The sequence below is a fragment of the Luteimonas sp. TWI382 genome (assembly GCF_039674545.1).
Taxonomy (GTDB): Bacteria; Pseudomonadota; Gammaproteobacteria; order Xanthomonadales; family Xanthomonadaceae; genus Luteimonas.
The window spans coordinates 55129-167251 of the sequence record NZ_JBDJNS010000001.1; the positions used below are offsets into that span (position 1 = coordinate 55129).

Below are 112123 nucleotides of genomic sequence, written 5' to 3' on the forward strand. Positions count from 1 at the left end.
GCCGTGATCCGGGCCAGCCACTGGAGCCTGCCGAGTCTGGTGACCGCGATGGCGACGCGCTGGATTGCCGACGGCACGGTCGCGCAGCAGGAGATCGCCTTGCGCCACGATGCGCACCGACGCCAGGCGATCGCGGCCGATGCGCTCGCCGGCCTCGACGTGCGCGCGCATCCTGCATCGCCGTTCCTGTGGCTGCGCCTGCCCGAGGACCTGCGCATGGATGGCGCCACCGAGGCGCTGGCCGAGCGCGGCATCGCCGTCTCCAAGGCCGAGGCGTACGCGACCGGCCGTCATGCACCGCACGCGCTACGGCTGGCACTGGGGTCGGTGCCGGTGGACGCACTCGAGCCGGTGCTGCGGCGTTTGCGCGACACGCTCTTGCTCTGATCTCTCAACCGCTCGGCGCACCACCGACACAGGCCGAATCGGCTCAGGGAAAATGGAGCTTCCGGCTTGGCCGTTCGATCGTTTCGGCCTCACCGCGGTCCGTGCGCGATCTCGCAACCGGTCGTGGCGTCGTGTCAGACCAACGGCGGCAGCAGATTCATCAGCAGCACCATGCACAGCCCGACCAGCGACACGATCGACTGCACCACCGAAATGGTCTTCGTCGCCTCGCCCATGCTCATGCCGAAGGACTCCTTCACCAACCAGAAGCCCGCGTGGTTGGCATAGTTGAAGAACAGCGAGCCGCAGCCGATGGACAGCGCCAGCAGTGGCAGGTTGAGCGTAGGCTCGGCCGCGCCCAGCGGCGCCAGCAGCCCTGCCGCGCCGACCACGCCCACGGTGGCCGAGCCGGTGGAGACCGACAGCAGCATCGCGATCAGCCAGCCCAGCAGCAGCGGCGACAGGGCCAGCTGCTGACTCATGTGCACGATCGCATCGCCGACCCGTGCATCGGTCAGCACCTGCTGGAAGGCACCCCCGCCCGCGATGATCAGCAGCACGCCGGCCACCGGCTTGACGCTCTCGCCCAGCGCTGTGCGCACTGCCGCAGGCGCGCCCGGCCGCAGGACCACCATGGCCAGCCCCACGCCCAGCAGCATGGCGACGATCGGATGGCCGACGAAGGCCGCCACGTGCAGCACGGTCGAACCCTCGGGGAGCAGCACTTCCGCCACTGCGTGGCACAGCATGAGCAGCGCGGGTGCCAGCGCCACGACGATGCCAAGCCCCAGTCCCGGCGGTGCGTGCCGCGCCGGCGCCGTGTCGTCTGCGGCTGCGGCCTCGTGATCGAGCAGGGTGGCGTCGGGCCGCACCGACATGCGCGGCGCGATGAACATGCCGTAGACCGGTCCCGCCAGGACGATGGCCGGGATCGCGGCGATGAAGCCGTAGAGCATGGTCGCCCCCACGCTGGTGCCCAGGGTGGCGATTGCGGTCAGCGGTCCGGGATGCGGCGGCACCATGCCGTGCATCGCGGCCAGCGCCGCGATCACCGGCACCCCCACATACACATAGGCCGAACCGCGATTCCCGCCGTGCGACTCGAGCTTGCGGGCCACGCCGAAGATCAGCGGCAGCAGGATCACCAGCCCGACTTCGAAGAACATCGGGATTCCGATGATGAAGGCCACGCCTGCCATCGCCCAGGGCAGCACGCGCGGCGAGGCACGCCGCAGGATGGCATTGGCCAGCGTGTCCGTCACGCCCGCCTGCACGAGTACCTTGCCCAGCATGGCGCCCAGCGCCACCACCAGGCCGACGGCGCCGAGCGTCTTGCCGGCACCGTTGCTCACGGCATGCACCAGGGCGTCCAGTGGCATGCCGGTGGCCAGGCCCGCGCCGAACGACACCAGCAGGAGCGCCAGCAGGGGATGGAGCCGGGGCCGCGCCACGATCAGGAGCACCAGCACGACGACGCTGGCAAGGGCGATGAGGAGGACTTGGATATCGCTCGACGTCATGAGGGCGGCGGTGCGTGGAGGCCGGCGGCGAGGATAGTCCTCCTGCCGTTCGTCCCGTGTTTCGCCGCTGGCGGCAAGGTGCGGGGGGGCGTGTAGCCCGGCCCAGGGCTTCATGTCGGTGCATCCCGATCCGCTCTCCCGTCGATGCGGCGGCCGTTTCGGTCGCCGCCGTGTCGATGAACCGCGCCCGCCCTCGGCGACCGTCGTTCACCGCTGCTTCGCGCAGCTCAAAGAAGACTCGGCCGACCCCTACGCAGGAGCCTTTCGATGAAGACGACCCTGATCCGCGGCCTGGCGCTCGCCCTGTCCCTGACCGCCGGTGCTGCCCTGGCGCAGGACGCGATGACCAGCGCCCAGGTCCGCGCCGCGCTGACCGACGGCGGCTATACCGACGTGACCGATCTCGAGTTCAAGGACGGCCTGTGGAAGGCCGACGTCAAGGACGCCAACGGGCGCAAGATCGACGTCCGCCTGGATCCGGCCACCGGTCGCGTGTATCCCGACAATGCCGGCGCAACGACGCTGGGCGAGGCCGATATCCGCGCCAAGCTCACCGCCGCCGGCTTCACCAAGATCGAGGACGTGAAGTTCGACGACGGTCTGTGGGAAGCCGAGGCCGATACCCGCGAGGGCCAGCGTGTCGATCTCAGGCTCGATCCGCAGGACGGACGCGTCATCAGCCAGTCGCGCGACTGATCGCTGCGCAACGTTGCACGTGCGACCAACGCCCGGCGCATGCCGGGCGTTTTCCTAACCGCAAAGCTGGCGTCGTGCGCGAACGGCAACGACGGGCGCGCATCGCGCGGTCATGCGGATCAGTCGCCGTGGTCGGGACGCGGCACGTCGTTGGGCATCGCGTCGCGGACGCAGTTGGCGGCAGTGCGCGGTTGTTCGGGGGTCGCGACCAGGCAGTGCGCCGCGGCCTGGGCCCACCGAGAAACGGCATCGTGTCGGTCGGCCAGCGCGTCGGTCTCGACCAGCCACCGGGCGATGTCGAGCATGCGTTGGCGATCATCAAGCGAGGCGACCGCATCGAGCGCCGCCGCGCTGACCACGAAGCTGTGCGCGAAAGCGGCGGTTGCGCGCTCGGCGGTCTGCGCCGGGTCCAGCCGTCCGTCGTCGGCGACCAGCAGCCCCTGCAGGCGGATTGCCTCGCGCGCCTTGAGGTCGCCAGCCGAGCCGATGCTCGTGCGCAGCATGACCGTCGTGCTCAACGCTCCGATGAAGATGCCGCCCAGCAGCACGAACACCGCGCCGATCAACATCGGCGTACGCGATACGGGCTCGGCCCGGTGGGTCGGATCGGGATGGGTCACGCCTGGTCTCCGGTACCGGCCACGACGGCCGGCCGACTAGGCTAGCGCAGCCAGCCTGCGAGTTCCTCGCGGCTGAGGTGACCGTCGCGATTGCTGTCCACCGCGTCGAACTCGGCCGACAGCGTGGGGTGGGCGAGCGCCTCGGCGCGGCTGATGTAGCCGTCGCCATCGGCATCGAGCGCGGCGAAATCGACCCGGTAGGGGCTCGTCGTCGCCGGACGCGGCTCGTAGGAGCGGATGATCACCTGCTGGCCATCGGCGCGGTCGTAGGTCACCACGCCGGTCTGGCGTCCTGTCTGCGACGACAGCGCTGGCGGTTCGCCCACCGGCTCCAGTGCACTGGTGCTGACCTGCGCGGTCGCGACAGCAGGCAGGATCGCCACGCCGAGCACGGCGGCAAGCAGGCGGCAGGACATGACGGGCTCCTGGGAACGGGGGCGTCTACGATGCCGCGCCGATCCCCTGCAGAGCGTGAACAGGCGCCTGAGACCGCAGTCAGGCGGTGCGCTGGCGCAGCCGCAGCACGACGGTCTGGATCACCAGCAGCGTCGCGATGCCCAGCGCCACCCAAGCCGATGTCGTCGCCCCGGCCAGCGGCCAGTCCGTCTGCTTGATCCACACCGCGAACAGGCCCCACAGCGCGACCGCCGCATAGGCCGGGTTGCCGCGCATGCGGGCGTTGAGTGCGAGCAGCAGCGCCGCCGCAATCGCCCACAACGCCAGGCTCCAGCCGAGCATGCGCGAGGGCGACAGCCATTGGTAGGCCACGATCGTCTGCGCGACGTTGAGGAAGGCGGCCAGCGACAACCAACCCGCGTGCAGCGACAACGCCAACCAGGCGATGCGCCGGCCGCGCGCGGCATTGCCGTCCGACAGCTGGAGCGCGCACCAGGCCAGGCAAGCAAGTGCGCCGACGATCACCGCCGCGCAGGCGATGAATTGACCGGCCGAGAACAACGGCATCCAGATCGTGGTCAGCGCGAACCCCAGTGCGGCGACCGGGGCGATGCGTGCCAGCAGCGCATCGTGACGACGCGCCCCGGTCGCCTGCCAGGCGGCGTAGGCGATGTCGAGCACAAAGATCAGGCCCCAGATCGAGAACGCATAGCCCGCCGCGACCAGCAGCGTCGGGTAGCGTCCCGACACCGCGGCCTGGTCGGGCCCGAATGCACCGGTCTGCGACAGCCAGCCGACGATGGGCATGGCGAGCGAGCACAACAGGACGAGCAGGCGCATGGAGGCGATCCAGAGGTCAACCGCGCGCATGGTCGCACGGCCGCGTGACGGTGGCGCAGTGCGAGCGCAAGTCGGTGCGACCGTCCGGCGTGGGGCTCAGGCGGCCATGCCGCTGTGCCGCAGCAGCGCCGCGATATCGGGGTCGCGGCCGCGGAAGGCGCGGAAGTTGTCGGCCGCATCGCGGCTGCCGCCGCGCGCCAGGATCTCGTCGCGGAACCGCGCACCGGTCTGCGCCAGCTGATCCGGAGTTTCCTCGAACGCGGCGTAGGCGTCGGCGCTGAGGACTTCCGCCCATTTGTAGCTGTAGTAGCCCGCCGCATAGCCGCCGGCGAAGATGTGCGCGAACTGGTGCGGGAACCGGTGCCAGGTCGGCGTGCGCAGCACCGCGACCTCGTCGCGCACGCGCTCGAGCAAGGACAGCGCGTCGTCCTGGGCAGGGTCGAAGCCGGCGTGCAATTGCATGTCGAACAGGGCGAACTCGATCTGGCGCAGCGTCTGCAGGCCGCTGTGGAAGTTGCGCGCGGCCAGCATGCGGTCGAACAACTCGCGCGGCAGCGGCGCGCGGGTCTCCACGTGCGCGGTCATCGCTTCGACGCGCGGCCATTCCCAGCAGAAGTTCTCCATGAACTGGCTCGGCAGTTCCACCGCGTCCCACTCCACGCCGTTGATGCCGGCGATCGGCAACTCGCCGACTGCGGTCAGCAACTGGTGCAGGCCGTGGCCCATCTCATGGAACAGCGTGGTCACCTCGCCGTGGGTGAACGTCGCCGGGCGCCCATCGGCGCCGCGGCCGAAGTTGCATACCAGGTAGACCAGGGGCGTCTGCACGCGATCGCCGCTTGCGCGGCGGTTGCGGCCATCGTCCATCCACGCGCCGCCGCGCTTGCCTTCGCGCGCGTACAGGTCGAGATAGAACTGCCCGACCAGCGTGCCGTCGCCATCGACCAGCCGGTAGAAGCGCACGTCCGGGTGCCAGACCGGGGCGCTGTCGGGCGCGACGCGCAGGCCGTAGAGGGCGTGGATCAGGTCGAACAGGCCGGTAAGCACGCGGTCTTGCGTGAAGTACTGCTTGACCGTCTGCGCCGAGTAGTCGTAACGCGCCTGGCGCAGCCGTTCGGCGGCGAAGGCGACATCCCAGGGCTGCAATGCGTCCAGGCCCAGCGTGTCGCGCGCGAACGCCTCGAGCGCATCGCGGTCGCGCTGGGCATGCGGGCGGGCGCGCGCCGCGAGGTCGCGCAGGAAGGCGAGCACGTCGCCCGGCGAAACCGCCATCTTGGTCGCCAGCGACAGGCTGGCGTAATCGTCGAAGCCCAGCAACGCGGCTTGCTCGGCGCGCAGCGTCAGGATCCGGGCGATCAACGGGCCGTTGTCGCGCGCCGCCGGCCCGGCTTCGGACGCACGCAGGCCGTAGGCGCGGTACAGCGTCTCGCGCAGCGCGCGATCCTCGGCATAGGTCTGCACCGGCAGGTAGCAGGGCATCTGCAGCGTGAGCGTCCAGCCGGACTGGCCGGCTTTCTCGGCGGTCGCGCGCGCCGCGGCGACGACATCCTCAGGCAGGCCGGCGAGCCGCGCGACATCGTCGACATGCAGCGAGAATGCGTCGGTCGCGTCGAGCACGTGTTCGGAGAACTGCGCCGACAGCGCGGCGAGTTCCTGGCGGACCGCCGCCAGCCGCGCCTTGTCCTGGGCGTCGAGCGCGGCACCGCCGAGGCGGAAGTCCCGCAGCGCATGAGCGATCACCCGCCGGCGCAGCGGCTCGAGCCCGAGCGCATCGGCCTCGTCGGACAGGCGCCGGTACTGGGCATACAGCGCCTCGTCCTGGGCGAGGGCGTTGAAGAACGCGGTGACCTTCGGCAGCGCGGCGTTGTAGGCGGCGCGCAGCTCAGGCGTGTTGACGACGGCATTGAGATGCGAGACCTGGTTCCAGGCGCGCCCCAGCCGTTCGGTCGCCTCCTCGAGCGGGACGACGACCTGCTCCCAGCCCACCGGCTGGGTCCGCCCCGCGACCGCCAGCGCCGCCTCGGCCTCGGCGACGAGCGCATCGATGGCCGGCTGCACGTGTGCCGGTGCGATCGCGTCGAAATGGGGCAGGCCGGAGAAGTCGAGCAGCGGATTGGTCATCGTCGGGCACAGCGGTGTGGGGACGTTCGATTCTAGGGGCTCGCAGCGTTGGGCGATGTGGTCGACGGCTTCTTTGGGGGGGTCAGTGTGCATTTACGCGCGGCGAATTTGCACTCTGACCCCGGTTTTTGACCTCTGTTCGGGCGAGCGGGACGCGTGGCGTCCGGCCGACGATCCGCGGCGCACCGAAGTCGCGTTTTAACACTTTCCAAGGCAGGCGCGTTCTTGAGCGAACCAGCTGCCGGGTTGCCCGCAGCCTGTGCATGCACGCGGGCTATATCGAGACACGGGCACGCACGCGATGCGCTCCCCGTGATCGACCGACAGCGTTATCGTGGTGGACTCCTGCGCCGCGTGCTGCCGACCGCCCATGCATTCGATCGAAGTCGTCCTGGTGATGCTGCTGGCCGTCGTCGTGAGCGGTTACCTGACCCGCGTGCTGCAGCGCTGGCTGCCGCTGCCGCTGCCGGTGGTGCAGATCGCGCTGGGCGCGACGATCGCCGGCGTGTTCGGGCGGGGCGTCGCGCTCGACCCGCATCTGTTCTTCGTGCTCTTCCTGCCCCCGCTGCTGTTCCTCGATGGCTGGCGGATCCCCAAGAGCGGCCTGTTCCGCGACCGCGGCGTGATCCTGCAGCTGGCGCTGGGGCTGGTGGTGTTCACGGTGCTGGGCGCCGGCCTGCTGATCCACTGGATGATCCCAGCGATGCCGCTGGCGGTGGCGTTCGCGCTGGCCGCGATCCTGTCGCCGACCGATCCGGTCGCGGTGTCGTCGATCGCCGCGCGTGCGCCGATTCCCTCGCGCGTGATGCACATCCTGGAGGGCGAGTCGCTGCTCAACGACGCCTCGGGCCTGGTGTGCTTCCGCTTCGCGGTGGCGGCGGCGCTGACTGGCGGCTTCTCGCTGCTCTCCGCCTCGCTGACCTTCCTGTGGCTGGCGCTGGCCGGCGTCGCGGTCGGCGCGGCGTTGACCATCGCGATCAACCGCGGGCATGCGCTGGTCTCGCGCGTGTTCGGCGAGGAGGCGGGTACGCCGATCCTGATCAGCCTGCTCACCCCGTTCGGCGCCTACCTGCTGGCCGAGCAGATCGGCGCATCGGGCATCCTCGCTGCGGTCGCGGCCGGCATCACGATGAGCTATGTCGAGCTCAGCGGCCGCGCCCTGGCGACGACCCGGGTGCAGCGTGCCGCGGTCTGGGACACGGTGCAGTTCTCGCTCAACGGCATCATCTTCGTGCTGCTGGGCGAGCAGTTGCCGTGGATCGTCGACCGCGCGGTGAGCACGGTGCGCGAGGCCGGCCACGTCACCCCGTGGTGGCTGGTGGTCTACGTGCTGGCGATCTACGCCGGCCTGTTCGCGCTGCGTTTTGCCTGGGTGTGGGTGACGTTGCGCATCGCGCTGTCGCGCAACGGCGCGCGGCGGCAGTGGCCCGAATGGCGGTTGGTGGCGGCGATGTCGCTGGCCGGCGTGAGAGGCGCGATCACGCTGGCGGGCGTGCTGACGCTGCCGCTGGCGCTGTATGACGGCACGCCGTTCCCGGCGCGCGACCTGGCGATCTTCCTGGCAGCGGCGGTGATCCTGATCTCCCTGCTGCTCGGCAGCCTGGTGCTGCCGCGGCTGCTGCGCGGGCTCACCGCGCCGGTCGAGGGCGAAGGCGACCGCGAGATGGATCTGGCCCGACACGAGGGCGCGGTCGCTGCGGTGGCGGCCGTGGAGCGCGCGCAGCATGCGCTGCCTGGCGCCAAATCCGACCCCGACCTCTACGCCAGCGCCGCGGTCCGGGTCATGGCGCTGTACCAGGACCGGCTGCGCCGCGAGGCCGGCGGCGGTATCGATGCCGAGGAACTGCGCCGCGCCGACGACGCCGAGCGCGCGTTGCGCATCGCGGCCGTCGCGGCCGAGCGCGAATGCATCTACAGCCTCGCTCGTCATCGGCGGATCTCCGACGAGATCGCCCGCCGGCTGGTCCGCGACCTCGACCTGCTCGAGGCACGCTACCGCTGACGGTTCACGGTGCGGTCGCCCGCTCCAGATGCTCGAGCAGTGCGAACGCCGCGTCCCGCGACCCGCCACACATGTCCTGGGCCGGGCGCAGTGAGCTGCAGAACGCAGGCCGTTCGGGGCGGCCGAACAGCCGGCAGCGCAGCGACTCGTCGAGCTGCACGCACGCCACGCCGGCCGGCTTGCCGTCGGGCATGCCTGGGATCGGCGAGGTGATCGACGGCGCGATGCAGCACGCCGCGCAAGCCGGACGACACTCCATGGCGCGGCGTCAGCGGCGCCGGCGTACGACCGCCAGGGCCAGCAGGATCAGGCCGGTCGCCTCGATCATCGCCAGGCTGACGCTGACGACGCCGTAGAACAGGCCCGTCGCCGCGAACGGCAGCGCGGCGACGGTGATATAGGCCTGCACCAGTGGATAGGTGCCCGCCGCGAGCAACTGGGCAGCCAACATCACGCCGAACCCCCAGGCCGCCAGCCGCACCGCCGGTGGGTCTACGTTGCGTTGACGCAGGACCAGTGCGAGCGCGACACCGAGCGCGATCAGCAGCGGCACGCGCGCAGGCAACTGCAGGACCATCGACATCAACAGGGCATGGACATCCATCGTCGTGGCCTTCTAGTCCGCGCTGACCAGCGCGACGTTGCGCGCCTGCAGCGCCGCGAACACCGGATCGGTCTCCGGCCGCACACCGTGCCAGAGCAAAAAGCTCTCGGCCGCCTGCTCGACCAGCATGCCCAGTCCGTCGATCGCATCGCGCACGCCGTGGGCACGCGCCCAGGCCAGGAATGGCACCGAAGCTTCACCGTAATTGAGGTCGACCGCGGCGGTGCGCATGCCCACCAATGCGCGCGGCAAGGCCGGGAAGCTGCCGTCGCGTCCGGCGGAGGTGGCGTTGATGATCAGGTCGAACTCCCCCGACTCGCCGACGCGTTCGAGATAGCGCGGATGCACCCGCCCGGGCTCGCCGAGCGCATCGGCCAGGGCGTCGGCGCGCTCGGGCGTGCGGTTGACGATCGTCAGGCCGTCGACGCCAGCCTCCAGCAGCGCCCCGGCGACTCCGCGCGCCGCGCCGCCTGCGCCGATCAGCAACGTCCGGCGCCCGCGCAGGTCGAGGCCGTGGCGATCGGTCAGGTCGCGGACCAGGCCCGCGCCGTCGGTGTTGTCGCCATGCCAGGTCGCGCCGCGGCGCACCAGCGTATTGACCGCGCCCACGCGTTGCGCGCGTTCGGACTGCGTGTCGGCCAGCGCGAACGCCGCCTCTTTCAGCGGCAGCGTGACGTTGGCGCCGGCGCCTCCCGATGTCGCGAAGGCCGTCACCGCCTCGGCGAAGGCCGAAGGCGCGGCATCGATCGCGGTGTAGTCGATCGCGATGCCGGTCTGCTGCCCGAACGCGGCATGGATCCGCGGCGACAGCGAATGGGCGACAGGATGGCCGAACACGGCGTAGCGGGGGCTGGGCATCGGGCGACTCGGGCAGGCAGCGCGCCGGTCCGGCGCCCGACGAGTCTAGGGCATGCCATCGGCATTGACGGGGGTGCGCCGGGGAGAATCGGCCGCAGTGCAGGATGCGGCCACGGCCCGGACGCGGTATACACGGAAGCGGAAGCAGGGGGACGCAGCGAGCCAGGGGGGGCGCGGCGGCATCGAGAAGGTCGGGCGGGGACGGCAGCCATGCCGTGCGCGTCGGGCAGGTCACCGGTGAATCACCGTCATCTGAAAAGGGGAGTTTTCGCATGTCACGTATCCGCACACTCGGCGGGGCTTCGGTCCTGCTCGGCGTCGTCGCCGTCGCCGCCGCAAGTACCGTTATTCCCGGCGCCGAGCCCGCGGCCCGGCAGGCGCTGCAATCGGCCCGTCAGGGCGTGGGCGCGCTGCTGGGCACGGCCCCGGTCGCTTCTGCCGCCACGCCGCGCGGTGCATCGCCCGCGCCGGCCGCGCAAGGCCCGGGGCGCTACATCGTGGTCCTGGACGATCCGGCCCTGGCCGGCTACTCCGGCGGCGTCGCCGGGCTGGCGGCGCCGGCCAAGCGCCGCGAGGGCCAGCGCCTGGACGTGCGCAGTGCCCCGGCGCGCAGCTACGTCGGCTATCTGCAGCGGCGCCAGCGCGAAGTCGAAAGCGGCATCGCGCTGGACCTGGGCCGGTCGCTCAGGGTCGAGCGCCGGATGCAGCATGCGATCAACGGCATCGTCGTCGAGTTGGCGCCTGCCGAGGCGGCGAAGGTCGCCGCGCGCAGCGACGTGCGCTTCGTCGAGCCCTACCGCGAGTACGCGCTCGACACCGATACCGGGCCCGGCCTGATCGGCGCACCGGCCTTGTGGAACGGGGCGATCGGCGGCCTGGGCGCGCTGAAAGGCGAGGGCGTCGTGGTCGGCATCCTCGATTCGGGCATCAACTTCGGCTCGCCCTCGTTCTCGGCGGTCGACCCGGTCGACGGCTACGTCCACATCAATCCGCTCGGTAGCGGCACCTACCTGGGCACTTGCGCGCCCGGCGGCATCGATGCCGGCCGCTGCAACGACAAGCTGATCGGCGGCTACGACTTCGTGTGCGAGGCGCCGGGGCTGACCTGCGGCCGCGAGGGCATCCGCGAGGAACCCGGCTTCGGCGACACCAACAGCCACGGCAGCCACGTGGCCTCCACCGTCGCCGGCAACCGTCGCAACGTGGTTTTCAGCGGTAACTCGCGTGCGATCTCCGGCGTGGCGCCACGCGCGAACATCGTCGCCTTCGACATCTGCTACACGCGCCTGTCGGATGGCCGGGGCCTGTGTCCCAACGTCTCGGCGGTGGCCGCGGTCGAGCAGGCGCTCGCCGACGGCATCGTCGACGTCATCAACTACTCGATCGGCGGCGGCGGCCAGCCGTGGAGCGAGGCGGTCTCGCTGGCGTTTCTGTCGGCGAGCGAGGCCGGCATCTATGTCGCGGCCTCGGCCGGCAACAGCGGTCCGGCCGCCAACAGCATGGGCCACCTCGAACCCTGGGTCGCCTCGACGGGCGCGGCCCAGCATGGCCGCGGCGCATTCGCCTCCGCGTTGCAGGTCACGGGCCCGGCGCCGGTGCCCGAGCCGCTGTCGCTGATCCTGCTGACCGAAGGCACCGGCGGCACGCCGCACACCGCGAGCATTCCCGGCACGACACGTCTGCGGGTCAGCGCCGGCATCGACGGGGGCACCGACGGTTGCAGCGCCTACGCTGCGGGTACGTTCCAGAACGCGATCGCGGTCGTGCGCCGCGGCAGCTGCGCGTTCTCCGACAAGGCCGCCAACGCGGCCGCGGCCGGCGCGGTCGCGGTGCTGATCGCCAACAACGCCGAGGGCGGCCTGGTGCCGTCGGTGCCGGGCGCGACCGTGCCGGTGTTCTCGGTGACCCAGGCCGAGGGCAACGCGCTGCGCGATTTCGCCGCAACACGGCCCAACGCCACCGCCGGCATCGGCTACCCGCCGCTGGCCACGCCCAATGTGCCCGACGCGCTCGGCGATTTCAGCTCGCGCGGGCCGGCCGGCACCTTCAACCTGCTCAAGCCCGACGTGGTCGCGCCCGGCGTGTCGATCCTGGCCACGGTGGCCGGTGAGACCATCACCGGGTACGAGAACGCACTGGGCCTGATGAACGGCACGTCGATGGCCTCGCCGCACCACGCCGGCGCCGCCGCGCTGCTGCGCCAGGCGCGGCCGGACTGGTCGGTGCCCGAGATCAAATCGGCGCTGGCGCTGACCGCCAAGACCCTGGTCTACACCGAGGACGAAGTCACGCCCGGCACGCCGTTCGATCGCGGCAGCGGCCGCATCCGCGTCGACCGCGCGGCCGAGGCCGGTCTGTTGATGCACGAGACCGGTGCGCGCTATCTGGCGGCCAACCCGGCGCAGGGCGGCGATGTCGCCAATCTCAACCAGCCGGGCCTGGCCAACCGCAACTGCCAGACCCGCTGCAGCTTCGTGCGCACGTTCCGCAATCCGCATGCCCAGGCCTCGACCTGGCGGGTGCGCGTTGCCGGCGTCACGGCGACGGCCATGCCGGCGCAGCTGCGGGTGCCGGCCGGTGCCAGCGTCAGCCTGCGCATCACGGTCGACGCGCGCAGCCTGCCGGCCGACGGCAGCTGGCGCTTCGGTGAGGTCACGTTGGAGCCGGTCGGCGGCGCGCTCGGTCCGCAGCGCACCGCGCTGACGCTCCCGGTCGCGGTGGCCCGTCAGGCCAACTGAAGCACCGCCGCCTGCCACCTCCCCCGCAGCGCGGGGGAGGTGCACGCGCGCAGCGCGTCGGGTGCGGGCACGGAGCTCGCGCCGAAAAGCGCCTCATCCCAGCCTTCCACCCGTGAAGGGCGCAATGCCCCGTCAACGATGGAAGGTGCGAAGCGGCACAGTGTGCAGGTCACCTCCCCCGCAGCGCGGGGGAGCAACGGTGTTGGAGGTCAAGCCGCAACAGGCGTTTCGAGTCGGAATCTGGCGTTGTCTCGAAGCATGGCGTTGAGGATGGTCAGCAGCTTGCGCATGCAGGCCACCAGGGCGACTTTCGGCTTCTTCCCGGCCGCGCGTAATCGTTGATGGAAGGCGCGGATCGGCGGGTTGAAGCGGACGGCGCTGAGCGTGGCCATGTACAGGGCCTGGCGAGCAACCGCACGGCCGCCCCATACCGCCCGCCGGCCTCGTAACGTGCCGCTGTCCCGGGCCAAGGGCGCGACGCCGACCAGGGCGGCGATCTGCTTGCGGTCCAGCGTCCCCAACTCGGGGACGCAGGCCAGCAGCGTGAAGACCGTCACCTCACCCACGCCTTTCACCTCGGCCAACAGGTCGCGCTTGGCCTGCCAAGCCGGCGACTGCTCGACCGCATCGCGCAGGTGGCCGTCGATCGCGCGCAAATACTGCTGCAGCCACTCGATGTGCTTACGCAGATTGCGCCTGAGGTCCTTGCCGGTCGCCTGGGTCAGCCGGTTCTTCTCCATCACCAGCATTTCCATCAACTGGCGGCGCCGCGCTAGCAGCTCGCTGAATGCCTGCAGCGTTTCATCGGGCAACGGCCGTTGCGCCGGGCGCACCCGCTCGGCGAAAAGTGCCAAAAGCCGCGCATCGAGACGGTCGGTCTTGGCGAGCTTTCCACACGCCCGGCCAAAGTCACGGACTTGTCGCGGGTTGACCACCGCGACGGGCAGGCCTGCGGCGCACAGTTCTGCAACGAGGGCACGCTCCAGGCCGCCGGTCGCCTCAAGCACGATCAACTCGGGCGCCGCCTGGCGAAGGCCCTCGACTAGGATGGCGCGGCCGATGGCGTCGTTGTCGACATCAAAGCTGCGGTTTTGGCCACCGACGAACACATCGAGCCGATGCTTGCCGACATCCACGCCGGCGAACACTCCAGACATCGCTTCCTCCCTTGAACATTGCTTTCGATTTCCCCGCCTTCCCAGCCTTGCTGAAACGGGCTCGAGGCCCAGGCAACGGTTCGGGATATGAGCAGGACCCGATGCCGACCCAAGCTCCCCCACGATCTGATCGATCAAAGGTCGGACGGTCTGGCACGGGGCGATCCGAAAAATGCCAACTCCCGGACCGCAAAAGCAACTTACAAGGTCGGCGCGCGCAGCGCGTCGGGTGGGGGCACGGAGCTCGCGCCGAAAAGCGCCCCGATCCCAGCCTTCCACCCGTGAAGGGCGCGATTCCCCGTCCGCGGGGGAGACCGGCAACGGCCCCGCGGGGCTCAGCCCTCGCGCAGCCAGCGGGCCGCGTCGAGGGCGAAGTACGTCAGCACGCCGTCGGCGCCCGCGCGCTTGAAGCCCAGCAGCGATTCGAGCGCGCACTTGCGCTCGTCGAGCCAACCGTTGGCGGCGGCCGCCTTGAGCATCGCGTACTCGCCGCTGACCTGGTAGGCGAACACCGGCACCGCGAACTCCGTCTTGGCGCGGCGCACGATGTCCAGGTACGGCATCCCGGGCTTGACCATCACCATGTCCGCGCCCTCGTCGAGGTCCTGCGCGATCTCGCGCATCGCTTCGTCCGAGTTGCCCGGGTCCATCTGGTAGGTCGCCTTGTCGGCCTTGCCCAGCGCGCCGGCCGAGCCGACCGCATCACGGAACGGGCCGTAGAACGCGCTCGCGTACTTGGCGGCGTAGGCGAGGATGCGCACGTGCACGTGGGCGTCGGCCTCGAATGCGGCACGGATCGCGCCAATGCGTCCGTCCATCATGTCGCTGGGCGCGACGATGTCGGCGCCGGCATGCGCGTGCGACAGCGCCTGCCGCACCAGTGCCTCGACGGTCACGTCGTTGAGCACGTAGCCGGCCTCGTCGATGATGCCGTCCTGGCCATGCGTGGTGTAGGGGTCGAGCGCGACGTCGGTGATCACGCCCAGATCGGGGAAGCGTGCCTTGAGCGCACGCACCGCGCGCTGGCACAGGCCCGCGTCGTCCCAGGCGGCGGCCGCGTCGAGCGACTTGGCCTCCGGCGCGGTGACCGGGAACAGCGCCAGCGCGGGTACGCGCAGTTCGCTCGCGACCTCGGCCACGCGCAGCAGTTCGTCGATCGACAGACGCTCGACACCGGGCATCGACGGGACCGCCGCGCGCCCGGTGCTCTCGTGCACGAAGACCGGGTAGATCAGATCGTCGGCGGTGAGCGTGGATTCGCGCATCAACCGGCGCGAGAAATCGTCGCGGCGCATCCGCCGCATGCGGGTATCGAGTCTGATCATCCGGCGATTCTACGCCGCCACCGGCGCCGGGCCCTGCGACGCCGGGTCGCAGGGGCGCGGTGCGGTTGCACTGCGCACGGGCCGGTCAGCCCAGGTCGTGGACGCCGTCGATTTCCACCGCCAGCTCGCGCCGGCAGATCGCCGCATGCAGCAGCACCCGCGGCACGTCGTCGCCGAAGCGGGCATCGAGGGCGTCGGCCACGAGTGGCAGGTCCTCGGCATCGCGCACATAGACCTTCAGCCGCGAGCCGGCGCCGAAGGCACCGGGCAGGCCGGGGCGGCGCGCGCGCGCCGAGGCGATCAGCGCGTCGAAATTGGTGAAGGTCTCGTCGATCTGGGCCAGCAGTTCGCCCTCGTGCAGCGAGGCATGCCCGACGATGCTGGCCGTGCCCGAGAGCATCAACGGCATCGGACTGCCCTCCGGTGGCAGCATCGCTCGCGCGAAGCTGGGCGCTTGCGGCCCGTACTGACGCGGATAGCGATAGGCACTGACCTGACGCGGATTTTCCACCGGCGTGCCGGGCGCGCGCGCGGCCAGCCAGTAGATCTGGATCGTGCGCGCCGCGTCGCAGCGGCCGATCGCGGTCGCGGCCGGCAGGTGCGAGGTGTCGAAATCGTCCAGGCCGCGGGCGCGGCCGATGCAGAACTGGCGATAGCGCTCGGTGTCGCCGTCGCCCAGCGTGATCGCATCGAGGTAGTTCCAGATCCGCAGCAGGTGCGGATGGTCGCCGGCCTCGACGAACCGCGTCAGCTGCCGGTAGGCATGCTCGGCCGCCAGCAAGATACCGCTGTGATCGCCCTCGCCGGTGTGGCCGGCAGGCTCGTCGACCTCGATCGCGCCGAACAGCAGCGCGCCGTCGCTCGACCAGGCGATCTCGCCGTCGCGCCCGCTGCGCACCGGCGCATGCGCGTGCCAGACCTCGATCGGCGCGGCGCCGTGCGGCTGCAACGGCACGCGCAGCCAGCGCGGATCGTCGATCCTGGGGGCGTCGTCGCCGAACCCGAACGCGGCGAGCACGTCGGGCTGGGCGAGCAACTGCGCCGGGTCCTGCCCGTGCACGTACTCCACACGCAACCGCGGCAGCGGCTGCGGTGTCACCGGTGCGGGGCGGCTCACGGATTGCCGCCGTGCAGCGTGTCGCCGCGAAAGGCGACGCGGGCCTGGCGACGCCGCGTGCGCCAGCCGCGCAGCGCCTGCGGTGCGATCGCGATCGCATTGAGCGCGTAGATCATGCGAAACACGTACAGGCGCCAGCGTACTGCCGCATTGTCGAAAACGTCTCCTGCCAGCATCGAGATCACCGCCTGCTCCAGTTGCAGATCGTTGCGGGGCGCCGAGAACAGCCGCTGCATGACCGGCGTGTTGAAGCGATAGATGAACCACGTGAAGTGCCGCAGGCCGCGATCGAGCCGGGCCTGCATCGCGCGTTGCAGCCTGGCCTCGCGCGCCGGCGCGCGCAGCGACGCATCGACCAGCGCGGCCGCTTGCCGGGCGCTGTCCATGGCCAGGAACACGCCCGACGAGAAGATCGGATCGACGAACGCGTACGCATCGCCGATCAGGATCCAGCCCGGCCCGGCCATGCGCGTGGCGGCATACGAGTAGTTGCCGGTGGCGTGGACCGGGGCGATGCGCTGGGCGTCGTGCATGCGCGCACGCACTGTCGGATTGGCTTCCAGCGTGCGCATCAGCAGCGTCTCGTTGTCGATGCGGCCGCCGTCGGCGCTGCGCTGGCGCAGATATTGGGGAAAGCACACCGCGCCCACGCTCATCACATCGTCGGGCAGCGGGATGAGCCAGAACCAGCCATGCTCGAAGCGTGCGATCGTGATGTTGCCGGCATCGATGCCGGGCTGGCGGGCCACGCCGCGGAAATGGCTGAACAATGCCGCCGACTGGTGTACCGGATTCTTGCGCTTGATCCGGCGCTGCGCCGCCACGACGGTATCGCGGCCGCTGGCATCGATCAGGTAGCGCGGCCGCAGCTGCAGCGTGCGGCCGTCGGCGTTGATCGTATCGACCCGCTCGGGCCGGCCGTTCGCGCCGAACGCCACATGCACCACACGCGTGCGCTCGCGCATGTCGGCGCCGCAGGTGCGCGCGTGCTCGAACAACAACTGGTCGAACTGGTCGCGGCGCACGTGCACGGCCGTGTCGTGGCCGGGCGTGAGCGCACGGGTGAAGCGGAACACGTGGCTGCGGGCGTGGCCGGGCAGCGGAAAGTCCGCACCGGCCTTGTGCACGCCGATCGCGCGAACCTGGTCGATCACGCCCAACTCCTCGAGGATCGGCATGTTCATCGGCAACAGCGACTCGCCGATGTGGAACCGGGGATGGGTATCCTTCTCCAGCACGATCACCTGATGGCCGGCGCGCGCGAGCAGAGCGGCCGCGGTGCTGCCGGCTGGTCCGCCGCCGATGATCACCACGTCGGCCTGCAGAGCGGGAGCATCGGTGGCGACGGTCGGGGCGGGGGTCATCCGGGAAAACAGCGGTCGGTGAGAGCAGGCGCGCATGATAGCGGAAGGCCGGTGGCGCGCCGCGCCGCGGGGCGGCGGCATCGGGCGCTTGCGCGGCCCGGCCCGATGCCGGATCGTGGCGACCTGCCCACCCATGGAACATCGCATGTCCGCACAAACCGAGGCCGAGCACGCGCTCGCGCAATTGCTGGTCGAAAGCCTGAACCTGGAAGACGTGCAGCCCGGCGACATCGATCCCGAAGCGCCGCTGTTCAACGCCGGGCTGGGCCTGGACTCGATCGACGCGCTGGAGCTGGCGCTGGCGGTGAGCAAGCGCTACGGGTTCCAACTGCGCTCGGACAACGACGAGAACCGCCGGATCTTCGCCTCGCTGCGGGCGCTGTCGGCCCACGTCGAGCAGCACCGCACCACTTGATCGCCCTGCTGCAACTGCTGCTGGCCCTGGGCTACGCGGTCCTGGCCCATCTGGCCAGCCTGTGGCAGCACGACGGCTGCGCGCTCGCCGCGCTGGGCCTGCTGATCGCGATGCTGCTGGTCGAGCCGCTGCTGCACCGACGGCGGTGGGCGTTCGTGGCGCTGCCGCTGGCCGGCTGGGGCGCGTTCGCCCTGTACGAGGCCGGCCAGGCCGCGTTGCCGCTGCTGCTGGTGCCGGTGGTGTTCGTGCTGGCGATCGCCTGGATCTTCGCGCGGACGCTGCGTCCCGGCGTCGAGCCGCTGATCACCCGGATCGTGGCCGGGATCGAGGGAGGGCATGCGCAGGACATCGCACCGGACCTGCGGCGCTACACCCGCGGCCTGACCGCGGCCTGGGCGGCGGTGCTGGTGGCGATGGGCGCGGCCAACCTGGGACTGGCGCTCATCGCCAGCCCGGGCGGGCTGCTCGAACGCCTCGGGATCGCCTCGCCGTGGCCGATCACCCCCGAGCAGTGGTCCTGGTTCGCCAACCTGCTCAACTACGGGGTCATCGGCGGTTTCTTCGCGCTCGAGTTCATGATCCGCAAGCGGCGCTTCCCGGGCCGCTACCACAGCTTCGCCGATTTCCTGCGCAAGCTCGTGGGGCTCGGGCCGGTGTTCTGGCGCGACCTGCTGCGCTGAACCCGGTGGGCACGCGCAGTCCGGGCGCGATCCCCGTATCCTAGCGCCCCAATGGAATACCGACAGACCCGCGCCGAGACCGGAGCGGCGACCTTCACCGCCCTGCCGATGCTCGCGTTGAATGCGCTCCAGTTCCTGTTCACCCTGCTCTGGACGGCGGGTTGGATCAGCGTGGCCCTGTGCCTGCAGGCGGTCACCGGACGCAGCGGGTTGGCGCTCGACATGGCGCGCACGCGCTGGGCGCCGGGCCTGATCGGGCCGGCCGGCGGGCTGACGGTCGAAGGCGCCGATGCGGTCGACTGGTCGCGGCCGTACCTGGTGGTCGCCAACCACGAGTCGCTGCTCGACATCTGCGTGCTGTTCATGGCGGTGCCGGTGCCGCTGCGTTTCCTGCTCAAGGAGGAAATGCGCCGGGTGCCGTTCCTCAATCTCTACGCCCGCGCGACCGGCATGCTGTTCATCAGCCGCGACGACCGCCGTGCCGGCCCGCAGCTGCGCCGCCAAGTCGCGCAGGTGCTGGGGGCGGGCCACACGCTGTGCCTGTTTCCCGAGGGCACGCGCTCGCGCGACGGCCGGCTGGGCGAGTTCAAGTCCGGCTCGTTCCAGGCCGCGATCGACGCCGGCGTCGACGTGCTGCCGATCGCGCTGCACGGCACCGGCGCGGTGTTGCCGGTCCAGGGGTTCTTCCGTGTGCGCCGCGGGCCGATGCGCGCCGTGGTCGGGCAGCCGATCGCGGTCGCCGGCCGCACCGGCGCGGCCGGTCGCCAGGCGGTCGCGCACGACGCCCAGACCGCGGTCGCCGCGATGCTGGAGCGCTGAGGTGGCGACTGGCGCCATCGTCGTCGAGGCGGCGCATCCGTGCCTGCCCGGCCACTTCCCCGGCCGGCCGGTGGTGCCGGGCGTGGTGATCCTCGACCGCGTGGTCGCGGCGATCGAAGCGCTGCATGGCCCGCTGGGCGCGCTGCGCCTGCCGCAGGTGAAGTTCGTGCAGCCGTTGCTGCCCGAGCAGACCGCGGCGATCCGACTCGAGCCGATCGCAGGACAAGCGCCGCGCTGGCGGTTCCGGGTCGAGCGCGACGGGACCGTGCTGGCGTCGGGCGAGATCGCCGCGGCGAGCCCGGCGTCGGCATGAGCAGCGAGTGGAAGCGCCGCCGCGAGGGCGGCGGACGGTTCGCGCTGTCGCTGATCCGCAACATCGGCCGATGCTGCGGGCGCACGCCGGCCCGTGCGCTGCTGTATCCGATCACGCTGTACTTCCTGCTACGGCGGGGCGCGGAGCGGCGCGACTCGCGCAGGTATCTCTCACGCGTGTTCGGCCGCCCGGCAACGCTGGGCGAGGTCGCGCGCCACATCCATACCTTCGCTGCGACGATCCTCGACCGGATCTACCTGCTCAGCGAGTCCACGCGTCGGTTCGACGTGCGCACCGAGGGCTTGCCGACGCTGCACCGTCATCTCGAAGCCGGACGCGGGGTGCTGCTGTTCGGTTCGCACCTGGGCAGTTTCGAAGTGCTGCGGGTGCTCGCGCGCCAGCGCCCCGACACGCCGATCCGCGTCGTGCTCGACCGCGCGCACGGCCGTGCGGTGACCGAGCTGCTCGAGGCGCTCAATCCCGAGGTCGCCGCCACCGTGATCGACGCCGGCGCCGATGGCCCCTCGGTCGCGCTGGCGATCCAGGACGCGCTGACGCAAGGGGCAATGGTCGCGCTGCTGGTCGATCGCAGCCAGGAGGGCGGCGCCACGCTCGAGGTCCCGTTCCTCGGTGCGCCGGCGCCCTTCCCGGTCGCGCCCTGGCTGCTCGCCTCGGTGCTGAAGGTGCCGGTGATGCTGGCCTTCGGGCTGTACCGGGGCGGCAATCGCTACGACCTGGTGTTCGAGCCTTTCAGCGAAGGTGTCGATCTGCCACGGCGCGAACGCATGCGCGGCGTGGCCGCGCTCATCCGCCGTTACGCTGCGCGTCTGGAGCATCATGCCCGCAGCGCTCCCTACAACTGGTTCAATTTCTATGACTTCTGGAAACGCGATGCCCGCACGTCGGTGGCAGGTGCCTTGCCTGGCGCTGACGATGCTGTGTCTGGCTCCGGCATGGAGCGCGGCGCAGACCGCTGATGCCCCGCTGCGCGCCGGCCAGTCGCGCGATCGCGTGCCGGCACCGCCGGCCGCCGCGCCGCGCAGCGTCGATGCCGACTGGATCCTACAGCGACTGACGCAGTCCGGGCCGAGCGCGACGCCGTTCGTCGAATTGCGCACGTCCTCGATGCTCAAGCGGCCGCTCGCCTTGGTCGGCGAGTACCGCCGTCCCGACGCCGGCACTCTGGTGCGCGAGGTGCGCAGCCCGTATGCGGAGACCACGACGATCCGCGCCGGCGAGGCGACCATCGCGCGCGAAGGTCGCGCGCCGCGGACGTTCTCGCTCGCGCGTGTGCCCGAGCTGGCGGCGCTGCAGGACAGCTTCGGCGCGCTGCTTGCCGGCGACCGGGCCGCGCTCGAGGCGCTGTATGCGCTCGAGGCCGACGGCGTGCCCGCGGACTGGACCTTGCGCCTGACGCCGCGCGATCCGCGCGCCGCGAGCCGACTGACCGCGATCGTGCTGCGTGGCCGCGATGCCGAGCTGCGCTGCATCGAGACGCGGCCCAAGCAAGGCGACCCCCAACCGACGCTGCTGGGCGGGGCCGCGGCCGATGCCGCGGCGATCGATTCGCCTGAGGCCGCGCGTCGGCTGTGCCACGACGTGCCGCGTTGAGCAGGGGCCCGGGATTTCGCCAACGGCTGCTGCAGCGGCCGCGCCTGCGGTTGGGTCTGGCCGTCGCCTGGTTGCTGGCGCTGGGCGCGTTGAGCTGGGTGGCCGGGCAGGCGCTGGAGTTCAGCGGCGACCTGCGTCGCTTCCTGCCCGATGCACGCACGCCCGAGCAGCGGCTGCTGATCGACGAGCTCGGCGACGGGCCGGGCTCGCGGCTGCTGATGCTGGCGATCTCGGGCGAGGCGCCCGAGGCACTGGCCGCACGGTCGCGCGCGCTGCACGACGCGCTGGCTGGCGATGCGCGCTTCACGCTGGTGACCAACGGGGGCGAGGCGGGGCTTGAGGCCTTTCCCCAGCGCCTGCTGCCCTACCGCTACCTGCTGACCGACTCTTTCGACGCGGCGCCGCTGGATGCCGACACCCTGCGCGATGCGCTCGATGCGCGGCTGCAGGATCTCGGTTCACCGGCCGCCGGGCTCGTCGAGCCGCTGCTGCCCGCCGACCCCACGCTCGAGGTCCTGGCCCTGGCCGAGGCCTGGCAACCGGCCGGCGCCCCGCAGCGGCTGCACGAGGTCTGGTTCGACCGCGCCGGTACCCACGCGCTGTTGCTGGTGGAGACCCGCGCGGCCGGCTTCGATCCGACCGGCCAGCTCGATGCCGTCGGCACGATCCGCAAGACCTTCGCCGAGCAGGCGCGCGGCAGCGCGGCCACGCTCGAAGTCGTCGGTCCAGGCGCGTTTTCGGTCGACATCGGCAGCCGGACCCAGACCGAGGCGCAACGCATCGGCCTGGTCGACACGCTGGGCCTGATCGTGCTGCTGCTGATCGCCTATCGCAGCTGGAAGATGCCGCTGCTGGGCGTGCTGCCGCTGGCGAGCGCCGGCATCGCCGGGTTGACTGCGGTCGCGCTGCTGTTCCCCGGCGGCGTGCACGGCATCACGATCGCCTTCGGCTTCACCCTGATCGGCGTCGTGCAGGACTATCCGATCCACTTCTTCAGCCACCAACGCGCAGGCCTGTCGCCGTGGCGCAACGTGCGCGGCCTGTGGCCGGCGCTGTCGACCGGCGTGATCGCCACCTGCATCGCCTACGCGACGTTCCTGTTCTCCGGGGTCGATGGCCTGCGCCAATTGGCGGTGTTCACGATCGCGGCGCTGGTGGTGGCCGCGCTCGCCACACGCTACCTGCTGCCGGGGCTGGTCGACCCGTCGCCGCCCGACATCGCCGCCTCGGCGCGGTTGCAACGGCTCTGGCACTGGATCGAGACGCTGCCGCGGCCGAAGTGGTCGCTGGCCGTCCTCGCGCTGGCGTCCGGCCTGGCGATCGCATTCGCGCCGGGCGAGGTCTGGCAGAACGACCTGTCCAAGCTGACCCCGGTCGATGCGGCGTCGATGCAGCGCGATGCCGAACTGCGCGCCGAGCTGGGCGCGCCCGACGTGCGTTATGTCCTGGTCGCGCAGGCGCGCGAGCGCGACGCGGCGCTCGCGGCGACCGCGGCGCTGCGCCCCGACCTCGATGCGCTGGTCGCCAATGGGCGGCTCGACAGCTACGACATGGCCGCGCGCTATCTGCCCAGTGCCGAGGTCCAACGTGCCCGTCAGGCCGCGCTGCCCGACACCGCGGCGCTGCGCGCGATGCTCGCCGATGCGCTCGCTGGCTCGCCGTTCAACGACGACGCCTTCGAGCCCTTCGTCGGCGATGTCGCCCGCGCCAGGACCGCGCCGCCGCTGACCCGCGAGGATCTGGCCGGCTCGCCGCTCGCGACCGCGGTCTCGGGTCTGCTGCTCGAGCGCGACGGCCGCAGCACCGCGCTGGTCTCGCTCAGCGGGCTCGACGCCCCGTCCGATCTCGAGGCGCTGGTCGCGCAGGTGCGCAGTCCCGGCGTCGATCTGCGCCTGCTGGACATGAAGGCCGCGTCCGAATCGCTGGTGGTCGAGTACCGCGGCCGTGTCGTGGCCGCGATGGCGGTGGCGCTGGTGTTGCTGATCGCCACGGTGTGGATCGCGCTGCGCAGCCCGCGCCGCGTCTGGCGGGTGCTGTTGCCGACGCTGCTGACGCTGCTGGTCGTGATCGCGGTGCTGCGCCTGGCCGGCGTCGAACTGACGCTGTTCCACCTGGTCGCGCTGATCCTCGCCGCGGGCCTGGGCCTGGACTACGCGCTGTTCTTCGAGCATGCCGGCGACGACCGCGACGACCAGATCCGCACGCTGCACGCGATCGTGGTCTGCACCCTGATGACCCTGCTGGTGTTCAGTCTGCTGGGCCTGTCGTCGATCCCGGTGCTGCGCGCGATCGGTAGCACGGTCGCGCTCGGCGTGGTCTTCAATTTCGTGCTGTCGTTGCTGGTCGCACGCCACCGCGGCGCGATCGAGGCCGCACGCTCGGAACAGGCGCCGACCGTATGACCGGTATCGACCGCGACGCGATCATGTCGATGATCCCGCACCAGGGCGCGATGTGCCTGTGGGACAGGGTCGTGGCCTGGGACGCGGCCAGCGTGACGCTGCGCAGCGCCGGCCATCGCGACCCCGACCATCCGCTGCGCAGCGACGGCCGACTGCGCGCGCTGCACCTGTGCGAGTACGGCGCGCAGGCGATGGCGGTCCACGGCGGCCTGCGCGCGCGCCAGGCGGGTGGTCGTGTGCGGCCGGGCATGTTGGTCGCGCTGCGCGGCGTGCAGCTGCACGTCGCCCGCATCGACGACCTGGCCGGGGACCTGGAATGCGTGGCCGAGGTCCTGGTCGAGTCCGACGACAGCCAGCAGTACGCGTTCCGCATCGCGTGTGACGGCGTGCTGCTGGCCGAGGGCCGCGCGGCGGTGATGCTGGGCACGTGAGGGGCGCATGCGGACGTTGCGGAGGGCACTGCCGCCGCGACGTCCGCTTCAGCGCATCACGAAGGCGAGGCTAGAATCGCCCCATGAACACTTCCAGCAAGCGCGCACTCGTCACCGGCGGCAGCGGCGACCTCGGCGGGGCGATCTGCCGGCGTCTCGCGGCCGATGGTCATCACGTGATCGTCCATGCCAACGGCAACCGCGCGCGGGCGCAGGCGGTCGTCGACGCGATCGTCGCGGCCGGCGGTAGCGCCGAGGCCGTGGTCTTCGATGTCGTCGACGGTGAGGCCACACGCCACGCGCTCGAGACGCTGCTCGAGGCCGGCGCGATCCAGATCGTGGTCAACAACGCCGGCATCCACGACGACGCGCCGATGGCGGGCATGTCCGAAGCGCAGTGGAAGCGGGTGATCGACGTCTCGCTGCACGGCTTCTTCCACGTGACCCAGCCCCTGCTGCTGCCGATGGCGCGCAAGCGCTGGGGACGCATCGTCAGCGTGTCGTCGGTGGCGGCCGTACTCGGCAATCGCGGCCAGACCAACTACGCGGCGGCGAAGGCGGCGCTGCACGGTGCCTCCAAATCGCTGTCGCGCGAGATGGCCAGCCGCGGCATCGCCGTCAACGTGGTCGCGCCCGGCGTGATCGCCGGCAGCATGGCCCAAGACGCGTTTCCCGAGGAGATGGTCAAGCAGATCGTGCCGGCGGGACGCGCGGGCACGCCCGACGAGGTCGCCGCGCTGGTCGGCTTCCTGTGCTCGGACGCGGCCGGCTACATCAACGGCCAGGTGATCGGCATCAACGGCGCGATGGGCTGACCCGCGGCCGCGGGCAGCGCCATCCGGTGGACGGCGCCTGGCTCGGCCAGGGCGGCTGAGCCCGCGCATCCACGCCGGCTTCAGGTCGGGCGGGCGATGATCGACCGGCGCCCATCCGGGCATCACGAGTCGAGGCACCGCCATGCGCATCGTTCGCATCCTGTCGCTCCTGCTGGCCGTGGCGGCGATTGCCGGCTGCGCCAGCTCCCACGTCCTCACCGGCACGCCGCGCGCGCCGATCGATCCGGCCCAGGTCCGGATCTACCACGGGCCGCCGCCGGGGCATTACGAGGAGATCGCGATCCTCAACACCAGCAGCGGCGCGCTGACCTACGGTGAGCAGAACAAGACCGACTCGGTATTGCAGAAGCTGCGCAATGAAGCGGCCAAGCTCGGCGCCAACGGTGTGCTGTTCCAGGGCACCGCCGATGGCGAGCGCAGCGGCGGCGTCAGTGTCGGCGGCGGCCTGGGCCGCGGCGGTGGCCGCTCGTTCTCGGCTGCCGGCGTCGGTGTGGACATCAGTCCGCGGCAGAAGTACGCCAGCGGGATCGCGATCTGGGTGGCCGATCCGCCGCCGCCGGGACCGATGACACCGCCGCCCCCGGTGCGCTGACTGCAGCAAGCCGCCGGCCCTTCCAAAGGGCCCCGGTCATGGCCGTCCCGGACGCCGCGCCGGGACGCCCCCCCCCAGCCTCAGGCCGCGTCGGCGTACCAGTGGGGCGCCAGCGACGTCTCAGGCACCGCCGGGCCGGCCAGCAGCGCCGCCAGCCCGTGGTCGGCGATCTGCGGATGTACGGCGCGCGCGTGGGCAAGGATCTCGCCGGCCAACGCACGCATGCGCGCGACGTTGTCGCCGATGCGCGTGACGAATGCGTCGGTGTCGAGCGGGTCTGCCAGCGCGCGGTTCATGTCGCGGAACCAGGCGATGTCGAATTGGTCGAGCGAGCGGACCTGCGGCGCGGCGCCGCCGGCATTGCGTGCGCCCCATTCGCGCAGCAGCGGTTGCAGCGCCAGATTGAGCGCGCCCGCATCGGCGAACGCCGGCCGCAACCGGCCCAAGGTCGCCAGATCGGTCAGCCGGTCGGCGAAGAACAGCGGTGCCAGAACCGCCCAATAGTAGGTGTAGTCCCAGATGACCTTCAGCGGCATGACCTGCGCATCGCCGAACAGCGGGTACTGGTCCTGGTAGAGCGTCATGGTGTTCTCGTAGAACGAGAAGTACAGCTGCTGGTACAGCTCGGCATGCCGACTGACATCGATGCCGGCGTGCGACTTGCCGATCAGATCGCAGATGTAGGTATTGCTGATCGCGATGAAGTCGCTGCCGGGCGAATAGAACGGATCGAGGAACAGGCCGGCCTCTCCGGTCAACGCCCAGCGTCGCCCCGAGAACACCTGTTTGACGCTGTGCGAGAAGTGGCGCAGGAACAGGAAATCCTGCAGCGTGTGCTCGGCGCGATCCAGGCTGGCCGCGACCTGCGGCTGGTGGACCCGCAGCCAGTCCATCGCCTTGGCGTGGGTGTTCATCGTCTCGAGCGGATGCATCTTCGCGTCGCAGACGATGCCCAGCGAATGCGCCCCCGACGACAGTGGGATCAGCCAGAACCAGTAGCCCGGCCCGCACATGTGGTTGGTCGAACGCCAGCGGTCCGGCGGATCGCAGCGCTGCAGCCAGTGCGCGTCCTGCGACCAGGTGTTGGGATCGACGATGCCGTCCACCCGCCACCACACCGCATTGGCATCGTGGTCGTTGGGCTGCGCGAGGTCGAGCTTGCGTTTGAGCAGGCCAGCACGTCCGCTGGCGTCGACGAGCCAGCGGCAGCGCAGTTCGCGGATGTCGCCATCGCGCTCGACGCGGACGACGTGGTCGCCGTCGTCGTCGGCCAGGTCGATGCCGCGCACCACCGCGCCGTCGTCGAAGCGCACACCGCGTGCGCGTGCGCGCTCGCCCAAGTGGTTCTCGAAACGGCCGCGGTCGATCTGCCACGATGGGGTGGGCATCAACTGGCTCACGCCCATCTCGGTGCAGCGGTCGACCTGGTCGGCGCCCTCGGAGAAGAAGAAGCGGAAACCGAACTTGCGGATCTGCTCGGTGTCCAGGTGCTCGCGCAGTCCGAGCACGTCGGCGAAGTAGTGCGCACCGATCTCGACGGTCGACTCGCCGACCTTGTGCGCGGCCTCGCGCACTGGATGCGCACGGCGCTCGACCACCGCCACCGACAGCGTCGGTGTGCGATCGCGCAGTTGCAACGCCAGAGTCAGACCGGCGAGCCCGCCGCCGAGGATGAGCACGTCGGTGGTGACGGTCGCGGTATCGGACTTCGGGGGCGTGGCCATGGTGCGGACATCCTGTGTGCGTCGGGGGAGCCGTCGGCGCCGGCCTGGCGCCAGCCTACCGCAGGCCGCGTGGCGGCTCAGCCGGCCAGGGGGGAGTCGGGAGCGGGCGCGTGATCGGGTTCAGGCGAAGGCGCGCCGGGATCGAAGATCACCGGCGGACGACGACGCTTGCGCCGGTAGACGCCGACGAAGTCGCCATGCGCCAGCACCTGGCCGACGACGTGCGAGGTGATCTGGTAGAGGTCGTGGAACAGCCGGAAATGGCTCTTGCGGAACTGCTCGTCGGAATCGACGCTGTGGTAGCGGGTCTCGACCGGCACCGACACCACACCGCAGCCCAGCTCGCGGGCGGCCGAGATCAGGATCTGCGCCTCGAACACGAAGCCTTCGCCCGGCACGTCCTGCAAGGCCAGCACATTGGCCGGATACAGCCGCTGGCCGCTCTGGCTGTCGACCAGGCGATAGCCGCAGCCCCAGGCGATGCCCCAATCGCCGAAATCGTTGCCCAGCCGCCGGTACCAGGGCTGGGTGTCGCGCTTGCGCAGCCGCGCGCCGTTGACGATGCAATTGGGATGGCGTTTGGCGGCCTCGATCAGACGCGGGATGTCGCTGGCACGATGCTGGCCGTCGCCGTCCATCGTCACCACTGCCGCGAGCCCGCGGCGCCGGGCTTCGGCAAAGCCCGCGCGCAAGGCCGCGCCCTTGCCCATCCGGGAGGCGTGGCGCAGCAGCGTGACCGGCAGTGCGGCGACGATGTCGGGCGTGGCGTCGTCGGAGCCGTCGTCGACCACGATCACGTGGTCGCAATGCGCCAGCGCGCCGCTGACGACCTCGGCGATCCGCAGCGCTTCGTTGAGTGCGGGCACGACCACCGCGACATTGCCGCGGTGCAGGGAGGGCGCAGTCATTGCAGGATCTCCAGCGCCAGCTCGCGGTGCGGACCGGCGCGCAGGACCGCGCGGTCGCTTCCGGCGGCCAGTGCATCGAACAGGGGCAGCATCTGCGCCATCGCATTGTGCGGCGCACGCGCCGACAGCGGGCCGGGCGCGGCACTGGCATCGCCGTCGCGCAGCGTCGCCGACAGTCGCGGGCCATCGCCGGCGCGCGTGAGCACCAGCGCGCCGCCGAGCAGGCCTTCGCTGGGCGACATCGTCGACAGCAGGCCGGTGGCCGTACCGTCGTAGGCCACCAGCAGCACCGCCTCGCTGCCGGCCGCGAGCTGCAGCATGGCTTCCACCAGCCCCTGGGCGAACGTGGCGTCGTAGGCGCTGATCGCGGTCGCGGCCTCGGTGCACTCCGCGCCGATCGTCCAGTAGCCGGCCGCCGCGTTGTGCACCGAATTGTGGAACTTGGTCGGCGAGATCGCGGACGGGTCCTGTGCGAGGGTCTCGCACATGTAGTCGGTGATCGCCAATTCGCCGTGGGTGGAGGCGAACACCGATGGCAGTGTCGCCGGCTCGCGGCCGGCGGCCTGGCAGGCCGCGAGCGCCACCTCCAGAGCGACGGCGACCGAACCGGGCGCGCGTCGGCGTTCGTTGGGCGCGAGCAATTGCGGCGACGGACGCGCGGGCGCGGCGTCGGGCAGCGCGCCGGTGGCAGCGAAGGCCTGCGCGGCCGACCAGGCGGGCAGGCCATCGCTCCAGAAGCCGATCCCGGCGATCGTGGCGGTCAGCGCGCTCATGCGGCCGCCTTGCCGAACAGCAGCGCGCAGTTGTTGCCGCCGAAGCCGAACGAGTTGTTCATGGCGTAGTCGATCGTACGCTGGGCGTTGTCGAACCGGATCTGCGGCCCGCAGGCCGGGTCGCGCACCTGCGATTCGAGGATGCCCGGCAGCAGGCCGTGCTCGAGCGCGGTCAGTGCGAACACCGACTCGACGATGCCGGCCGCGCCGAGGGTGTGGCCGGTCCAGCCCTTGGTGGAGCTGGCGTGCAGCGTGGCGGGAAACAGCGCGTCGACCGCATGCGCCTCGACCGCGTCGTTGGCCGGGGTCGAGGTGCCGTGCAGGTTGAGATAGCCGACCTGGGCGGCGTCGATGCCGCCACGGGCCAGTGCGCCGCGCATCGCCAGGAGCGCGCCCAGGCCTTCGGGATGGGGTGTGGACATATGGTGCGCATCGCTCGATTCACCGTAGCCGCGCAGCTGCAGGCCATCGTCGCCGCGCGCCGGGCGCTCGAGCAACGCGAAACCACCGGCCTCGCCGATCGACAAGCCATCGCGCGCGATGTCGAAGGGCCGGCAGCGTTCGCGCGACACCAGCCCAAGCGCATTGAAGCCGAACAGCACGCTGCCGCACAGCGTATCCACGCCGCCCACCAGCGCCGCGTCGACAACACCCGCCTCGATCATCCGAGCCGCCTGCGCGAAGACCTTCGCGCTCGACGAGCATGCGGTCGCCACCGTGATGCAGGGGCCGCGCAGTCCGGTGGCGTGCTGCAGAAAATCGCCCAGCGAATGCGGGGTATGCACGATCGGCCGGGCCAGATCGTCCGGAAACCGGCGCGTGCCGTCGTCGCCGGTCACCGCGCGTGCGTAGGCCTCCTCGCTGGCGCCGATGCTGGCGGTCGAGGTGCCCGCCACCAGCGCAACCCGGTCGGCGCCATGGCGCGCCACCAGGGCCTCCAGCGCGTCGGGCAGGCCATCCTGCTGCAGCGCCAGCCAGGCCAGCCGGTTGTTGCGGCACTCCCAGCGCGCCAGCGCCGTCGGCAGCGGGGCGTCCTCCAGCCCGTCGACGCGACCGATCCAGGTCGGCAGCGGAGTCGCACCGAAATCATTGCGGCGCAGCCCCCCCCTGCGATCGCGCAGGGCCTCGCGCTGCGCCGTCGCGCCGCGGCCCAGTGCGGTCGTGGCGGTGTAGGCGCGGATGGCGACCGGGGGCATCGGCGGCAACGATTGCGATGGGGGCACGTGGGGGGCGTCTTGGGAAACGGCCGAGTATAGCCACCGGGCGTGAGGCTAGAATTCAGGGCGCACCCCAGTACCGCCGTCGCGCAAACCCGCGCCATGTCCCGTCCCCGCCTGCTGCACCAGCTGCGCCTGCTCGTCGACCGCGACGCGCTGCATGCGCTCGTGGTGGCGGTCAGCGCCTGCGTGCTGAGTCTGGGCCTGGTCTACGTGGGCTACGTCGTGCACGTGTGTCGGGTTGCGCGCAATGCGCCCTGCGCGCCGGTGCGCGGGGAGTGCGTGCTGCTGTTCGGCAAGCATGCGCCCGGAGGCCGGCTCGATGCGGATTTCCAGGCCCGGCTGGCCCGGGCCGCGACGTTGTGGGATGCGCGTGCGCCGCGCAGCCTGCTGTTGCTTGGCGGCGGGCCTCAGGGCGCCCCGACCGAGGCGGCGCTCGCACGCGAGGCGCTGCTGGCCCGCGGGATCGCTGCCGATGCGCCGCTGCTGCTGGAGGACCGCTCGCGCGACACCCTGCAGAACCTGCGCAATGCGCGTGCGCTGCTGGCGCAATCGGCCGGGACGCCCGTGGGCCAGGTCACCCTGCTCAGCAGCCGCTACCACCTTGCACGCTGCGCGCTGCTCGCCGGCCACCTGGGCCTGGACTGGGAGCTGTGCGCCGCCGAACCCACGCTGTCCTGGCGCCCGACGACCTGGTGGCGGATCGCGGGCGAGGCCGCCTACCTGTGTTGGACGGACGTCGGGATGCGCTGGGCCCGGCTGATCGGCCATCGCCGGATGCTCGCGCGGCTGGGGTAGGGCAGCGGCCGACGCTAGCGCGCAGTCCGCCCCCGCTGCGCGGGTACGAACCGGGTCTCCACCGCCTCGGCCAACTGGTCGGGCGGCAGCAGGCCCTGGTCGAGCAGGAAGTTGTTGAAGGCCAGGCGGTCGAAGCGGTCGCCCAGCGCCAACTCGGTGCGCATGCGCAGTTCGAGGATGCGGGTGTAACCGTAGAAGTAACTGGTTGCCTGGCCGGGCGCATTGACGGTGTAGCGGTCGAGCTCCTGGCGCGCCATCGCCGGCGACAGCATCACCTCGTCGGTGAGCACGCGGCCAGCGCGCTCGCGGTCGATCAGGCCCAGGTTGAGCATCGGATCGAGCATCGCGCGGGCAGCGCGCAACAGCCGGAACTGCAGCGCGATCAACTGGCCGTCGAGCGGCTCGTAGGGCACCAGCTCGGCCTCGGCGTACAGCGCCCAGCCTTCGACGTTGACCGAGTTGAACGCGAACATCGAGCGTGCCAGCGACACCCCGCGCTCGACCATCGCGGTGAACTGCAGCTCGTGGCCCGGCCGGCCCTCGTGCGCGGAGAGCGTCCAGCGCACCGCATCGAAATTGAAGTCGTCGTAGGCTGCGTCCTCGCCGTCGCCGCCGGGGTTGCCCAGCGGCAGCACGAACGTGCCCTGCTGACCGGTGTTGCCGACCAGCGGCGCTGGGCGGAAATGCGGGGCGGGCTGGGCCGCCGATTCCGCGGCCGACCCCAGCCGCATCTGCATCGCGCGCTGCGGCACGTCGACGATGCGCTCGCGCGCGATGATCGGATCGATCGCGTCGATCACCTCGCGGTAGCTGGCTTGCAGCCGGTCGTCGGCAATCGCATCGCGCTTGAGCGCGGCGATCACCTCGCGGTAGTCGGTGGCGGCGATGTCCTTGTCCTTGGCGACCAGCGGCGCGAGCTGCTGCATCTGCGCCCGGATCTCCATGAAGGCCAGTTGCGCGCGCTGCATCAGCAGCTGCGGGTCGATGTCGGTGCCGTACTGTTTGAGTCCGAAGGCGTAGAGCTCGGGCGGCAGCCGCGTGTCCTCGCGTGCCTTGGGCAGCACGACGGTGCGCGTCCACTGCGCGTAGTCGGCGATCTCCTTGGCGATCGCGTCCAGCGCCGCATCGGCGCCCTCGATCTTGTACTCGGCGAACAGCTCGCGGATGCCGGCGGCATAGGTGTCGGCGCTTTCGAGCGCGCGTTCGACTTCGCGGCGCGTGGGCTGCAGCCGCGTCGTGTCCGACAGGCGTTCTTCGTAGCGCGCGCGTGCCAGCTGCGTGATCGGCACGCCGCCGGGTACAAGGCCTGCATAGCGCTGCAGGCGTGCGAGCGCGTGGCCGCGCCGTTCGGGCGGCGTCTGCGTCGAGAGCAAGGCGTTGATGCCGTTGAACACCAGCTGCGGCGCATCGGTCCACGGCAGCAGGAACCGCTCCTCGAGCAGGCTGCCCTCGATGCTGTCGTCGATGCTGGTCAGCAGGATCTGCAGGTCCTGGCGCACATCCGGGTCGCGCTCGAGCTCGAGCTGGGTCTGCAGCTTCGCCCGCGCCCCGGCGATCGCCTCGCGGTAACGGCGGGCGTGGTCGGGCCCGAGATCGGCGATTTGGTCGTCGTAGCCGGGCACGCCAAAGAAACCGACCGACTCGGGCTGGAACGGTGCCTGGGCGTCGATCAGGATCTGTGCAAGCGTGTTGCTGCGCGCGACCCAGGCCGGCCCGGACGGCTGCGCCGCGGATGCCGTCGCGGCGGCAGGGTCGGCGTGGGCGCCGGCCGCGAACGGCGTGGCGAGGGTCAGGGCGATGGCGAGGACGAGCGGCTTCATGGACAAATCCGGCGGCGGCGATCGGGCCACCGTAGACCCCGTACCCCACCAGGGCAATGCCCGGAAGTCAGGGCGCGATCGCGGGCTCGCCCAAGCCGGTTGCCGGGTCGACCAGGGTCACCCGGCCATCGTCCGTCGCCTTGATGAAGAACAGCGAGCCGTAGCGCCATTGGCCGCGTTTGCGCTTGGCCTCGACATACAGCGTGCCCTCACCCTTGGGCCCGGTCAGCGTCACCATGAGGCTGGCCTCGCCGCTACCGCCGCCGAGGGTCGAGGTGTTGATATTGCCTGCCGGCATGAAGCTCTCGGTCATCGGTTCGCCGATCAGCGCGATGATCTCCCGGTCCGCACGCGCCCGCGCCAGCGCATCCTGGTAGACGTCCGAGTCGACCAGGGCGCTGCGCACCCCGAACAGCAGCGCCGTGATTGCGAGGGCGGCCAGCGCGATCGCGGTGACGATGGCCACGGGCAACGCCCACTTCCAGTGCCGTCGCCACCAGCCGGCTGAGGGCGGGCTGGCAGCAGGACCGGTGGGCAAAGGCGGCGGGACGGCGACCATTCGCGAGACTCCGGCTAAGGTCAGCGTGCGAGGCAGCGTTGCAGGAAGGCCTCGGTGGTGCGATAGCGATGCAATGCGTCGCGACCGCGCAGGCCGTGCTTGGCGCCGGGGTAGGTCATCAGCTCGAACGGGGTGCCGGCCGATTGCAGCTGGCTCATCAGCTGCGTGGCGTTGGTGAACAGCACGTTGTCGTCGGCCATGCCGTGGATCAGCAGCAAGGCGTTGGGCCGGATGTTGCCTGCGTGGGTGAACACGCTGGCCTCGCGATACCCGTCCACGTTGGCCTTGGGCAGCCCCATGTAACGCTCGGTGTAGTGCGTGTCGTAGAGCGCCCAGTCGGCGACCGGTGCGCCGGCGACGCCGCAGGCATACGCCTCCGGCGCCTTGCCCAGCAGCATCAGCGTCATGTAACCGCCGTTCGACCAGCCGTTGACCGCGATGCGGTCGCCGTCGACCCACGGCTGCGCCTTCAACCAGTCCACGCCGCGGACCTGGTCCTCGACCTCGACCGTGCCCTGGCGCCGATACAGTGCACCGCCGAACTCGCGGCCGCGCCGCGGTGTGCCGCGATTGTCGAGCGAGAACACCACGTAGCCACGCTGCGCCAGGTACTGGTGGAAGCTCGCGTCGGCGCGCCCGGGCCAGGTGTCGAGCACGGTCTGCGACGCCGGCCCGCCATAGACGTACACCACGACCGGATAACGCTTGGACGCATCGAAGTCGGCGGGCCGGATCAGCGAGTAATGCAACGGCGTGCGCCCGTCGGCGGCGGTCAGCGTGCCGAACTCGGTAGGCAGGTGCGCGGCCCGATAGGGCGCATAGGGGTGGTCGGCCGCGGCGAGGTCGTTGTCGACCAGCGTGGCGACCTGCGTGCCGTCGGCCCGGTGCAGCGCGATCTGCGGCGGGGTCGTGGTGTTCGACCAGCTGTCGACGTAGACCGACGCGTTGCGCGCGAAGCTGGCGGTGTGCATGCCAGGCGCCGTCGACAGCGCGGTATAGGCCTGCCGGCCGTCGAGCCCGACGCTGTAGAGCCGCGACTCGATCGGCTGGGCGACGGCCTTGCCGTCCTCCAGTGCCATGCCCGCGCGGAAGTACACCAGGCCAGCGGCCTCGTCGACGGCCAGCAGCGCATCGACCGGCCAGTCGCCGCGCGTGAGCTGCGTCGCCCGGCGGCCGTCCTCGCTCATCACGTACAGATGCTGGAAGCCGTCGCGCTCCGACGACCACACGAAGCGACCGTCGGTGAGGAACCGCAGGTCGTCGTGCAGCGGAACCCAGGTGCGGCTGCGCTCGACGAGCAGTGTGCGCTGGCGGCCGGTGGCGAGCGTGGCCTCGATCAGTTCCAGCGTCTGCTGGTCGCGCGACTGACGCTGGAACGTCAGTCGCTGCGCATCGCGCCACTGCACACGAGCGAGATAGATGTCCGGATCGGAGCCGAGGTCGAGGGCGGTCGCGGTTCCGCCCTGCGGCGCGACCACGTGCAGCGAGACGCGCACATTGTCGTCGCCGGCCGCCGGATAGCGCTGCTCGACGACATCGGTGCGATCGGGATAGACCTCGTAGCGCTTCTGCACCGGCACCGGCGACTCGTCGATGCGCGCATACGCGATCGCGCTGTCGTCGGGCGCCCACCAGTAGCCCGTGTGCCGGTCCATTTCCTCATCGGCCACAAATTCGGCCACACCATTACCGATCGTCGCGCTGCCGTCGGTCGTGAGCCGGCGCTCGGCGCCGCTGGCCAGATCCACGACCCACAGATCGCGCGACCGGACGAAACTCACGAAGCCGCCGCGCGGCGAGACCTTCGGGTCGGTCGCGAACCCGCCGCCATTCGTGAGCTTGCGGACCGCATCGCGCCCGGTCTTCGCCAGATCGTAGAGATACAGCTCGCCGCCGAGCGGAAACAGCAGTGTGCGCGCATCGGGCGCCCACTGATAATCGACGATGCCTGATTGTCCGGCGATGCGCTGACGCTCGCGTCGGGCCTTCTCCTCGTCGCTGAGCGTCTCCTCGCCCGGCAGCACGACCTTCGAATCGACCAGCATGCGGGTCTGCCCGCTGGCGATGTCGTACTCCCACAGGTCGAGCTGGTTGCGGTTCTCATCCTTGCCGCGCAGGAACGTCACCCGCGACCCATCCGGCGCGACCTGCGGCTTGAGCAACGTTGGCCCTGACAACGGCGCATCGCCGGTGATCGCCTCGAGCGTGAGACGACCGTCCGCAGGCGGTGTCGTGGCGAGCGTGTCGGTGGCGGTCGTGGCGAGCATCAGAGCGGCAGCGGCAAGGACGGAGCGCATGGCGAATCCAGTGAAGCGGGGAGGGGAGTGTAACGGCTGCTCGTGCGCTGCCTTGTGCGTGGCATCAGCCCGCTGGACAGGCCTCGCTCCGTGCGGCACTGCCCGACCAGCTCCACATTCGATGGATCTGCGGCTGGAAGGTGTGCAGGACATGGCCGCAGGAGGTGCCGGCATCGGGTGGCAGGCAGGCCGCATGCCGGCCGTCGTTGGCGACGTACCAGCGCGCCTGCGTCGGGGGCGTGGCGACGTAGGCCAGCGCAAGCAATTCGGCGGCGACCTTGGGCGCGGGGATTCGCCGCCAGCCGTCGCCGGCGAGCGCGTCGCAGCGGGCGGCATCGGCGAGGGGAGCGGAGACGGGAGCCGCGGTTGGTGTCGATGCGCACGCGGCGAGCAGGCAGGCCGCGGCGCATAGAGGGATCGCTCGCATCGGGCGCGTCCTTGGGGCCGGAGTGGAGTTTCGATCCTACGCAGGGTGTCGGGCGTGCGCACCCCGGATGCGTCGCCTCAGCGGCGGCCCTGCCCGAACAGCTGCTTCTTCTCTTCCTCGCTCAACGGCTTGCCGGCGTCCGGATTGACCGCCCGCGCTTTCGCGTAGGCGCGCTGCGTCGCCGGGCGGGCCTGGATTGCGGCGTGCCAGCGGCGGATCTCGGGATAGGGCGTCATATCGATCGGGGCCTTGTCGTAGACGCCGATCCACGGGTAGGCGGCCATGTCGGCGATCGAATAGGCATCGCCGGCGATGAACTCGCGACCTGCCAGCCGGGTGTCGAGCACCTGCAGCAGCCGGTTGGCTTCATTGGTGTAGCGCTCGATCGCGTAGGGAATCTTCTCGGGCGCGTAGACGTTGAAGTGGCCGTACTGGCCGGTCATCGGGCCCAAGCCTGCCATCTGCCAGAACAGCCATTCGATCGCTTCGATGCGCGTGCGCGGTTCGGCGGGAAGGAAGCGGCCGGTCTTCTCGGCCAGATACAGCAGGATCGCGCCCGATTCGAACACCGTCTGCGGCGCGCCGCCGTCGGCCGGCGCGTGATCGACGATCGCGGGCATCTTGTTGTTCGGCGAAAACGCGAGGAACTCGGGCTTGAACTGGTCGCCCTTGCCGATGTTGACCGGGTGGATCGTGTAATCGAGTCCGGCTTCCTCGAGAAACAGCGTGACCTTGTGGCCGTTGGGGGTGGGCCAGTAATGCAGGTCGATCATGGCGACGCTCCAAAAGACAGGTGCGTCGAGTCTAGGGGTGCTGCCGTCACGCGGCGTGGTGACGCGGCGCACGCTGCGTTGCGGTGATGTGGCCTGGGAGCGCGGGGGCGAGCACGCAACCCTGTCCGGCGGCGGGAGACTTGGGTGGGGCCAACGCTGGGGCAAGCCGGCGCTGATTCGGGCGGGCTCTGGTCCGCAGACCGATTTTCTTGGCGGACGGCCGTTGGCCCCCATCCCAACCTTCCCCCGCGAGCGGAGGAAGGGGCAATCCACGGCCCAGCCTTCCACCCCTGACGGGCGCAATGCCGGCAGGCGGGGGAAGGGGGCAAGCGACTGCGCGCGCTTACTGGGTCTTGCAGTCCAGGCGGTGTGCGGCGTCGGTGCCGACGCGGATATCGGCCACGCCCAGCGTCAGGCCAGCGGGTGCGCGCAGCGCGAACGGCGTGCTGACGCGGGTGGCGTCGAGGCCGGCGGCCGTGAGGCACTTGAGCGGCACGCCGATCGTCGTCCATTCACCGCGCGGCAGCGAGCCCAGCCATGGGCCGACCGGCAGCCGGGCCTCGCAGCCCTCGCCGCAGCCGGCGAACAGCGTGACGTCACCGGCGGCGGGCACAGCATCCACACGCACGGTGGCGAGCAGCAGCGAATCGCCGTTGGTCTCGCGGCTGAGGTCGAACGGCGAATGCGACAGCAGTTCGGCGGTCGCGTTGCCGGTCCAGGTCAGCAGGCGTGCGCCTTCCTGGGTTTGGTAGTCGACCGCGGCCAGTGTCAGCGTGCCGTCGGGCGTGGCGACGCGCGGGTGCAGCACGTCCGCGCCGCGACCGTCGGTTCCGGTCACCACCAGGCGCAGGCCGGGACCGGGGACGCCGCGGGCGAAGTAGCCCGCGTCCTTGCCGTCCTCAGCGCTGACGCCGGCATCTTCCGGCAGTGCGGCCAGGTTGCCGTCCTCGGCGTAGCTCAGGCCATGGCCGAAGGCGAACAACGGGTCGTAGCCCTCCATGCCGACGTTGTTCGCGTACTGGTCGCCGCGTCGCGGCCACGAGAAGCTCAGCTTGCCCTTGAAGTCGTGCTGCACATTGCCGTCGGCGCCGCGCAGCAGCACGTCGGCGATGCCCGCGCCCTCCGAACCCGGCAACCACGCCGCGACGAAAGCGTTGGAGGCGTTGATCTCCCGGTTCATCCACAGCGGGCGGCCGCTCAGGAACACCGAGACGACCGGGATGCCTTCGGCGCGCAGGCGCTTGATCAGTTCGAGGTCGGCGTCGTTGCCGGGCTTGTAGAGCAGGTTCGGCAGGTCGCCGAGGAACTCGGCATACGGATCTTCGCCGAACACCACGATCGCCACGTCCGGCTTCTGCCGATACGTACCATCGACGGCGAGCTGCGCGCTGCCACCGGCCGCGGTGACCTGTGCGCGGATGCCGTCCCAGATGGTGTCGCCGTTGGGGTAGTCGGCACGCTTGGTGCCGGTGCCCTGCCAGTTGAGTGTCCAGCCACCGGACTGCTTGCCCATGTCGTCGGCGCCGTCGCCGGCGACCAGCACGCGCTGCTTCGGCGCGATCGGCAGCACGCCGTCGTTCTTGAGCAGCACCAACGATTCGCGCACCGCGCGGCGTGCGACCTCGCGGTGTTCCGGCGCACCGAGCAGTTCGAACTTCCCACCCAGCGCACGCGCCGACGGCTTGGGTGCATCGAACAGGCCCATGCGGAACTTGACGCGCAGAATGCGACGCACCGCATCGTCGAGCCGCGCCATCGGCAGCTCGCCCGACTGCGCGTGCTTGACCGTGCTTTCGTACAGTCCCCGCCAGCTGTCGGGCGCCATCGCCATGTCGAGACCGGCGTTGAAGGTCGACGCGCAATCGGTGGTCGTGCAGCCGGGAAGCTGGCCGTGGCCGTTCCAGTCGCCGACGACGAAACCGCCGAAGTTCATGCGGTCCTTGAGGACGTCGGTCAGCAAGGTCTTGTGCCCGTGCATGCGCTGGCCGTGCACGCTGTTGAACGAGGCCATGACCGCCTGCGCCCCCGCCGCGATCGCCGGCGGATAGCCTGCGCCGTGGATATCGCGCAACTGCGCTTCGGTCACAGCGGTCTCGCCCTGGTCCTTGCCGCCGGCGGTGCCGCCGTCGCCGAGGTAGTGCTTGACCGAGACCATCACATGGTGATCGTCGAGGAAGTCCGGCGCGCCGGGCTTGCCCTGCATGCCCTCGACCACCGCCGGTGCGAACGCGGCGACGATGTCGGGCGACTCGGAGTAGCCCTCGTAGGTGCGGCCCCAGCGGTCGTCTTGCGGCACGGCGACGGTCGGCGCGAACGCCCATTCCATGCCGGTGGCGCGGGTCTCGATCGCGGTGACGCGGCCGATCTCGCGCATCAGCTCCGGGTTGCGCGTTGCGCCCAGGCCGATGTTGTGCGGGAACAGGGTGGCGCCGACGATGTTGCTCTGGCCGTGCACGGCATCGATGCCGAAGATCACCGGGATCGCCTTGCCACCGCCCGAGGTGTCCATCGAGGCTTCCCAGAAGGCATCCGCCAGCGCCAGCCATTCGGCGGGCGATGCATCGTAGCGGCCACCTGGATCGGAGTTGCCGCCGGCCAGGATCGAGCCAAGCCGATACTTGCGCAGGTCGTCGGGCGTGATGTCGGCGATGTCGCCCTGGACGATCTGGCCGACTTTTTCCTCGAGCGTCATCGTGGCCATCAGGTCGGTGATCTTCTGCTCCAGCGCCGCGTCCTCGGCGAGCGGCCAGCGCGTTTCGGGCCAGTTGGCTGGATCGATCGCACCGGCATCGGCAGTGTTCCCAGGCGTCGCGCTGGCTGCCGCCGCCGGTGCCGCTTGGTTGCCGCAGCCGGCCAGCGCGAGTGCGGCGGCGAGGGCCAGCAGGCGCTGGCCGGCCGGTCGAGTGGCGCCCCGGCGGGCCGCCGGTGTGGGCTGGATGGACATCGTCGGGTTCCCCTCCGCTACGTGGTCGTCAGCTTGGCTGACAGCGTTGTCATGTACGCCGCAGAATACCGCAAGCCGTCCGCGATGTTTGCTGCAGAGCGGCATAACCGCGACCGACCCCGCGCCGCCATCATGAAGTCGATGCCGGTCTGGCAGAATCTGTCGCGAAATCGCACCGACTCTGGATTCCACTACATGCGTGTCCGCATCGAGGACGTCGCCGCAGAGGCCGGCGTGTCCATGAAGACCGTCTCGCGGGTGCTCAACCGCGAGCCCAACGTCGCCGCGGCTACGCGCGCGCGGGTCGAGGCCGCGGTCGGCAAGCTGCGCTACACGCCGCATCCCTCGGCGCGCACGCTGGCCGGGCGCCGCTCATACCTGGTCGCGATGCTCTACGACAATCCGTCGAGCAACTACCTGATGGAGGTCGAGCTTGGCCTGCTCGACGCCTGCAAGGCGCACCACTACAACCTGATGCTCGCGCCGCTGGTCTACGACGCGCGCGACATCGTCGACACCGTCGAGGCGATGGTCGAGCAGTCGCGCCTGGATGGGGTGGTGCTGACGCCGCCGATCACCGACGACCCGGCGCTGCTGGCGCGGCTCGACGAGCTCGACGTGCCCTACGCGAGCATCTCGCCGATGGAAGCGCACCGACGGGTCGGCGTGACCGTGGACGAGGGCAGCGCGGTGCGCGAGATGATCGCGCACCTGGTTTCGCTGGGGCATCGCCGCATCGCGCACATCAAGGGGCACCCCGCACACGGTGCCACCGGCTGGCGCTTGGCCGGCTATCGGGCCGGACTGCGCGAGGCCGGTCTGGCCTTCGATCCTGCCCTGGTCGTGGATGGCGAGTTCTCGCACGAATCGGGATTCCGCGCTGCAACACGACTGCTGGCACTACCCGAGCCGCCGACCGCGATCTTCGCGGCCAACGACGACATGGCGGCCGGTGTGATCTGCGCGGTGTACGAGCTCGGGCTGCAGGTGCCGCGCGATGTCTCGGTCTGCGGCTTCGACGACACCCCGATCTCGCGCCATATCCATCCCGCGCTGACCACGGTGCGCCAGCCGACGCGCGAGATGGGCCAATTGGCCGGGCTGGAACTGCTCAAGGCGCTGCGCGATCGCGACGAGGCCGGCATGGTCGAGGTGCCGTATACGTTGCAGCTGCGCCGCTCTACCGGCCCGGCGCCGCGCTGATCGGCGCGCCGAAGGGGCGGCCGCGGTCGCTCCCGTCCATCCGGGACGGCATGGCTGGGACACAGCGTGCGCTGGGGCACGCACAATGGGCCGTCGAGCCGGTATCTTCGGCATTCGAGCCTGACCGGCGCCGGCGCATCCGCCGCGTCGCACGTGCCACTCCGGGGACATGGATATGAGCAGCCCAAGCATTGCCGGCGACGCGTCCGCGCGCGCTGCCGAGAACACCCGATTCATCGTCCTGATCAGTTGTGTCGCCACGATCGGCGGCTTCCTGTTCGGCTTCGACAGCGGCGTCATCAACGGAACGGTCGACGGCCTGCAGCAGGCCTTCGGTTCGAGCAAGGCCGCGCTGGGCTTCGAGGTCGCCTCGATGCTGCTGGGCTGCGCGATCGGCGCGTTCTTCGCCGGCCGGCTCGCCGATCGCTGGGGGCGACGCAGCGTGTTGATCATTTCCGCGGTGCTGTTCCTGTTGTCCGCGATCGGCTCGGGTGCGGCCACCAGCTCGTTGATGTTCATCGCCGCGCGCGTGCTCGGCGGCTTCGCGGTCGGCGCGGCCAGCGTGATGTCGCCGGCCTATATCGCCGAAGTGGCGCCGGCACGCTACCGGGGCCGGCTTGCGACAGTGCAGCAGATCGCGATCATTTCCGGCCTGTTTGCGGCCTTCCTGAGCAACTATCTGCTCGCCCGCAGCGCCGGCGCATCGACCGACGCGCTGTGGCTGGGCGCGCCGGCCTGGCGCTGGATGTTCTGGATGATGGCGTTCCCGTCGCTGCTGTTCCTGGCGCTGTTGATGCTGATTCCCGAGAGCCCGCGCTACCTGATGGTCAAGCGCCGCCACGGCGAGGCGCTCGCGGTGCTGTCGCGGCTGTACGGCCCGGTGCAGGCGCAGACGACGCTGGGCGAGATCGAACGCTCGCTGGCCGGCGATCAGCATCGCCCGCGGCTGTCGGACCTGGTCGACCGGGTGAGTGGCCGCATCCGGCCGATCGTCTGGGTCGGCATCGGTCTGGCGACGTTCCAGCAGCTGGTCGGCATCAACGTGGTGTTCTACTACGGCGCGGTGTTGTGGCAGGCGGTCGGCTTCTCGGAAAGCGATGCGCTGCTGATCAACGTGCTCTCCGGTGCGCTGAGCATCGGCGCCTGCTTGGTCACCCTGGTCTTGATCGACCGCATCGGCCGCAAGCCGCTGCTGTGGATCGGCTCGCTCGGCATGGCGGTCTCGCTGGCGGTGCTGACCTGGGTGTTTGCCAGCGGCGCGCTGGTCGATGGACACCTGCAGTTGCCGGACGGCATGGGCACGGTGGCGCTGATCGCGGCCAATGCCTACGTGGTGTTCTTCAACATGTCCTGGGGCCCGGTGATGTGGGTCATGCTCGGCGAGATGTTCCCCAACCAGATCCGCGGCTCGGGCCTGGCGGTCGCCGGCGCCGCGCAATGGACCTCGAACTTCGCGATCACCATGAGCTTCCCGGTCCTGCTGGCCGGCATCGGCCTGGCCTCGGCCTACGCGATCTACATGGTCGCCGCGTTCGTCTCGGTGGGCTTCGTGCTCAGGTACGTCCGCGAGACCAAGGGCCGCGCGCTGGAGCAGATGGAGGGCTGAGGCGGGGTCGAGGGGCGCGTCGCCCGAACGCCGTGCCGGGGGCGGGATGCCGGCGGGCGTTCAGGCCGGCGCGGCCGGGCAATAGCGCTGCAGATAGTCATGGTGCGCGGGCAGCGCATCGACCGTGCGCTGCACATCGGCGCGGACCGCCGAAAGGAAGCCGCGCAGCTCTTCATCGCCCATGAGGTCGGGGACGGGGTGGCGATGCCGGGGCACGATGCCCTGGCCCAACATCACCTGGATCCAGGAGTTCTCGGCGAACAGTTCGCCCGGCACGTGATACACGGTGCCGGTTTCTCGGAACAGGTCGATGCGATGCTGCAGCGTGTCGGGCAGCGGCATTTCCGCGACATATCGCCAGTACGCCGAGTCTCGCCGCTCGGTGGCGTGGTAGTGCAGGATCACGAAGTCGCGCACGTGCTGCAGTTCCTCGTCCATGCGCGCGTTGTATTCGGCGATGGCCGGCGCGGCGAGCACCTGCGGGAACGCCTGCAGCAAGCGGACGATGCCGCGCTGGATCAGATGGATCGTCGTCGACTCCAGCGGCTCGATGAAGCTGGCCGCCAGGCCGAGCGCGATGCAGTTGCCGCGCCAGCTCTGCAGGCGGCGACCGGGGCGGAAGCGCAGTTGCAATGGCTCGCGCAGCCGCTCGCCTTCGATGCTCGACAGCAGGCGCGCCCGGGCCGTGTCGTCGTCGACATGGCGGCTGGCGTAGACGATGCCGTTGCCCATGCGGTGCTGCAGCGCGATGCGCCATTGCCAGCCCCAGGGCTCGGCGATCGCACGCGTGTATGGGGCTGGCGGGCGGACCGCCGCGGTCTGGGTCGCGATCGCGCTGTCGTTGAGCAGCCAGTGCGACCAGTCCTCGAAGCCGACGCCGAGCGTCTGCCCGATCAGCAGCGCGCGAAAGCCGGTGCAATCGACGAACAGGTCGCCTTCGATCGTGCGGCCGTCGGTCAGCTGCAGCGCGCGGATCAGGCCCGAGTCCGGGTCGGCGACGACCTCGCCGATCCGGCCCTCGATACGCCTGCAGCCGTGCGTCTCGCTGATGCCGCGCAGGAAGCGGGCATACCGTCCGGCATCAAGATGGTAGGCGTAGTTCATCCGGTAGTCGGACAGATGGGCGAATCGGTGCCGCAGCGCGGCCTGCAGTTCGATGCAGTAGGCCGGATAGTCCTCGGCCAGGCCGCGCTCGCGGCCGCGCATCCAGAAATGCTGGAACCCCGCGCTCCAGTGGTCCTTGCCGGTGATGCCGAACGAGTGGAGATAGCGATGGTCGGTGTTGCGCCAGCCCTCGAAGGAGATACCGAGCTTGATCGTCGCCTGCGAGGCCGCCATGAAGGCCTGCTCGTCGATCCCGAGCAGCCGGTGGAACGTGAGCATCGTCGGAATCGTCGCCTCGCCCACGCCGATGGTGCCGATATCCTCCGACTCGACCAGCGTGACCTCCAATGTGCGGCCGAGCAGCTTGCAGATTGCGGCGGCGGCCATCCATCCGGCTGTGCCACCGCCGGCGATCACGACCCGCCGCACGGGTGTCTGCGGCAATAAGGACTCGGACGGCGACGATGGCGACATGACGCTCCTTAGCGGTTGAGGCGTTGCAGCAGCCGCGCACGCAGTCTGCGCGCGCGTTCCGCATCCAGGGGGGCGAGCGCCCCGCGTGCGGCATCGGGAATGTGCGCGGCGGTGGCGTCGCCGGGGGCGAAGACGTAATGCTCGAACACCTCGCGCCAGATCGCCCGTTGCGCCGGCGGCAGGTCGCGCACGCTCAGCAGCGCATGCATCAGCGCATCCATCGGTGTGTCCATCCAACCCGGCGATTGGCGCCACCAGTAGTTCACCAGCACGTTGAAGGGCTCCAGGCCCTCCATGTGGTGCCACCACATCGACGGAATCAGTACCGCATCTCCGGCCGCGAGCTCGGCCACCTGCGCATGGCGCATGGCCTCGGCGAAGCGGGGGAAGCGCTGAAGGTCGGGCGCCGCGAAGTCGACCAGGCTGATCGGCTGGCCGGCCGGGGTCAGGTCGAGCGGACCGACATACAGATTGGCGAGCTGGTCGGGCGGAAACAGGGTGACCCGCCGCCGGCCCGCGGCCACACAGGCCAGGTTGTCGGGCAGGTCCTGGTGTGCGGCAATGCGCGTGCGATTGCCGATCCAGATGCTCGCCAGCGGTGTGCGTTCGCCCAGCCCGACGACGTTGTCGCCGCGCAATCCCGGCAGCCAGGTGTCGATCGTCGTCGAGGCCACATAGATCGCGGGTGGCGCGGGATCGTCGAGATAGTTCAGCAGCGTGCGCAGCACCACCGGCAGCGGCACCTGCTCGCGCCTGAAGTTGAAGCCGTCAAGCGATGGGGTGTAGAAGAAGCGGCCCGCGATCTCCGGTGGCCCGACTGTGACGACCACCGGCGGCGCGTCTTCGCGCGCAAGATCGGCCAGGTAGCCGGCAGCGGCCTGCGCGCTTTCGCGTGCGGCGCGCACCAGCGGCCAGTCCGCAACCAGGCCACGCAGCACGACCGGCGTCTGGCTGCGCAGGATCTCGTCCGGAAGCGCGTCCGGACGCAGATCCTGCCGCTCGGCGATGGGGTCAGCGGACCAGGCCATCGGTACGGTTGGTCCGGTCGATGAGGTCGCGCAGTCGCGACATCGAGGCCATCGCCATGTGGATGGCCTCCAGGTGACCGGCGGCGTGCAACTGGCCGGCGGTATCGGGCGCCAAGCTGCGGACGCGGTCCTCGGCGATCGTCAGCAGGCCGTCGAGCCGCAGCGTGCGGCCGCTGTCGAGCCGGACCTCCAGTGCGAGGGGCTCGAGCAACTGATGGGCGGCCAATGCAGCGACGAACCCGGGCACCGTCGCCAGCCCGTCGTGAAGCGCTTGCAGTACCGTCTGCACGCGCGCAAGCAACGGGCTCAAGCCGCCGTGCTCGAGAAACAGCGGCTGTCCGCCATCCGTGCGTAATCGAGGACTGTCGAGATCGACGTGGATCGTCGGGCCCGCCTCGCTGTGACCGATCAGGAACGGTTGGCGCTCCATCGCCAGTGGGATGTAGGCCGCGTCCCATCGCCCGTCGACGAGGAAGACGTTGTACCCTCGCTCCAGACCGAACAAGGCCAACGGCTGGATGCGGTCCTGCGCATCCTGGTGGAACACGATCGGGTAGTGCGCCTGGATGTCGCGGAACTCGCCGGGAAAGGTCTGCGCCAGCATCACGCCATCGCCCAGCGAAGCACCGCGCGCGGTCTCTACGCCCAGCGTGCGGTGTTCGATGCTGTCGAGCGGGACGTGTCGGGGCATCTCCGGGACCTGCGCGATATCGGGACGGCGGGCGGTCGGTACGGCGCGCGGCTTGCAGCCGTGCGCCGTACCGGGGCGACCGTCAGAAACGATAGCGCAGTCCGAACATGTAGCGCGGTCCGGTCTGGGTCGCGAACCGGAGCATGTTCGTGTGGCGGGCATGCACGCGATAGGTTTCGTCGGTCAGGTTGATCGCTTCGGCATGCAGCGAGAGCTGGTCGTTGACTTGGTAGCTCACGTTGAGGTCGAGCTGGCCGTAGGCCTCGGTGTAGTTCGGGTTGGGCCCCTGACCGCCGATGCCCGACAGGAACTCGTCGCGCCAGTTGTAGGCCGCGCGGACCTGCCACTGGTTCTTGTCGTAGAACGCGACGACGTTGGCCGAATCGCTCAGGCCGATCATCGGATACTGCGTCCCAAGGCTGGCATCGTCGAACGTCAGCCCTGAATCGACGATCGTGTAATTCGCCGACACGCCGAAGCCGCTCTCTCCGAACATGTGCTGGACGTTGAACTCCCAGCCGTCGAGCGAATCCGAGCGCTGGTTGGCCGGCGTGCTGATGTCGAAGCCGGCGATCGGGTCGCCCGGCAGACCGACGATGCTGCCGGTCCGCTCGCCATTGGCGTTGACGCCGGTGTAGTTGACGCCCGGGTCGCCTGCGTGGTTCAGGAAGATGTAATTGCGGATGCAGACCAGGTCGGTGTTGCCGCAGCCATTGGCGACCGCGTTGTTCCAGTACGTGCCGCCGACCGGGGTGTGCAGGTTGAACGGCGTGTCGCGCACGATCGTGTCGCTGATGAAGTTCTTGATGTTCTTGCGGAACCAGCCCACAGATACATAGCTCGCTTCGCCGTAGTACCACTCGAACGACAGGTCGAAGTTGGTCGATTTCAAAGGCTCGAGCGCCGGGTTGCCCTGGGAGCCGTCGCCACCGTCGACACGCACGATGTTGGCCAGGCTCAGGCCGCCCTGGATCTGCTGCCAGCCGGGCCGTCCGATGGTCTGGCTGTAGCTGCCGCGCAGCACCATGTTCGGCGCGACCTCCAGGCTCAGGTCGAGGCTCGGCAGGAAATGATCGTACTTGCCGGTCTGACTGATGAACTGGCGCTCGCCGTCGTAGACGACATAGAGCTCGTTGGCCGAATCCCAGCTGATGCTGTTGGCCACGCGGGACAGGGCCTCGGAGGTGACATCGGTCTCCTCGTAGCGGACGCCGGCGGCGACCTTCAACGGCATCGACCAGTCGAACGTGCTGCTCCACTGCACATAGGCCGACTTGGATTTTTCCTCGGTGCGAAGATCGTCGGTGAACTCGGTCGGCGCACGGTAGTACGCATCGTCGCCAGCGACTTCGGCCGCGCGCTGCCGCAGCCGGTCGAAGTCGAACATCATGAAGCGGCCGGTGAAGCGCGGATCGTTGTGGCCGCGGAAGGCGTCGAAGTAGCGCGCCATGTCGTCGGCGTAGAAGATGCTGTCGTCGTAATCGCCAGGGCTGCCGAGGCCGCCCCAGGTGTCGCGCTGGGTCACCGCCGACGCAGACCGGTTGTTGACCTCGGTCAGCGATACGCCGAAGTCGAGGTTGGAGTAGTTCTGGAACTCGAAGCGGCCGCCCGCCTGGAACTGCTCGACCTCGGACTTGTTGTAGCTGTTCTGAAAGACTGAGCCGGTGACCACGACATCCGACGGGTTGATCTGCGAAACGCCCGGCGGCAGACCGATGGTCAAGATCGGGAACTCGCCGCTGTAGTCGACCGAGGTCGACGCGCGCTGGAACGCGGCGGTGCCGAGCACGCCGGCCGAGCCGTAGGGGCTGTCTGGGCGAGATTCGGCGGTGGAGTTGTGATAGTCGAAGCGCAGCTTCAGCGCGTCGGTGGCGTCCCATTCGACGTTGAAGCCGGTGGATTCGAGGGTGTTGCGTGTGGCCAGCTCCATGCCACCCATCGCGATATCGGCGTAGCGCGGGTTGCCGTCGTCGTCGAACGAGACGTTGTCCTCGCCGTAGTAGATCGGCGCGGCGATCGGGCCATCGGTCCACGCGCTGTCGCCGGGACCGTAGTTGAACCACACCGACAGCTCGTTGCGCTGCTGCTGCACCTTGTTCTCGGCATAGGTGTAGTCGAGCGTGGTGCGCAGGTTGTCGAGCGGCTGCCACTGGAATGTGGCCTGGCCGTTGGTGCGCTGGCGCTGCACGCCGTTGACGCTGTAGCCGGTGTTCTGCGGCCGGGCATAGATCGTGTCCGGGCCGGGTCGGTTGGTGATGCGGTCGTAGCCCGGCTCGCCCGGCAGCGGCAGGCGGTTCCAGGCGGCGGTGTCGTCGCCGCGCATCGTCGCCCAGCCGTCGGCCACCGAGGCCTGGCTGTAGCCCGAATCGCGTTCCTGGTAGCTGCCGCTCAGCGCGATGCCGAAGCGGCCGTCGGCCGAGGTGTTGCTGAAGATGCCCGACAGTTCGCCGGTGAACTTGCTGCCCGGATAGGCGTCGGGCAGGTTCTCGACCGAGGTGTCGTGCACGGCCTTGAGGCCGATGTTGGCATGGGCGCCCGGATTGTCGAGCGGGCGGGCGGTCTTGACGTTGATCGTCGCGCCGATGCCGCCGGTCGGAGTCGAGGCGCGGCTGCTCTTGAACACTTCGATCTCCGACACCGCCTCGGACGCGAGGTTGGCGAAGTCGAAGGCGCGCGAGCTGGACGTGCCGCCGCCGCCCGGGCCCAGGTTGGAGGCCGGCATCTGGCGACCGTTGAGCAACACCAGGTTGAAGTCCGGGCCGACGCCGCGGACGGTGACTTTCGAGCCCTCGCCGCTGGCGGTGCGGTCAATCGACACGCCCGAGATGCGCTGCAGCGACTCGGCCAGGTTGGTATCGGGGAACTTGCCGATGTCCTCGGCGACGATGCCGTCGACGATGCCCTGCGAGTCGCGCTTGAGGTTCATCGACGAGGTCAGGCTGCCGCGGATGCCGGTCACGACGACGGCGTCGAGTTCGGTGGCATCGGGCGACGGATCGGCGACCTGGGCAAGCGTCGGCGAGGCGATGGCGAGTAACAGGGCGGACGTCAGCAACCGCGGCTTGGGCGCGGCACGGAATGGCTTCATGGATCTTCCCCTCCCAAGGGATCTCACGAAAGTCGATCGAATTGTGGGCAGCGCACCGCGCGCGGAACACGCCGTGGGCCAGAGCGCATTAGGAAGGGAGACTGACAGCGTTGTCAACGGGGTGCTGCGCGCTCTGCAGGGGGCCGCCCGCAGGGGCGGCGGCGCTCACCGGCGGTGCACGCCGCCCTCGTCAGTCTCGACTGCCCGTCCGGGAGCCTGCAGATGATCCAAGACATCGATGTCGCGGTGGTGGGCGGCGGGCCGGCGGGCCTGACTGCGGCGACCTATCTGCGCCGCTTTCTGCGCAGCGTGGTCGTCATCGATGGCGGGCGCAGCCGGGCGCGCTACATTCCCGAGAGCCACAATTGCCCGGGATTCCCACAAGGCGTGTCCGGCACCGGGCTGTTGCGTCGCATGCGCGAACAGGCCGAGGCGTTCGCGGTCGAGATCACCACCGGCTGCGTGGACACGATCGCGCGGGAGGGCGAGGCATTCGTCGTCGCCGCGGCCGGCAGGCGCTGGCGCGCCCGCAAGGTCATCCTCGCCACCGGGCTGGCCGATCGCTTGCCCGAGGTCCCTTGGGCCGAAGCGGCGATCGCCTGCGGCGCGCTGCGCCTGTGCGCGATCTGCGATGCCTACGAGGCCTGCGACCAAGCGATCGCGATCTACGGTCCAGGGGCCGTGATCGGCGGGCATGCTGCCTTCCTGCGCAGCTATTCTGCGCGCATTGCGCTGCTGCCCACCGACGATGACGTCGCGCACGAGGCCATCGCACAGGCGAAGGGGCTCGGCGCCCTCGTACTGCCGCCCGGCGGGACGCTTGAGTTCGATGGCCGGCACTGCCGCTACCGCACGCCGGAAGGCGAGGTGCACCGCTTCGACACCGTTTATCCGTACCTGGGCTACGAGGGCGGCCCGTCGCTGCCGACCGGGCTGCGCCTGGAGAGCGACGACACCGGCGCGTTGGAGGTCGATGCGCACCAGCAGACCCGGGTGCCCGGGCTGTATGCGGTCGGCGATGTGGTCAGCGGCCTCAACCAGATCTCGGTCGCGGTCGGTCACGCGGCGATTGCCGCCACGCATGCGCACAACGCGCTGCCGTTCGTGCCGCGCGCGCCTGCGCCCGATAACCCGGGCGCAGGGCGCGACTCCTGATGTGGCCGGCGATGCCGCCGGCCCGGCTCAGAACTGGTAACGCACGCGCAGGCCGTAGGCGCGCGCATCATTGAGGAAGCGGATGTTGAGCCGCGATCCGACGAGCGCCTTCTGCGATACATCGTTGTTGAGCAGGTTGCTGCCGTAGAGCTCGTAACGCCAGCGCCCGTCGAGCGAGGTGAGCCCGATGCCGGCATTGAGCGTGACCTCGCCGCGCTGGCGATCGGGGAAGCCGGCCTCGGCCGCGCTTTCCTGCCGCACGAAGTTCCCGGCCTGATCCACGTACGTCACGTCGCGGTTGTTGTACTGGGTCAGGTAGTAGGCCGAGCGGTAGGACGCCAGCAACTGCCAGTCGAGCGAGCCGAACGACAGCTCGGTCATCTGCTGCAGGCGGATGTTGCCGGTGAAGCGCGAGGCGAGCGGCAGCTCGTTGCCGGTCAGGTCGATCAGCGATGTGACGCCGCCCTCGGCGTAGTTCTGGCTGCGCGCGTCGCCGACAGTGCCTTCCTTGATTTCGCTGTCGAGCGCCAGCGCGTTGATGTGCAGCATGAAGCCGGCGCCGAAACGCGTCACGCTTTCGGCCTCGATGCCGTAGATGGCCGAGCGGCCGATGTTGCGGTTGACCAGCGAGTAACCGGCCGGCTCACCCTCGGGGTTGAGCGAAATCACGGCCAGGTCCTGGAACACCTGATCGGTGTAGTCGTAGTAGAACGCGCTGACGTTGAAGTTGCCGGGGCGCCCGAACCAGCGGTGGCTCATCTTGCTGCCGATCTCGTAGGCCTTGATCGACTCGGGGCTGAAGGTTTCCGGGATCACGTTGACGTCGAAGGTGTCGTTGAAGCCGCCGGACTTGTGGCCGGTGGACACCGTGGCGTAGAGCATGTGGTCGTCGGTCAGGTCGAACTCCACGCCGGCGCGCCAGTCGTTGAACTGGAAACGGCTTTCGCCGAACTGCTGGGAGGGGATCGAGTTGACCGTCGCGACGCTGTAGCGGCAGTCCGGGGTGGAGGTGTCGCAGCCGAAAGCGCCGCCGTTGGCTACGCCGCCGATCTGGTTGGCAATGTTGTCGCGTTGTCCATGCCGCAGGATGCCCTGCAGCAGGAAACGGGCCATGTCCGCCTGCGAGGTCAAGCCGGTCACGTCGAAGTTCGGGCGCTTCATGAAAGCTGGCGCGAAACCTTCCGTCCCCAACCGCGTCGGTACGCTGTTGCCGTCAGCATCGATCAGTCCAATTGCCCAGTTGCCACCGATGCCGTAACGCGACTTGGCCTCGCGGGTGCGGCGCACACCGGCCTTGAGGCGGGTGCGGTCGTTGACTTCGAAGGTGCCGTCGGCGAACAGCGCGGTGGAGCGCCCGTTGACGCGCGGCATCGTGAACTCGGTGCCCGAGAACCAGGTGCCCTTGTCGGTCAGCGACAGGTAGCCAACCTGCTGGTCTTCGTTGAAGTGGAACGCGCCGCCGGTCCACTGGAAGCGGCCATCGCCCGACGAAGACAGACGCAGTTCGTGGGTCGTCGACTGCGACAGCGTCTCCCAGTACTGGGTCGAGAAGTTGTCGTAGTCGAAGCCGTCCGGATTGTTCGGTCCGCGCGGACTGACGTCGCGACCCGGCCACAGAATGCCTTCACTGGCCGCATTGGTCTGGCGGTAGTCGACGTCGCGGTAGCTGGTGTTGTACTCGGCGACGATCGGGCCGAAGTCGTAGCTCACGTTGGCCATCGCGCCCCAGTTGGTGCTGTCGAGCTTGCCCTGCGGGCCGCGATAGACCACGTTGCGCAGGTCGAGATCGTCGGGCGACAGGCCGGGGCTGTTGGGGCAGGTGTCGGGGTCGGCGCTGCCGCAGGCTGCGGTCCAGATGTTCGCGCCCGGATAGCCGGTGCCGCCTTCCTTGCCCATGTCGGCCATCGCGAAGACGCTGAGCTTGTCGTCGGGCTGGTAGAGGAACGACACGCGGCCGCCCTTCTCGTTCTGGATGCCGGCCGGATCGAGGCGCGGGTCGCCCGCATTGCGGAACGAGCTGTCCTTCTCGACCTTGTAGCCGGCAAAGCGCAGCGCCGCCCAGCCGCCGAGCGGCAGGTTGAGCGCGAATTCGCCGGCCTGGTGGTCGCGGTTGCCGGCCTCGAGCTGCACATAGCCGCCGAACGCCTCGAGATCCGGGCGCTTGGTGACGATGTTGAGCGAGCCGGCGAGCGCGTTGCGCCCGCGCAGCGTGCCCTGCGGGCCCTTGTTGATCTCGACGCGCTCGACGTCGTAGAACATGCCGCCCAGGCCGCGCGGACGCGCGATGTAGGCGCCGTTGATATGCGGCGCCGCGCCCGGATCGCCCAGTTCGGTGTTGTTGGCCGAACCCACGCCGCGGATGAAGATCTCCAGGTTGCCTTCCTGGTTGGCCATGCTCAGGCCGGGCACGACCGTTTGGATATTGCGCAGTTCGTTGTTGATGCCGAGGGCGCGGGCATCGTCACCGGAGATCGCCTGCGCGGTACCGGCGTACTTCTGCAGGTCCTGCTCGCGGCGCTCGACGGTGACGATCACAGAGTCGAGCGTCTTCGCCTCGTCCCTGTCGGCGGCGGTCGACGGCGCCGTGGTCTGGGCGGCGGCCGGCAGGGCGCCGAAGGCCAGCGCGGTGGCGATGGCGCAGCACAGGGCGCGCCGCGGGTGCGGTGTGTACATCGGATCCCCTCCCAAGGGCGTAGTGGCGCGTCGCGTATCGGGACGCGCTCGAGGGGCGCATTTAGCTTGGCTTTGACAGCGCTGTCAACTCGTTCGCGACGCGGCGTGATGCGCCCGCTTGGCGGCTGCGCAGGCAGGCGGGTTCGTGGCCGTGCGTGGTGTGCACTGCAGCATGGACTTGCGCAGCTGAAACGGCGTCAGCGTCGGCGCGTGTGCCCGCGCATCACTGCCAGCACGTCGTGGCAGGCGCCCATCGTGTGATAGTCGGTCTTGCCCGCGGGGCTCTTGAGATCGTCGTACTTGCCGTTACGACGGTCGAGGATGCGGTACCAGGCACCATGCGCGTGATCGACGAAATGGTCCCAGGCGTAGGCCCACAGGCGCAGGTAGTCGTCGCGATAGCGCACCTCGCCCGTGGCCTCGTACAGCCGCCAGGCCGCCGCGATGGCCTCAGCCTGGACCCAGAAATACTTGTCGTCGTCGCACCAGAACATCGGGGCGGCCGCCAGGTCCGGCGGCGGCGCGTCGGGGTAGGGCGAGCTGTCGCGCAGCGCCTGCGGCGCGAAGCCGTAGACGATGCCGCCGTGCGTGGCGTCCCAGCCATGGGCCAGGGCCGTGTCGTAAAGATGGCGTGCGGTCGGCAGCAGCCAGTCGGGCGCATCGGGCCCCAGGTGCGCGCGCAGCGACAGCAACAGCTTGGCCCATTCGACCTGGTGGCCGGGCTGGAAGCCCCAGGGCCGGAACAGGTGCTTGGGGTCGTCGCGGTGATAGTCCCAGTCGACCGACCAGTCCGCGTGCCAATGCTCCCAGACCAGGCCGCCCGACAAGGCGGCCTGGCGCCGGGTCATGTGGTCGGCCAGGACCTGGGCGCGCGACAGATAGCGATCGTCGCCGCCGGCCTCGTGCGCGGCGATCAGTGCCTCGCACAGATGCATGTTGGCGTTCTGGCCGCGATAGGGCGCGTAGCGCCACTGTGCGTCGGCCTCGTCGCGGTACAGCCCCTGCACCGGGTCCCAGGCGTGCTGCTCGAGCAGGTCCCAGGTCTCGTCCATCGCGGCCGCGGTGTCGAGGCCGGCCTTGCGTGCGCTCGCCTGCGCCAGCAGCACGAACGCCAGCCCGTAGCTGTGATGGGTGCGGTCTTCGGCCGCGCCGTCGCGCAGGGTCCAGGCGTAGCCGCCGCTCGCCGGGTCGCGATGGACCTCGTGCAGGAAGCGCAGGCCGTGCAGGGCCGAGGCGCGGTCGCGGTCGGCATCGGGCCCATCCGCGAACTCGACGGCGGCCATCGCGAAGTCGTAGACGAAGCGGGTGCTGCTGACCAGGTGACGGTGGCTGCGGTCGTAGACCGTGCCGTCGTCGCGGAAGTAATGGAAGAAGCCGCCCGCCGGGTCGAGCGCACGCGGACGGTAGAACGCCATCGTGTCGGCGATGTGCGCGCGCAGCGTCTGGGGTGAGGTGAAGTCGGGAACAGGCGTTGCTGGCAACATCATTCAGCGGTCTCGAGCAGGCGGTCGACGGCGTCGCGCGCGGGCATCGCGTCGAAGGCGCCGTGTCGGGTGGTGGCCAGCGCACCGGCGGCCGCGGCGTGCGCCAGCAGATCGGCGCGCAGCGCGGGGGTGTCGAAGGTGGCGCCCAGGGTACGGGCATCGACTGCACGGTCGGCCAATCGCCACAACAGCCCGGCGACGAAGGCATCGCCGGCAGCGGTCGTGTCCACGGCGCAGACCGCAAACGTCGGCGCCGTCCCGGCGCTCGTGCGCGTCCACCAGCGGATCGGCGCGGCGCCGTCGGTGACGACGAGCACATCGGCCGTCTCAAGAATGCGCGCAACGGTGGCAGCCGGATCGCCGACGCCCGCAAGGAACGTCAGTTCCTCGGCGCTGAGCTTGACCAGGTCGGCCTGCGCGAGCGCGCGCCACAGCGTCGGCGTCGGATCGGTTCCGGCCGACCACAGCGCCGGACGCCAATTGAGATCGAAGCTCACCAGTGCGCCCTCGCGTGCGGCGCGTGCCATGCCGTGCAAAGTGGCCTGGGCGATGGCGGGCTCGGTCAGGCTGTTGGAGCAGGCGTGCAGCACGGTCACGTCGGCGAAGGCATCGTCGGCGAAGTCGCGTTCGGTGAACAACAGATCCGCGGCCGGCGGGCGGTAGAAGCTGAAGCTGCGCTCGCCGTCGTCGGCGAGCGAGACGAAGGCCAGCGCCGTCGGTGCGGCGTCCGTGCGTCGGACCTGCGACGTGTCGACGCCGTGCCGCTGCAGCGCCGCCGCCAGGGTATCGCCGAACATGTCCTGCGCCAGCATGCCGACGAAGCGCGCCGCACCGCCGAGCGCGGCGACGCCGACGGCGACGTTCGCCGGTGCGCCGCCGGGCTGCTCGACGAATCGCCGCGCCTGGCCGGCGGTCGCCGGCTCGGCACGGAAATCGATCAGCGCCTCTCCGAAGCAGGCGATAGTGCTGCGCGTCCGATCCATCAGTGCATCGCACTCGGGCGCGGCGTCGGCGTGCCGGCGGGCGCGAGCGCATGGCCCCGCACCCGCGAGCCGCGCAGCCCGTACCAGATGATGTAGACGTAGCAGACCAGCGGAATGACGAACGACAGCTGGATGCCAACGCGGTCGGCCAGCGCACCCTGCGCCAGCGGAATCAACGCGCCGCCGACGATCGCCATCACCAGCAGGCTCGAGGCCTTGCTGGTCAGCGTGCCCAGGCGCTCGATCGCGGTGGTGAAGATGGTCGGGAACATGATCGAGTTGAACAGGCCCACCGCCAACGCGCTCCACATCGCGATGCTGCCGCTGTTGGTCATCGTCACCGTCAGCAGCACGCACACCATGACCGCGGCGAACGCGAGCAGTTTGCGAGCGTCGATCTTGGTCATCAAGGCCGCACCGATGAAACGGCCGACCATCGCGCCGCCCCAGTAGAACGCAAGGAAGCGCGAGGCCGCTGCTTCGCTCAGCCCGCCGATCGCGGGCTCGGCCATGTAGTTGATCAGGAAGCTGCCGATCGCGACTTCAGCGCCGACGTACATGAAGATGCCGAGCACGCCCCAGCGCAGGTGCGGGTGGGCCAGTGCTTCGCGGAAGGTATGCGGGTCACGGGTCGATGCGCCTTCGGCGCGCAGCGAGGGAATCCGCATCGTCACCACGAATACCGCCAGCAACAGCAGGCCGCCGGCCAGCATCAGGTAGGGCATCTCGACCGAGCGTGCCTCCGAGGCGCGGTAGGCGATCTGGTCGGCCATCGGCATCGCGGCGATCTGGTCCGCCCCCAGCACCGTGCCGGCCAGGATCAGCGGCCCGATGAAGTACGGGAACGCGGTTGTGCCGAACGAGTTGAGCGCCTGAGCGAAGGTGAGCCGGCTGTGCGAGGACTCGGGCGGGCCCAGCAACGCGATGTAGGGATTGGCGGAGACCTGCAGCAGCGTGATGCCCGAGGCCAGCACGAACAGCGCGGTCAGGAACAGGCCGTACGAGGGCAGCCGGGCGGCCGGGAAGAACAGCGCCGCCCCGGCCGCGGCCACCAGCAAGCCGACGACGATGCTGGCCTTGTAGCCAATGCGCGAGACGATCGTGCCGGCAGGAATCGACATCAGGAAGTACGCGCCGAAGAATGTGAACTGGATCAGCAGCGTCTGCACGTAGTTCATCGAGAACACGGCTTTGAGATGCGGGATCAGCACGTCGTTGAGGCTGGTCAGGCCGCCCCAGGTCAGAAAGATCAGGCTGACCACCGCGATTGCGGCGGAATTGGACATCGTGGAACGGGATGTGCTCATGCGTCGGCTCCGGTGGCCTGCGTCGGGACGTTGGAAAAGGAACGGCGGGCGCGCACGCGCCATGTCGTGCGGGCGATGGGGTAGGCGGTGGTTGCGGGCGGCATCGTGCGCCGCCGTCCCGACAGGATCGTCTCTTGAACCGATTGAAGGTCGGACATGGTGACGCTGCCGAAGTCGGGCGGCATCTTGCAATGCAGCATGCGAAAAGCGGGATCGGGTGCTACGGTCGAACGAATTGAATCGATACAAACGAGGGCGCGATGGCCAGGCTGGGGGCAGCGATGACGGTGGCGATGGGCGCGTTGTTGGGCGCGGGGGTGGCGCTGGCCGATCCGGGCACGGTGGGCGACAAGGCCTACCGCGCGGTCGATCCGTTCATCGGCACCGGCGGCGAGGGCCATACCTATCCCGGCGCGACGGTGCCCTTCGGCATGGTCCAGCTCAGCCCCGACACGCGCATCCAGCCGCGCGAGAAGGGCTACGACTGGGCGGCGGGCTACCGCTACGACGACACCAGCATCGTCGGTTTCTCGCACACGCATTTTTCGGGCACCGGCCACTCCGACCTCGGCGATGTGCTGCTGATGCCCACGACCGGGCCCGAGCGGCTCGAACGCGGCGACCCCGATCGCCCCGGCAGCGGCTACGCCTCGCGTTTCCGCCACGACGACGAGGTGGCGCAGCCGGGCTACTACGCGGTCACGCTCGACGATTACCGCGTGCGCGCCGAACTGACCGCCAGCGCCCGCGCCGGTGTGCATCGCTACACCTTCCCTGCGGGCGAGGACGCGCGCGTGCTGCTGGACCTGCGCACGTCGATGTACGACTACCCGGGCAAGATCCTGTGGTCGCGACTGCGGCGCATGCCCGACGGCACGATCACCGGCTTTCGCCAGACCCGCGGCTGGGCGCCGGGCCGGCAGTTGTACTTCGCGATGCGCTTCTCGCGTCCGCTGCAGGGCCACGCCTTCCACAACACCGAGACCGAGATCCTCTACAAAGGCTTCGCTCCGCCAGCCGACCGCAGCCCGGGCGAACGCGCGCAGATCGAGGGCCGGCAATTGGTCGGCACCCTCGATTTCGGCAAGCTCGACGCGCCGCTCGTGGTCAAGGTGGCGATCTCGTCGGTCGACGAGGCCGGCGCGATCGCCAACCTCGACGCCGAAGTGCCGGATTTCGACTTCGACCGCGTGCACGCGCAGGCGAAGGCCCAGTGGACCCAGGCGCTGTCGGTGCTCGACATCGACGCGCCCGAACACGACCGCCGCAGCGCCTACACCGCGCTCTACCACACGCTGCTGGGCCCGACGCTGTTCATGGACGTCGATGGGCGCTATCGCGGACCGGACCAGGCGATCCATACCGCCGAAGGCTTCGCCCACTACTCGACGTTCTCGCTGTGGGACACCTATCGCGCGCTGCATCCGCTGCTGACCCTGGTGCAGCCGGAAAAGCGCAATGCCGACTTCGTCGACTCGCTGCTCGCGCACCGCCGCCACAGCCCGTACGGGATCCTGCCGGTGTGGTCGTTCCACGGCCAGGAGACCTGGACGATGATCGGCTACCACGCGGTGCCGGTGATCGCCGACGCGTATCTGAAGGGCATCCGCGGCTTCGACGCCGACGCTGCGCTCGAGGCGATGACCGCCAGTGCGTCCTACGGCCCCTACGACGGGCTGCGCCAGTACATGGAACTGGGCTGGGTGCCGATCGATGAAGAAGGCGAGGCCGCCTCCAAGACCCTCGAATACGCCTACGGCGACTGGACGATCGCGCGCATGGCCCAGGCGATGGGGCGCGACGCGGTCGCGCGCGATTTCGCGCGGCGCGCGGCGAACTGGCGCAACGCCTTCGATCCTGAGACCGGCTTCATGCGCGCCCGCAACCGCGACGGCAGCTTCCGGGTGCCGTTCGACCCGACCGCCAGCGGCTACGGCACCGACTACACCGAGGGCAATGCCTGGCAGTACTCCTGGTACGTGCCGCATGACGTCGCCGGTCTGGCGACCGCCCACGGTGGGGCCGACGCGCTGCTCGACAAGCTGGACGCGGTGTTCGAGGCCGATGTCGACCCGGCGATCTTCGAGCACATGGAGGACATCACCGGCTTGATCGGCTGGTATGCCCACGGCAACGAGCCCAGCCACCATGTGGCCTATCTCTATGCGCATGCCGGCCAGCCCTGGCGCACCCAGGCGCGCCTGGGGACGATCATGGCGAGCCAGTACGCCGACCGACCCGACGGCCTGGCGGGCAACGACGACCTGGGCCAGATGTCGGCCTGGTACCTGTTTACCGCACTGGGCTTCTACCCGGTCGCACCGGGCAGCGGCGAGTACGTGATCGGCCGGCCGTTCCTGCCGCGCGCCACGCTCGACCTGCCCAACGGCAAGCGCTTCACCATCGTCGCCGACGGTCTGGCGGAAGGCCACGGCTACATCGGCGCGGCGACGCTCAACGGCAAGCCGCTGCGGCGCGCATTCCTGCGTCACGACGAGATCCTGGCCGGCGGCGAGCTGCGCTTCACCATGCAGGCCGCCCCCAACCGCGATTGGCCGGGCGTGGACGCCGAAGCGCCGTACTCGATGAGCACCGCGCCGGTGCGCTGAGCCGATCCCGGTCTTCCCGTGCAGCCGCGTCGCACCCGCGCGGCCGCGCGCTGTCGCGGCACGTCGGCGACGGCCGTCTCGCTCGGCATCCTCGATCCTCCCAGATCCGGAACGCGGCGCCTGAGCGCGCCGCCCGGTCCTTGTACGAGGGCATGACAACGCTGTCAATGCGTCTGGGTCCTCAGTGACGCGACCCGATCGCCGGATGAGCGTTGCGAAAAGGGCGCTGGGCGCCGCGACCGATGCCCCCGTGCCCGCGCGATCGTCCCGGTTCGACGCCCCGGCGCCCAGGTGACGCGTGCCCAGCCATCAGCACGGTCCACGATTGGCAAAGTCACAGGCCCTCGCTACGCTCCGCGCACCTCCCGCAGGCTCCCCCCATGTCGACCCCGCTGTCCGCGCCGCCCCGCCTCAACCCCCTGTCCTACGTCATCTTCGGTTCGCGCTGGCTGCAGCTGCCGCTGTACCTGGGCCTGATCGTCGCCCAGGGCGTCTACGTGTTCCTGTTCGTCAAGGAGCTCTGGCACCTGGTCCACGGCGCGACCACGCTGACCGAGCAGGGGATCATGCTGCTGGTGCTGGGCCTGATCGACGTGGTGATGATCTCCAACCTGCTGGTGATGGTGATCGTCGGCGGCTACGAGACCTTCGTCTCGCGCCTGGGCCTGCAGGGCCATCCCGACCAGCCCGAATGGCTCAGTCACGTCAATGCCAGCGTGCTCAAGGTCAAGCTGGCGATGGCGATCATCGGCATCTCGTCGATCCATTTGCTCAAGACCTTCATCGCCGCCGGCGAGGTCGGCCTGCCGGTGTGCGGCACCGCCGACGCGATCGCCGCGGCCGCCGCGCATGCCCAGGCGATCGCCGGCGGGCTGTCGCTCGCCGCGCCGGCCTGCACCAAGGTCACCACCGCCGGCGTCATGTGGCAGACGATCATCCACGGCGGCTTCATTCTCTCGGCGATCGGCATCGCCTACACCGACAAGCTGATGACCGGCAGCAGCGCTCGCCGCGAGCACGCCGCGCACTGACCAGAACCGGGGTCAGAGTCGATTTTCCGTGCCCGATATCGACGCTGGCCCCGAGCTCTGAGCGCCGCCACGCCTTCGGCCGCGTCGTCGAAAAATCGACTCTGACCCCGGTTTGGGAGGGGCGTAGAATGCGGGGATGGATGTCTCGCACCTGCTCGATGGGCTGAACGCAGCCCAGCGCCAAGCTGTTTCGGCGCCCGATTCGCACTATCTCGTCCTGGCCGGCGCCGGCAGCGGCAAGACCCGCGTGCTGACGCACCGGATCGCCTGGCTCAACGAAGTTGTCGGGGTGCCGGCGTACGGCGTGTTCGCCGTGACCTTCACCAACAAGGCCGCGGCCGAGATGCGCCACCGCGTGGACGCGCAGTTGCGCAATGGCGCGCGCGGCATGTGGATCGGCACGTTCCACGGCCTGGCGCACCGCCTGCTGCGCCTGCACTGGCAGGATGCGAAGCTGCCCGAGGGCTTCCAGATCCTCGACAGCGACGACCAGCTCCGGCTGGTCAAGCGCGTGGTCCAGCAGCTCGAGCTCGACGACGCGCGCTTTCCGCCGCGGCAGATCGCCTGGTGGATCAACGCGCAGAAGGATGAGGGCAAGCGGCCGCAGCACATCCAGGATGGCGGCGACGAATGGTCGAGCGTGATGCTCAAGGCCTACGCGCTCTACCAGGAGCGCTGCGACCGTGCCGGCCTGGTCGACTTCGCCGAGATCCTGCTGCGCGCGCACGAACTGCTGCGCGATACGCCGGCCTTGCTCGCGCACTACCGCCAGCGCTTCGGGCATCTGCTGGTCGACGAGTTCCAGGACACCAACGCGATCCAATACGCATTCGTGCGCGTGCTCGCGGGCGACACCGGCAAGGTGTTCATCGTCGGCGACGACGACCAGGCGATCTATGGCTGGCGCGGGGCGAAGGTCGAGAACGTGCAGCGCTTCCTGCGCGATTACCCGGGCGCGCAGACGATCCGGCTCGAACAGAACTACCGCTCCAGCGCCAACATCCTGGGCGCGGCCAACGCGGTCATCGCGCACAACCCCGACCGGCTCGGCAAGCAGCTGTGGACCGACAGCGGCGAGGGCGATCCGATCGACCTCTACGCGGCCTACAACGAGATCGACGAGGCGCGCTACGTGGTCGAGCGCGCGTTGCAGTGGGTCCGCGACGGTGGCAGCCACGGCGACATCGCGGTGCTCTATCGCAGCAATGCGCAGTCGCGCGCGATGGAAGAACAACTGGTCGCCGAGCAGGTGCCCTATCGCGTCTACGGCGGCGTGCGCTTCTTCGAACGCGCCGAGATCAAGGACACGCTGGCCTACCTGCGCCTGATCGCCAATCGCGACGACGACGCCGCGTTCGAGCGTGCGGTCAACACGCCGCCGCGCGGCATCGGCGAGCGCACGCTCGACGAGGTGCGCCGGCAGGCACGCGAACATGCGATCCCGTTGTGGGAATCGGCGCTGCGCTGCGCCCAGGGCGGCGGTCTGGCGGGCCGCGCCCGCAATGCGCTGGCCGGCTTCGCCCAGCTGATCGACGCGCTGGCCGGCGAGGTCGCCGAGTTGTCGCTCAAGGACAAGATCGATCACGTGCTCGCGCGCTCCAACCTGCGCGTGCATTACGCCAACGAGTCGAAGGGCAGTGCCGATTCGCGGGTCGAGAACCTCGACGAACTGGTCTCGGTCGCCTCGCGCTTCGTGCGCGGAGACGACGAGGAGAGCGCCCAGCTCACCGAACTCGTTGCGTTTCTGGCCTATGCCGCGCTTGAAGCCGGGGAAGGCCAGGCGCAGGCCGGCGAGGATGGCGTGCAGCTGATGACGTTGCACAGTGCCAAGGGTCTGGAGTTCCCGCTGGTGTTCCTGGTCGGCCTGGAGGAAGGGCTGTTTCCCAGCGCCCGCACCGCCGAGGAGAGCGGCCGGCTGGAGGAGGAGCGCCGGCTGGCGTACGTGGGCATCACCCGCGCGCGGCAGAAGCTGGTGCTGACCTACGCCGAGGCGCGCCGCCTGCACGGCCAGGACATGTTCGGCGTGCCGTCGCGCTTCCTGCGCGAGATCCCGCCGGCGCTGCTGCACGAAGTGCGGCCGAAGGTGCAGGCGACGCGCGCGACGTTCCCGCAGCGGCAGCGCCCCGACTACGGCCACGCCAGCCTGGCGCCGTCGGTCGGCGTGCGCCTGGGCCAGAACGTGACGCATGCGAAGTTTGGTGCCGGTACCGTGACCGATATCGAGGGCGACGGCGCGCATGCGCGCGTGCAGGTCAACTTCGACGAGGCCGGCAGCAAATGGTTGGTGATGGCCTACGCGAATCTGCAGCCGGCCTAGCGCACGGCATCAGGGCGCGCGGGTTGCGACGTTCGGACGCGTCGGCCCGTCGGGCGCCGGGCGTATATTCGGGACGACCCTCGTCATTCCCGGGAGCAGGCCATGTACCGCAACATCCTTGTCGCCACCGATGGATCGGAACTCGCCGCGCGCGGTGTCGAGCACGCGGCCACGCTCGCCGCAGGCCTCGGTGCGTCGCTGACCATCGTCACCGTCTCCGAGCCATGGAACACCGCGCTGACCGATCCCAGCGGGCTGGTCGGCTTCGATGAGTTCCTCAAGGACTACCGCGCCGCGGCCCAGGCCCGTGCCGACGACGTGCTCGCCGCCGCGAAGCAGGCCGCATCGCGGCATGGGGTCGAGGCCACGACGCTGTTCGTGGCCGAGCAGCCGCCGGCCGATGCGATCCTCGAAACCGCGCAGGCGCGCGGCATCGACGTGGTGGTCATGGCCTCCCACGGACGCCGGGGGCTGGGCCGGCTGTTGCTCGGCAGCCAGACCCAGGCGGTTGTGGCGCGCAGCGAGCTGCCGGTGCTGATCGTGCGATGACCTGAGCCGCTGTGCCTGCGCGGGCGGTGCCGACGCACGGGCTGCTACTCGCGCAGCGCGAACCCCGGCGACTCGTTGAGCTGCCCGTCGCCTTCGACCACCAGCCAGCGCCCCCCGGCCTTCTCGAACACGACCGGGACCGGTTCCCGGAACAAGGGCCGGCGCACGAAGCGCAGTTCCCAGCCCAGCGCCTCGAGGGTCGCGATCGCAGCGGCCTGTTCGGGCGTCAGATCCTGGCGCAGGGTGGCCGGATCAGGCGGGGCCGGGCGGCGACGTTCGGATCGGCTCATGCGGACTCTCGCTCGGGACGCGACGGATGCAGCGCGGCATCCGCTCGCCGCATCGTACGTGAAGGTGCCGGGCCCGCAAACTTCCGCGCCCGGCCATGACCTCCGGGTCTCGCGCCGCAGACACGGCAGGCTCTAGGCTGTACGGGTCCGGCCCGCGAGGCCACCTCAACCCGGAGAGTCGCCCATGGCGCCCCAGACCCCATCGTCGCCGCGGCTGCTGTCGCGGACGCGTGCCGCCGTTCTCGTTGCACTGGCCTTGCCGTTGGCCGGCCAGGCCGCAGAAGGCATGTGGACGCTCGACAATCTGCCGCGCGATGCGCTCAAGGCGCAGTACGGTTTCTCGCCCGACCAGGCCTGGGTCGACCACGCGATGCAATCGTCCGTACGCCTGGCCGGCGGTTGTTCGGGTTCGTTCGTCTCGCCCGACGGCCTGGTACTGACCAACGCCCATTGCGTGGTCGGCTGTGTGCAGGGCCTGTCGTCGCCGCAGCGCGATCTGCAGAACGCGGGCTTCGTCGCCAACGCCCGCGGCGACGAGCTGCAATGCCCGGCCGAGGAGCTCAACGTGCTGCGCGCGATCACCGACGTCAGCGCGCGCGTGGCCACGGCCGCCGAGGGCAAGCAGGGCCAGGCCTATGTCGACGCGCGCAACGCCGAGAAGGCACGGATCGAATCGGAATGCGTCGGCGATGCGGCCGACACCACGCGCTGCGATGTCGTGGAGCTCTACAACGGCGGCCAGCAGCACCTCTACCGCTACCACCGCTATTCGGACGTGCGGTTGGTGTTCTCGCCCGAGTACGCGGTCGGGTTCTTCGGCGGCGACCCGGACAACTTCAATTTCCCGCGCTACAACCTCGACGCTGCGCTGCTGCGCGCTTACGAGGATGGCAAGCCGGCGACGGTCGAGCATCACTTCACGCTCAAGCCCGAAGGCGCGCAGGCCGGCGAACTGGTGATGGTCACCGGCCATCCGGGCCGCACCCAGCGCCAGCTCACCGTGGCCCAGTTGGAGACGGTGCGCGATGTCAGCCTGATCAACACCCTGCTGTGGTTGGCCGAGCGCCGCGCGATGCTCGGCGAGTATGGCCGGCTCGACGAAGAAGCCGCGCGCCAGGCGCAGTCGGATCTGACCTTCACCGACAACAGCTACAAGGTTTACCGGGGGCAGTTGCAGGCGCTGCTCGACCCGCAGGTGTTCGCCGCCAAGCGCGCTGAGGAAGTGCGCCTGCGCGAAGGCGTCGATGATGCGCCCTGGCGCGAGGTCGAGGCCGCGCAGGCCACCGCGCGCCAGATCGCCGTGCCCTACATGCTGCTCGAACAGGGACGGGGCTTCGATTCGCGGCTGTTCTCGATCGCACGCACGCTGGTGCGTGGCGCCGACGAGCGCGCCAAGCCCAACGACGCACGGCTGCCGGAGTTCCAGGACGCCGGCCAGGGACGCCTGCGCCAGACGCTGCTGAGCGCGGCGCCTGTCTACCCGGCGTTCGAGACCGCCAAACTCACCTGGTCGCTGACCAAGCTGCGCGAACTGCTCGGCACCGACGACCCGCTGGTCAAGTCGGTACTCGGGAACCGCTCGCCGGCGCAGGTGGCCCAAGCCCTGGTCGAAGGCTCGACGCTGGACGATGTCGCCGAGCGTGAGCGATTGTGGACGGGCGGCGCCGCGGCGATCGCGGCGTCCGACGACCCCTTCATCCGGCTCGCACGCGCAGTCGATGCGCCGGCGCGCGCGGTGCGCCAGCGCCAGGAAGCGGAGGTGGGTGCGATCGAGTCGCGTGCGGCCACGCAGATCGCCAAGGTGCGCTTCGACAAGCTCGGCACCACTGTCTATCCGGATGCGACGTTCACGCTGCGGCTGTCGTACGGCGATATCGCCGGTTGGGAAGAGAACGGCAAGGCGATCACGCCGTTCACGACGATGGCCGGTGTGTTCGCCCGCAACACCGGGGCGGCGCCGTATGCGTTGCCGCAGCGCTGGCTGGACGCGCAGGCCCGGATCGCCGGCGACACGCGCTTCAACTTCGTCAGCACCAACGACATCATCGGCGGCAACTCCGGCAGCCCGGTCATCAACCGCGATGCGCAGGTCGTCGGCCTGGCGTTCGACGGCAATATCCACTCGCTCGGCGGCAGCTTCTGGTACGACCCGACGCGCAACCGCACGGTGTCGGTCCACAGCGGCGCGATCGTCGAGGCGCTGAAGTCGGTGTACGGCGCCGATCCGCTGGTGGACGAACTGCTGCACAAGTAACCGGCCGCTGCTGCACGCACGACGCCTCGCAGACCGGGGCGCCGTGCGCATGTTCAGCCGTAGATACGATCACCCCGTGCACGACGACTCGCGGCCTCGCGCCGCAGCCAGCGCGCCGTCGCTACAGCGCCACGACCTGCCCGCGCGCGGCGCTGTCGATGCCGGCCTGCAGCACCCGCATGACATCGAGCGCCTCGTCCGGTGCAACCGGCGGGGGGGCGCCGTCTGCGATCGCCGCACGCAGGCCGGCGTAGTAATGGCGATAGTCGCCGGCCGGCGTGGGCGAGGGCGCTTCGTGGACGGCGCCGTCTTCGCCGACGCGCAGCAGGCGGCCGGGCGTGGGGTCGATGCCCCAGTCCGGCCCGCCCGGACGCTGGCCGGCACGTAACGCGGCTTCCTGCGGGTCCAGCCCGTGCTTGAACCAACTGCCGCCGGTGCCGTGCACCGCGAAGCGCAGGCCGGCGCCCGGCACCAGCGCGCCGGCGTGCAGCACGACGCGCATCTGACCGTAGCGCAGCACGACATGGAACCAGTCGTCGACCTGCGCATCGGTGCGCTGCAGCGCGATATCGGCCTGCACCGCGTCGGGCAGGCCGAACAGCTGCAGGGCCTGGTCGATCAGATGGGGCCCCAGATCGAGCCAAAGCCCCGCGCCTGGCCCGGCACGGTCGCGCCAGCGGTCGGGCACGTCGGGCCGGAAGCGGTCGAAATGCGAATGGACCTCGGCGATGCGACCGAGCGTGCCCGCCGCGACGAGTGCGCGCAGCGCGAGGAAGTCGGCATCCCAGCGTCGGTTGTGGAACACGCTGAGCACACGACCGGACGCGCGTGCCGCCTCGGCGACGGTCCGCGCCTCGGCCAGATCGACCGCCATCGGTTTGTCGATCACGACGTGACGGCCGGCGGCGAGCGCGGCGATCGCCAAGGGGGCATGCGTGACGTTGGGCGAGGCCAGCACGACCAGGTCGATCGCCGGGTCGGCGAATGCCTCGTGCGGATCGGTGCACACGCGCGCATCGGGATGGTCGGCGTGCACGCGCGCCGGGTCGCGCGAGACCACGGTGTGCAACCGCAGGCCGGATGTGGCGGCGATCAGCGGCGCGTGGAACACCTGGCCGGCAAGGCCGTACCCGACCAGCGCGACCTGCAGCGCATCGCCCATCGCAGGCTTACCAGCCGAACAGCTTGAAGTAGGTCTGCGGGACGTCGTCGCGGTCGCTGTCGATGCTGCCGTCACCGTCGCGGTCGTAGAGGAAGTACGCCGGGCCGCGCGAGGGCACCACCTGCACCGCGCGCAACTGACCGGCGACGCGGAACTCGGTGATGCGGTCGCCGTTGGATTCGGTCCGGGTCACCTGCTCGGCATCGGCCGGGATGCCGTCGGGCAGCGATGCGCCCGGACTGACACAGGCGGACAACCCCAGCAACGCGATCGCGAGCACAGCAGTACGAGAGGCGGACATGGCGGATCTCCAGCGGGCGGACCGCCATTATGCGCGCACGGCGTGCAACCGCCGTGCGCGCACCAGCGGGCTACTGCAAGGGGTCGTAGCTGAAGAGCCACAGCTGCGTATTGCCCTGCTGCACGCCCGCGCCGCTGTGGAATTGGCCGGGCGTGGTCAGTTCGCCGACGAAGGTGTAACGCCGTCCGGCCTCCAGCCGGCCACCGGGCATCAGCTGCTCGGTCTGCGGCTGCATGTACAGCGTGACCTCGTTGCCTTCTTCGGTTTCCACTACCAGGGCGCGCCAGCGGCCATCCTTGAGGATCGCCTCGTTGACCTTGAACTGCGCCGGTGCCGGCTGCAGTTCCTTGACCGTTGCGCTGAAGCGCACCAGTGCGCCGATGATCTGGTCGCGGTCGTCGTCCCACGGCCGTCCGGCCGCGCGCTCGGCCTGACGCTCGGCGGTGTAGTCGACGATCTCCTGGATGTCATTGAAGCGGATCCGGAAGGTCCGGCCGCTGCTGGTGAGCACCCGGACCTGGGATTCGACGATGTTGAGCAGGCTCCGGGTCGAGATGCCGCAGCCGTCGTCGTCCAGGCAGTAACGCTGCCAGGTCTCGGCCGTCCAGCTGTCGAACTGCTTGGGCGGATTGCCGAACTCGAGTTGCTTGGCCACGCCGGGCGCGTAGGCGACCGCCGAGGTGCCCTGGTTGGGCGCAACGACGAACACGCCGCCATTGCCCAGGTCCAGCTTGCCGATGCGCAGCTGGCGCAGCATCGTCCAGGCGTAGTCCTGCGCACTCATGCCGTGCAGGTCGTCGACGACCAGCAGCGCCAGCTCGATGCCCTGCTTCTGTGCCAGGTCGTAAAGCGTGGCCTCCAGGCCCTTGAGCAGCCCGGGGTCGAGCCGCCCGGTCTCGTCGACGACGAAACGGCCGTACTTGAGCGGGATTGTTGTCGCCGATGGCGCAGGCAGGTGGACGGTGGCGCTGCGGGCCGGGGGTGGCGCCTGCGGCGGCGCAGTGCCGGTCCCCGCACCGGCCTGGCAGCCGGTCTGCCCGGCCTGGGTGCAGGCCTCCATCCAGCCATCCTGGATCGCCGCCAGCCGGTCGTTGCGGGCCGGATGGGTCGCGGTCACGTGATCGGCGCCGAGCGACTGCATCGCGCTCTTGGCATCGGCGAGGCTGGCGCCCATGCGCTGCAGCACGAAGCCGCTGAACTTGTCGGCCTCCAGTTCGATCGGCGGCTGGCTGCCGGTGCCGGTGATCGTGTGCCCGGACAGGTGGTGGCCGATCTCGTGCGCCATGATGCTCACCGGCGCCCAGGGGTTGCCGTTGGTCGCCGCACGGACCTCGCCGAGAAAATCCCGGTTGAAGGCGATCACCCGCTGCGGGACCCGCTGTTCGTCGAGCAGGATCACCGCCGCGGCGTTGGCGACCGGGCCTTCGGTGACCACGAAGTTCTGCGGCAGGCCGGTATAGCCCATGACGCGTTCGACCATGCTGCGGCAATCGGCCGGCGGCGTGCCGGTCAGCGTCGTCGGGTCCAGACGTTCGGGGCGGCCGTCGTAGGAGCAGGCCTGCAGCGTCGAGGCGAGCTGTTCGACGAGTTCGGCGCGGCTGGGCGCTGCTGTGCCGGACGCGGCGGTGGGTGCGGCGGGCGCCGCAGCGCGCTCGCCGCAGGCGGCGAGCAGCAAGGCCAGCGGCAAGGCGGCCGGCAACGGGCGGACCAGGCGGTGCAGGGGGCGTCGGGACATGGGCCTTTCCTCTGGCAGTCGGTCGGGGAAGATCAGGCGGCGCGCGCGTACAGCAGCGCGACGATGGCGTGGACGTAGGCGCGGCGCAGTAGCCAGTCGACGGCGACGAACACCGCCGGCGCCAGGGCCAGGCGCCAGGCATCGCGGCGCAGATCGAGCTCGAAGAACTGATGGAATGCGAGCGCCAGCACGACGACCTTGACCGCGTACATGTACCACTTGGCGGCCTCGCGCCAGGGCAGCACCAGCGCCGGGTCGCGGATGACCAGCAGCGGCAGTTGGTTGACCAGATTCAGGCCGATGATCACCGCGTACGCATAGGCTGCCAGCACCAGATGTTCGACGGCGTTGTAGCGGCGACGCCCGAACACCAGCAGCGAGCTGGCGACGACGGCGAAGATGCCCAGGGTGAACGTCCAGTTGGCGTAGCGCTGCATCATCGCCATCGCGCCCAGGTAGGTCTGGTCGCCCGCGCGCAGGAAGCCCGTGGTGTCGAGCACCAGCAGCAACAGTGCCACGCTCACCAGCAGCAGCTTGAGTGGATGCACGTGGCGACTGCGTGCGCCCTCGACGTATTCGCGGGCGACGGTGCCCGGACGCAGCAGCAGGCGCCCGGCGGTGCGTGCGACCGACCACTCGAACAGGCGCCACTTCTGCCAGGTCTCCTGGCGCAGGTCGCCCAGGCCCAGGCGATGGGCGGCCTTCTGGCCGCACTGGCCGCAATACGGCGCGCCACCGCGGGCCGCGCCGCAGTTGCGGCAGGCGTCGCGGGCGGGCCAGTCCGCCGTCGGCGGTCCCTCCCGATCGGACGTGCTCACCGCGCGGCCTCCGGCCGCGGCGCACGTTGGGCGAGCGGCCGCCCCGCAGGCCGGCCATGGCAGGCGATGGACATCCAGACCCCCTTGGCAGGGGGCGATTATCGCGACACAGCGTTCGGATTCCGTCATGTCGGTGCACCCGGCGGGGTCTGGAGGGTGAACGCCCCGGCCCGGCGGATGGGGTCGAACGCGGCGCCCACGGTCGACGCCGTAGAATCTGCGGATGACGAAACGGCTGATTCTGATCGACGGGTCCTCGTACCTGTACCGCGCCTTCCACGCGCTCCCACCGCTGTCCAATGCCGATGGCGAGCCGACCGGCGCGCTGTTTGGCGTGGTCAACATGCTGCGCGCCACGCTCAAGGAGGCGCCCGACTACGCGGCCTTTGTGGTCGATGCGCCGGGGCGCACCTTCCGCGACGATCTCTATGCCGCCTACAAGGCCAACCGCCCACCGATGCCCGATGACCTGCGCGCGCAGGTCGATCCGATGTGCGACATCGTCGAGGCGCTGGGCTTCCCGATCCTGCGCGTGCCCGGCGTCGAAGCGGACGATGTGATCGGCACACTCGCCGTGCAGGCCGCCGAGGCCGGCATCGCGACCACGATTTCGACCGGCGACAAGGACTTCGCGCAGCTGGTGCGCCCGGGCATCACGCTGGTCAACACCATGAGCGGCAGCCGCATGGACAGCGAGGCGGCGGTGCATGACAAGTTCGGCGTCCGCCCCGACCAGATCGTCGACATGCTCGCGCTGATGGGCGACAGCATCGACAACATCCCCGGCGTGCCCAAGTGCGGGCCGAAGACCGCGGCCAAATGGCTGGCCGAGTACGAGTCGCTCGACGGCGTGATCGCGGCCGCGGGCAACATCAAGGGCAAGATCGGCGAGAACCTGCGCGAGGTGCTGGACCAGTTGCCGCTCAGTCGCACGCTGGCGACGATCCGCACCGACGTGCCGCTCGACGGTGGTCCCCAGACCCTCGTGTTGCGCCAACCCGCCGCCGATGCGCTGCGTGGGCTCTATGCTCGCTACGGCTTCACCCAGGCGCTGCGCGAGCTCGAAGGCGGCGGTCCGGCCGCAGCCGCCGCGACGACCGCGCCGGCGCCTCCAGTCGAGGTCGACCCGGCACTGTCGGCGCCGGGCGAGTACGAGACCGTGCTCACGACCGAGCGTCTCGAGGCCTGGATCGCCCAGTTGCGCGTTGCCGAGGAGTTCGCGTTCGACACCGAGACCGACGCGCTCGATGCGATGCGCTCCAACCTGGTGGGCTTGAGCGTGGCGGTCGAGCCGGGTCGGGCGGCCTACATTCCGCTCGGGCACGACTATCCGGGCGCGCCCGCCCAGCTCGATCGCAGCCAGGTGCTCGAGGCATTGCGGCCCGTGCTCGAGGACCCGACGCGGCGCAAGCTGGGCCAGCACGGCAAATACGACCTGCATGTGCTGCGCCGGCACGGGGTCGCGCTGCGCGGCTACGCGGACGACACCCTGCTCGAGAGCTTTGTGCTCGATGCCGGCATTGCCCGGCACGACATGGACTCGCTGGCCAAGCGGCATCTGGGCATGGATACGATCCGCTTCGAGGACGTCGCCGGCAAGGGCGCCAAGCAGATCTCGTTCTCGCAGGTCGCCATCGACGATGCGACCCGCTACGCCGCCGAGGATGCCGACATCACGCTGCGTCTGCATCGGGTGCTCAAGCCGCGGGTCGAGGCCGAGCCGGGCCTGGCGCGGGTGTATCGCGAGATCGAGATGCCGCTGGTGCCGGTGCTGGCCCGGATCGAGGCCAACGGCGTGTGCATCGACGTCGACGAACTGCGCCAGCAGAGCGCGGACCTGTCCAAGCGCATGCTCGCCGCGCAGCAGAAGGCGACCGAACTGGCCGGGCGCACGTTCAATCTCGACTCGCCCAAACAGGTCTGCGCGCTGCTGTTCGAGGAACTGGGGTTGCCGGCCGTCGTCAAGACGCCCAAGGGCCAGCCCAGCGCCAACGAAGAGGCCCTGGCGGCGATCGCCGATCAGCACGAGCTGCCGCGGGTGATCCTCGAGTACCGCAGCCTGGCCAAGTTGCGCGGCACCTATGTCGACAAGTTGCCGGAGATGATCAATCCCGACACCGGCCGTGTGCACACCAGCTACCACCAGGCCGGTGCGGCGACCGGACGGTTGTCGTCCTCCGATCCCAACCTGCAGAACATTCCGATCCGGACCGACGACGGCCGCCGCATCCGCCGTGCTTTCGTCGCACCGGCGGGTCGCCGGCTGGTCGCGTGCGACTACTCGCAGATCGAGCTGCGGATCATGGCGCACCTGTCCGAGGATCCGGGCCTGATCGGCGCGTTCGAGACCGGGGTCGACGTGCACCGCGCGACCGCGGCCGAGGTCTTCGGCCGGCCGCTCGACCAGGTCACCGCGAACGAGCGCCGCGCCGCCAAGGCGATCAACTTCGGGCTGATGTACGGCATGAGCGCGTTCGGCCTGGCGCGCAATCTCGGCGTCGGCCGCGGCGAGGCCCAGGACTACATCGCGCTGTACTTCTCGCGCTATCCGGGCGTGCGCGACTTCATGGAGCGAACCCGCCAGCAGGCGCGCGAGACCGGCTTCGTCGAGACGGTGTTCGGGCGCCGCCTGACGCTGGACTTCATCCAGCGCGGTAACGCCTCGCAGCGCGCGGGCGCCGAGCGCGCCGCGATCAACGCGCCGATGCAGGGCACCGCGGCCGACATCATCAAGCGCGCGATGGTCGCCGTCGACGACTGGCTGGCGGGCCATGCCGCGCAGGCCAAGATGATTTTGCAGGTGCACGACGAACTGGTGTTCGAGGCCGATGCGGACTTCGTCGAGTCCTTGCTGGCCGGCGTGGTGCCGAGGATGACCGGGGCCGCCGAACTGCGGGTGCCGCTGGTGGTGGATTGCGGGGTCGGCGACAACTGGGACCAGGCGCACTGACGTCGCGGCAGGTCGGGCGGGCGCTGTGGTGAGGGTCTGCCCGCGCGCGCCGCGATACCCCCGCGAACTGCGCGATTGGGCGGGGTAAATGCAGCCTGAATTTGCCCGAAAATTGAATGTCGCCTTCACGAACCATCAATGCGTCGGGTGGTCTCATACTCGCGACAGATGCAAGGTCTGTCGCAGATCTCTCCCTTCCCCTGGAGTGATCGACCGGAACCAACAGGCTTCTCCCCGAGCCCGGTTCCCGAGCCCCGTAGGCCCCCCCTGCCTACGGGGCTTTTTTATGTCCGTCTGCCGTGTTCGACCGCTTTACTCCGGATGGGCAGCGGCCTGCCAGCCGGAAGCCGCTCTTCCCTCGGTCAAGGCCGCTTCGCGGTCCGGCCACGCGAAGCACGCGTGGCGTTCACCTGGATGCGCGGCAATGCCGCGCACGCCATCCATGCTCACCCTGCCTTGACTCGGGCGCGCGCGCTCCGCTGCGCGGATCGGTCCGGCCCGGCGCAGCGCGCCGGGCGTTCGCCCGCTCGCGCGGCATGCCGCGCAGGCAGAGCGGGCTCACACATGGCGCGCTCGGCGCGGCCACCGGCTGGCAGGCCGCTGCTGCGGACGATTGCAACTGGACTTCGGTAGGCGCGGTGTCGCCCGCTGGAAGAAGTCGAGCACTGTCAGCCTCAGTGCGTCGTGCGGGTCGGGGATTGCGATAGCGGGCCATGGATGGTCCGCGGCGGCGAGTCAGCCATGGGTGAGAGTGGGCTGCTTGCGCGGCACGCCGCGCAGCCCGCACGAACGACCGGCGTGCTTCGCCGGGCCGGACCGCGGAGCGGGCTGACCGAGCCGGGGAGCAGTCCCCGGCCTGCGCGACGCGCGCTCCGGAGAGAACTGCAGATCGCGCGATTAGAAGAAGATATTCCTGATTTTGGCGAAGACCCCCGTTCATGTCCGTCGCTCGCGGAGATAGCGGTTCGCAATGCGCTGGACGCAGCGGTCTTTCAATCCGGTGCAATCCTCGATCACCCCTGTTCTTCTAGAACGGCGTCGGGCAATGCAGGCGCAGCGGTGCGCCGGTGGCGGGGTGGGGCAGTTCGAGCGATTCGGCGTGCAGCAGCAGACGCGGGGCGCGGCGCTGTGCAGGCTCGGGCGCGTACAGCGGATCGCCCAGGATCGGATGGCCGATCGCCTGCAGATGAACGCGCAACTGGTGGCTGCGGCCGGTCACCGGCATCAGCGCCACGCGGGCGACCGGTGCGCCGTCGGCGGCGGTTTCGCGGCGCAGCACCCGCCAGCGCGTCAGCGCAGGCTTGCCGTCGACCGGATCGATCTTCTGCCTGGGCCGCTCCGGCCAGTCGACCAGCAGCGGCAGGTCGATCTCGCCGGCCTCCTCGGCCGGCCAGCCGTCGACGACCGCGATGTAGCGCTTTTCGACCCGCCGTCGCTCGAACGCCGCGCCCAGCGCGCGCTGGGCGTCTGCGCCGCGGGCCAGCAGCATCAGGCCGGAGGTCGCCATGTCCAGCCGGTGCACGACCCGGGCGTCGGGCCATTGCGCGCGGGCGCGGGTGGCCATGCTGTCCTGCTTGTCCGGCCCACGGCCGGGCACCGACAGCAGCCCGGCGGGCTTGTCGAAGGCCAGGACGCTGTCGTCGCCGTAGAGCTGGCGCAGGCAATCGGGCACCACGTCGGGATGGGCGATGTCGAGGGCTGCAGCCGCCACGGGATCAGGCCAGTTCGGCAAGCCAGTCGCGCGGGCGCAGGTAGTCGGCCAGCCGCGCCTCCGCGCTGTCGGCCTCGGGCGTGTAGCCGTACTCCCAGCGCACGCGCGGCGGCAGGCTCATCAGGATCGATTCGGCGCGTCCGCCCGACTGCAGCCCGAACAGCGTGCCGCGATCGTAGACCAGGTTGAACTCGACGTAGCGGCCGCGGCGATAGAGCTGGAACTCCCGCTCGCGCTCGCCGTACGGGGTGTCGCGGCGTCGCGCGACGATCGGCAGATACGCATCGAGAAAGCCGTCGCCGACGGCCCGCATATAGGCGAACTCGTGCTCGAAATCGCCGTGCTGGTCGTCGAAGAACAGCCCGCCCACGCCACGCGTCTCGGCGCGGTGCCCGAGAAAGAAGTACTGGTCGCACCAGCGCTTGTGGGCCTCGTAGCGCGCCTGTCCGCCGAACGGCTCGCACAGCGCCCGCGCAGTCCGGTGCCAGTGCGCGATGTCCTCGTCGACCGGGTAGAACGGGGTCAGGTCGAACCCGCCACCGAACCACCAGGCCACCACTTCGCCGTCGCGCATCGCGCGGAAGTGGCGCACGTTGGCGTGGGTCGTGGGCAGGTGCGGATTACGCGGGTGGAACACCAGCGACACGCCGGTGGCACGCCACGACGCGCCGGCCAGTTCCGGCCGGTGGGTGCTGGCCGAGGGCGGCAGCCGGGTGCCGCTGACGTCCGAGAAGCCGATGCCCGCCTGCTCGAACACCGCGCCATCGCGCAGCACGCGGGTCCTGCCGCCACCGCCTTCGGCGCGTTGCCACAGGTCCTCGGCGAACCGGGCCTGGCCGTCGGCCTGCTCGATCGCGGCGCAGATGCGGTCCTGCAGCCCGGTGAGGTAGTCCCGGACCGTTTCGAAAGTGTCGTTCATCCGGAACATTGTAGGTGCGTCGCCCCGGTCGGCATTGATCCGGGTCAATCCCCACCGGCCGGCAAGTAGGCCCGGTGCCACTGCTGCAGCCGGGCCGCGAGCGCCTCGGCGCCCAGGCCATAGGTATCGGGCAGGGCGCCATGGAAGCCGCTCAGGCCGCGGTTGACCCGCCGCAGCCGCGCGCCGCGATCGACGTGCGCGGCGAAGTCCAGCCCGACGACCGGGTGCAGGCCGACCCGTGTGGTGCCGAATCGGGCGATGTCGGTCCAGGCCAGGCGCGTGGTCCTGAACAGCGCACGCACTTCGAGCCCGTCGCGGTCGAGCCGCAGATGGTGGGCGCCGGGCAGCAGGCCGGCCAGCGCCAGCAACGCGCAGGCCCCGAACACCCCGCCCAGGGACCAGGCGACCGCGGGCTGGCGGCCGCCCACCGCGACCGCCAGCCCGACCAGCGCCAGCGACACGGCCAGCAGTGCCAGCCGTTTCCACGGCGCCGGTCGCAGCAGTTCGACCGCCGGCAGCGGCGCGGATGTCACTTGAGCGTGCGTTCGAACAGCTCGTAGATGCGGCGGTACTGGTCGTACCACGAGGCCGGGTGCTGGTAGGCGTGCCGCTCGAGCGGGTAGCTCGCCAGCTCCCACTTGTCCTTGCGCAGCTCGATCAGGCGCTGGGCCATCATCACCGAGTCCTTGTAGAACACGTTGTCGTCGATCATGCCGTGGGCGATCAGCAGATGGTCCTGCAGGCGGTCGGCGTACTCGATCGGCGAGGACTTGAGGTACGCCTCCGGATCGATCTCGGGCGTGTTGAGGATGTTGGCGGTGTAGTCATGGTTGTACTGCGACCAGTCGGCGACCGGGCGCAGCGCCGCGCCGGCCTTGAAGCGGCCCGGTTCGCGCATCAGCGCCATGAATGTCATGAAGCCGCCGTAGCTGCCGCCGTAAATGCCCACGCGATCGCGGTCGGCCTGGTGGTGCTCGACCAGCCAGTCGATGCCGTCGAGATAGTCCTCCAGCTCCGGGTGGCCCATCTGCCGGTAGATCGCGGTGCGCCAGTCGCGGCCATAGCCGGCCGAAGCGCGAAAGTCGAGGTCGAGGACCAGGTAGCCCTGCTGCACGAGCATGTTGTGGAACATCTGCTCGCGGAAGTAGTTCGGGTAGCGGTCGCTGACGTTCTGCAGGTAGCCGGCCCCGTGCACGAACAGCACCACCGGATACTTGCGGCCCGGGTCGTAGTCCTTCGGACCGTAGAACTTGCCCCAGACCGTGCCGGCGCCGTGCTTGGACGGGACCTGCACGTACTGCGGCTGCAGCCAGTCATGGGCCTTGAACTCGGCGGTGCGGGTGTCGGTGAGCACCCGCACCGCGCCGTCGTTGACGTCGGCGACCGCCAGTTGCGGCGGCAGGTAGCTCGACGAGGTGCGCAGCAGCAGGCGGGTCTCGTCGGGCGAGAGCACGAAGTCCTCGATACCGCCGGTGGCGGTGATCTCGCGCACGCCGCCGTCGCCGGACATGCAGACTTCGTAACGGCCCGGCCACTGCTGGTTGCACAGGAAGAAGAAGCGGCTGCCGTCATGCGACATCACCGGCGAGGAGACCTCCCAGCGGCCGGAGGTCAGCGCACGCTGGCGCTTGCCGTCGTGCAGGTAGAGATGCGAGTAGCCCGATTCCTCGGACAGGAACCACAGCGTGCGGTGGTCGGGCAGCCAGCCAAATTCGTTGAAATCCCAGTTGATCCACGCCGGGTCGGTCAGCCGGTGGCGGCTGCGCAGCGTCGCGTTCTCCAGGTCGACGGTCGCCAACCAGCGGTCCTTGTTGTCGACCGAATGGATCGACAGCGCGACGTTGCGGCCGTCGTCGCTCCAGCGGATCGCGCCGCCGCCGCCGCCGCGGCCATCGATCTCCAGGCGCACCGGGCGGTTGCCCTGCAGCGGGTCCTTGCCGGCGGCCCGGCGCAGATCGGCGAGCGGATCGGTGCCGATGCCCGGCAGCGTGCCGGTCTCGAGCTCGCGCACGCGCCCTGTGGCCAGTTCCACCAGCCACAGCCGGTGCGGCAGCGGGTCATTGCGACCCACGCGGGTGCGCACGTCCTCGAATTCCTCGTAGCCCGATTCGGTGACGTACTTGGGCATCTTGCCGTCGCGGCCTTCGTCGCCGTCCTTGGGCGCGGTGACCACGATCAGTCGATCGCCGGTCGGGGACAGCGCACTGCCGGCGATGCTCACGTCCTTGCCCAGATACACCGGGCCGGGCGCGCGCGTGGCATCGGCCTGGCGCCAGCGCTCGTTCTGTGCGCGCAGGCCGTCGCGGCGCTCGCGCTCGGTGCGCAGGGTCTCGATCATGCGCAACTGCCGCTCGCGCAAGGCGTCTGCCGGCGGCGGCTTGGCCGGGTCGGCCTCGGCCTTGAGGCTGGTCAGCTGCGCGGTGCCGCGTTGCGGGTCCCAGCCGTACCAGTCGTCGCCCGACCGCCACACGAGGCCGCCGCCGGTGGTCCACTGCGCCTGCGTCTCGGTCGCTTCGGTGCGGGTGATCTGGCTCAGCTGGCCGGTGCGCAGGTCGCGCACGAACAGATCGCCATTGCGGACGAAGGCCATGCGCGTGCGGGTCGCATCGAGGAGCGGATCGCGCCCGTCGATGTCGGCACGCGTCGCATCGTCCACCGGCACCGAGGCGCCGCCGGCAAGCGGCTGCACCCAGGTGTCGCGCACGTTGCTGCCTTCGCGCTTGGCGGTGTAGTAGGCGCGGCTGCCGTCCCAGCTCCACCAGGCCGATTCGACCGGCGCGCCGATCCAGTCCGGATCGGCCATGATCCGGTCCAGGGTCAGCGGCTGCGCGGGTTGCGCGGCAGCGAGCGGGGTGGCGAAGGCGCAGGCGAGCACCCAGTACAGCGGCAGACGACGCATCGGCAGCGATCCGTGGAGCGGAAAGGAGGCCGCAGTGTACCGGCGCGCGCCTCATGACCGCTCTGGCGAAGGTCATGGTGCCTGTGCGCGGGCGCGCAGCGCCGGATCAGGCCGCGTCCTTGGCGCGCTTCATGTCTTCCTTATGCTTGTCGGCGTCGAGATACGAGATATAGGTGGTGGGCTGCCGGTTGTCCTCCCAGCGACTGCGGAACTCACCGAACTCGGATCGGCGATGCTCGAAGATGCTCACGTCCTCCGGGCTCTTGCGGCCTCCCCATTTCGCGTCCCGGAGGTCCCAGCAGTTCCCGACGGTCTCTTTGGCATCTTTGAAATCGGCCAGCGTGGTGCGCACCCAGTCGTACTTGACCGCCCAGTCGCCCTTCGCGACGCCATCGTTGGCCAGTTGGTGGAGCCAGTCGTACTGCTCGCGATTGATCGCCTTGCTCTTCGCCCGCGACGTGAAGATGTTCGCTCGTCGATGCGTTCGCTGCCCGATGCCAGGTTCAGGTCGTGGTGCTCGGCCACCGCGTATGCGCCCGGCGCCTTCGCTTCGGGAAGCGCGTAGTGATCGCCCTGCTGGGTGGTGACCTGCAGCCAGCCCTCGCCGCCGGCGCCGGGGTGCGCGCTGGACTTGATGTCGTCCACCGACAGGTCCTGATCCTTATCCAACCTCTTGAACTTGCCGCCGTCGGTGATGACGTCCATCGTCTTGCGCTGCGCGTTCGCACCATCGGCGATCCGGATGAGGTCGCCGACCTCCTCGGGCACCGCCCCACGGTGGCAGCGAGGCGATGATCTCGGCCTTGTCGGCGGCCCAGTCTTGGGAGGATGCTGCCGGATCGAGACCCGGAGCGGAGGCATTGACGGACAGGTCGGACACGGGCGTTCTCTCCTGCGGGGGGAACGCAGCGTGGTCGTGCGTCGGCCCGCTCGCCGCGGCCAGCCTGGCCCGATTGCGCCGGTCGCTCAATCTGGGCGGCAACCCAATGTCGGCCTGGGCATGGCGCCGAACAGCGAACGCGCGCGAAGCGTGGGCAGGCGCCGGACGAAGCTGCATGCCCGTCGCTCGGGGCGACGATCGGCCGCATCCCGGTTTCACGGCAGGTCGCGCACACTCATGCACCGACCGTTGCAAGGAGCGTCGGCGTTGGACACGCTGCTGCTGTCTCGGATCCAGTTCGGATTCGTGATCTCCTTCCATGTGCTGTTTCCCGCCTTCACGATCGGCCTGTCGAGCTGGCTGGCGTTCCTGGAGTGGCGCTGGCTGCGCACGCGCGAGGCGGTATGGCGGGATCTGTATTTCTTCTGGCTGCGGATCTTCGCAGTGTCGTTCGGCATGGGAGTGGTGTCGGGCATCGTCATGAGCTTCCAGTTCGGCACCAACTGGTCGGCGCTGAGCATCGCGGCCGGCAGCATCCTCGGGCCGCTGCTCAGCTACGAGGTGCTGACTGCGTTCTTCCTGGAAGCGAGCTTCCTGGGCGTGATGCTGTTCGGCTGGGGGCGGGTCTCGGAGCGGCTGCATTTCCTGGCGACCTGCCTGGTGGCCGTGGGCACGCCGATCTCGACGTTCTGGATCCTGTCGGCCAACAGTTGGCTGCATACGCCGGCCGGCTACGACCTCGTCGACGGGGTCTTCCATCCCGCCGACTGGATGGCGGTCATCTTCAATCCCTCGTTCCCGTACCGCCTGGCGCACATGGTGCTGGCGGCCTTCATCACCACCTGCTTCGTCGTCGGTGGCGTCGCGGCGTGGTATCTGCGGCGCGGCGAGCATGTCGAGGCGGGCACGCGGATGTTGAAGCTCTCGATCGTGTTCGCTGCGATCACCGTGCCGCTGCAGATCGTGGCCGGCGACCTGCATGGCCTGAAGACGGGCGAGGTCCAGCCGGTGAAGCTCGCGGCGATGGAGGCGCATTGGCATGAGGGCGCGTCCGGGGCGGGCGTGCCGCTGGTGCTGTTCGCGGTGCCCAACGTCGACGAAGAGCGCAACGACTACGAGATCGCCATCCCGCGCCTGGGCAGCGTGATCCTGACCCACAGCTGGGATGGGACCATCGCGCCGCTGACCGCCGTGCCGCCCGAAGACCGGCCGCCGGTAGCGCCGGTGTTCTATGCCTTCCGGGTCATGGTGGGCATCGGCATGGCGATGCTGGCGCTGACGGCGGTGTCGCTGTGGGCATGGCGTCGGCGCATCCTGCTGCGCTCGCGCTGGCTGCTCGATGCCTGGCGATTGATGGCGCCCAGCGGTTTCGTCGCGGTGCTGGCGGGCTGGTTCGTGGTCGAGATCGGCCGCCAGCCGTGGGTGATCCAGGGGTTGATGCGTACCAGTGAGGCGGTCAGCGACATCGATCGTGCCAGCGTCATCGTGTCGCTGTCGGCGTTCGCGATTGCCTACGCAGTGGTGTTCGGCGCGGGCGGCGGCTACATCCTGAAGATGATCCGCAAGGGGCCGCAGCCGTTCGACGACGGGCCGGATCACGATGCCGGCGAGCGCACGCCGATGCGGCCGATCTCGGCGGCGGACGGCCCGGTGGGGGAGGACTGATGGAGCTTGCGACCGTACTGCCGGTGGTCTGGTTCGGCGTGATCGGCTTCGGCGTGTTGATGTATGTGCTGCTCGATGGCTTCGTGTTGGGGCTGGGGGTACTGGCACCGTTCGCCGAGGACGAGGCGCAGCTCGACCACATGATGAGCACCGCCGCCCCGATCTGGGACGGCAACGAGACCTGGCTGGTGCTGGGCGGCGCGGGGCTGCTGGCGGCGTTCCCGCGTGCCTACGCGATCGTGCTCTCGGCGCTGTACCTGCCGGTGCTGCTGATGCTGATCGCCCTGGTGTTCCGCGGGGTGGCGTTCGAGTTCCGCTTCAAGGCCCGGCGCGGCAAGCGATTCTGGGGGGCGGCGTTCGCGCTCGGCTCGCTGCTGGCTGCGTTCGCGCAAGGGGTGATCCTCGGCGCGCTGGTCGAGGGCATGCCGCTGGAGGCCGGCAAGTACGCCGGCGGCGCGCTCGACTGGTTCAGCCCGTTCTCGATGCTGACCGGCGTGGCGGTGGTGTTTGGCTACGCATTGCTGGGCAGCAGTTGGCTGATCCTCAAGACAGAGGGCCGGCTGCAGTCGATCGCGCGCACGCTGACCCGGCCCTTGGTGCTGGTTGTGGCCGCCTTCATGGGGCTGGTCAGCGCCTGGCTGCCGTTCCTCGATTCGCGGATCATGGCGCGCTGGTTCGAGGGCGGGAACTTCTGGTGGCTCTCGCCGGTGCCGCTGCTGGCGCTGCTCAACGTGCTCTGGCTTTGGCGGGCGGCGATGCGCGAGGGTCGCGATGCGCGCCCGTTCCTGCTGACGCTGGCGTTCTTCGTGCTGGGATTCGCGGGCCTTGTGCTGGGCATCTGGCCGAACATCGTGCCGCCGTCGCTGAGCATCTGGGAAGCGGCATCGCCGCCGTCGTCGCAGATGTTCGTGCTGGGCGGGCTGGTGGTCCTGCTGCCGCTGATCCTGGGCTACACCGCGTGGTCGTACCGGGTGTTCCGCGGCAAGGTGCAGGCCGACGCGGGTTATCACTGAACGCGACGCAGCCCACGCGATACCCAAGGCGGTCCTTTTGCCGCACAATTCGGCGCATATCGCCGATTCTGCGCACATGCACGCCTACGTTTACAAAAGTCAGCGCAAGGCGGACACCTACGTGTACCTCGCCACCAGGGACGCGTTCGACGTCCTGCCCGATCCGCTGCGCGCCGAGCTCGGCGCGCTGGTGTTCGTACTCGAGGTGGCGCTGACGTCCGAGCGTCGGCTTGCCCGCGAAAACCCGGCGCAGGTGCGCGGCAACCTGCAGTCGCAGGGCTTCCACCTGCAGATGCCGCCACGCTCGGTGGCCGATCCGCTGACCGATGACTGGAGCGGAGATGCCTGAGCACTTGCGTCGCCACGCGCCAACGGCCCCGCCGCGACGGTTTTTGATCGCGCTGGCCGTGGCGCTCGGACTGGCCGCGTGCACGCTGCTGGGTGGCGTGCCGGCGGCGATTGCCGGCGTGCTGGCGCAGCCGGCCTTCGCGCTGGCCGTGCGCGCGCGCGCGCGTGGCGGCACCGATGGTTCGCCCTGGCCGGATGTCCGTGCGCTGGCGATCGTCTGGGCGAGCGCGGCCGCGGCCGGCGCGCTGCTCGCGGCCTGGCCGTTGGCCGCGCTGCGCCGCGGCGGCGATCTGGGGGGTGCGCTCGGGCTGAGCGTCGCGGTCGGCCTGGTGATGGTCGGCGTCTGGCGGACCTGGCCGTTGTGGCACGCGATCGAACGCGACGGCGGCGACCTGCGCGCGCACTGGCGGGCGCTGGCCGACCAGGACATCGGCGCCGCGCGTGGGATCGCGGTCGCCGCTGCGGTGACTGCGGCGCTCGCGATCGCACTTGCACCGGCCTGGCTGCCGACGCTGGCGCCGGGTGTGCGGGTCGGCCTGGCCGTGGCGGCCGCGCTGGCGTGGTGGCTGTTGCACGTTGGCCTGCAGCGGCTCGCTCCGCCGCAGGCGCTGCCGATGCCGGTGGTGGACATGCCCGGCGACCCGGCCGCCGCGCTGTTCGACGAGCCGGTCGACGCCGATCCCGAAGTGGCGCTGTATGCCGCGGCGCGCGCCGGCCGGGTCGAACGTGCGCTGGCGTTGATCGAGGCTGGCGCCGACGTGCGCGCGCTGCCGCCACCCGAGACGCGCGACCAGCGCAGCCTCGCCGTGCTGGCGGCGGTGTTGCCGGATCTGCGGCTGCTGCGCGAGCTCATCGCGCGCGGCGTCGACGTCAACGCCGCACATGCCGGCATGACCCCGTTGCTGGCGGCCACGCGCGACAGCTGGCATGGCCGACCCGATGCGGTGATGACCCTGCTCGCCAATGGCGCCGATCCACGCGTGACCGACCATGAGGGCAATACGCCGCTGCACCTGGCCGCGCGCAGTTCCGACCCGGGCGTGGTCGCCCTGTTGCGCGATGCGTCAGCCGAGCTCGACGTCACCAACCACGAGGCGCTGACCCCGCTCGGCGTGGCCTGCGCCGCGGGCAACTGGCGGTTGGCGAAATTCCTGCTTGAGCACGGCGCCCGGCCCGAAGTCGAAGGCGCCACGCCGGCACTGCTGGCAGCGTCGGGCGGGGACGAGGACGATGCGGCCGGCGTGCAGTTGCTGATCCGCCACAAGGGCCGGGTCGATGCGCGCGATCGCCAACGTCGCAGCGCGCTGCACGTGGCTGCCTCGCACGGCCACGTCGAGATCCTAGCGGCCCTGCTGGCGGCCGGCGCCGACGTGCGTGCGCGCGACAACGATGGCCGCACGCCGCTGCTCGATGCCGCACGCGGTGGCAGCCTGGCCGCGCTCGACGCGCTGCTTGCCGCGGACGCGGACGTTGCGGCGGTCGACATCGCCGGGCGCAACGCGATCATGCTCGCCTGCGCGGCCGAGCCTGCGTCGCCGGCGCTGGTCCAGCGCCTGCTCGCGCTGGGCGTCCCGGCCGATGTGGTCGACGGCGACGGCAAGCGCGCCGTCGACCGTGCAGCCGAGGCCGGGCGCTGGTCGCTGGTCCGTCTGCTCGATTCCAGCTATCCGCTGCCGGTCAATCTCGACATGGACGGCGACGACACCGCCGGCGACCGTGCGCCGCTGTTGCTGTTGCGCGCCGGGCTGAGCGAAGGCCGGCAGGCGCAACTGGGCGACCTGTTGCGGCTGGTCGGTCCCGCCGAACTGGGCAGTCTGCTGGCCGACCCGGCGTCGCCGCCGTCGCTCGAGCAGGTGGAGTGGCTGCTTGCCCATGGCGCCGACCCCAACGTGCGCGATGCGGACGGCCGGACACCTCTGACCGCGCTGCTCGCCCGCGCGCCGGACGCACTGCCGGTGCTGCAGGCATTGCTGCGCCATGGCGCGTCGCCTGCCGGTGCGGGCGGCCTGGCGGCCTATCTGGCCGCCTGCGTCGAGGGCGACCATGCGGCGCGCGCGTTCGAAGGATTGTCGCTGGAGCTACTGGCGCGCGGCGCCGATCCGTTCGCCGCGTCGCCGCAGGGCGATCCGCCGCTGGCGCTGGCCGTCCGGCTGGGATGGCCGCGGCTGGTCGAGCGCCTGGCCGGATTGGGTGTCGATCCCGATGCGCGCGATTCTCGCGGCATGACCGCCTTGCATCTGGCGGCGGCGCTCGGCCGCGAGGGCGCGCTCAAGGCGCTGGTGCGGCATGGCGCATCGCCGTCGGCGCGGGCCGCCGATGGACAGACGCCGCTGGGCGTCGCGCTGTCGGCCGGCCGGCGCGACCTCGCCGATTGGCTGGACTGGCAGGGCTGGGCGCTCCCGCGTCGCGCGCTCGCGGCCACCGATCTACCGCAGGCGGCCTCGGCCGGCGACGCCGAGGCCGTCCGCCGGCTGCTCGATCTTGGCTTCGATATCGACACGCCCGACGCGCAGGCCTGCACCGCGCTGCTGCGCGCGGCCGGGGGCGGGCATCTGGCGGTCGTCGACCTGTTGCTCGCGCGCGGTGCCGACACGACCTGCGCGGCAAGCTCAGGTGCGACGGCGCTGTCGGCGGCGGTCAGCATGCGCCATGCCGCGGTCGTCGATCGTCTGCTCGCCGCCGGGGCGCCGCTCGACCAGCGCCTGCCCGGCGAGGTCAGCGTGCTGATGCTGGCCGCCGCGCTCGGCCTGCCGGACCTGGCCGAGCGCCTGCTCACGGCCGGCGCCGACATCCACGCCACCGATGCCCAGGGATTGACGCCGCTGCATTGCGGGGCGCTGTATGGCTTCACCTCGCGCGATCGCACGCGCCTGCTGGCGCTGTTCGACACGCTGCTGCTGGCCGGTGCCCAGATCGACGCGTCGGCGGCCGGTGGGGTGACGCCGTTGTTGCTGCTGCTCGGTGCGCGCGCCGAACCCGGCACCGCGTGCGACGAGGATGTCGTGCTGGCGGCGATGGAACACCTGCTCGATGAGGGCGTGTCGCTTGACGCGCAAGACCCGCGCGGTTTCGGGCCGCTGCACCTGACCGGCCTGCACGGGCAACTGCGCCTGGCCCGGCGCCTGCTGCGCGCCGGGGCCGATCCGGACCTGCGCGACACGCTCAATCGCACGCCGCGGGAGATCGCGGTGATGCGTGGCTTCGTCGACGTCGCGGCGGAGTTCACGCCGGTGTCGGCACAGGACGGCGTGTCGATGGCGCGATTCCTGCGCGAGCGCTGAGCCGCGTTAGAAGGTATCTGCGTTGCGCCCGCCTGTTCAGGGGGGCATGATGGCCGCCCATCAATGCAGGACGCAATCATGGTTCGCAGGCGTGTCGTTGTGCTGCTCGCGCTGTTGGCGCTGTGTCTGCCGCCGGTGTTCGCGCAGAACGCGCGCCAGATCCGCAGCGAGGTCGAGGCCAGCATGCTGGTGACCGGGACCGTCGACATCGAACGCGATGGCCGGGTGTCGGCCCATGCGATCGATCAGGAGGACAAGCTGCCCGCGCACGTTGTGAACTTGCTGCGGCGTTTCGTGCCTGAGATGCGGTTCGAACCGGTGCTCGTCGATGGCGTGCCCGTGCCGGCGCGCGCGAAGATGGGGCTGCGCGTGGTCGCGACCCCTGCGGGCGAGGACCATATGACGATCGCGATTCGCAGTGCGCACTTCGGCGATGAGGCGTCGGCCGACAACCCCGACTCCGCCAGGGTCCGATCGGTCGAAATGCGGCCCCCTCGCTATCCCCGACAAAGCGTGATGATGGGCGGCCAAGGCACGGTCTACCTGCTTGTGCAGGTGGTACCGAACGGCGGTGTAGGCGAAGTTGCGGCCGAGCAGGTCAACCTGACCGCGCTGGGCACTGTACGTCAGATGGCGACTGTCCGCGAAGCATTGACCAAGGCGGCGCTCGCGGCCGCAAAGGACTGGCGCTTCTTGCCGCCGGATGACGGCAAAGTGCCCGAAAGCGGTTACTGGATCGTTCGCGTGCCGGTCGATTTTGCGCTCACCATGGGGAATCAGCCGCCGGCAGTGCCGGCCTACGGCCAGTGGAGCGCCTACCATCCCGGCCCACGCAGCAGCCCGGCCTGGGCGTTGCCCGATCCGCCGGGCTTCAGTCCGGACACGCTTGTCGCGGGCACCGCCCATTCCACAGAGTCGCGCTTCCGGCTGCTGACGCCGCTGGAGGGCTGACCGAGGGCGCCACCGTGAACCGCGCGGGCGCCGGCGTCGGCACGCGGTTGCATCGAGTCCCATTCGGGACTATAACAGGCATCAAGTCCCATTCATGGGCTTGGAGGCCTGCCATGCACGTCAACGAAGCGCCGCTGATCCCGTCGACCCGTCGCGATCTCGCCGGTCCGGCCCTCAAGGCGTTCTTCAACATCGCCGAGCGCTGGGGGCTGAGCGCCGATCAGGAACGGCGGCTGCTCGGCAACCCCGGGCGGTCGACCTATTTCCGCTGGAAGCGCGACCGCGCAGGCGCCGTCTCGGGCGACGTGCTGGAGCGGATCAGCTATCTGCTCGGCATCTACAAGGCGCTGCACATCCTGTTCCCCGACGACGCGCAGGCCGATGCTTGGGTGCATCGGGCCAACACCGCGCCGCCGTTCGGCGGCACGTCGGCGCTGGAGCGGATGCTTGGCGGCCACGTCGCTGACCTGTACGTGGTCCGCGAGTATCTCGATGCCCAGCGCGGCTGGAACTGAGGCGACGCCTCCGGTCCGCCCGATCGCGTGGCGGCCGAGCCATCGCATCGTGTCCAGCCGGTTTCCGCCGGTCGGCGTCTTCGACGCGATCGCCGACCCCCAGGACCTCGAGGCGCTGTTCGAGCTCGAGGGCATGACCAATCCGAGGCTGCGCCAGGAACTGGGCAGGATCCAGCTGGTGCCGCCAGGGCGTCGGATCGCCGGCCCCGGGACCACCGCGATCATGGCCGCCTTCACCCATCCCAACCGCGACGGCTCGCGCTTCGCGGACGGAACGTTCGGCGTCTACTACGCCGCCCGCGACCGCGATACCGCGATCGCCGAGACCGTCTATCACCGCAGCCGCTTCCTGCGGCACACGCGCGAGCCGCCCTGTGTGCTGCAGTTGCGCAGCTATCTGGCGGATGTGGCCGGCGACTTCCACGACATCCGCGGTGGCTGGCCGGCCCTGCACGATCCCGATCACTACGGCGCCAGCCAGCGTGCGGCCGTCGCGCTGCGCGCGGCCGGCAGTGAGGGCATCGTCTACGACAGCGTGCGGCGGCCGGGTGGCCAGTGCATCGCCGCGTTCCATCCCGACCTGGTCTCGCCGGCGCGCCAGGGCCCGCATCTGCACTATCACTGGGACGGCGTGGCGATCACCCACGTCGCGATCGGCACCGAACTGCTCGCGCTCGGGCCTGCCCGACCGGGTCGCTAGGCAGAGACGTGCCGACGGCCGTTGGTCGGCAGCGACGCACAAAAAAGCCCGGCACACGCCGGGCTTCTTCGTCTCGCATGGCGCGTGGCTCACTCGGCGGCGGGCCGGCGCACGACGTAGATCAGGTCGTCCTTGTACGCCTTGGCCAGGTCGGCCTTGGAGATCGAGATGCGCTCGCTGTCGTCGAACACGACGGTCGACGGGTCCTTGATGTCCGAGCGGGCGCGGTCGCGGGTGCCCAGGGCGGCGTTCTCGGTCACCACGACCACGCCGTCGTCCTCGACCGCCACCACTTTCATCAGGCCGTAGGCCGGGTCGATCGCAGTCTGCTTGTCGTCGGTGAACTCGTAGTCGGAGAAGGCGCTGAGCTCGGCGGCGTACAGATCGCCAACGGCCGGCGCCTGCAGCAGGGCCTGATCGGCCTCGCCGCGCTGGCAGGCCGACAGCAGGAAGGCCGCGGACAAGACGAGAAGCGCGGGCAACAGGCGGAACATGCGACGCATGGCGGTATCCATCAATGAGAGAGGGCGAAAGTATAGGTCGGGGCCCGTGATGTTGGCAGCGTTTTGCGCCTTTTCGCGCCCGGCCGCGTTAGGCTCGCCCCATGGATACGATGACTCCCGAGATAGTGACCGCGTTCTGGCGCGAGGCTGGTATGGCGAAGTGGTTCGGTGGTGGAGAGGCCTTCGACCGCGACTGCGAGCGCCGCTTCCGCGACGCCCATTTTGCCGCTGCCCGCCGCGAGCTCGACCACTGGGCCAAGACCGCCGAGGGCGGGCTGGCGCTGCTGATCCTGCTCGACCAGATTCCCCGCAACATCTTCCGCGGCAGCGCGCACGCCTTCGCGACCGACGCCCTGGCCCGCCACCACGCGCAGGCGATGGTGGACGCCGGCCTCGATCGCGAACATGACGATGCGCTGCGTGGCTTCGTGTACTTGCCGTTCGAACACGCCGAGGATCTCGCCGACCAGCAGCGCTCGGTGGAGTTGTTCGCCGATGTCGGGATCGCGACCTACCGCGAGTATGCGCAGGCGCATCTGGACGTCATCGCGCGCTTCGGCCGCTTCCCGCACCGCAACCACGTCCTGGGCCGCACCAATACGCCCGAGGAGCAGGCTTGGCTCGATGCCGGCGGCGGGTTCTAGGGCGCACGCGCCGCGCAGTCGTTACAGGAACGAGTCGGCCAGTCGGGCGATCCCTTCCAGGCTGCGACGCCAGGCCGGGCGCCGTTGCCAGTCCTCCAGCGTCACCGGGGTGGCGTCGGCCAGGTAGCCGGCCTCGATCGCGCGCATGCGCGTCACCACGTCGCGGTCGTAGACCAGCAGGCCGATCTCGGCGTTGAGCGCGAACGAGCGGATGTCGAGATTGATCGAGCCGACCAGTGCCATCTCGTCGTCGATACTCATGTGTTTGGCGTGCAGGAAGTGCGGCCGGTACAGCGCGATCCGGATGCCGCTTTCGAGCAGTTCGCCGTAGTACGAGGCTTGCGCCCAGGCAGTCAGCCGCTGGTTGTTGCTGGCCGAGAGGATCAGTTGCACCTCCACGCCCGACAGTGCAGCGATACGCAGAGCGCTGAGCGTGGCATCGTCGGGCACGAAGTAAGGCGTGGTCAGCACCAGCCGGCGTCGGGCCAGGTGGATCAGCGCGTTGACGGTATCGCGCGCGTTCTCGAATGGGTAGGCCGGCCCGCTGGGCAGCAGCTGCGCGGCGACATCGGCATCGGGCAGTGCGGTGGTCGGGGCGACCGCGAGCCGCTCACCGGTCTCGATGAACCAGTCGCTGGCGAAGACCGCCTCCAGGTGCGCCAGCGCCGGGCCCTGCACGCGCGCGACCAGTTCGCGGTTGGGGGCGCTGACGATGAAGTCCGCATCGGCCAGGTTCTGCGAGCCGACATAGGCCGCGGTGTCGTCGATCACCGCGACCTTGCGGTGATTGCGCAGGTCCATGCGTCCGCTGCGGCGCCACTGCAGCCCGCCGGGCAGCATCGCGTGGACCTGCACCCCGGCCGCGAGCAGCCGGCGCGCATAGCGGCGCAGGCCACGCTTGGCGCCGACTGCATCGAGCAGCAGTCGGCAGGTCACCCCGCGTGCGGCCGCGCGTTCGAGCGCTTCGGTCACCGCCTCGCCGGTGCCGTCGTCGAACATCAGGTAATAGAGCAGATGGACGCGGGTGCGCGCGCCGTCGATATCGGCCAGCAAGGCTTGCAGTGCACCGTCGTAGTCGTCGATCAGTTGCACCGCATTGCCATGTGTGGGCATGAAATCGCCCAGCCGTTCGAGCAGCGGCGCCATCTCGGCCGAGGCGCCGGCATCGGGCGGTGTCCAGCGCAGGTCGGCCAGCGGCAGTTGCTCTTCGCGGATCACCTGCGAGGCCTGGCGCTGTCGCGCGATGCGGTCGCGCGAGAGCCAGGGATGGCCGAACAGCAGGTACAGCGGCAGGCCGGCCAGCGGGACGAAGCCGATCAACAGCAGCCAGCTGCGCGCCGCCGCCGGACGGGTGCGCGAGGGAATCCACAGCAGGGCGACGATCCGGATCGTCCAGTCGGCGATCAGAATCGCCAGTCCGAGGTTCAGGGCATGCCAGTCCATCGGACGATTGTGCAGGGCGCGGCGTGCTCACGGCGCAGATCTGGGCTCGGATGCACGCCAAGGTCGGGCGCATGGAGGCGTTGAACGGATCGGCTTGGACGGACTTGGCGCTTGTACGCCCTGGGCCACCGCCATCGGGCATGCGCCCCGAAACGCAGAAAGCCCGCCTTGCGGCGGGCTTTCCAGGCCCCGCGGATGCGGGGGTGACACGACGGCGTTCGCGTAGGCGAACGCGCGGTCAGGTCACTTGATCTTGCCTTCCTTGTAGACCACGTGCTTGCGGACGACGGGATCGTACTTCTTGATCTCCATCTTGCCGGGGGTGTTCTTCTTGTTCTTGTCCGTCGTGTAGAAGTGGCCGGTGTTGGCCGAGGAAATCAGACGGATCTTGTCGCGCTTGCCTGCCATGTTGCGTTACTCCTCAGATCTTCTCGCCGCGGGCACGGAGCTCGGCGAGGACGGCGTCGATACCGTTCTTGTCGATGGTGCGCAGGGCCTTGGTGGACACACGCAGCTTCACCCAGCGGTTTTCGCTGGCGACCCAGAACCGGCGCTCGTGCAGGTTCGGGAGGAAACGGCGGCGGGTACGGTTGAGCGCGTGCGAGACGTTGTTGCCGGTCGTCGTGCGCTTGCCGGTGACTTGGCAGACTCGGGACATGGTGCACCTCGATAATGGGAAGTCCGACGGTGAGTCGGGCTCCTGCGGAAAGGATGTTCCGCGAACGGTATCGCCCTTGGCCAGGGAGATGGCGGCCCCGACGGCAAGGCCATCGCGCGGTACGGGAGTCGAAACCTCTCGTGGCACCGCCGCCGGGAAGACCGCGCTTCCCCGGGCGGGTCGGGACCATGTCGCCATGATCCGGACGCAACGAGCCGGCCATATTGCCGCAACCGACCCTGCGATGCAAGGCGGGTGAAGACGAGCGTAATGCGGAAGGCGCCGCCTGGCGTGCGGGCGCGTGAGGGCGTGCTTCAGCCGCCTTCGCCCTGCCGCCGGCGCGACTTCGACCGGGCGCGCGGCTTGCCCGCCGGTGTCGGCGCCGCTGTCTGGCCCGGCAGGGCACCGGCCTCCTGCAACTGCGCCAGGCCCGACAGCGTGTCCACGTAGGCCAGGAAATGCTGCAGGTAGTCGGGCGAGACCTGACGCATCAGGGTCAGCGAGCGGTGCACCAGACGGGCCGAGTTCAGCGGGCCGGCGTCGTCGGACGTCTTCGCCAGCGAACGCCGCACCTGGCTGCCGATGCGCACCGCCGACCACAGCCGCCGGAACGTATCGAGCGCGGGCAGCTCGGGGTAGCGCGTGGCATCGGGTCCGGCGCACATCGCGCGCGTCAGCGCGTCCAGCGGACCGGGCGCCGTCGGCTCGGGCGCGGCGGCCTTGGGCGCTGGGTCCACGCGCTCGGCCCATGCGCCCGCCCGCCGCAGCAGCGCCTCGCGCGGCGCCCCGTGCAGGCGCGAGGCGCGTTGCAGCAGCGCCGCCACCGTCTGCACACGCAGCGGTTGGTGCCGGTCCAGACCCTGCGCGCGCCAGGCGTCGAGCCGGGCGTGCAGCGCCGCGGGATCGGGCAGGGGGGGCTCAGCGGCCATCGCGCGCGGCCGGGTTGCGCGGTACCGGGGCCATCTCGACCCGGCGGTTGCGTGCGCGGCCCTCGGCGTCGGCGTTCGAGGCCACCGGCTGCTGCGCGCCGAAGGCGGCGGCGAACACCGAATCGGCCGGCACGCCGTCGCCGACCAGCGCGCGGGTCACGGTCAGCGCGCGCTGCGCCGACAGGTCCCAGTTGTCGGCGAAGTGCACGCGGTCGCGCAGTGCACGGTCGTCGGTGAAGCCGCTGACCATCAGGATCTCGTCGCGTGAGGCCAGGTACTCCGCCAGCGGGCCGGCCAGGCTGCGCAGCAGGTCGCGGCCCTCGGGCTGCAACTGGTCGGAAGCATCTGCGAACAGCACGCTGCCACGGATGCCGATGCGGCCGTCGACCAGCGTGATGCGCCCTGCCGCAAGCGGTGCGGCCAGGGCCTGCTCCAGCGTTTGCAGGCGCTGCTGCTCGGCCTGGCGTTGCGCGATCTCGGCGTCGAGCTTCATCTCCAACTGCAACTGCACGCCGATCACGCCGACCAGGATCAGCACGAACGCGCCGAGCAGCACCGACATCAGGTCGCCGAATGCGGCCCAGACGGGGGCTGCGCTCGACTCGTCGCCGTCGAGCTCCAGGCTCATGCCGCGCCGGCCTGGCGGCCGCCCAGTTGTTGCAGCTCCTCGACGATCTGCCGCTGCGCCAGCACGCTCAGGTCCACGACCTCACGTGCCTGGGCGACGTAGTAGGCCAACTGCTCGTCGCTGCGCGCCAGGGCCTTCTCCAGCGTGTCCTCGATCCGCGCCAAGCGCTCGGCCAGTTGCGCGTTGGCCTCGCCGAACACCTGCGCGGCGGCGCCGAAGGCCTCACCCAGGCTGGCGACTTCGGCCGCGCCGACGGTCACCTGGTCGGCGACCGCGCCGAGCTTGCCGGTTTCGGCCTCGACGTGGTCGGTGAAGCGGGTGCCCACGCGCTCGAGCAGGTCGGCCGACGTCGACACCAGTGCGTCGATCGCCGCCCGCTGCTCGGTCGAGGCATGGTTGACCGCGCCCAACAGCGTATCGAGCGTGGACAGCATCTGGGTGCGTTCTTCCAGCATCGCGGTGTCGCGGGCCATGCTGTCGGACAGCGACTGGCGCAGTTCGGCGATCACTTCGGCCGCGGCACGTGGGGCCTGCGAGGCGGTGTCGATCAGGCGCGAGATCTCGGCGATCGTCTGGCCGGCTTGCTCACGGGTCTGCGCGGTGATGGTGTCGGCGGTGGCCGCCAGCGTGTCGCAGATCGTTTGCTGCTGGCGGGCGGTCTCGGCGCCCGCCTGCGCCCAGTCCTCACGCAGCGCGCCGGCCAGTGCGGCCAGGCTGTCGGTCCAGGCGGCCAGCCGTGCGCGGTCCTGCTCGGCAAGCGCGGACTGCAACGCGCCGTGCGACGTATCGACGCGCTCAAGCAAGGCGGCCGAATGGCGCTCGAACGCCACCGCGGCCGTGGTCAGGGCCTGCTCGTGGCGGTCGGCCTGCGCATCGTGTGCGTCGGTCTGCTGCGCCAATGCCTGGCGCCACCCGTCGGCGATCTGGCCGGTGGTTGCCTCCAGTCGCGTCGCGACGCCGTCCACGAGCGTCGTCGTGCGCTGCTCGAAGGTCTCGCCGACACCTGCCAGCGTCTCGCGCAGATCGTTCACCAGCGCGGCCTGGGCGGCCTGTTGGCCGGCGAGCGCCTGCTGCCAGCGCTCGGTGACCTCGGCTGTCGAGGCCGCCAGACCGGCGGTGACCGCCTGCAACTGGCGATCCACGCCGTCAGCGACGGTGCCGTGCAGCGTCGCGGCCTGCGCGGCGGTGGCATCGAGGCGCGCGACGACCGCGTCGAGCAGCCCGCTGGCGCGTTGCTCGAAGCTGGCGTTGAACCCCGCCAGTGCTGCCTGCAACTCGCCGGTCAGGGCTGCACTGGCCGCCTGCTGGCCGTCGAGCGCCTGGTCCCAGCGTGCGGCCACGGCGTGCGTCGAGGCCTCGAAGCCCTGCGTCAACGCCTGCAACTGGCGGTCCACGGCTTCGGCCACTCGCGCCTGCAGCGCCGTGGTTTCGCGGGCCAGCGCCGCCATCGTGGTCTCGAACACCGGCTGCAGCGCCGCGGTGGCGGCCTGCGCGCTCTGCGCCACGCTGGTCTGCAGCGAGCGCTCCACCGAGGCGGCGAGCTGGGTGTACACGGTCTCGGTGCGGGCGTGGAACGCGGCCTGCTGCGCCGCCTGGCGCTCGTCCGTCGCGCCGGCCTGCTGCTCGATCGTCGCCATCATCGCCTGCAGCCGGTCGACCAGCGCCGGCATCGTGTCGACCTGGCGCTGCAGCAGGCGCAGGGTTTCCTCGTGCCGGTAGGCGTGGGAATGCGGGCGCAGCGTCGTCGCGATCGCGGCGTCGAGTCCGTGCACGATCGTGGACCGCTCGCGGCGGACCAGGGCCGATGCCAGGCCCAGCATCGCCGAACTCGCGATTCCCGCGATCGATGTGCCGAACGCAAAGCCCAGCCCCTTGACCGGCGCGGCCAGCGAATCGCGGATCGCCTGCAGGTCGGTTGCGGTCTCCAGCGCCAGCCCGGTGCCGCGCAGCATCGCCATCATGCCCAGCAAGGTGCCGAGCATGCCCAGCAGCACCAGCATGCCGACCAGATATGGGGTGAGCGCAGGGGTCGGCAGCGCAGTCCGCGCGCCTTCGACCCGCAGGCGCACGGCCGCGCGCAGCGACGGGTCCAGCCGGTCGAGCCAGTCGCCCAGCGACGGCGGCGTGGTCGACAGCCCAGCGACGGCGTCGGCCAGCGTCCCTGTCGCGCGGCGGTAACGCCACAGTTCGAGCGCGCCGGCCGCGTAGCACACGCCAATCAGCAGCGTCACCGCGAGCGCCAAGGGGTTGGTGCCGATGTAGCCCAGCGCGATCCAGGCGATCGCGGCCAGGCCCAGCGCGAACGCCAAGGCGGGAAGAAGGGAGAGCGCGCGAGTACGTGAGGACATGGACATGACTGCGTCAGGGGGCACGAAGCGCGGCGAGCAGCGCTTCCACCGGTTGGAAACGGACATCCAGTTCGGCGCTCAGTACGCCCTGCATGTCCCTGCGAAAACCATCGAGCCAGGGGCCGTGCGCCGTGGCCTGGGAGTCGGCCGCGGCCGCGCGCAGCCGCTCGAAATGCGCTTCGAGCAGCATCGGCACCGCGCCCAGCAACGCGGATTCGCGCGGGGCCAGCGCGCCTTCCATGACCGCATCCACCTCGGCCAGCCGCGCCGCCTGCGCCGAGCGCTGGGCCAGCGCTTCGCGCAGTTCCCCGCGCAGTCGCCCGGTGGCGGCCTGCATCGCGCGCTGTAGCGTCAGGCAGCGCTGGCGCAGCGGTGCGAAATCGGGTGCAGCGTCGCTGGCGGTGTCGCCCGGATCGGCATGGTCTGATGGCGTGACGGACTGCGGCGTCGCCAGTTCGGGCGCACTGGCGATGGCCTGCGCCAGCGTCGCGCGGACCCGCGCGCAGGCGGCGGTCGGGTCGTGCGCGCTGGGCGTGGCCGGCGTGTCCGCCGCCGCCGGCCGTGCGTCGAGCACCTTCGACAGCGCCACCGCCCGCGTCCAGTCGATCCACTCGCTCAGCCGATCGGCCGGCACCAACGCCGCCCGCGCCGCCTCGGCGTCGGTCAGGCGGGCCAGCAGCCGGACGAACGTCGGACCCTGGAGGGCGGGGCGGGGCGAGGAATCCACGGAGAGGCGCGCAAAAGACGGCGATTTTACAGGCCCCGGCGGCGCAGGGGTCGGCTCGACGGCGCCCGCCCGCCGCGTCGAAAGCCCCGGTTGTGCTTCGGCGGGCGGTTGGGCCTCGCGGTGTGCAGTCGGGTGGGCAGCGCTCCGGGCTGGCAGACTGGAAGGGCGTGCCGGGCGATGTCCGGAGCGAATGGCCCGGACGTTACGGCCAGGTCGCGTGCAATGTTTGCCTGCGCCACTACCGCGACTGGATCGAAGCAATGACCGCCACGAGGCGGTCGACTGGGGCGCTGGCTGCAGGCGCCGCCCAGGCAGTGCGCCTGCCTCAGCGCCGCGCCTCCGGGGCGCGCGTCGCCTTGTCGAACTTCCTGACGAAGGCCACCAGGTCCTGGCCGCAGGCCTGGCAGTACTCCTGCAGTTGCAGCAGATCGAGCCGGCGCACGCCCCGCTCGACATCGCTGACGTAGGACTGCGACCGTTCCAGCTGCCCGGCCAACTGGGCCTGCTTGAGTCCGGCCTTGTCGCGCATCTCGATCAGCAGGGCCAGCAGGAGCTTGTACTCGGGCTTGTGGATCGACTTGCCGGGCATCCGGATGTCCTCGTTGGAAGTGGCAGTACCGTATATCCGGAATCCCGGTATCCGGAAACGGGATGGTGCGTCAGGACCGCCTGGTCTTCGGTCGCCCCCTCGCTTCGGTACTCGCCACGTGTCCATGCCTCGAGGCGCGCGGCCCGACGGCAGCGGGTGGCTCGCCCGTCGCGCGTGCGCGTCAGGCCTGCTTGAACACCGTCCGCTGGCCGATCGGGGCGCTTTTCTTCGCGGTCGGACGGGCGAGCCCCGGGATCAGGAAATCCGCAGCGTTCTGGCCGCGCTTGGTCTTCTCGGCCAGCCAGCGCGGCATGCGGCCACGGCCCGACCAGGTATTGCGCCGGTTGTCCGGGTCGCGGTACTTGACGGCGGCCTTGGCGCGCTTGCGCTTTCTGGCAGGCGTCCGGGCACTGTGCGGTGCGGACGGTATGCCGACGAGTTCCTCGATCGCATAGCCCTGGGAGGCGGCGAAGGCGATCAGGTCCTGGCGCACGGCGGCCAACGGTCGTCGGCTGGCCAGCACTGCCCTGCGTTTCTCGGCTGCGGCCAACAGGGCATCGAGCTCGCGCACGCCGAGCGCATCGATATCAATCTTCATGCTGTCAGCGTCGGGCCGAGCCGGTGATGTGTCAAGCAAAGATCGGTACGGGATGTCGATGGTCACGCTGTGTGGATGCGCGGTGCGCGCGAGGCGGCGCGAATGTACACAAGCAGACTCGGTCTCCCGCACTCGGCAGGCAAGCGGCGAGGCGGATTTACGACGAATTTACGATGACACCCGTCTGGCCGCATGGAGACTTTATGGCCTCCGGACCGAGACTGCGCGGCATCGGCGGCGCCTGTCCGCCAGGACCGATGCCATGGATCGTCGTGCTGTCACCCCGCGCCGGGTTGCCCTGTCGCTTGCTTTGCTGGTGTCGTCGGTCGGCAGTGTTGCGGCCACCGAGCTGTCGGGCAGTGCAACGCTGACCAGCGATTATGTCTGGCGCGGCACCAGCCAGAGCGACGAGGGGCCGGCCGTGCAGGCCGGCATCAAGTTCACCGGCATGCACGGGTTCTATGCCCAGGCTTGGGGCTCTGACGTACGTTTCGCGCCGCAGACGGCTGCCTCGCACGAGCTCGACCTCGTGGCCGGCTGGGCCGGGCCGCTGTCGGACGCGTTCGCGCTCGACGCCGCGCTCACGCACCGAGAACGGCGCGTAACCAGCGGCCCCCTTTGTTGCGGCTTTGCCCGACGATGCGCGTGATCGAACGACCGCGCACATCGACATCGGCAACTACTGGGCCGACGTCGTCCGCCCGATGGTGCGTGTCATGTTGCCGCTGTGCCTGCTGTGGTCGCAGCTGCTGACGGCACAGGGCGTGCCCTCGACGCTGGCAGGTGGACCCGGGGCGAGGCCTCTCGACGCGAGCGCGGAAATGACCCGCCAAAAGATTCCGCTCGGCCCGGTGTCGGCGATGGTTGCGGCCAAGCAGCTGGGCCTGCCCAAGGGGCTCGATCAGGCGGCGGTGGACTGGGTGCGTCGCCACGGCGAGCCGGCGGGCCGCGACACCGACACGTTGTCGCCGCATTGCGTTTCGATGCGCAGGCTCCGCGGCCCGGGCTGGAGCAGCGCCGGCTCGCCCAGCCGATGCTCGATGCGGGCGCGAACGACTATGTGACCAAACCGTTCGGCACCGCCGAACTGATGGCACGGATCCGCATGCTGCTGCGCCAACAGGCGCATGGCCCGGACGAAGCGCCGGTGTTCGACGACGGGCATCTGCATATCGACCTGGCGCGCCGCGAGGTGCGCCTGGACGGCGTGCCGCTACCGCTGTCGCGCAAGGAATACGCCTTGCTGTCGCTGTTGCTGCGCAATGCCGGCCGCGTGCTGACCCAGCCGCAACTGCTGCGCGAGATCTGGGGGCCCAGCCACACCGAGGATGCGCATTACGTGCGCATCCTGGTGGGCAAGCTACGCGCCAGGCTTGGCGACGATGCGGCGGCGCCGCGCTACATCGCGACCGAGCCGGGTGTGGGGTTGCGCTTCATTGCGGTGGACGACGCGGGCGCTCCGAACACCGGCGAGCGCCGCGGGGCATAGCGCCCTCGACGGGCTGGCCGGCTGCGCCGGACCGCCATGCGCAGGGCCCGCGGGCTGCACCTGCTCGTCAGGCGGGGGCCGGTATCCTCCAGGGCTTCGCGACAGCCCGACCCGAGGACCGCCATGCTGGAATCGACCATGACCGCCATCGCCATCCGCGATGGCAAGGGTGACGCGGATGCGCTGCATCCGGTCGAGCTGCCCATGCCGGTACCGGGCGAGGGGCAGGTGCTGATCCGGGTGCGTGCGGCGGGCGTCAACCGACCGGACCTCGTCCAGCGCATCGGCAGTTACCCGCCGCCGGCCGGTGCGCCGGAGACGCTCGGCCTGGAGGTGGCGGGCGAGATCGTGCACGGCGCAGGGCGATGGCGGCCGGGCGACCGGGTCTGCGCGCTGCTGGGCGGCGGCGGCTATGCGACACACGCAGTGGCCGATGCCCGGCACGTGTTGCCGATGCCCGATGGGCTGGATTGGATTCACGCCGCCGCGCTGCCCGAGACGGTGTTCACGGTCTACGCCAACGTGTTCGAGCATGGCGCCTTGCGGGCGGGCGAATGGCTGCTGGTGCACGGCGCGACCTCGGGCATTGGCGTGGCGGCGATCCAGATGGCGCGCGCGGCCGGCGCGCATGTGCTTGCGTGCAGCCGGGGTGCGGACAAGGCCGCGCATGCGCGCGCCCTGGGCGCCGATGTGTCGGTCGATACGCGGACCGAGGATTTCGCCGAGCTCGCGCGCACGCACGGCGGCATCGACGTGGCGCTGGACATGGTCGGCGCACCGACGTTCGAAGCGACGCTGCGTGCGCTCAACCGCGGCGGCCGCATTGTCTACATCGCCGCGCTGGGCGGCGCGGTGCTGGACGTGCCGGTCATGCGGTTGATGCAGAAGCAGGCGGTCCTCACCGGCTCGACGCTGCGTCCTCGCAGTGCAGACGAGAAGGCGCGCCTGGCCGAGGCGGTCGAGCGGGTGGTGTGGCCGTGGATCGCCGAAGGGCGCGTGCGCGCCGTCGTCGACCGCACCTTCCCGCTGGGCGACGCCGCGGCCGCGCACGCCTACCTCGAGGCCGGCGCGCATTTCGGCAAGGTGGTGCTCGAGGTCGCGTAGGCGCGCACAGGAAGCCGCACGTCGTCCGCTGCGCCGCCGTGGACTCAGCTGGCCGGGGGCCAGTGCTGCGCGGATGCGCGGCACCGGCGTAGCAATGCCGCGCACAGCGTGCGCAATCGACGGTTGTCGTGGGCCAGGCGCGCGAAGACGAGGGCATCGACGGCGGCGTCCGGTGTCCGCGGCGCGGGGGCGAGGATATCGTCCAGTGCACGGGTGCCCGCGACCAGGGCGGCGGCATCCGCATCCGCGCTGGCGATCCCGGCGTGTGCGATGACCGGCGCCACTGGGACCAGCAGCCGGTAGCCGCGCCGGTGCAATGTGTCGATGTAGCGCGGGGCCTGGGCGCTGTCGCCCAGTGCGGCGCGCAGCAGCGCCACGTGCTTGTGCACCGCGTTGTCGCCCAGGTCCTGTCCGGGCCAACAGGCATCGAGTAACGCGTCGGCGCTGCGGACCGCGCCGTTGCTCGCAGCCAGCGCGCACAGCAATGTCATCGTTCTGGGTTCCAGGCGGCGGTGATGGCCTGCGCGCAGCAGGCGGCCCTCTGCGGGAACGACGATCCAGTCGCCCATCCGGAATCGGCCCAAGATCGCTGGGGTCTTGTTCGCCATTCGCCCTCCTGTGGCGCCGGCACAGATGCCGGTGTCTTCGCGTGTCCGTGTCCGTTGGAACGCGCGCGCCTGCGATCAGCGCGAGTCGCGCATCGATGGCTGTCGCGTCGAGCCGCCCGCCCGGAAGCTTTCCGGAAGGACTTAGGTCGGCGCACTGGCGATGCTCGGTCCGGAGGCGGCGCTCGCCGCGTCATCGACGCTAGGGAGGGAGCGATGATCCGGCGACGGCATGGGAACGAGGTGACCGCGCAACAGCGCGAGGCGTTGGGATCGGGCCAGGGGATGCGCGGAGGTGCACGATGACGCTGCGCATCCTGCTGGCCGACGGCCAGACGATGGTGCGCGACGGTGTGCGCGCATTGCTCGCCGGCGACCCACAGCTCGAGATCGCAGGGGTGGCCGGCGACGGCCTGGAGATGCTGCGGCTCGCGCGGCGCCTGGCGTTCGACATCGCGGTGGTCGAGCCTGCGATGTCGGGCATGAATGGCATCGAGGCGACCCGCCGCCTGCTGGCGAGAACGCCGCAGGCGCGCGTGCTGTGCCTGGCGCACGCGGGCAGCCATAGCGCGGTCAAGGAGGCCTTCGATGCCGGTGTGCGCGGCTATGTGCTCAAGCGCGATCCGGTCGAGGTCCTGCTCGCCGCACTGCGCGGCGTGGCCGGTGGCCGCATGGTGCTCAGTCCGGGATTGGAGGCGGTATTCATCGATGCCTACCGCAATCGCGATGCCGCGTTGGGGCCGTCGCCGTTGACCGGACGCGAGCGCGAGGTCACCCAACTCTATGCCGAAGGCTGGTCGACGCGGCAGATCGCCGCGCGGCTGCACATCAGCGAAAAGACCGTGGCAACGCATCGCGAGCATGTGTTCGCCAAGCTCGGCGTCGTGGGCATCGCGGGCCTGACCCGCTATGCGCTGCGCGAAGGGATCAGTCGCCTGGAGGAGGCCGGCGCCGATGGTGCGCACGGCGCCCGCTGACGGCACGCGGGTTGTGCGCGTGCGCGCTGGCGGGCAGGGAAGCGGCAGAAGGTGTGTCGCCATGCGGGTGCCGGGTTCGGACGCGCGCAACGGCGCGTGCACGGCACTGTTGTCGCCGGTCGCACCGTTGACCATCGGTGCGATGCCGATCCTTGGCGGCGCCAGGTCCGATGCCGCGGGCGCGAACGCCGAACGCTCGCGCGCGCAGGTGATGCAAGGTCGGCATGCGCGCGTCGCGGTCTCGGCATCCTGCCGATGGGCCCCGGGCAGGGCGTCGGCGAGGCTGCATCCACCGCACAGCGCAGCTGCGCAACGAGGATGTCATGGCCGACTTTGAACGCTTCTTCCCCCATCTGCTGCGCTTGGAGGGCGGTTACGTCAACGACCCGGCCGACCCGGGCGGCGCGACCAACAAGGGGATCACCTTCGCCACCTTTCGCCGGCATGCGCAGGCCCTGCTGGGCGTGGCGCCCAGCCTGGAAGCGTTGCATGCGCTGACCGATGCGCAGGCTGCAGTGCTCTATCGCCGACTGTACTGGGACACGGTGCATGGCGACGCGATCGCGCTGCAGCCGCTGGCCGAGATCGTGTTCGACTTCCACGTCAACGCCGGCGCCAACGCGATCAAGCTGCTGCAACGCGTGCTCAACGATCTGGGGGCGCAGCCGCGGCTGCAGGTGGACGGGGCGTTCGGCCGCGGCACGCTTGCCGCGCTCCAGGCGGCGGACCCGGTCGCGGTGTATCTCGCCTATCGCAAGGGGCGCATCGACTACTACCGCACGCTGGTCGCGCGACGGCCCTCGCTGCAGCGCTTCCTGCGCGGCTGGCTGGCGCGGGTCGAGTCCTTTCCCGCCGATCCGGCGGCCGGTTGAACGCACACCCGGCGCCCGCCGACGAGGACTCCGAACATGACGACACAGACGACGCTCAACAGCCTGATCGAAGCGCTCGCAGGCGCGGTGATCGAGGCGCAGGACCGGATCGAGCAGCACCAGACCGCGCACCTGGGCGAGTTCTTCGACGAGGACAACCGGCCCAAGAGCGTGGTGATCCGGCTGCCGTCGATGCATCCCGACGCGCAGCCCGGCGACGAGGATCTCTATCGGGCGCCGCTGCTGCCGCTGGTCTCCACCAACGTGCTACGCATCAAGGACGTCGAGATCACCTTCGACGCCGACCTGGGCGGATTGACCGCGCGTGAAGAGCAGACGCCTGCTCGCGACGATCCGCCCGAGCGCGCCTGGACACGCCGCAGCAGCGGGCCCCGGCCCTGTATCAACGTCGACACCGGCGCGGCGGTCGCTGGTGGACAAGGATCCGTCCACGTGGTGCTGCGCGTGGAGGGCTCCGAGCCGACGGACGGCGCCGCCAGACTCATCAACCATCTCGCGCAGACCCAAGGCGTCTTTCGCACGGTCGGCCAGAGCTGGCCGCCCGAGGACGGCGACCTTCCGGTCTAGCGGACTTCAAGGAGCACTGACATGGCAAACGAACTCGTCAACATTTCCGATCAGTTCCAAGGGTTGCCGATGGGCGATCTCATCGGCGGACCGCTGAACGCGGCCTGCGACGCGCAGGTCCGGCTCGCACAGGCCACCGCCGACTTCATCAAGGTCATCGGCTTTCTGCCGCCCGCCGATCCGGCGAACGACCCCCATGGCGTCGGCGACACGCGCACCGCCACGTTCCGCTTCAAGCGGCCGGTGGACAGCATCGACCCGGCCAACCCCGGCATCCACGAAGAGGAAGTGGAACTGGAGGTGCCGTTGCTGGCGATCGTCAAGGTGCCCAACCTGTCGATCAACACGGTGGACGTCACCTTCGACATGGAGGTGAAGTCCTCGTTCTCCAGCAAGGAGAGCACCGACGCCTCGGCGACCCTGGACGCAACGATGCAGGTCGGCTGGGGGGTGTTCAGCGCCAAGGTCCGCATCCAGGGCTCGGTCGCTACCCACAAGGAGAACACCCGGTCGTCGGACAACTCGGCCAAGTACCACGTCAACGTGCATGCCGAGGACAACGGCCTGCCCGAGGGGCTGGCGCGTGTGCTCGACATCCTGCAGACGGCCTGTGCACCGAGGAGGATCAGCGCGCCGGTGCCGGTGACCTGATCGCATCGCGCCCGCGCCGCGTGCGCGGGCGCGCTTTCGCAGTGATCTGCATGGAAGGCGCGACGCCGACGGCGATGCGCTCCGGTGTTTGGCGACCGAACACGAATCGAGAGCACGCAATGTTCGACCTGAGCGAGGTGAAGTTCGTCAAGCGCATCGTCGTGGGGACCGACAACCCCACGCGCCTGCGCACCCACGAGGAAGTCGAGACGGCGCGTGCGCTGCTCAACCGCTGCCTGACCGATGCGCCGCGCGGCAGCATCATCGGGCTCGAGAAGAGCTTCACCATCCTCCAGGTCGGTGAACACCAAGTGGTGCTGCAGTGGCTCTGCTATCACGTGGGTTTTCCGCGCAGGCCTGCCTGGATGGAGGGCACCTGAGTGAAGACGCAGCGCTATCCGCTCGACATGCTGGTCGAGGCCTTCCGTGGCGCCGTGCTCGATGGGCGCGTGCGCATGGAGGCAGTCTTCCAGCGTTGTCGGCACGACGCGCTGCTGCGGCTCGCGCATGGCGGCGCTGCGCTCGAACGCCTGCGACCCTGGCGCCGGCATCGTCTCGGTCATGCCGAACTGCATTTCGCCTGCACTGTGCGGCGCGATCCCGATGGCGCCGTGCGCGCGCTGCGGCTGCTGGGCCGCAGGCGCAAGCGGGCGGCGATCCACCAGCTCCGGATCGAGTTGCACGGCGAGGGGTGCGATGACGTGCGGATCTACTTCGATGGCGACCCGCTACCGGTGGGGCGCCCGGTCGACGAGACCGGGGCATGAAGCGCGTCATCGAGTTCGAGTTGACGCCCGAGGCGGCGCAGTCCATCGCCCGGCGGTTGCCGCCGATGGCGCGCCGCGGGCGCGCGACCACCTGGATCGCGGCGATCGCGGCGGCACTGGCCGCGACCGCGGCCACGGCGGCGTGGTGGGCGTGGGGGTGATCGGCTGCATTCCGCGGCCGACGAACAGGGAGACAGGACGATGAGCAAGTCGGGGATCCGATGGGCGGCGGTGCTCGCCGCGATGCTGCCCGCATTCGCGGGCCAGGCAGTCGAGCCCAGTGTCTGGCTGGGCAGCGACTGGAACGGGGCGGTGCCACACGCGATTCGGTTGAGACTGGATGCCGGTGGCGGCGATCTCCGTTTGGGGGCGCCACTCGCATGCACCGTGCCGCTCGAGCGCGATGCGGACGTCTACGTGGTGGGCCTGTCCGTGGCCGGCGGTGCGGCCTGCGATCGCCTGCTGGGCCGCAGGCTGACCGTGACCCGGGACGGCGGCGAGATGCGCCTGGGCGGCGTGTCCGCGGCGTCGCTGACCTTGCGCCCGGCGGGCGATGCGACGATCGCGGCCGATGCGCAGACGCTCATGCTCAGGGAGGCACGTGGGGGCGCGGTCGAGTTGGCGCTCGACGCCGCTGTGCTGGGCCAGCGGTCCGGCAAGTGGTACCAGTATGGGGCGGGGGGCTGCCAGGTCATCCTGGAGCTGGCAGCGCTCAAGCCCGGACAGCAGTGGCACGTGTTCACCGCCAATTCGAATGGCGGGCGGTGCGACTGGCTGGTGGGCGGGACGATCATGCTCGCGCCTACGTCTGGCGGCTTGCCCGTCGTGCGCGACGGCAACGGCGGTGCCGTCGTCCTGGTGCCGAAGTGAGGGCGGGGCTATGAACAGCATGCTGGTCCAGCTCTGGATCGTGCTCGCTGGCGTCAGCGGTGCGCTGCTGCCGCTGATCCTGGACGACACGCCGTCGCGGCATCGCGCGATGGTGCGGGTGACTTGCGGGGCACTGGTGGCGGTATTCGTCGGACCTGCGCTCAACGAGCGCTTCTTCGCCGGTGCCGGGGCGCATCTGCAGGCGGGTATTGCGTTTCTGGTCGGCTGTTTCGGCCTGCAGGCGACCGCCATCCTGCAGCGGCTGCTGCACCGCCGGGGCGATCGCATGGCCGAACGCCTGGTCGAGCGGGTCGTGGGCAGGGATCGGGAGGACGCGCCATGAATCCTGCGTACCTGGTCGTCACGTCGCTGCTGGCGGCCGCGGCGCTGTGGATGATGACCGCGACCGTGTACGGACGCGGGATCAAGCTCTGCTGCGCGCTGGTCGCCGCCGGTGCCATCGTCGACGTGGTCGGGCTGGTCGAAGCGATGCTGACAGCCAGCGGCTACGCGGCGATCTGGCCGGGCGAACTTGTGCTCAACGCCGGCATGGCGCTGCTCATGATCGAGTGGACGCGTATCGACCGTCGACCGTCCCACGACCCGGCAGCGCATGGGCCGGGGACGGGTGCGGACGGCCCATCGCCGTGATCTTGCGTCCAGCGCGGTCGATCTGGCGGCGTCCGCTGGCGGCCTGGGACAGGATCCGGGCACCGAAGGCCGGGACGGCGACGTGCTGCAGGCCGGCTATACCGGCAAGCCCACGCCGACATCGGGCGAGCACGCCGACACCGGCCTGGCTGGCAGGTCGATGGCCTCGCATGTCGCGAGGGGGCGATCGGGATCGCCGCCCGGTCCCGAGGGCTGCGTCAGGCGCGCCGCTTCTGCAGCCGGATGTCGCCGCCGCCCACGTCGCGCTCGTCGCCCCATCCCAGGCGCCGGTAGAACCCTGCCGCGCGCGATTCGCGCGCGGTCTCGAGCCAGGCGACGGGATGGCGGGCGAACAGCGCCTGCTCGGCGCGCGCGACGAGCGCCCGGCCGATGCCGCGGCCTTCGTGGCTCGGCAGCACGAAGGCGGCGAAAAGCGACCCCGCCTGCTCGTCGATCATCGCGAACGCCACGATCGTCGACGCTTCGCATGCCACCCATGCGCACGGCGCCTGCGCGAGCATCTGTGCGACCGAGGCATGGGTGATGCCCAGCTCGGCCAGTTCCTCGAGCGTCAGCGCGTTCTCGCGCACCGACGTGCGCACCGCGAAGATGTCGTCGATGTCTTCGATCTGGGCGGCGCGCAGTAGCAAGGGCATGGCCTGGGGCATGTCCGCAATGATAGCGCCCTGCGGTCCCCCCCCTGCAGCCTGCGGCGGCGTCGCGGTCGGCGCGCGGACCGTTACGGCGCCGTCGCGGTGTCCAGGCGCTGGCGGATCTCGCCGAACTGCACGTCACCCGAAGCGCTGCGGTAGCAGGGTGTATTGAAGAAACCGACGATGTACGACTGCGGCCCCTTGTCGAAGCCCGAATCCAGCGAATAGGCATCGCCGGTCTCGCTGTCGGTGGCCGCGACGTTGACGCCGCCGTTGGGCAACTGCCGGTATCGCGTGACTGGCCAGCCGGCCGCGTTCCAGCGAGCGTGCACGTCGTCGAGGATGCGACCGGCATCCTGCGCATGGGCCACGCCCTGCAGCCCCACCCAGATGTAGTAGAGGTCGTTGCGCTGTTCGCCTTCCGTGCCTTCGCAGCGGTTGACCCGCACCGAGAACTTCTCCCGGCCGATCGGCAGGGTCTCCAGGAATGCTTCGACCCGAGGCACGAACTCGCGTGCCGCCTGCAGGCTGTCCTTGGTCTCCATGGTGTCCATCTGTACTCCGTCGGATGCGGCCTGACAAGCCGTGCCGGCGGACACGGCGAGCAGTACGCTGGCGATGGCGCCGGCATGCAGGCGCGCGCGCAGTGGGGTCACGCCTGGGTCGTTGCTGGCCTTTGCAACGTGCCGGCGCAAGATCGGGCGCGAGGCGTCAACGGGGCGCCACCGTGGAGACCATGCCGGGGTTTCCGGTCATGATGTACGCCTGGTTGCGTAGCGATTCGCCGCCTGGGTTCCAGTACTGCGAATGCCCAGAGGCGTCGCCGGTGTCGATCCGCTGGCCACCGTAGCCCGCGTTCACGGGATTGGGCCCATGGATCCAGCGGGGGGTGAACCTGATCTCGTCGTTGTTGGCCATGCCCGACCAGAAGTGCGCATCGTCGACGTGCAAGTCCTCGACGCTCCCCACGCCGAGTCCGGGGCTGCCCATGACGACGACATCGTCGACCGCCAGGCCGCCGGTTCCCAGCGCATCGGCGTGGCCGATCACGGTCGAGCCGTAGGAGTGGCCGATGATGGTCACGCGCGCGCCCGGGCTCTGGCTGGACGTGCGCAGCCCTTCGGTGAAGGACCTCAAGTCCTGCGCGCCGTCCGCGGCAAAATCGTCGCGGCGCGCGCTCCAGACAGTGTCCGGCGCGTCGTAGCCGAGCCAGACGATGGTGGCGTTCTCGCCTGCGCCCGGAACCATGTCCGCTTCCGCGCGCAAGTCGTCGACACGGTCGAGCGAGCCGCCGATGTTGGAAAGATCGCTGCCCGTGCCGGGCACATAGATGCCCACGTTGTCCGCGGTGTCGGGATTGCCGAGGCTGGCGACGACCCGGGCGTCCGGCGAATTGCCGGCCCCTGGCGGCGTGTAGCCGAGCAGATAGATGTCCGCCGCGTCCGGGTCGTGCCAACTGCCCTCGATCCGGTCCAGCAAGGCCTGGGCGTTCTGCCGGTCGGTGCCGTTGATCGCATCCGCCCGCAGTACGTCGAGGTTTGCCGCATGGCGGACCTCCGCCGGTAGACCATCCAGCGCACCCAAGCTGGCGGACTGGTAGGTCTGGTAGGCCTGCTGCTCCTGAGGCGCCAGGCCGTGCCACCAATCCGCGGACTGGCGCGCGTCCATGCCTGCCGGCGGCGGCGCGGGACAGTACGGCGGCAACGCGCCGCCTGATACGGCATCGAACTGGAGTGCGTGTGTCACGGCAGCCTCCTGCAGACCGCGGGTGTCGCATTCGAGCATAGCCAGCCCGGACCCGCTCGCAAGCTGGGGGCGACCCGGGGTCCCGGCTCGGCGGCCGAGGGCGCGATCACGTCGAATCCCGCGTCTTCGGGCGACCGGGCGCAACGACCACGCGCGTCCGGATGTTCGCTGTGGCCGGGCGGCCGGCACCACGCCCGTCGCATGACACGCCTGCCGCGATGGCCTAGGCTTCGCGCCTCCCCCCATGCAGACGAATCCGGCGCCGCCGGCGTGGCCTGTCGCGGCCGGCGCGTTCGCGCCCACCGTCAGTCCCAGCGATGCGGCGCCGGCTCGATCGATCACACGAATGTCGCAGACCCCGCCGCTGTCCGATCCCGCCGCCGTGCCCGGTCCCGCGTCCCCACCGCAGGGGTTCGCGCTCGGCGTCGTCGGCGCTGCCGCGTTCGCGCACCTGCTCAACGACCTGATCCAGGCCACGTTGCCGGCGATCTTTCCGATGCTCAAGGCCGACTTCGATCTGAGCTTCGCGCAGATCGGCGGCATCGCGCTGGTCTACCAGATCACCGCCTCGCTGCTGCAGCCGTGGATCGGTCTGTACACCGACCGTCACCCCATGCCGTATCTGCTGCCGGCCGGCATGGCGGTGACGTTCGTCGGCATCGCGACCCTCGCGGCGGCGCACAGCTATCCGATGCTGTTGCTGGCGGCAGCGATCGTCGGCGTTGGCTCGGCGACGTTCCATCCCGAGGCCTCGCGCGTGGCGCGGATGGGATCGGGTGGGCGCTTCGGCACCGCGCAGTCGACATTCCAGGTCGGCGGCAACACCGGTCAGGCCATCGGGCCGCTGCTGGCGGCCGCGGTCGTGATCCCGCACGGGCAGTCGGCGGTCGCCTGGCTGATGCTGGTCGCCGCGCTGGCGGTGTTTGTGCTGCTGCGGCTCACGCGCTGGTCGGTGCAGCATGGCCAGGCGCGGCTGGCGAGTCTGGCGGGCCGCCGCGGCAGCGGATTGCCGCGCGGCAAGGTCGTCCAGGCGATCGCGGTGGTGGCGGTGCTGATGTTTGCGAAGTTCGTCTACATCGCCTCGTTCACCAACTACTTCACGTTCTACCTCATCGAGCGGTTCGGCCTGGGTGTGCAGCAGAGCCAGGTCTGCCTGTTCCTGTTCCTCGGCGCGATCGCACTGGGCACGTTTGCCGGCGGTCCGGTCGGCGACCGCATCGGGCGCAAGGCGGTGATCTGGATCTCGTTCCTGGGCGTGGCGCCGTTCGCGCTGGCGCTGCCGTATGTCGGGTTGGTGGCGACGGCCGTGTTGGCGGTGGTGATCGGCCTGGTGATGTCGTCGGCGTTCGCCGCGCTGGTGGTCTACGCGCAGGAGGCGGTCCCGGGCCGCGTGGGCATGGTGTCGGGCGTGATGTTCGGCCTGATGTTCGGGATCGGCGGGATCGGCGCGGCCGCGCTCGGCCAACTGGCCGACGCGCGCGGCATCGTCTGGGTGTACCACGTCACCGCGTTCCTGCCGCTGCTGGGGCTGGCGACGGCGCTGCTGCCGCGCACGCCCGGCGGCCGGATCTGAGCGAGCCCACCGCGCGCGGCGACGCTTACCCGCCTTGCCCGAAGAGCCCGAACACCAGACGCCCACCGGCAAGCAGGAACCCATCGTGGATGCGCAGGCTCACGACCAGTTCGAGCGCCAGTGCCAGTGCGAGGATCCACCGCAAAGGCAGACGGGCGGCGATCGCGAAGCCGAGCATCGCAAAGCCGGTGTCGGCCAGCGAGTTGAGGATGCTGTCGCCATGGTAATCCGGCGCGGCGTTGGTCGCATTGTTCAGTAGGGCGATGACGCCCGGCGTGTTCTCGACGATCTCCCAGGCGGTGCTGCTGATCAGTGCCAGCATGGCGCGGTCGATGCGCGGCCAGCGCGGGCGCAGCCAGGTGAAGACGAGGTAGAGCCCCATTCCGAAGACGACGTGGAGCAGCGAGTAGGCATCGGCGACCTGCTGGGAGTTCTGCGCAGGATCGTCGCTGAACTGCCACAGCGAGACCACGCCGCAGGGACACACCAGGCTGCGGTCCAGCAGCGCGAGCCACAGCACGTGCAGGGCCAGGGTGGCCACGACGAGCAGGCAGTCGTGACGCAACCAGCGCAAGCGCGGGAAAGCCAGCCTGTCCTCCAGACGCCAGCCCGAGCGCCAGGATCGGGGCCGAGTCACGGGCGCCCCGGCCTTCGGGCCACGCGGCACTGACGCGGCCTTCCACGAGGTCTGGGTACGCTGTCGCATCCGCCTGCGACGCCGGCCATGTCCCTGCTCACCAACACTGCGGTCTTCCTCTGCACCCTGGCTGCGATGGAGTGGGTGGCCTGGGCCGCGCACAAGTACATCATGCACGGCTGGGGATGGGGCTGGCATCGTTCGCACCATGTGCCGCGTCGCGGGCGCTTCGAGAAGAACGACCTGTTCGCGGTGGTGTTTGCCGGCATCGCGATCGCGCTGATCTACCTGGGGACGAACGGCCGGCCGCCGCTGCAATGGATCGGCGCGGGCATGACTGCCTATGGCGCGCTCTACTTCATCGCCCACGACGGCCTGGTGCACCAGCGCTGGCCGTTCCGCTACGTGCCGCGGCGCGGTTATCTCAAGCGCCTGTACCAGGCCCATCGCATGCATCACGCGGTGGACGGCAAGGACGGCTGCGTGTCGTTCGGCTTCCTGTGGGCGCCCTCGGTGGACCGGCTCAAGACCGATCTGCGGCGCCTCCACGGCGGCCCGCTGCGGCGGCACGAGGCGCGCAGGTCACCGCCCCGCGTCTGAGGCCGACGGCCGCTGCCACAGCGTTGCCGGGCGCGCGGGCGAGACCTGCCGCCGCGAATGCAGCGCGGTGCCGGCGGCGCGCAGGAGCAGCCGCAGCTTGGTCGCACGCGAGGTGCTGACCCGCCGATCCCAGGCACGCGCGCCTTCGCGTTCGACCCGCAGGCCGATCTCGCGATAGACCCCGTGGGCCGCGGCGACCGCCCACGCCGAGCGCAGCGGCAGTGCCGCCAGGCCGTGCATGGCGGAGGCGTAGTAGGGCTCTGCGGCGCGTACGAGCGCTGCGGCCATCTCGGCCAATGCGTGCCGGTGGCGAGGGTCGGCCAGTTCGGTCCTCGGCACCTGGTGCGCGGCCAGCCAGGCCTGGGGCAGGTAGCAGCGGCCGACCCGCGCGTCGTCGACGATGTCGCGGGCGATGTTGGTCAGCTGGAACGCCAGACCGAGGTCGCAGGCGCGGTCGAGGGTGGCCTCGTCGTGCGCGCCCATGATGCGCGCCATCATCAGGCCGACCACGCCGGCGACGTGGTAGCAGTAGCGCAGCGTGTCGTCGAATGTGTCGTAGCGGTGCCCCTCGACGTCCATCGCGAAGCCGCCCAGATGCGCCAGCGGCAGTGCGATCGGGATGCGGTGTGCCCGTGCGACGGCCTGCAGCGCGGCGAAGGCGGGCGCTGTCATCGTCTCGCCCGCGTAGGCGCGGTGGGTCTGGTCATAAAGCACTTGCAGGCGCTCGGCGCCACCGCTCTCCCGATCCGCCGCACCGCCCGTGCCCAGCTGCTGGCCATCGACGACGTCGTCGCAGTGGCGGCACCAGGCGTACAGCAGCACGGCGCTGCGGCGGGTGTCGGCGTCGAACAACCGCGATGCGGTGGCGAAGCTCTTGGAGCCGACCGCGATCGTGCGATGCGCATGCGCGAGCAGCGCGGTGCTCATGCCGGGGCGCTGTCGAGCATCAACCGCGCTGTGGCCTTGGCCGAGCCGACCACGCCGGGGACGCCGGCGCCGGGATGGGTCCCGGCGCCGACGAGATAGAGATTGGGAATATCGGCGTCGCGGTTGTGCGGACGGAACCATGCGCTTTGGGTCAGCACCGGCTCGAGCGAGAACGCCGAGCCGTGATGCGCATTGAGCGTGTCGCGGAAATCGAACGGGGTGATGAAGCGGCTGGTGACCAGTTGCTGGCGCAGGCCGGGCATGTAGAGGCGCTCGAGGTAATCGAAGATGCGATCCCGGTAGCGTGGGCCTTCGGTGTCCCAGTCGATGTCGGCGTTGCCCAGATGCGGCACCGGTGCGAGCACGTAGTGGCTGCCGCAGCCGGGCGGCGCGAGCGACGGATCGGTGGCGCAGGGCGCGTGCAGATAGAGCGAGAAGTCGTCGGCCAGGGTCTTGCCGTCGAAGATCTCGTCGATCAGCCCACGGTAGCGCTGGCCGAAGCACACGGTGTGATGCCGCAACTGCTCTTGGCGGCGATCCAGGCCGAAGTACAGCACGAACAGCGACA

General features: G+C 70.1%; 105 protein-coding genes and 2 pseudogenes (2 of these 107 running past the window's edge). 49 read left to right on the top strand and 58 right to left on the bottom strand.

Annotated features, from left to right (window positions below):
• Positions 1-387, top strand: partial view of an aminotransferase class I/II-fold pyridoxal phosphate-dependent enzyme gene (locus ABE505_RS00285; RefSeq protein ID WP_346444747.1) — the 3' portion only. 324 nt of this gene lie to the left of the window's left edge; only the last 387 of its 711 coding nucleotides appear in the window; the start codon falls outside the window, past its left edge; it ends in the stop codon at positions 385-387.
• 134 nt (positions 388-521) lie between these two features.
• Here the strand turns inward: ABE505_RS00285 and ABE505_RS00290 are convergent, their stop codons facing one another.
• The gene (locus tag ABE505_RS00290) at positions 522-1907 is read right to left on the bottom strand and encodes a gluconate:H+ symporter (protein WP_346444746.1); all 1386 of its coding nucleotides are present in this window, start codon (positions 1905-1907) and stop codon (positions 522-524) included.
• A gap of 267 nt (positions 1908-2174) precedes the next feature.
• On the opposite strand from ABE505_RS00290, the gene ABE505_RS00295 reads away from it, so the two are divergent.
• Positions 2175-2603 (top strand): PepSY domain-containing protein, encoded by a 429-nt coding sequence (locus tag ABE505_RS00295; protein ID WP_346444744.1) that lies wholly within the window; start codon positions 2175-2177, stop codon positions 2601-2603.
• Positions 2604-2722: 119 nt separating this feature from the next.
• Here ABE505_RS00295 and ABE505_RS00300 read toward each other — a convergent pair whose 3' ends face one another.
• From ABE505_RS00300 to ABE505_RS00315, 4 genes are all read right to left on the bottom strand, one after another.
• Positions 2723-3223, bottom strand: a complete 501-nt coding sequence (locus tag ABE505_RS00300) for a hypothetical protein (protein WP_346444743.1) — start codon at positions 3221-3223, stop codon at positions 2723-2725.
• 41 nt (positions 3224-3264) lie between these two features.
• A complete protein-coding gene (locus ABE505_RS00305) occupies positions 3265-3639 on the bottom strand; it encodes a hypothetical protein (RefSeq protein WP_346444741.1) in 375 nt (124 codons plus the stop codon).
• Between the two features lie 79 nt (positions 3640-3718).
• Positions 3719-4459, bottom strand: a complete 741-nt coding sequence (locus ABE505_RS00310) for a hypothetical protein (RefSeq protein ID WP_346444739.1) — start codon at positions 4457-4459, stop codon at positions 3719-3721.
• Positions 4460-4555: 96 nt separating this feature from the next.
• The gene (locus ABE505_RS00315) at positions 4556-6580 is read right to left on the bottom strand and encodes a M3 family metallopeptidase (protein WP_346444738.1); all 2025 of its coding nucleotides are present in this window, start codon (positions 6578-6580) and stop codon (positions 4556-4558) included.
• A gap of 370 nt (positions 6581-6950) precedes the next feature.
• Between ABE505_RS00315 and ABE505_RS00320 the strand changes: the two genes are divergently transcribed.
• Positions 6951-8582 carry a Na+/H+ antiporter gene (locus ABE505_RS00320; RefSeq protein ID WP_346444736.1) on the top strand — a complete coding sequence of 544 codons (1632 nt, stop codon included), beginning with the start codon at positions 6951-6953 and terminating at the stop codon, positions 8580-8582.
• Between the two features lie 4 nt (positions 8583-8586).
• Here ABE505_RS00320 and ABE505_RS00325 read toward each other — a convergent pair whose 3' ends face one another.
• The 3 genes from ABE505_RS00325 to aroE are packed head-to-tail and all read right to left on the bottom strand — an operon-like array spanning position 8587 to position 10044.
• Positions 8587-8841, bottom strand: a complete 255-nt coding sequence (locus ABE505_RS00325; protein ID WP_346444734.1) for a YkgJ family cysteine cluster protein — start codon at positions 8839-8841, stop codon at positions 8587-8589.
• A gap of 9 nt (positions 8842-8850) precedes the next feature.
• Positions 8851-9186: a hypothetical protein gene (locus ABE505_RS00330; protein WP_346444732.1), complete on the bottom strand. Its 336-nt coding sequence runs from the start codon at positions 9184-9186 to the stop codon at positions 8851-8853.
• A gap of 12 nt (positions 9187-9198) precedes the next feature.
• Complete coding sequence (gene aroE / locus ABE505_RS00335) at positions 9199-10044, bottom strand: shikimate dehydrogenase (protein WP_346444731.1); 846 nt, start codon at positions 10042-10044, stop codon at positions 9199-9201.
• Positions 10045-10316: 272 nt separating this feature from the next.
• Here aroE and ABE505_RS00340 point away from each other — a divergent pair, with 272 nt between their 5' ends.
• Positions 10317-12782 carry a S8 family serine peptidase gene (locus ABE505_RS00340; protein WP_346444730.1) on the top strand — a complete coding sequence of 822 codons (2466 nt, stop codon included), beginning with the start codon at positions 10317-10319 and terminating at the stop codon, positions 12780-12782.
• Between the two features lie 209 nt (positions 12783-12991).
• On the opposite strand, the gene ABE505_RS00345 is transcribed toward ABE505_RS00340, so the two are convergent.
• From ABE505_RS00345 to ABE505_RS00360, 4 genes are all read right to left on the bottom strand, one after another.
• A complete protein-coding gene (locus ABE505_RS00345) occupies positions 12992-13939 on the bottom strand; it encodes an IS110 family transposase (protein ID WP_346446060.1) in 948 nt (315 codons plus the stop codon).
• 335 nt (positions 13940-14274) lie between these two features.
• Entirely contained in the window at positions 14275-15264 is a 990-nt protein-coding gene (hemB, locus tag ABE505_RS00350) for a porphobilinogen synthase (RefSeq protein ID WP_346444190.1), read from the bottom strand.
• Between the two features lie 85 nt (positions 15265-15349).
• Positions 15350-16381, bottom strand: coding sequence for a pteridine-dependent deoxygenase (locus ABE505_RS00355; protein WP_346444192.1), 1032 nt, complete (start codon positions 16379-16381; stop codon positions 15350-15352).
• Positions 16378-17745 carry an NAD(P)/FAD-dependent oxidoreductase gene (locus ABE505_RS00360; RefSeq protein WP_346444193.1) on the bottom strand — a complete coding sequence of 456 codons (1368 nt, stop codon included), beginning with the start codon at positions 17743-17745 and terminating at the stop codon, positions 16378-16380. Before ABE505_RS00360 ends, ABE505_RS00355 begins: the two co-directional genes overlap by 4 nt.
• A 145-nt stretch (positions 17746-17890) precedes the next feature.
• Between ABE505_RS00360 and ABE505_RS00365 the strand changes: the two genes are divergently transcribed.
• The 10 genes from ABE505_RS00365 (at position 17891) to ABE505_RS00410 (ending at position 25844) form a co-directional block, all read left to right on the top strand.
• Positions 17891-18160 (top strand): phosphopantetheine-binding protein, encoded by a 270-nt coding sequence (locus ABE505_RS00365; RefSeq protein ID WP_337243785.1) that lies wholly within the window; start codon positions 17891-17893, stop codon positions 18158-18160.
• Complete coding sequence (locus ABE505_RS00370; RefSeq protein WP_346444195.1) at positions 18157-18840, top strand: ketosynthase; 684 nt, start codon at positions 18157-18159, stop codon at positions 18838-18840. Before ABE505_RS00365 ends, ABE505_RS00370 begins: the two co-directional genes overlap by 4 nt.
• A 108-nt stretch (positions 18841-18948) precedes the next feature.
• Positions 18949-19659, top strand: a complete 711-nt coding sequence (locus tag ABE505_RS00375) for a lysophospholipid acyltransferase family protein (protein WP_346444301.1) — start codon at positions 18949-18951, stop codon at positions 19657-19659.
• 1 nt (position 19660) lies between these two features.
• Positions 19661-19972: a hypothetical protein gene (locus ABE505_RS00380; protein ID WP_346444197.1), complete on the top strand. Its 312-nt coding sequence runs from the start codon at positions 19661-19663 to the stop codon at positions 19970-19972.
• Entirely contained in the window at positions 19969-20949 is a 981-nt protein-coding gene (locus ABE505_RS00385) for an acyltransferase (RefSeq protein ID WP_346444199.1), read from the top strand. Before ABE505_RS00380 ends, ABE505_RS00385 begins: the two co-directional genes overlap by 4 nt.
• Positions 20906-21583 carry a LolA-related protein gene (locus tag ABE505_RS00390; RefSeq protein WP_346444201.1) on the top strand — a complete coding sequence of 226 codons (678 nt, stop codon included), beginning with the start codon at positions 20906-20908 and terminating at the stop codon, positions 21581-21583. Before ABE505_RS00385 ends, ABE505_RS00390 begins: the two co-directional genes overlap by 44 nt.
• Complete coding sequence (locus ABE505_RS00395) at positions 21580-23985, top strand: MMPL family transporter (RefSeq protein WP_346444203.1); 2406 nt, start codon at positions 21580-21582, stop codon at positions 23983-23985. The genes ABE505_RS00390 and ABE505_RS00395 overlap by 4 nt, the downstream gene beginning before the upstream one ends.
• Positions 23982-24416, top strand: a complete 435-nt coding sequence (locus ABE505_RS00400) for a phosphotransferase (protein ID WP_346444204.1) — start codon at positions 23982-23984, stop codon at positions 24414-24416. Before ABE505_RS00395 ends, ABE505_RS00400 begins: the two co-directional genes overlap by 4 nt.
• A gap of 83 nt (positions 24417-24499) precedes the next feature.
• Positions 24500-25231: a 3-oxoacyl-ACP reductase FabG gene (gene fabG, locus ABE505_RS00405; protein ID WP_346444206.1), complete on the top strand. Its 732-nt coding sequence runs from the start codon at positions 24500-24502 to the stop codon at positions 25229-25231.
• 142 nt (positions 25232-25373) lie between these two features.
• Entirely contained in the window at positions 25374-25844 is a 471-nt protein-coding gene (locus tag ABE505_RS00410; protein ID WP_346444208.1) for a hypothetical protein, read from the top strand.
• Positions 25845-25924: 80 nt separating this feature from the next.
• On the opposite strand, the gene ABE505_RS00415 is transcribed toward ABE505_RS00410, so the two are convergent.
• From ABE505_RS00415 to ABE505_RS00430, 4 genes are all read right to left on the bottom strand, one after another.
• Positions 25925-27568: a tryptophan 7-halogenase gene (locus tag ABE505_RS00415; protein WP_346444209.1), complete on the bottom strand. Its 1644-nt coding sequence runs from the start codon at positions 27566-27568 to the stop codon at positions 25925-25927.
• A 77-nt stretch (positions 27569-27645) separates the two neighbouring features.
• Positions 27646-28476 carry a glycosyltransferase family 2 protein gene (locus ABE505_RS00420; RefSeq protein WP_346444211.1) on the bottom strand — a complete coding sequence of 277 codons (831 nt, stop codon included), beginning with the start codon at positions 28474-28476 and terminating at the stop codon, positions 27646-27648.
• A complete protein-coding gene (locus ABE505_RS00425) occupies positions 28473-29249 on the bottom strand; it encodes a beta-ketoacyl synthase chain length factor (RefSeq protein WP_346444213.1) in 777 nt (258 codons plus the stop codon). The genes ABE505_RS00420 and ABE505_RS00425 overlap by 4 nt, the downstream gene beginning before the upstream one ends.
• Positions 29246-30445, bottom strand: a complete 1200-nt coding sequence (locus ABE505_RS00430) for a beta-ketoacyl-[acyl-carrier-protein] synthase family protein (RefSeq protein WP_346444215.1) — start codon at positions 30443-30445, stop codon at positions 29246-29248. The genes ABE505_RS00425 and ABE505_RS00430 overlap by 4 nt, the downstream gene beginning before the upstream one ends.
• A gap of 123 nt (positions 30446-30568) precedes the next feature.
• Between ABE505_RS00430 and ABE505_RS00435 the strand changes: the two genes are divergently transcribed.
• Positions 30569-31264, top strand: coding sequence for a YdcF family protein (locus ABE505_RS00435; RefSeq protein WP_346444217.1), 696 nt, complete (start codon positions 30569-30571; stop codon positions 31262-31264).
• Between the two features lie 14 nt (positions 31265-31278).
• Here ABE505_RS00435 and ABE505_RS00440 read toward each other — a convergent pair whose 3' ends face one another.
• From ABE505_RS00440 to ABE505_RS00465, 6 genes are all read right to left on the bottom strand, one after another.
• Positions 31279-33084: a DUF885 domain-containing protein gene (locus ABE505_RS00440; protein WP_346444218.1), complete on the bottom strand. Its 1806-nt coding sequence runs from the start codon at positions 33082-33084 to the stop codon at positions 31279-31281.
• Between the two features lie 67 nt (positions 33085-33151).
• Positions 33152-33550 (bottom strand): cytochrome c oxidase assembly factor Coa1 family protein, encoded by a 399-nt coding sequence (locus tag ABE505_RS00445; protein WP_346444219.1) that lies wholly within the window; start codon positions 33548-33550, stop codon positions 33152-33154.
• Between the two features lie 113 nt (positions 33551-33663).
• Entirely contained in the window at positions 33664-35940 is a 2277-nt protein-coding gene (locus ABE505_RS00450; protein WP_346444220.1) for a S9 family peptidase, read from the bottom strand.
• Between the two features lie 64 nt (positions 35941-36004).
• Entirely contained in the window at positions 36005-36367 is a 363-nt protein-coding gene (locus ABE505_RS00455; RefSeq protein WP_346444221.1) for a hypothetical protein, read from the bottom strand.
• Positions 36368-36444: 77 nt separating this feature from the next.
• Positions 36445-37140 (bottom strand): glutathione binding-like protein, encoded by a 696-nt coding sequence (locus tag ABE505_RS00460; protein WP_346444222.1) that lies wholly within the window; start codon positions 37138-37140, stop codon positions 36445-36447.
• Positions 37141-37483: 343 nt separating this feature from the next.
• Positions 37484-40084: an exo 1,3/1,4-beta-D-glucan glucohydrolase gene (locus ABE505_RS00465; protein ID WP_346444223.1), complete on the bottom strand. Its 2601-nt coding sequence runs from the start codon at positions 40082-40084 to the stop codon at positions 37484-37486.
• Positions 40085-40279: 195 nt separating this feature from the next.
• On the opposite strand from ABE505_RS00465, the gene ABE505_RS00470 reads away from it, so the two are divergent.
• Both ABE505_RS00470 and ABE505_RS00475 read left to right on the top strand, forming a co-directional pair.
• Positions 40280-41287 carry a LacI family DNA-binding transcriptional regulator gene (locus ABE505_RS00470; RefSeq protein WP_346444224.1) on the top strand — a complete coding sequence of 336 codons (1008 nt, stop codon included), beginning with the start codon at positions 40280-40282 and terminating at the stop codon, positions 41285-41287.
• 175 nt (positions 41288-41462) lie between these two features.
• Positions 41463-42893, top strand: coding sequence for a sugar porter family MFS transporter (locus ABE505_RS00475; RefSeq protein ID WP_346444225.1), 1431 nt, complete (start codon positions 41463-41465; stop codon positions 42891-42893).
• 60 nt (positions 42894-42953) lie between these two features.
• On the opposite strand, the gene ABE505_RS00480 is transcribed toward ABE505_RS00475, so the two are convergent.
• From ABE505_RS00480 to ABE505_RS00495, 4 genes are all read right to left on the bottom strand, one after another.
• A complete protein-coding gene (locus tag ABE505_RS00480; protein ID WP_346444226.1) occupies positions 42954-44471 on the bottom strand; it encodes a tryptophan halogenase family protein in 1518 nt (505 codons plus the stop codon).
• Positions 44472-44479: 8 nt separating this feature from the next.
• A complete protein-coding gene (locus ABE505_RS00485; protein WP_346444227.1) occupies positions 44480-45499 on the bottom strand; it encodes a cupin-like domain-containing protein in 1020 nt (339 codons plus the stop codon).
• Positions 45483-46190 carry a SapC family protein gene (locus ABE505_RS00490; RefSeq protein ID WP_346444228.1) on the bottom strand — a complete coding sequence of 236 codons (708 nt, stop codon included), beginning with the start codon at positions 46188-46190 and terminating at the stop codon, positions 45483-45485. Before ABE505_RS00490 ends, ABE505_RS00485 begins: the two co-directional genes overlap by 17 nt.
• A gap of 82 nt (positions 46191-46272) precedes the next feature.
• The gene (locus ABE505_RS00495; RefSeq protein ID WP_346444229.1) at positions 46273-49278 is read right to left on the bottom strand and encodes a TonB-dependent receptor; all 3006 of its coding nucleotides are present in this window, start codon (positions 49276-49278) and stop codon (positions 46273-46275) included.
• Positions 49279-49500: 222 nt separating this feature from the next.
• Here ABE505_RS00495 and ABE505_RS00500 point away from each other — a divergent pair, with 222 nt between their 5' ends.
• On the top strand, positions 49501-50433 hold the full coding sequence (locus tag ABE505_RS00500) for an NAD(P)/FAD-dependent oxidoreductase (RefSeq protein WP_346444230.1): 933 nt from the start codon (positions 49501-49503) through the stop codon (positions 50431-50433).
• A gap of 27 nt (positions 50434-50460) precedes the next feature.
• On the opposite strand, the gene ABE505_RS00505 is transcribed toward ABE505_RS00500, so the two are convergent.
• The 5 genes from ABE505_RS00505 to ABE505_RS00525 form a co-directional block, all read right to left on the bottom strand.
• On the bottom strand, positions 50461-53106 hold the full coding sequence (locus ABE505_RS00505; protein WP_346444231.1) for a TonB-dependent receptor: 2646 nt from the start codon (positions 53104-53106) through the stop codon (positions 50461-50463).
• Between the two features lie 197 nt (positions 53107-53303).
• Complete coding sequence (locus ABE505_RS00510; protein WP_346444232.1) at positions 53304-54593, bottom strand: AGE family epimerase/isomerase; 1290 nt, start codon at positions 54591-54593, stop codon at positions 53304-53306.
• Entirely contained in the window at positions 54590-55573 is a 984-nt protein-coding gene (locus tag ABE505_RS00515) for a carbohydrate kinase (protein WP_346444233.1), read from the bottom strand. The genes ABE505_RS00510 and ABE505_RS00515 overlap by 4 nt, the downstream gene beginning before the upstream one ends.
• Entirely contained in the window at positions 55573-56880 is a 1308-nt protein-coding gene (locus ABE505_RS00520) for a sugar MFS transporter (protein ID WP_346444234.1), read from the bottom strand. Before ABE505_RS00520 ends, ABE505_RS00515 begins: the two co-directional genes overlap by 1 nt.
• The gene (locus tag ABE505_RS00525) at positions 56877-57080 is read right to left on the bottom strand and encodes a hypothetical protein (protein ID WP_346444235.1); all 204 of its coding nucleotides are present in this window, start codon (positions 57078-57080) and stop codon (positions 56877-56879) included. The genes ABE505_RS00520 and ABE505_RS00525 overlap by 4 nt, the downstream gene beginning before the upstream one ends.
• A gap of 60 nt (positions 57081-57140) precedes the next feature.
• On the opposite strand from ABE505_RS00525, the gene ABE505_RS00530 reads away from it, so the two are divergent.
• The 4 genes from ABE505_RS00530 (at position 57141) to ABE505_RS00545 (ending at position 63386) form a co-directional block, all read left to right on the top strand.
• Positions 57141-59489 carry a GH92 family glycosyl hydrolase gene (locus tag ABE505_RS00530; RefSeq protein ID WP_346444236.1) on the top strand — a complete coding sequence of 783 codons (2349 nt, stop codon included), beginning with the start codon at positions 57141-57143 and terminating at the stop codon, positions 59487-59489.
• A 380-nt stretch (positions 59490-59869) separates the two neighbouring features.
• Entirely contained in the window at positions 59870-60520 is a 651-nt protein-coding gene (locus ABE505_RS00535; protein WP_346444237.1) for a TIGR00645 family protein, read from the top strand.
• A gap of 136 nt (positions 60521-60656) precedes the next feature.
• Entirely contained in the window at positions 60657-62837 is a 2181-nt protein-coding gene (gene uvrD, locus ABE505_RS00540; RefSeq protein WP_346444238.1) for a DNA helicase II, read from the top strand.
• A 102-nt stretch (positions 62838-62939) separates the two neighbouring features.
• On the top strand, positions 62940-63386 hold the full coding sequence (locus tag ABE505_RS00545; RefSeq protein ID WP_346444239.1) for a universal stress protein: 447 nt from the start codon (positions 62940-62942) through the stop codon (positions 63384-63386).
• A 44-nt stretch (positions 63387-63430) separates the two neighbouring features.
• On the opposite strand, the gene ABE505_RS00550 is transcribed toward ABE505_RS00545, so the two are convergent.
• Positions 63431-63676: a hypothetical protein gene (locus ABE505_RS00550; protein WP_346444240.1), complete on the bottom strand. Its 246-nt coding sequence runs from the start codon at positions 63674-63676 to the stop codon at positions 63431-63433.
• A gap of 184 nt (positions 63677-63860) precedes the next feature.
• On the opposite strand from ABE505_RS00550, the gene ABE505_RS00555 reads away from it, so the two are divergent.
• Positions 63861-65930 carry a S46 family peptidase gene (locus ABE505_RS00555; RefSeq protein ID WP_346444241.1) on the top strand — a complete coding sequence of 690 codons (2070 nt, stop codon included), beginning with the start codon at positions 63861-63863 and terminating at the stop codon, positions 65928-65930.
• A 121-nt stretch (positions 65931-66051) separates the two neighbouring features.
• On the opposite strand, the gene ABE505_RS00560 is transcribed toward ABE505_RS00555, so the two are convergent.
• The 4 genes from ABE505_RS00560 to ABE505_RS00575 all read right to left on the bottom strand — a co-directional run bounded on the left by ABE505_RS00560 (position 66052) and on the right by ABE505_RS00575 (position 69946).
• Complete coding sequence (locus ABE505_RS00560; RefSeq protein ID WP_346444242.1) at positions 66052-67092, bottom strand: oxidoreductase; 1041 nt, start codon at positions 67090-67092, stop codon at positions 66052-66054.
• Positions 67093-67099: 7 nt separating this feature from the next.
• Positions 67100-67393, bottom strand: a complete 294-nt coding sequence (locus ABE505_RS00565) for a DUF2782 domain-containing protein (protein ID WP_346444243.1) — start codon at positions 67391-67393, stop codon at positions 67100-67102.
• Between the two features lie 70 nt (positions 67394-67463).
• On the bottom strand, positions 67464-69128 hold the full coding sequence (locus ABE505_RS00570) for a TPM domain-containing protein (RefSeq protein WP_346444244.1): 1665 nt from the start codon (positions 69126-69128) through the stop codon (positions 67464-67466).
• 32 nt (positions 69129-69160) lie between these two features.
• The gene (locus ABE505_RS00575) at positions 69161-69946 is read right to left on the bottom strand and encodes a DUF3667 domain-containing protein (protein ID WP_346444245.1); all 786 of its coding nucleotides are present in this window, start codon (positions 69944-69946) and stop codon (positions 69161-69163) included.
• Positions 69947-70169: 223 nt separating this feature from the next.
• Here ABE505_RS00575 and polA point away from each other — a divergent pair, with 223 nt between their 5' ends.
• Positions 70170-72896 carry a DNA polymerase I gene (gene polA, locus ABE505_RS00580; RefSeq protein ID WP_346444246.1) on the top strand — a complete coding sequence of 909 codons (2727 nt, stop codon included), beginning with the start codon at positions 70170-70172 and terminating at the stop codon, positions 72894-72896.
• A gap of 1027 nt (positions 72897-73923) precedes the next feature.
• Here polA and ABE505_RS00585 read toward each other — a convergent pair.
• From ABE505_RS00585 to ABE505_RS00605, 5 genes are all read right to left on the bottom strand, one after another.
• The gene (locus tag ABE505_RS00585; protein ID WP_346444247.1) at positions 73924-74607 is read right to left on the bottom strand and encodes an RluA family pseudouridine synthase; all 684 of its coding nucleotides are present in this window, start codon (positions 74605-74607) and stop codon (positions 73924-73926) included.
• Positions 74608-74611: 4 nt separating this feature from the next.
• On the bottom strand, positions 74612-75526 hold the full coding sequence (gene hemF / locus ABE505_RS00590) for an oxygen-dependent coproporphyrinogen oxidase (RefSeq protein WP_346444248.1): 915 nt from the start codon (positions 75524-75526) through the stop codon (positions 74612-74614).
• A gap of 44 nt (positions 75527-75570) precedes the next feature.
• Positions 75571-76059, bottom strand: a complete 489-nt coding sequence (locus ABE505_RS00595) for a PH domain-containing protein (RefSeq protein WP_346444249.1) — start codon at positions 76057-76059, stop codon at positions 75571-75573.
• The gene (locus ABE505_RS00600; RefSeq protein ID WP_346444250.1) at positions 76056-78425 is read right to left on the bottom strand and encodes a S9 family peptidase; all 2370 of its coding nucleotides are present in this window, start codon (positions 78423-78425) and stop codon (positions 76056-76058) included. Before ABE505_RS00600 ends, ABE505_RS00595 begins: the two co-directional genes overlap by 4 nt.
• A gap of 106 nt (positions 78426-78531) precedes the next feature.
• Entirely contained in the window at positions 78532-78777 is a 246-nt protein-coding gene (locus tag ABE505_RS00605; RefSeq protein WP_346444251.1) for a hypothetical protein, read from the bottom strand.
• 212 nt (positions 78778-78989) lie between these two features.
• Here ABE505_RS00605 and ABE505_RS00610 point away from each other — a divergent pair, with 212 nt between their 5' ends.
• The 8 genes from ABE505_RS00610 (at position 78990) to ABE505_RS00645 (ending at position 87778) form a co-directional block, all read left to right on the top strand.
• Positions 78990-79220, top strand: a complete 231-nt coding sequence (locus ABE505_RS00610) for a hypothetical protein (RefSeq protein WP_346444252.1) — start codon at positions 78990-78992, stop codon at positions 79218-79220.
• Between the two features lie 352 nt (positions 79221-79572).
• The gene (locus ABE505_RS00615; RefSeq protein ID WP_346444253.1) at positions 79573-80970 is read left to right on the top strand and encodes a cytochrome ubiquinol oxidase subunit I; all 1398 of its coding nucleotides are present in this window, start codon (positions 79573-79575) and stop codon (positions 80968-80970) included.
• Positions 80970-81983 (top strand): cytochrome d ubiquinol oxidase subunit II, encoded by a 1014-nt coding sequence (cydB, locus tag ABE505_RS00620; protein ID WP_346444254.1) that lies wholly within the window; start codon positions 80970-80972, stop codon positions 81981-81983. The genes ABE505_RS00615 and cydB overlap by 1 nt, the downstream gene beginning before the upstream one ends.
• A gap of 76 nt (positions 81984-82059) precedes the next feature.
• Positions 82060-82332, top strand: a complete 273-nt coding sequence (locus ABE505_RS00625; protein ID WP_346444255.1) for a YcgL domain-containing protein — start codon at positions 82060-82062, stop codon at positions 82330-82332.
• Positions 82325-85612 carry an ankyrin repeat domain-containing protein gene (locus ABE505_RS00630; RefSeq protein WP_346444256.1) on the top strand — a complete coding sequence of 1096 codons (3288 nt, stop codon included), beginning with the start codon at positions 82325-82327 and terminating at the stop codon, positions 85610-85612. Before ABE505_RS00625 ends, ABE505_RS00630 begins: the two co-directional genes overlap by 8 nt.
• Positions 85613-85711: 99 nt before the next feature.
• Positions 85712-86563 (top strand): TonB family protein, encoded by an 852-nt coding sequence (locus ABE505_RS00635; RefSeq protein WP_346446063.1) that lies wholly within the window; start codon positions 85712-85714, stop codon positions 86561-86563.
• Positions 86564-86676: 113 nt separating this feature from the next.
• Positions 86677-87078, top strand: a complete 402-nt coding sequence (locus tag ABE505_RS00640; protein WP_346444258.1) for an MbcA/ParS/Xre antitoxin family protein — start codon at positions 86677-86679, stop codon at positions 87076-87078.
• A 49-nt stretch (positions 87079-87127) separates the two neighbouring features.
• Complete coding sequence (locus ABE505_RS00645) at positions 87128-87778, top strand: RES family NAD+ phosphorylase (protein ID WP_346444259.1); 651 nt, start codon at positions 87128-87130, stop codon at positions 87776-87778.
• Between the two features lie 89 nt (positions 87779-87867).
• On the opposite strand, the gene ABE505_RS00650 is transcribed toward ABE505_RS00645, so the two are convergent.
• A complete protein-coding gene (locus ABE505_RS00650) occupies positions 87868-88281 on the bottom strand; it encodes a hypothetical protein (protein WP_346444260.1) in 414 nt (137 codons plus the stop codon).
• Positions 88282-88382: 101 nt separating this feature from the next.
• On the opposite strand from ABE505_RS00650, the gene ABE505_RS00655 reads away from it, so the two are divergent.
• Positions 88383-88925, top strand: a complete 543-nt coding sequence (locus ABE505_RS00655; RefSeq protein WP_346444261.1) for a DUF924 family protein — start codon at positions 88383-88385, stop codon at positions 88923-88925.
• Positions 88926-88946: 21 nt separating this feature from the next.
• Here ABE505_RS00655 and cls read toward each other — a convergent pair whose 3' ends face one another.
• The 9 genes from cls to ABE505_RS00700 all read right to left on the bottom strand — a co-directional run bounded on the left by cls (position 88947) and on the right by ABE505_RS00700 (position 96911).
• Complete coding sequence (gene cls, locus ABE505_RS00660) at positions 88947-90368, bottom strand: cardiolipin synthase (protein WP_346444262.1); 1422 nt, start codon at positions 90366-90368, stop codon at positions 88947-88949.
• 243 nt (positions 90369-90611) lie between these two features.
• Entirely contained in the window at positions 90612-90776 is a 165-nt protein-coding gene (gene rpmG / locus ABE505_RS00665) for a 50S ribosomal protein L33 (RefSeq protein WP_183424779.1), read from the bottom strand.
• A gap of 13 nt (positions 90777-90789) precedes the next feature.
• Positions 90790-91026, bottom strand: coding sequence for a 50S ribosomal protein L28 (rpmB, locus tag ABE505_RS00670; protein WP_047137660.1), 237 nt, complete (start codon positions 91024-91026; stop codon positions 90790-90792).
• Between the two features lie 314 nt (positions 91027-91340).
• On the bottom strand, positions 91341-91955 hold the full coding sequence (locus tag ABE505_RS00675; protein WP_346444263.1) for a DUF2894 domain-containing protein: 615 nt from the start codon (positions 91953-91955) through the stop codon (positions 91341-91343).
• On the bottom strand, positions 91945-92583 hold the full coding sequence (locus ABE505_RS00680) for an OmpA family protein (RefSeq protein ID WP_346444264.1): 639 nt from the start codon (positions 92581-92583) through the stop codon (positions 91945-91947). Before ABE505_RS00680 ends, ABE505_RS00675 begins: the two co-directional genes overlap by 11 nt.
• The gene (locus tag ABE505_RS00685) at positions 92580-94931 is read right to left on the bottom strand and encodes a DUF802 domain-containing protein (RefSeq protein ID WP_346444265.1); all 2352 of its coding nucleotides are present in this window, start codon (positions 94929-94931) and stop codon (positions 92580-92582) included. The genes ABE505_RS00680 and ABE505_RS00685 overlap by 4 nt, the downstream gene beginning before the upstream one ends.
• 13 nt (positions 94932-94944) lie before the next feature.
• Complete coding sequence (locus ABE505_RS00690; protein ID WP_346444266.1) at positions 94945-95658, bottom strand: DUF3348 domain-containing protein; 714 nt, start codon at positions 95656-95658, stop codon at positions 94945-94947.
• A gap of 325 nt (positions 95659-95983) precedes the next feature.
• Positions 95984-96247: a helix-turn-helix transcriptional regulator gene (locus ABE505_RS00695; protein WP_346444268.1), complete on the bottom strand. Its 264-nt coding sequence runs from the start codon at positions 96245-96247 to the stop codon at positions 95984-95986.
• Positions 96248-96428: 181 nt separating this feature from the next.
• A complete protein-coding gene (locus ABE505_RS00700) occupies positions 96429-96911 on the bottom strand; it encodes an H-NS histone family protein (RefSeq protein ID WP_346444269.1) in 483 nt (160 codons plus the stop codon).
• A 196-nt stretch (positions 96912-97107) separates the two neighbouring features.
• On the opposite strand from ABE505_RS00700, the gene ABE505_RS00705 reads away from it, so the two are divergent.
• From ABE505_RS00705 to ABE505_RS00720, 4 genes and pseudogenes are all read left to right on the top strand, one after another.
• Positions 97108-97494, top strand: a complete 387-nt coding sequence (locus ABE505_RS00705; RefSeq protein WP_346444271.1) for a TorF family putative porin — start codon at positions 97108-97110, stop codon at positions 97492-97494.
• Between the two features lie 19 nt (positions 97495-97513).
• Positions 97514-97729, top strand: a pseudogene (locus ABE505_RS00710) (potassium-transporting ATPase subunit KdpA); the annotation flags it as partial.
• A 134-nt stretch (positions 97730-97863) separates the two neighbouring features.
• A pseudogene (locus ABE505_RS00715) lies at positions 97864-98334 on the top strand (response regulator transcription factor); the annotation flags it as partial.
• 123 nt (positions 98335-98457) lie between these two features.
• Entirely contained in the window at positions 98458-99438 is a 981-nt protein-coding gene (locus ABE505_RS00720; protein ID WP_346444272.1) for an NAD(P)H-quinone oxidoreductase, read from the top strand.
• A 44-nt stretch (positions 99439-99482) separates the two neighbouring features.
• Here the strand turns inward: ABE505_RS00720 and ABE505_RS00725 are convergent, their stop codons facing one another.
• The gene (locus ABE505_RS00725) at positions 99483-100046 is read right to left on the bottom strand and encodes a winged helix-turn-helix domain-containing protein (protein ID WP_346444273.1); all 564 of its coding nucleotides are present in this window, start codon (positions 100044-100046) and stop codon (positions 99483-99485) included.
• A gap of 299 nt (positions 100047-100345) precedes the next feature.
• Between ABE505_RS00725 and ABE505_RS00730 the strand changes: the two genes are divergently transcribed.
• The 10 genes from ABE505_RS00730 (at position 100346) to ABE505_RS00775 (ending at position 105419) form a co-directional block, all read left to right on the top strand.
• Positions 100346-101020 carry a response regulator transcription factor gene (locus ABE505_RS00730; protein WP_346444274.1) on the top strand — a complete coding sequence of 225 codons (675 nt, stop codon included), beginning with the start codon at positions 100346-100348 and terminating at the stop codon, positions 101018-101020.
• A gap of 323 nt (positions 101021-101343) precedes the next feature.
• Positions 101344-101892: a glycosyl hydrolase 108 family protein gene (locus ABE505_RS00735; RefSeq protein ID WP_346444275.1), complete on the top strand. Its 549-nt coding sequence runs from the start codon at positions 101344-101346 to the stop codon at positions 101890-101892.
• A gap of 36 nt (positions 101893-101928) precedes the next feature.
• Positions 101929-102480, top strand: a complete 552-nt coding sequence (locus tag ABE505_RS00740; protein ID WP_346444276.1) for a DUF2589 domain-containing protein — start codon at positions 101929-101931, stop codon at positions 102478-102480.
• A gap of 21 nt (positions 102481-102501) precedes the next feature.
• Complete coding sequence (locus tag ABE505_RS00745) at positions 102502-103131, top strand: DUF2589 domain-containing protein (RefSeq protein WP_346444278.1); 630 nt, start codon at positions 102502-102504, stop codon at positions 103129-103131.
• A 119-nt stretch (positions 103132-103250) separates the two neighbouring features.
• Positions 103251-103511 (top strand): hypothetical protein, encoded by a 261-nt coding sequence (locus ABE505_RS00750; protein ID WP_346444279.1) that lies wholly within the window; start codon positions 103251-103253, stop codon positions 103509-103511.
• Positions 103512-103898 (top strand): hypothetical protein, encoded by a 387-nt coding sequence (locus ABE505_RS00755; protein ID WP_346444281.1) that lies wholly within the window; start codon positions 103512-103514, stop codon positions 103896-103898. It abuts the gene before it with no gap.
• Positions 103895-104059 (top strand): hypothetical protein, encoded by a 165-nt coding sequence (locus tag ABE505_RS00760; protein ID WP_346444282.1) that lies wholly within the window; start codon positions 103895-103897, stop codon positions 104057-104059. Before ABE505_RS00755 ends, ABE505_RS00760 begins: the two co-directional genes overlap by 4 nt.
• A 40-nt stretch (positions 104060-104099) precedes the next feature.
• Positions 104100-104768: a hypothetical protein gene (locus ABE505_RS00765; RefSeq protein ID WP_346444283.1), complete on the top strand. Its 669-nt coding sequence runs from the start codon at positions 104100-104102 to the stop codon at positions 104766-104768.
• A gap of 10 nt (positions 104769-104778) precedes the next feature.
• Positions 104779-105111, top strand: a complete 333-nt coding sequence (locus ABE505_RS00770; protein ID WP_346444284.1) for a hypothetical protein — start codon at positions 104779-104781, stop codon at positions 105109-105111.
• A complete protein-coding gene (locus ABE505_RS00775) occupies positions 105108-105419 on the top strand; it encodes a hypothetical protein (RefSeq protein WP_346444285.1) in 312 nt (103 codons plus the stop codon). Before ABE505_RS00770 ends, ABE505_RS00775 begins: the two co-directional genes overlap by 4 nt.
• A gap of 218 nt (positions 105420-105637) precedes the next feature.
• On the opposite strand, the gene ABE505_RS00780 is transcribed toward ABE505_RS00775, so the two are convergent.
• From ABE505_RS00780 to ABE505_RS00790, 3 genes are all read right to left on the bottom strand, one after another.
• Positions 105638-106087, bottom strand: coding sequence for a GNAT family N-acetyltransferase (locus ABE505_RS00780; RefSeq protein ID WP_346444286.1), 450 nt, complete (start codon positions 106085-106087; stop codon positions 105638-105640).
• 71 nt (positions 106088-106158) lie between these two features.
• Positions 106159-106728, bottom strand: coding sequence for a hypothetical protein (locus tag ABE505_RS00785; RefSeq protein ID WP_346444287.1), 570 nt, complete (start codon positions 106726-106728; stop codon positions 106159-106161).
• Positions 106729-106783: 55 nt separating this feature from the next.
• On the bottom strand, positions 106784-107740 hold the full coding sequence (locus ABE505_RS00790) for an alpha/beta hydrolase (protein WP_346444288.1): 957 nt from the start codon (positions 107738-107740) through the stop codon (positions 106784-106786).
• 424 nt (positions 107741-108164) lie between these two features.
• On the opposite strand from ABE505_RS00790, the gene ABE505_RS00795 reads away from it, so the two are divergent.
• Entirely contained in the window at positions 108165-109391 is a 1227-nt protein-coding gene (locus tag ABE505_RS00795) for an MFS transporter (RefSeq protein WP_346444289.1), read from the top strand.
• Positions 109392-109416: 25 nt separating this feature from the next.
• On the opposite strand, the gene ABE505_RS00800 is transcribed toward ABE505_RS00795, so the two are convergent.
• Entirely contained in the window at positions 109417-110028 is a 612-nt protein-coding gene (locus ABE505_RS00800; RefSeq protein WP_346444290.1) for a DUF2585 family protein, read from the bottom strand.
• 87 nt (positions 110029-110115) lie between these two features.
• Between ABE505_RS00800 and ABE505_RS00805 the strand changes: the two genes are divergently transcribed.
• Positions 110116-110628 carry a sterol desaturase family protein gene (locus ABE505_RS00805; RefSeq protein ID WP_346444292.1) on the top strand — a complete coding sequence of 171 codons (513 nt, stop codon included), beginning with the start codon at positions 110116-110118 and terminating at the stop codon, positions 110626-110628.
• On the opposite strand, the gene crtB is transcribed toward ABE505_RS00805, so the two are convergent.
• Together crtB and ABE505_RS00815 are read right to left on the bottom strand one after the other, a co-directional pair.
• Complete coding sequence (crtB, locus tag ABE505_RS00810) at positions 110611-111555, bottom strand: 15-cis-phytoene synthase CrtB (protein ID WP_346444293.1); 945 nt, start codon at positions 111553-111555, stop codon at positions 110611-110613. The two genes, ABE505_RS00805 and crtB, sit on opposite strands and share 18 nt — an antisense overlap.
• Positions 111552-112123, bottom strand: the end of a protein-coding gene (locus tag ABE505_RS00815) for a phytoene desaturase (RefSeq protein ID WP_346444294.1). The gene runs 919 nt beyond the window's last position; 572 of the gene's 1491 nt are visible here — the last part of the coding sequence; the start codon falls outside the window, past its right edge; it ends in the stop codon at positions 111552-111554. The genes crtB and ABE505_RS00815 overlap by 4 nt, the downstream gene beginning before the upstream one ends.

Excerpts from the sequence above, each read along its gene's own strand:
- ABE505_RS00290 (WP_346444746.1), bottom strand. The coding sequence starts at position 1,907 with ATGACGTCGAGCGATATCCAAGTCCTCCTCATCGCCCTTGCCAGCGTC.
- ABE505_RS00295 (WP_346444744.1), top strand. The coding sequence starts at position 2,175 with ATGAAGACGACCCTGATCCGCGGCCTGGCGCTCGCCCTGTCCCTGACC.
- ABE505_RS00305 (WP_346444741.1), bottom strand. The coding sequence starts at position 3,639 with ATGTCCTGCCGCCTGCTTGCCGCCGTGCTCGGCGTGGCGATCCTGCCT.
- ABE505_RS00310 (WP_346444739.1), bottom strand. The coding sequence starts at position 4,459 with ATGCGCCTGCTCGTCCTGTTGTGCTCGCTCGCCATGCCCATCGTCGGC.
- ABE505_RS00315 (WP_346444738.1), bottom strand. The coding sequence starts at position 6,580 with ATGACCAATCCGCTGCTCGACTTCTCCGGCCTGCCCCATTTCGACGCG.
- ABE505_RS00320 (WP_346444736.1), top strand. The coding sequence starts at position 6,951 with ATGCATTCGATCGAAGTCGTCCTGGTGATGCTGCTGGCCGTCGTCGTG.
- ABE505_RS00325 (WP_346444734.1), bottom strand. The coding sequence starts at position 8,841 with ATGGAGTGTCGTCCGGCTTGCGCGGCGTGCTGCATCGCGCCGTCGATC.
- ABE505_RS00330 (WP_346444732.1), bottom strand. The coding sequence starts at position 9,186 with ATGGATGTCCATGCCCTGTTGATGTCGATGGTCCTGCAGTTGCCTGCG.
- aroE (WP_346444731.1), bottom strand. The coding sequence starts at position 10,044 with ATGCCCAGCCCCCGCTACGCCGTGTTCGGCCATCCTGTCGCCCATTCG.
- ABE505_RS00340 (WP_346444730.1), top strand. The coding sequence starts at position 10,317 with ATGTCACGTATCCGCACACTCGGCGGGGCTTCGGTCCTGCTCGGCGTC.
- ABE505_RS00345 (WP_346446060.1), bottom strand. The coding sequence starts at position 13,939 with ATGTCTGGAGTGTTCGCCGGCGTGGATGTCGGCAAGCATCGGCTCGAT.
- hemB (WP_346444190.1), bottom strand. The coding sequence starts at position 15,264 with ATGATCAGACTCGATACCCGCATGCGGCGGATGCGCCGCGACGATTTC.
- ABE505_RS00360 (WP_346444193.1), bottom strand. The coding sequence starts at position 17,745 with ATGACCCCCGCCCCGACCGTCGCCACCGATGCTCCCGCTCTGCAGGCC.
- ABE505_RS00365 (WP_337243785.1), top strand. The coding sequence starts at position 17,891 with ATGTCCGCACAAACCGAGGCCGAGCACGCGCTCGCGCAATTGCTGGTC.
- ABE505_RS00375 (WP_346444301.1), top strand. The coding sequence starts at position 18,949 with ATGCTCGCGTTGAATGCGCTCCAGTTCCTGTTCACCCTGCTCTGGACG.
- ABE505_RS00385 (WP_346444199.1), top strand. The coding sequence starts at position 19,969 with ATGAGCAGCGAGTGGAAGCGCCGCCGCGAGGGCGGCGGACGGTTCGCG.
- ABE505_RS00390 (WP_346444201.1), top strand. The coding sequence starts at position 20,906 with ATGCTGTGTCTGGCTCCGGCATGGAGCGCGGCGCAGACCGCTGATGCC.
- ABE505_RS00400 (WP_346444204.1), top strand. The coding sequence starts at position 23,982 with ATGACCGGTATCGACCGCGACGCGATCATGTCGATGATCCCGCACCAG.
- fabG (WP_346444206.1), top strand. The coding sequence starts at position 24,500 with ATGAACACTTCCAGCAAGCGCGCACTCGTCACCGGCGGCAGCGGCGAC.
- ABE505_RS00410 (WP_346444208.1), top strand. The coding sequence starts at position 25,374 with ATGCGCATCGTTCGCATCCTGTCGCTCCTGCTGGCCGTGGCGGCGATT.
- ABE505_RS00415 (WP_346444209.1), bottom strand. The coding sequence starts at position 27,568 with ATGGCCACGCCCCCGAAGTCCGATACCGCGACCGTCACCACCGACGTG.
- ABE505_RS00420 (WP_346444211.1), bottom strand. The coding sequence starts at position 28,476 with ATGACTGCGCCCTCCCTGCACCGCGGCAATGTCGCGGTGGTCGTGCCC.
- ABE505_RS00425 (WP_346444213.1), bottom strand. The coding sequence starts at position 29,249 with ATGAGCGCGCTGACCGCCACGATCGCCGGGATCGGCTTCTGGAGCGAT.
- ABE505_RS00430 (WP_346444215.1), bottom strand. The coding sequence starts at position 30,445 with ATGCCCCCGGTCGCCATCCGCGCCTACACCGCCACGACCGCACTGGGC.
- ABE505_RS00435 (WP_346444217.1), top strand. The coding sequence starts at position 30,569 with ATGTCCCGTCCCCGCCTGCTGCACCAGCTGCGCCTGCTCGTCGACCGC.
- ABE505_RS00440 (WP_346444218.1), bottom strand. The coding sequence starts at position 33,084 with ATGAAGCCGCTCGTCCTCGCCATCGCCCTGACCCTCGCCACGCCGTTC.
- ABE505_RS00450 (WP_346444220.1), bottom strand. The coding sequence starts at position 35,940 with ATGCGCTCCGTCCTTGCCGCTGCCGCTCTGATGCTCGCCACGACCGCC.
- ABE505_RS00455 (WP_346444221.1), bottom strand. The coding sequence starts at position 36,367 with ATGCGAGCGATCCCTCTATGCGCCGCGGCCTGCCTGCTCGCCGCGTGC.
- ABE505_RS00460 (WP_346444222.1), bottom strand. The coding sequence starts at position 37,140 with ATGATCGACCTGCATTACTGGCCCACCCCCAACGGCCACAAGGTCACG.
- ABE505_RS00465 (WP_346444223.1), bottom strand. The coding sequence starts at position 40,084 with ATGTCCATCCAGCCCACACCGGCGGCCCGCCGGGGCGCCACTCGACCG.
- ABE505_RS00470 (WP_346444224.1), top strand. The coding sequence starts at position 40,280 with ATGCGTGTCCGCATCGAGGACGTCGCCGCAGAGGCCGGCGTGTCCATG.
- ABE505_RS00475 (WP_346444225.1), top strand. The coding sequence starts at position 41,463 with ATGAGCAGCCCAAGCATTGCCGGCGACGCGTCCGCGCGCGCTGCCGAG.
- ABE505_RS00480 (WP_346444226.1), bottom strand. The coding sequence starts at position 44,471 with ATGTCGCCATCGTCGCCGTCCGAGTCCTTATTGCCGCAGACACCCGTG.
- ABE505_RS00485 (WP_346444227.1), bottom strand. The coding sequence starts at position 45,499 with ATGGCCTGGTCCGCTGACCCCATCGCCGAGCGGCAGGATCTGCGTCCG.
- ABE505_RS00490 (WP_346444228.1), bottom strand. The coding sequence starts at position 46,190 with ATGCCCCGACACGTCCCGCTCGACAGCATCGAACACCGCACGCTGGGC.
- ABE505_RS00495 (WP_346444229.1), bottom strand. The coding sequence starts at position 49,278 with ATGAAGCCATTCCGTGCCGCGCCCAAGCCGCGGTTGCTGACGTCCGCC.
- ABE505_RS00500 (WP_346444230.1), top strand. The coding sequence starts at position 49,501 with ATGATCCAAGACATCGATGTCGCGGTGGTGGGCGGCGGGCCGGCGGGC.
- ABE505_RS00505 (WP_346444231.1), bottom strand. The coding sequence starts at position 53,106 with ATGTACACACCGCACCCGCGGCGCGCCCTGTGCTGCGCCATCGCCACC.
- ABE505_RS00510 (WP_346444232.1), bottom strand. The coding sequence starts at position 54,593 with ATGATGTTGCCAGCAACGCCTGTTCCCGACTTCACCTCACCCCAGACG.
- ABE505_RS00515 (WP_346444233.1), bottom strand. The coding sequence starts at position 55,573 with ATGGATCGGACGCGCAGCACTATCGCCTGCTTCGGAGAGGCGCTGATC.
- ABE505_RS00520 (WP_346444234.1), bottom strand. The coding sequence starts at position 56,880 with ATGAGCACATCCCGTTCCACGATGTCCAATTCCGCCGCAATCGCGGTG.
- ABE505_RS00525 (WP_346444235.1), bottom strand. The coding sequence starts at position 57,080 with ATGCTGCATTGCAAGATGCCGCCCGACTTCGGCAGCGTCACCATGTCC.
- ABE505_RS00530 (WP_346444236.1), top strand. The coding sequence starts at position 57,141 with ATGGCCAGGCTGGGGGCAGCGATGACGGTGGCGATGGGCGCGTTGTTG.
- ABE505_RS00535 (WP_346444237.1), top strand. The coding sequence starts at position 59,870 with ATGTCGACCCCGCTGTCCGCGCCGCCCCGCCTCAACCCCCTGTCCTAC.
- uvrD (WP_346444238.1), top strand. The coding sequence starts at position 60,657 with ATGGATGTCTCGCACCTGCTCGATGGGCTGAACGCAGCCCAGCGCCAA.
- ABE505_RS00545 (WP_346444239.1), top strand. The coding sequence starts at position 62,940 with ATGTACCGCAACATCCTTGTCGCCACCGATGGATCGGAACTCGCCGCG.
- ABE505_RS00550 (WP_346444240.1), bottom strand. The coding sequence starts at position 63,676 with ATGAGCCGATCCGAACGTCGCCGCCCGGCCCCGCCTGATCCGGCCACC.
- ABE505_RS00555 (WP_346444241.1), top strand. The coding sequence starts at position 63,861 with ATGGCGCCCCAGACCCCATCGTCGCCGCGGCTGCTGTCGCGGACGCGT.
- ABE505_RS00560 (WP_346444242.1), bottom strand. The coding sequence starts at position 67,092 with ATGGGCGATGCGCTGCAGGTCGCGCTGGTCGGGTACGGCCTTGCCGGC.
- ABE505_RS00565 (WP_346444243.1), bottom strand. The coding sequence starts at position 67,393 with ATGTCCGCCTCTCGTACTGCTGTGCTCGCGATCGCGTTGCTGGGGTTG.
- ABE505_RS00570 (WP_346444244.1), bottom strand. The coding sequence starts at position 69,128 with ATGTCCCGACGCCCCCTGCACCGCCTGGTCCGCCCGTTGCCGGCCGCC.
- polA (WP_346444246.1), top strand. The coding sequence starts at position 70,170 with ATGACGAAACGGCTGATTCTGATCGACGGGTCCTCGTACCTGTACCGC.
- hemF (WP_346444248.1), bottom strand. The coding sequence starts at position 75,526 with ATGAACGACACTTTCGAAACGGTCCGGGACTACCTCACCGGGCTGCAG.
- ABE505_RS00600 (WP_346444250.1), bottom strand. The coding sequence starts at position 78,425 with ATGCGTCGTCTGCCGCTGTACTGGGTGCTCGCCTGCGCCTTCGCCACC.
- cydB (WP_346444254.1), top strand. The coding sequence starts at position 80,970 with ATGGAGCTTGCGACCGTACTGCCGGTGGTCTGGTTCGGCGTGATCGGC.
- ABE505_RS00625 (WP_346444255.1), top strand. The coding sequence starts at position 82,060 with ATGCACGCCTACGTTTACAAAAGTCAGCGCAAGGCGGACACCTACGTG.
- ABE505_RS00630 (WP_346444256.1), top strand. The coding sequence starts at position 82,325 with ATGCCTGAGCACTTGCGTCGCCACGCGCCAACGGCCCCGCCGCGACGG.
- ABE505_RS00640 (WP_346444258.1), top strand. The coding sequence starts at position 86,677 with ATGCACGTCAACGAAGCGCCGCTGATCCCGTCGACCCGTCGCGATCTC.
- ABE505_RS00650 (WP_346444260.1), bottom strand. The coding sequence starts at position 88,281 with ATGCGTCGCATGTTCCGCCTGTTGCCCGCGCTTCTCGTCTTGTCCGCG.
- ABE505_RS00655 (WP_346444261.1), top strand. The coding sequence starts at position 88,383 with ATGGATACGATGACTCCCGAGATAGTGACCGCGTTCTGGCGCGAGGCT.
- cls (WP_346444262.1), bottom strand. The coding sequence starts at position 90,368 with ATGGACTGGCATGCCCTGAACCTCGGACTGGCGATTCTGATCGCCGAC.
- rpmG (WP_183424779.1), bottom strand. The coding sequence starts at position 90,776 with ATGGCAGGCAAGCGCGACAAGATCCGTCTGATTTCCTCGGCCAACACC.
- rpmB (WP_047137660.1), bottom strand. The coding sequence starts at position 91,026 with ATGTCCCGAGTCTGCCAAGTCACCGGCAAGCGCACGACGACCGGCAAC.
- ABE505_RS00675 (WP_346444263.1), bottom strand. The coding sequence starts at position 91,955 with ATGGCCGCTGAGCCCCCCCTGCCCGATCCCGCGGCGCTGCACGCCCGG.
- ABE505_RS00680 (WP_346444264.1), bottom strand. The coding sequence starts at position 92,583 with ATGAGCCTGGAGCTCGACGGCGACGAGTCGAGCGCAGCCCCCGTCTGG.
- ABE505_RS00685 (WP_346444265.1), bottom strand. The coding sequence starts at position 94,931 with ATGTCCTCACGTACTCGCGCGCTCTCCCTTCTTCCCGCCTTGGCGTTC.
- ABE505_RS00695 (WP_346444268.1), bottom strand. The coding sequence starts at position 96,247 with ATGCCCGGCAAGTCGATCCACAAGCCCGAGTACAAGCTCCTGCTGGCC.
- ABE505_RS00705 (WP_346444271.1), top strand. The coding sequence starts at position 97,108 with ATGGATCGTCGTGCTGTCACCCCGCGCCGGGTTGCCCTGTCGCTTGCT.
- ABE505_RS00720 (WP_346444272.1), top strand. The coding sequence starts at position 98,458 with ATGCTGGAATCGACCATGACCGCCATCGCCATCCGCGATGGCAAGGGT.
- ABE505_RS00725 (WP_346444273.1), bottom strand. The coding sequence starts at position 100,046 with ATGGCGAACAAGACCCCAGCGATCTTGGGCCGATTCCGGATGGGCGAC.
- ABE505_RS00730 (WP_346444274.1), top strand. The coding sequence starts at position 100,346 with ATGACGCTGCGCATCCTGCTGGCCGACGGCCAGACGATGGTGCGCGAC.
- ABE505_RS00735 (WP_346444275.1), top strand. The coding sequence starts at position 101,344 with ATGGCCGACTTTGAACGCTTCTTCCCCCATCTGCTGCGCTTGGAGGGC.
- ABE505_RS00740 (WP_346444276.1), top strand. The coding sequence starts at position 101,929 with ATGACGACACAGACGACGCTCAACAGCCTGATCGAAGCGCTCGCAGGC.
- ABE505_RS00745 (WP_346444278.1), top strand. The coding sequence starts at position 102,502 with ATGGCAAACGAACTCGTCAACATTTCCGATCAGTTCCAAGGGTTGCCG.
- ABE505_RS00750 (WP_346444279.1), top strand. The coding sequence starts at position 103,251 with ATGTTCGACCTGAGCGAGGTGAAGTTCGTCAAGCGCATCGTCGTGGGG.
- ABE505_RS00760 (WP_346444282.1), top strand. The coding sequence starts at position 103,895 with ATGAAGCGCGTCATCGAGTTCGAGTTGACGCCCGAGGCGGCGCAGTCC.
- ABE505_RS00765 (WP_346444283.1), top strand. The coding sequence starts at position 104,100 with ATGAGCAAGTCGGGGATCCGATGGGCGGCGGTGCTCGCCGCGATGCTG.
- ABE505_RS00770 (WP_346444284.1), top strand. The coding sequence starts at position 104,779 with ATGAACAGCATGCTGGTCCAGCTCTGGATCGTGCTCGCTGGCGTCAGC.
- ABE505_RS00775 (WP_346444285.1), top strand. The coding sequence starts at position 105,108 with ATGAATCCTGCGTACCTGGTCGTCACGTCGCTGCTGGCGGCCGCGGCG.
- ABE505_RS00780 (WP_346444286.1), bottom strand. The coding sequence starts at position 106,087 with ATGCCCCAGGCCATGCCCTTGCTACTGCGCGCCGCCCAGATCGAAGAC.
- ABE505_RS00790 (WP_346444288.1), bottom strand. The coding sequence starts at position 107,740 with ATGGACGCGCGCCAGTCCGCGGATTGGTGGCACGGCCTGGCGCCTCAG.
- ABE505_RS00795 (WP_346444289.1), top strand. The coding sequence starts at position 108,165 with ATGTCGCAGACCCCGCCGCTGTCCGATCCCGCCGCCGTGCCCGGTCCC.
- ABE505_RS00805 (WP_346444292.1), top strand. The coding sequence starts at position 110,116 with ATGTCCCTGCTCACCAACACTGCGGTCTTCCTCTGCACCCTGGCTGCG.
- crtB (WP_346444293.1), bottom strand. The coding sequence starts at position 111,555 with ATGAGCACCGCGCTGCTCGCGCATGCGCATCGCACGATCGCGGTCGGC.